Origin of the sequence: Micromonospora sp. NPDC049257, from assembly GCF_040678915.1 — a bacterium.
GTDB lineage: Bacteria > Actinomycetota > Actinomycetes > Mycobacteriales > Micromonosporaceae > Micromonospora > Micromonospora antibiotica.
Window position 1 is genome coordinate 308799 of record NZ_JBFAQU010000003.1, and the last position, 112904, is coordinate 421702.

A 112904-nucleotide genomic window follows, 5' to 3' on the forward strand; every position below is an offset into this window, starting at 1 on the left:
GACGACAGCGGCGGTGTGACCCCTGGTTCGGCAGCTGCCCTCCGTAGACGGACCACGGCGGCGTGAACCGCCGAGACGAGCACAGCTCGGCACCGCCCCCTGCCGGACATCCCCATCCGGACACGCCCCGACCGGGTCGGCGACGAGGGGGCGCGGACGAGGCTGCCAGCGCCCGGCAGGGGGCGGGCCCGGACGCTCCTCAGCGGGCCCTACTCAGGGGCCCGCAGGGCAGAGAGCCGCAGGGCAGAGAGGCCTGATGACCGGTCAGGTGGCCGGGGAATCGGCAGGCTGCCGGGCGGTCACCAGGTCGCCGAGCCGCGCCCGTCCGCCGTCGAACGCGGTCAGCACCCAGACCCCGTCCTCCAGCAGCGCCATCGAGTGCTCGACGTGCACCGCCATCGACCGGTCCCGGGTGACCACCGTCCACCCATCGGACAACTCGACGGTACGTGGGGAACCCATCGTGATCATCGGCTCGATCGCCAACGCCATGCCCGGCACCAGCCGGGGACCCTTGCCGGGGCGGCCGTGGTTGAGCACGTGCGGGTCCTGGTGCATCTCGGTGCCGATGCCGTGGCCGCCGTAGCCCTCGACGATGCCGTACCGGCCACCCCGACGGACCGCGGTCTCGACGGCGTGCGAGATGTCGGTGAGCCGGCCCCGGCCGTTCGCGGCACCCCGGGCGGCGGCGGCGATCCCGGCCCACATGGCGTCCTCAGCGACCGACGCCATCTTCAGCAGCGCCGGGTCGACCTCGCCCACCCCGACGGTGACCGCCGCGTCGCCGTGCCAGCCGTCCAGCACCGCGCCGCAGTCGATCGAGATCAGGTCGCCCTCCCGGAGCAACTGGTCCGCTGCCGGGATCGCGTGCACCACCTGCTCGTTGACCGACGAGCAGATCGAGGCGGGAAAGCCGTGGTAGCCCTTGAACGAGGGGACCGCGCCCGCCTCCCGGATGGTCGCCTCGGCGATCGCGTCGAGGTCGGCCGTACTGACCCCGGGGGCGACTGCCGCGCTCATCCGACGCAGGGCCTCGGCGACCACCAGGCCGGCGGCGCGCATCTTCTGAATCTGGTCAGGGGTCTTCAGCTGGATGTCCAGCTGGGCACGGCGCATGGAGCAGTCACCTTTCGTTGCCGATTACACAGCGCAACAGCGGGGTACGTGGCGTACCCCGCTGTTCGCACTCTATCCGCCGGGCTGCGGCGGGCGGTCAGCCGCCGTACGAGCGCAGCGCGTCGATGGCCCGGACGGTGACGTCCTCCACCGGGCCGGTCGCGTCGATCCCGACCAGCTTGTTCTGGGCGCCGTAGTAGTCGACCAGCGGCGCGGTCTTGTCGGCGTACTCCCGCAGGCGGGCCGCGATGGTCTCCGGCTTGTCGTCGTCGCGCTGGAACAGCTCGGCGCCGCACCGGTCGCAGATGCCGTCCTTGGTGGTGGCGTCGAACTCGACGTGCCAGATCTTGCCGCAACCCCGGCAGGTGCGCCGACCGGAGAGCCGCCGGATCACCTCGTCGTCGTCGACCACCAGCTCCAGCACCAGATCCAGGGCGGTGCCCAGGTCGGCGAGGAGCTTGTCCAGCGCGGCGGCCTGCGGCGTGGTGCGCGGGAAGCCGTCGAGCAGGAAACCCTCGGAGGCGTCCGGCTCGGCGAGCCGGTCCCGGACCATGTTGATGGTCACCTCGTCCGGAACCAGCTTGCCCGCGTCCATGTACCGCTTCGCCTCGACCCCCAGGGGCGTCCCCTGGGAGACGTTGGCCCGGAAGATGTCACCGGTGGAGATCTTCGGCACCGAGAGGTGTGCGGCGATGAACTCCGCCTGTGTGCCCTTGCCCGCGCCCGGCGGGCCAACCAGAACGAGTCGCATCTACCGCAGGAACCCTTCGTAGTTCCGCTGCATGAGTTGGCTCTCGATCTGCTTCACGGTCTCCAGACCGACGCCGACCATGATGAGCACAGCGGTGCCGCCGAACGGGAAGTTCTGGAACTGCTGGCTGTTCAGCCAGATGAAGAAGAAGTTCGGCAGGACCGCCACGATGCCCAGGTAGAGCGCGCCCGGCAGGGTGATCCGGCTGAGGATGAAGTCGAGGTAGTCGGCGGTCGGCTTGCCGGGGCGGATGCCCGGCACGAAGCCGCCGTACTTCTTCATGTTGTCCGCGACCTCGGTCGGGTTGAACGTGATCGAGACGTAGAAGTACGTGAAGAAGATGATCAGCAGGAAGTAGATCACGATGTGCAGCGGCGCGTCGGCCTGCACGATGTTGTTCTGGATCCAGGCCTGGGTCTTCCCCGGGTCGGTCTGGTCGAAGAACTGGAGCGCCAGCTGCGGCAGGTAGAGCAGCGACGAGGCGAAGATGACCGGGATGACACCGGCCTGGTTCACCTTGAGCGGGATGTAGGTGGAGGTGCCGCCGTACATCCGCCGGCCGATCATCCGCTTGGCGTACTGCACCGGGATGCGGCGCTGCGCCTGCTCGATGAAGCAGACCGCGGTGATGACCACCAGGACCAGGGCGAGCACCAGGGCGAACTTGCCCCAGCCCTCGTTGGTCTTGATCTTCCAGCCCTCGCTGGGGAGCCGGGCCGCGATCGAGGTGAAGATCAGGACGGACATGCCGTTGCCGACGCCCCGGTCGGTGATCAGCTCGCCGAGCCACATCACCATGCCGGTGCCGGCGGTCATCGTCATGACCAGGATGCTGAGGGTCAGCCAGTCCGGGATGCCGGTGCCCTCGGGCACGATCGGGAACTGGTCGCAGCGGTTCTGGAACAGCTGGCCGGAACGGGCCAGCGCCACGAACGCCGACGACTGGAGGATGCCCAGGCCGAGGGTCAGGTAGCGGGTGTACTGGGTGATCTTCGCCTGGCCGGCCTGGCCCTCCTTGCGGAGCTGCTCCAGCCGGGGGATGACCACTGTCAGCAGTTGCAGGATGATCGACGCGGTGATGTAGGGCATGATGCCCAGCGCGAAGACCGAGAGCTGCAACAGCGCGCCGCCGGAGAACAGGTCGAGCAGGTTGAGCACGCCCGTGTTCTGGCCCTGCAGACTGTCGAGACACTTCTGCACGTTGCCGTACGAGACGCCGGGGCTGGGCAGAGTGGCGCCGAGCCGGTAGACCGCGATGATGCCTACTGTGAACAGCAGCTTCTTGCGCAGGTCAGGCGTACGGAACGCACTGAGAAAGGCGGACAGCAACTTCTTCCTCCTGCGCGCGGGCCGCCCGGTGGTGGTCCCTGGCGGGTCGGGGTGGGTGCCGGGCGAGTGCCCGATATCCATGGCTGGGAAGGGACTCTAACAGCCCGATCCCGCTCCGGGCAGGTGTGCCCGGCTACATAAACCGAATCCGATGTTACCCGGCGCACAGGCTCCGGGGAGACCAGGGCGCCCGCCCAGTTACGGAGAACTGAGCGGGCGCCCTGGTTTGCCTGTCCTACAGCTCGGTGACCGAGCCGCCGGCGGCGGTGATCTTCTCCTTGGCCGACGCGCTGAACGCCTGCGCCGACACCTGGAGGGTCACCCCGCCGAGATCGCCGGTGCCGAGGATCTTGACCGGGTGGCCCTTGCGGACCGCGCCGGCCTCGACCAGCTCCAGCGGGCCGACCTGGCCGCCGTTGGGGAACAGTTCGGCGAGCCGGTCCAGGTTGACCACCTGGAAGACGACCTTGAACTTGTTCTTGAAGCCCTTCATCTTCGGCAGGCGCATGTGGATGGGCATCTGCCCACCCTCGAACGCCGCCGAGATGTTCTTACGGGCCTTGGAGCCCTTGGTGCCGCGACCGGCGGTCTTGCCCTTGGAGCCCTCACCGCGACCCACCCGGGTCTTCGCGGTCTTGGCGCCCGGGGCCGGACGCAGGTGGTGAACCTTGATCGTCATTACTCGACCTCCTCGACCTTCACGAGGTGGCTGACCGCGAAGATCATGCCCCGAATCTCGGGACGGTCCTCCTTGACCACCACGTCGTTGATCCGCTTCAGGCCGAGCGAACGCAGCGAGTGCCGCTGGTTCTGCTTACGCCCGATCGCGGACCGGAGCTGGGTGACCTTCAGGCGTGCCATCAGGACGCCACCCCCGCCCGCGACGCCAGCATGGCGGCCGGCGCGACGTCCTCGACCGGCAGGCCACGACGGGCCGCGACGGCCTCCGGGGACTCGAGCCCCTTCAGCGCCGCCACCGTGGCGTGCACGATGTTGATGGGGTTGGACGAGCCGAGGCTCTTGGAGAGCACGTCGTGGATGCCCGCGCACTCCAGCACGGCACGCACCGGGCCACCGGCGATGACTCCGGTACCGGCGGACGCCGGCTTGAGCAGCACGACGCCGGCCGCGGCCTCACCCTGGATCGGGTGCGGGATCGACTGACCGATCCGCGGCACCTTGAAGAAGTGCTTCTTGGCCTCCTCGACGCCCTTGGCGATCGCCGCGGGCACCTCCTTGGCCTTCCCGTAGCCCACGCCGACCGTGCCGTCGCCGTCGCCCACGATCACCAGGGCGGTGAAGCTGAAGCGACGACCACCCTTCACGACCTTGGCGACGCGGTTGATCGCGACGACCCGCTCGAGGTGCGGGGTCTTCTCGACGGGCGCGTTTCCGCGGCCGCCCTCACGGCGGTTGTCGCGGCGACCACCCTCGTTGCCACCGGACCCGCCGCCACGGCGCTGTTGACCTGGCATCAGCAGCCTTCCTTATCTCTCGTGACGGGGTTTCTAGAACTCGAGCCCGGCTTCGCGGGCGGCGTCGGCAAGCGCGGCGACCCGCCCCGCGTACCGGTTGCCACCGCGGTCGAAGACGACCTTGGACACACCGGCCGCCTTGGCCCGCTCGGCGAGCAGACCGCCGACCTTGCCGGCCAGGGCGCTCTTGTCGCCGTCCGTACCGCGCAGCGACGCGTCCAGGGTCGAGGCCGACGCCAGGGTGTGACCCTTGGTGTCGTCGACGATCTGGGCGACGATGTGCCGCAGGGAGCGGGTGACCACCAGGCGGGGACGCTCGGCGGTGCCGCTGACGTTCTTGCGGACCCGGAAGTGTCGACGCGCACGGCCGACGGCGCGCTTGGCGGCGACGCCGCGGCGGCGCTTGAGCAGCGTGGCGCTCACTTCTTACCTGCCTTTCCGGCCTTGCGGCGGATGACCTCGCCCTGGTACTTGACGCCCTTGCCCTTGTAGGGCTCCGGCGGGCGGATCTTCCGGATGTTGGCGGCGACCTCACCGACCTGCTGCTTGTCGATGCCGGCCACGTGGAACAGGGTCGGCCGCTCCACCGTGAAGGTGATGCCGTCCGGCGCGGGGACCAGCACCGGGTGCGAGAACCCGAGCGCGAACTCGAGGTCCTTGCCCTTGGCCGTGACCCGGTAACCGGTGCCGGCGATCTCCAGGCTCTTGCGGTAGCCCTCGGTCACGCCGACGATCATGTTGGCGACCAGGGTACGGCTCAGGCCGTGCAGTTCCTTGGCCTTGCGCTCGTCGTTCGGCCGGTTGACGTGCAACTGGCCGTCCTCGCCCCGCTCCGCCTTGATCGGCTCGGCGAGCGTGTGCGACAGCTCGCCCTTGGGGCCCTTGACCTTGACGGTCTGGCCCTCGATCGTGATGTCGACGCCGGAAGGCACCGGGATCGACTTACGTCCAATACGCGACATTTCTACCTGTCTCCCGTTACCAGACGAAGGCGAGGACTTCCCCGCCAACGCTCCGCTTGCGGGCCTGCCGGTCGGTGAGCAGCCCCTGGGACGTCGAAATGATCGCCACGCCCAGCCCGCCGAGCACCCGCGGGAGCCCGTCCGACTTGGCGTACACCCGGAGACCGGGCTTGGACACGCGCTTGATGCCGGCCAGGCTCCGCTCCCGGTTCTGGCCGTACTTCAGCTCGACGACCAGTCGCTTGCCGACGGCACCCTCTTCGGGCTCCTCGACCAACCAGGTGGCGATGTAACCCTCGGCCTTGAGGACCTCGGCGATGTTCGCCTTGATCTTCGAGTAGGGCATCGTCACCCGGTCGTGGTACGCCTGGTTGGCGTTACGCAGACGCGTGAGCATGTCTGCGATCGGGTCGGTCATCGTCATGAAATTCGTCAACCTTTCTCGCCGGGGTTCCCCGGGCACGGCCCGGGGCCTACGGCGAAGAGACAGTTCAGCTGACGCGCGAAGCGCGCCGGGCTATTACCAGGAAGCCTTGGACACGCCGGGCAGCTCACCGCGGTGGGCCATCTCCCGGATGCACACCCGGCAGAGACCGAACTTGCGGTAGACCGCCTTCGGACGCCCGCACCGCTGGCAGCGGGTGTACGCGCGAACCGAGAACTTCGGCTTCGCGGCGGCCTTGAGGATCAGCGCCTTCTTGGCCATCTCAGTTCTCCTTGAACGGGAAGCCCAGGAGCTTGAGCAGCGCCCGGCCCTCGTCGTCGGTCGTGGCGGTCGTGACCACCGTGATGTCCATGCCCCGCTGGCGATCGATCCGGTCCTGGTCGATCTCGTGGAACACCGACTGCTCGGTCAGGCCGAACGTGTAGTTGCCGTGCCCGTCCAGCTTGCGTCCGTCGAGGCCGCGGAAGTCACGGATACGCGGCAGCGCGATCGACAGCAGTCGGTCCAGGAACTCCCACATCCGGTCGCCGCGCAGGGTCACCTTCGCGCCGATCGGCATGCCCTCACGCAGCTTGAACTGCGCGATCGACTTGGTGGCCCGCCGCACCTGCGGCTTCTGGCCGGTGATCGTGGCCAGGTCGCGCACGGCGCCGTCGATCAGCTTGGCGTCGCGGGCGGCCTCGCCGACGCCCATGTTGACGACGATCTTGACCAACCGCGGCACCTGCATGGGGTTGCCGAAGTTGTGCTGCTCCTGCAGCTTGGCCACGATCTCGTTGCGGTACCGCTCCTTGAGGCGCGGCAGGGTCTTGGTTTCGGTAGCCGTGGTCATCACAGGTCCTTACCGGTGCTACGCGCGATGCGGACCTTCTGGCCGTTGTCGTCGAAGCGGTAACCGACCCGGGTCGGCTTCCCGTCGGAGTCCAGGACCTGCACGTTCGAGACGTGGATCGGGGCCTCCTGGGTGACGATGCCACCGGTCTTGGCGCCACGCTGGGTGGTGCTGATACGGGTGTGCTTCTTGACCCGGTTCACGCCTTCGACGAGGACCTTGTCCTGCCGTGGGTAGGCCGCGATGACCTTGCCCTTGGCACCCTTGTCCTTGCCGGCGATGACGATGACCGTGTCGCCCTTCTTGACCTTCACGGTCACAACACCTCCGGCGCGAGGGAAATGATCTTCATGAACCGCTTGTCCCGCAGCTCACGACCCACCGGGCCGAAGATACGGGTCCCGCGCGGGTCCCCGCCGTCCTTGATGATGACGGCGGCGTTCTCGTCGAAACGGATGTACGAGCCGTCCGGCCGCCGCTTCTCCTTGGCGGTGCGGACGACGACGGCCTTGACGACGTCGCCCTTCTTCACACCGGCACCCGGGATCGCGTCCTTGACGGTGGCCACGATGACGTCGCCGATGCTCGCGTAGCGCCGACCGGAGCCACCGAGAACCCGGATGCACAGGATCTCCCGGGCACCCGTGTTGTCGGCGACGCGCAGTCGCGACTCCTGCTGAATCACGTCTATCTCCTATGTCTGCCGGTTCTCCGGCCGCCCGTCGAGGGCGGCCGGAGCCTGGCGGAACCTGCGCCCGACCGAAACCGGCCGAGCTCGAGCCTTCGCTACTTGGCCTTCTCGAGGATCTCCACGATGCGCCAACGCTTGGTGGCGGACAGCGGCCGGGTCTCCATGATCAGGACCCGGTCGCCGATGCCGGCGGCGTTCGGCTCGTCGTGCACCTTCAGCTTGCGGGTACGACGCATGATCTTGCCGTACAACGCGTGCTTGACGCGGTCCTCGACCTCGACCACGACGGTCTTGTCCATCTTGTCGCTGACCACCAGGCCCTCACGAACCTTACGGCGGGCCCGTACGTCGGCGGTGGTGTTCTCGGTCTCGCTCATGATGCAGTCACCTCAGTCGGCGCGGCCGAGAGACCCAGCTCGCGCTCACGCATGATCGTGTAGATCCGGGCGATCTCCCGACGGATGACCTGCAACCGCCGGTTGTTGTCCAGCTGACCGGTGGCGGCCTGCACGCGGAGGTTGAACAGCTCCGCCTTGGCCTCGCGCAGCTTCGTGACCAGCTCCTCCTCGGAGAGCTCACGCAGCTCGGAAGGCTTGACGCCCGCTGCCATCAGGATTCACCCACTTCGCGCGTAACAATGCGGCACTTCATCGGGAGCTTGTGGATCGCGCGACGCATCGCCTCTCGCGCGATCTGCTCGTTGGGGAAGGACATCTCGAAGAGCACCCGCCCCGGCTTGACATTCGCGACCCACCACTCGGGCGAGCCCTTACCGGAACCCATCCGGGTCTCGGCCGGCTTCTTGGTGAGGGCCTGGTCCGGGAAGACCGTGATCCAGACCTTGCCACCACGCTTGATGTGCCGGGTCATGGCGATACGTGCCGACTCGATCTGCCGGTTCGTCACGTACGCCGGCTCGAGAGCCTGGATCCCGAACTCGCCGAACACCACCCGGTTACCGCCCTTGGACGCGCCGTGGCGGTCCGGGTGGTGCGGCTTGCGGAAGCCCTTCGGGGGCTTGCGCGGCATCAGCATCTGTCAGCCCTCCTGCTGCGTTTCTGCCGGCTGGGTGGCGGCCGCGGCGACAGCGGAACTGTCGACGGGCTCGCCACTCGGCGTCTCGGCCTGCTGCGCGATGGTGGTCGCGGCAGCCCGGCCGGCCTCGGTACCGCCGGCGGTCGTACCGGACGAACCCGACCGGCCACGACGCGGCCGCTCGGGCCGGTCGCCACGCTCACCACGACGCGGGCGGGACGGACCGGCCTCGGCCGGGGCCTCCCGGCCCGGGACGGCGTCGCCCTTGTAGATCCAGACCTTCACGCCGATCCGGCCGAAGGTGGTACGGGCCTCGAAGAAGCCGTACTCGATGTTGGCCCGCAGCGTGTGCAGCGGGACCCGACCCTCGCGGTAGAACTCCGTGCGGCTCATCTCGGCGCCACCGAGGCGGCCCGAGACCTGCACCCGGATGCCCTTGCAGACGGGGTTCTTCATCGCCGACTGCATCGACTTGCGCATGGCCCGACGGAAGCTGACCCGGCTGGAGAGCTGCTCGGCGACACCCTGGGCGACCAGCTGCGCGTCCGACTCGGGGTTCTTCACCTCGATGATGTTCAGCTGCACCTGCTTGCCGGTGAGCTTCTCCAGCTCGCCGCGGATCCGGTCGGCCTCCGCACCCTTACGGCCGATGACGATGCCCGGCCGGGCGGTGTGGATGTCGACCCGGACGCGGTCCCGGGTGCGCTCGATGTCGACCTTGGAGATGCCGGCGCGCTCGAGCCCCTTGGACATCATCCGGCGGATCTTGACGTCCTCGCCGATGTAGTCCTTGTAGAGCTTGTCCGCGAACCAGCGGGACTTCCAGTCGGTCGAGATGCCGAGCCGGAATCCAGTGGGGTGAACCTTCTGACCCATTACTCGGCACCCTCCGTCTTACTTTCGGTCGCCGCGGGCTCGGCCTGCTGCGCCGGTGCCGCCTTCTTCGCCGCGGACTTCTTCGGCGCGGCCGGCGCGACCGCCTCGACCGCCACGGTGATGTGGCAGGTGCGCTTGCGGATCCGGTACGCCCGGCCCTGCGCCCGCGGCCGGAACCGCTTCATCGTCGGGCCCTCGTCGACGAACGCCTCGCTGACGAGCAGCGCGTCGGGGTCCAGCCGCTCGTTGTTCTCCGCGTTGGCGATCGCGCTCGCGAGCACCTTGTACACCTGCTCACTCGCCGCCTGCGGCGCGAACTGCAGCACCGTGAGCGCCTCCTTCGCGGGCAGGCCGCGGACGAGGTTGACCACCCGGCGCGCCTTCATCGGCGAGATGCGCACGTGTCGCGCAACCGCCCGCGCGCCCGGAAGCACCGGAGCGTCGCCCTTTCCTGGCATCGCTGTAACCCCTTGTTCCTCTATCCGTATGCCCGCGGCGTCAGCGCCGGCGGCTCTTCCGGTCGTCCTTCTCGTGACCCTTGAACGTGCGGGTCAGCGCGAACTCGCCGAGCTTGTGCCCGACCATGGCCTCGGTCACGAACACCGGGACGTGCTTGCGTCCGTCGTGCACGGCGATCGTGTGCCCGAGCATCTCGGGGATGATCGTCGAGCGGCGCGACCAGGTCTTGATGACGTTCTTCGAGCCCTTGTCGTTCTGCGTCTCCACCTTCTTGAGCAGGTGGTCGTCGATGAACGGGCCCTTCTTCAGGCTGCGAGGCATGCTCTATCTCCCTCAGCCGCGCTTACGCGTGGCGTAGCGGCGGCGGACGATCAGCCGGTCGCTCGGCTGGCCCTTACGACGGGTGCGGCCCTCGGGCTTACCCTGCGGGTTCACCGGGTGACGACCACCGGAGGTCTTACCCTCACCACCACCGTGCGGGTGGTCGACCGGGTTCATCGCGACACCACGGACGGTCGGGCGCTTGCCCTTCCAGCGCATCCGGCCGGCCTTGCCCCAGTTGATGTTCGACTGGTCGGCGTTGCCGATCTCGCCGATGCTGGCGCGGCAGCGCACGTCGACCCGCCGGATTTCACCGGACGGCATCCGGAGGGTCGCGTAGACGCCCTCCCGGCCGAGCAGCTGGATGCCGACGCCGGCCGAACGGGCCAGCTTGGCGCCGCCGCCCGGACGCAGCTCCACGTTGTGGATGGTGGTACCCACCGGGATGTTGCGCAGCGGCAGGTTGTTGCCCGGCTTGATGTCGGCGCCCGGACCGGACTCGACCCGGTCGCCCTGCTTCATGTCCTTCGGCGCGAGGATGTAGCGCTTCTCGCCGTCGGCGTAGTGCAGCAGCGCGATGCGCGCGGTGCGGTTCGGGTCGTACTCGATGTGCGCGACCTTCGCCGGCACGCCGTCCTTGTCGACCCGCTTGAAGTCGATCAGGCGGTACTGCCGCTTGTGACCGCCGCCGTGGTGCCGGGTGGTGATCCGGCCGTGGGCGTTGCGGCCACCCTTCTTGGGCAGCGGAGCCAGCAGGGACTTCTCCGGCGTGGACCGGGTGATCTCGGCGAAGTCGGCGACGCTGGAGCCGCGTCGGCCCGGCGTCGTCGGCTTGTACTTACGGATAGCCATTGTCTACACCCCTCAGCTGACCGGGCCGCCGAAGGCCTCGATACGGTCACCGTCAGCCAGCTTCACGATCGCCCGCTTGGTCGCCTTGCGCTGACCGAAGCCGGTCTTGGTGCGCTTGCGCTTGCCCTGGCGGTTGAGCGTGTTGACCGTCAGGACGCGGACGTTGAAGATCTGCTGGATAGCGATCTTGATCTCGGTCTTGTTCGCGTCCGGGTGCACCAGGAAGGTGTACCAGTTCCGGTTCAGCTCGCTGTAGCTCTTCTCCGAGACGACCGGCGCGACGATGATGTCCCGCGGGTCGGCGATCGTGCTCACTTGCCACCCTCCTCGGTGGTCTCGGCGGCGGACTCGGCCGCAGGGCCGTCCTCCGCGGGCACGCCCAGGAACTCGTCCAGGGCGTCCTTGGTGAAGACCACGTCGTCGGCCACCAGCACGTCGTACGTGTTGAGCTGGCCGGACTCGATCAGGTGCACCCGCGGCTCGTTGCGCAGCGACACCCAGTTCAGCTCGTCGGTGCTGCTCAGCACGACCAGGACCCGACGGGCCTCGGTCAGCTTGGCCAGCGTCGCCAGGGCCGCCTTGGTCGACGGCTTCTCGCCCGAGACGAACGCCTCGACGACGTGCACCTGGCCGGCGCGGGCCCGGTCGGAGAGGGCGCCACGCAGGGCGGCGGCCTTCATCTTCTTCGGGGTCCGCTGGCTGTAGTCGCGCGGCGTCGGGCCGTGGACCACGCCACCGCCGGCGAACTGCGGCGCGCGGATCGAGCCCTGCCGGGCCCGACCGGTGCCCTTCTGCTTGTACGGCTTCTTGCCGCCACCGGCGACCTCGCCGCGGGTCTTGACCTTGTGGGTGCCCTGCCGGGCCGCCGCGAGCTGAGCCACCACGACCTGGTGCATCAGCGCGATGTTGGCCTGGACGTCGAAGATGTCGGCGGGCAGCTCGACGGAGCCGCTCGTGGCGCCTTCGGCGTTGCGGACGTCAACGGTGGTCACTTGGCCACACCGCCCTTCTTCACCTTCGTCTTGGCCGCGGTGCGGACCAGGACCAGCGCGCCCTTGGGGCCGGGGATGGCACCACGGACGAGCAGGAGGTTGTTCTCGGTGTCGACCGCCTGGACGGTCAGGTTCTGGACGGTGTAGCGCACGCCACCCATCCGGCCCGCCATCCGGGTGCCCTTGAAGACGCGACCCGGGGTCGCGCAGGCGCCGATGGAGCCCGGCGAGCGGTGCTTGCGCTCGACACCGTGGCTGGCGCGCAGGCCGTGGAAGCCGTGCCGCTTCATCGGGCCGGCGTAGCCCTTGCCCTTGGTCTTGCCGGTGACGTCGATGGTCACGCCGACCGGGAACTCCTCGACCGTGACCTCCTGGCCCAGCGAGTAGTCCGCGGCGTTCGAGGTGCGCAGCTCGACGATGTGCCGGCGCGGCGCCACGTCCGCCTTGGCGTAGTGCCCGGCGAGCGGCTTCTTGGCCTTACGCGGGTCGATCGTGCCGTAGGCGAGCTGGACCGCGGAGTAACCGTCCTTCTCGGCGCTACGCACCTGGCTGACGACGCACGGGCCGGCCTGAACCACGGTCACGGGCACAACCTTGTTGTTGTCCCAGACCTGGGTCATACCGAGCTTGGCGCCCAGGATCCCCTTGACTTGCCTGTCCATTTGTCCGGTCCCTACAGCTTGATCTCGATGTCGACGCCAGCCGGCAGGTCGAGGCGCATGAGCGAGTCGACCGTCTTCGGGGTCGGGTCGATGATGTCGATCAGCCGCTTGTGCGTACGCATCTCGAAGTGCTCGCGCGAGTCCTTGTACTTGTGCGGCGAGCGGATGACGCAGAAACGGTTGATCTCCGTGGGCAGCGGCACCGGGCCCGCGACCTGCGCCCCGGTGCGCGTCACCGTCTCGACGATCTTCCGCGCCGAGGAGTCGACGACCTCGTGGTCATAGGCCTTGAGCCGGATGCGGATCTTCTGTCCCGCCATGGTGGCTTCTGTTCCTTCTCTCGATGCCGCTGTGTTGCGGGTGCCTGTACCGGCTGGCACAGGACCGCTTCGCCGACCCCCGCGGTCGGGCGTGTCGCGCCCTCGGACCAGGCTCCGCCCCGGGTCTCCGGAGCAGCTATCTGGTCACCCGGTGGGTCTGGACGCCGATCGCATCACAGCGATCTGGACGCCGTGCGAGGGTGGTTGACCGCCAGGGGCGATCAACCACCCTACGCGCGATTGTCAGTGTCCCGGAGGTCCAACTTACGCCGGACACGGGCGACTAACCGTCGTTACGCAACCTGACCAGTATGCCGCACGACCGGCGGCAACGCTAATCGGGGTTACCTAGTTCACTTGATGATCTTGGTGACGCGACCCGCGCCGACCGTACGACCACCCTCGCGGATCGCGAACTTGAGGTTGTCCTCCATCGCGATGGGCTGGATGAGCTTCACGGCCATCGTGGTGTTGTCGCCCGGCATGACCATCTCGGTGCCCTCGGGGAGGGTGACGACACCGGTGACGTCCGTGGTCCGGAAGTAGAACTGCGGACGGTAGTTCTGGAAGAACGGGGTGTGCCGGCCGCCCTCCTCCTTGGAGAGGATGTAGACCGTCGCCTCGAACTCCGTGTGCGGGGTGCTGGTGCCCGGCTTGACGACCACCATGCCGCGCTCGACGTCCTCGCGCTTGATGCCACGCAGCAGCAGACCGACGTTCTCGCCCGCGCGGGCCTCGTCGAGCAGCTTGCGGAACATCTCGATGCCGGTGCAGACCGTCTTCTGCGACTTCTCGCGGATGCCGACGATCTCCACCTCCTCGTTCGGCTTGAGGATGCCGCGCTCGGCGCGACCGGTGACGACCGTGCCACGACCGGTGATCGTGAAGACGTCCTCGATCGGCATCAGGAACGGCTTCTCGGTCTCACGCTCGGGCTGCGGGATCGCGGTGTCGACCGCGTTCATCAGCTCCAGCAGGCGACCGGTCCACTCGGGGTCACCCTCGAGGGCCTTCAGCGCCGAGACCCGGACGACCGGCAGGTCGTCACCCGGGTACTCCTGCGCCGACAGCAGCTCGCGGACCTCGAGCTCGACGAGCTCCAGGAGCTCCTCGTCGTCGACCATGTCGCTCTTGTTGAGCGCCACGACGATGTACGGCACACCGACCTGACGGGCCAGCAGCACGTGCTCGCGGGTCTGCGGCATCGGGCCGTCGGTCGCCGCGACCACCAGGATCGCGCCGTCCATCTGCGCGGCACCGGTGATCATGTTCTTGATGTAGTCGGCGTGCCCGGGGCAGTCGACGTGCGCGTAGTGCCGCGCCTCGGTCTGGTACTCGACGTGTGCGATCGAGATCGTGATACCGCGGGCCTTCTCCTCCGGCGCCTTGTCGATCTCGTCGAACGGCGTGTACGGGTTGAGGTCCGGGTACTGGTCGTGCAGGACCTTGGTGATGGCCGCCGTCAGCGTCGTCTTACCGTGGTCGATGTGACCAATGGTGCCGATGTTGACGTGCGGCTTAGTCCGCTCGAACTTAGCCTTCGCCACTGGTGTCCTCCTGTGGACTTCTTGGTTCGCGCCCCGGCGCGCCGGACGGCGCTTAGGACTCTGTCGACAGCCTTTCCGGCCTGCGGCCGGAGAGCTTGGTGGGTTCTGCGGCGATGAAGCCTACAGGCCCGGATTCATCCAACCCGACCGAGGTGGTCGCGGACGGGATTCCCGCCCGCGACCTGCCCCGACTCACCGGATCAGCAGCGGATGAGCGTCACTCACCCGTCGCCTTGGCGATGATCTCCTTCGCCACGCTCTGCGGAACCTCGGCGTAGGAGTCGAACTGCATGCTGTAGCTAGCCCGGCCCTGGGTCTTCGACCGCAGGTCGCCGACGTAGCCGAACATCTCCGACAACGGCACCAGGGCCCTCACGATGCGGGCGCCACTGCGCTCCTCCATCGCCTGGATGATGCCGCGGCGGGAGTTGAGGTCGCCGATGACGTCACCCATGTTCTCCTCAGGAGTGGTGACCTCAACGGCCATCATCGGCTCGAGCAATGCCGGGTCGGCCTTGCGGGCCGCGTCCTTCATCACCATCGAGCCGGCGATCTTGAATGCCATTTCCGACGAGTCGACCTCGTGGTACTGGCCGTCCAGCAGGGTCAGCTTGACGCCGACCAGCGGGAAGCCCGCGAGGATGCCGTACTGCATGGCGTCCTGCGCACCGGCGTCGACCGACGGGATGAACTCCCGCGGGATACGACCACCGCTGACCGCGTTGGCGAACTCGTAGGTCGGCGACTCGTTGTCCAGCGGCAGCGGCTCGATGCTCACGATGACGCGGGCGTACTGGCCGGAGCCACCGGTCTGCTTCTTGTGCGTGTACTCGACCTTCTCCACCTTGCGGCGGATGGTCTCGCGGTAGGCCACCTGCGGCTTGCCGACGTTGGCCTCGACGTTGAACTCGCGACGCATCCGGTCGACCAGGATGTCCAGGTGCAGCTCGCCCATGCCGGAGATGACCGTCTGGCCGGTCTCCTCGTCGAGCCGGACCCGGAAGGTCGGGTCCTCCTCGGCCAGCCGCTGGATCGCGGTGCCGAGCTTCTCCTGGTCGGACTTGGTCTTCGGCTCGATCGCCACCGAGATGACCGGCTCCGGGAAGGTCATCGACTCCAGGATCACCGGGTTCGCCGGGTCGGAGAGCGTGTCGCCGGTGGTGGTCTGCTTGAGACCCTGCACCGCGATGATGTCGCCGGCCTGCGCCGACGGACGCTCTTCCCGCTTGTTGGCGTGCATCTGGTAGATCTTGCCGATCCGCTCCTTGCGGTCCTTGGTGGAGTTGACCACCTGGGAGCCGGACTCGAGCAGGCCGGAGTAGACCCGGACGTAGGTGAGCTTGCCGAGGTGCTTGTCCGTCTGGATCTTGAAGGCCAGACCGGAGAACGGCTCGTTCTTCGACGGCTTACGCACCATCGGGGTCTCGCCGTCGGTGGCCGTACCCTCGATCGCCGGGACGTCCAGCGGCGACGGCAGGAAGTCGACCACGGCGTCGAGCATGGGCTGCACGCCCTTGTTCTTGAACGCCGAGCCGCACAGCACCGGGTTGGCCTTGCTGGCGATGGTGGCCCGCCGGATGGCGGCCTTGATCTCCTCGACGGAGATCTCCTCGCCCTCCAGGTACTTCTCCATCACCGCGTCGTCGACGTCGGCCAGGGTCTCCATCAGCTTCTCGCGCCATTCGGCCGCGGAGTCGGCCAGGTCGGCCGGGATCTCCTCGATCGCGTAGTCCTCACCCTTCTGGGTCTCCCCGCGCCAGGTGAGGGCGCGCATGCCGATCAGGTCGACGACACCGATGTGGTCGCCCTCGAGCCCGATCGGGATCTGGAGCACCAGCGGGGTGGCGTTGAGCCGGTCGATCATCATCTGCACGCAGCGGAAGAAGTCCGCGCCCGTACGGTCGAGCTTGTTGACGAAGCACATCCGCGGGACGTGGTACTTGTCGGCCTGCCGCCAGACGTTCTCCGTCTGCGGCTCCACGCCGGCCACGCCGTCGTAGACCGCGACCGCACCATCCAGCACCCGCAGCGACCGCTCGACCTCGACCGTGAAGTCGACGTGACCAGGCGTGTCGATGATCTGGATCGTGTGGCCCTTCCACTCACACTTGGTGGCAGCGGAGGTGATCGTGATGCCACGCTCCTGCTCCTGCTCCATCCAGTCCATGACGGCAGCGCCCTCGTGGACCTCACCGATCTTGTAGGTGATACCGGTGTAGAACAGGATCCGCTCGGTGGTCGTGGTCTTACCGGCATCGATGTGCGCCATGATGCCGATGTTGCGTACGTTGGCGAGCGCGTCTGCGGCGGCCACTTCAATCCCTACTTATCGTCGTCTCGACTCGACCGATGGCGGTTCCGGCGCCGGTCCGGCGCCGGAACCAGGCTGTTACCAGCGGTAGTGCGCGAAGGCCTTGTTGGACTCCGCCATCTTGTGGGTGTCCTCGCGCCGCTTGACGGCGGCACCCAGACCGTTGCTCGCGTCCAGCAGCTCGTTCATCAGCCGCTCGATCATGGTCTTTTCGCGGCGGGCCTTGGAGTAGGTCACCAGCCAGCGCAGACCGAGGGTGGTCGCGCGGGCCGGGCGGACCTCGACCGGCACCTGGTAGGTGGCGCCACCGACCCGGCGGCTGCGCACCTCCAGGGTCGGCTTGACGTTGTCCATCGCCCGCTTGAGGGTGACGACCGGGTCGGTGCCGCTCTTCTCGCGGCAGCCCTCCAGGGCCGCGTACACGATGCGCTCGGCGAGCTGACGCTTACCGCGCATCAGGATCTTGTTGACCAGCTGGGTGACCAGAGGCGAGTTGTACACCGGGTCAGCGACCAGCGGCTTCCGCGGAGCGGGTCCCTTACGCGGCATGTCAGCTCTTCTCCTTCTTCGCGCCGTAACGGCTGCGCGCCTGCTTGCGGTTGCGGACACCCTGGGTGTCCAGCGAACCGCGGACGATCTTGTAACGCACGCCGGGGAGGTCCTTCACCCGGCCGCCGCGGACGAGCACGATCGAGTGCTCCTGCAGGTTGTGACCCACGCCCGGGATGTAGGCGGTCACCTCGATCTGGCTGCTGAGCTTGACACGAGCGACCTTGCGGAGCGCCGAGTTCGGCTTCTTGGGGGTGGTGGTGTACACGCGGGTGCACACACCGCGCCGCTGAGGGGATCCCTTCAGCGCCGGGGTCTTGGTCTTGGTCGTCTTGGCCTGGCGGCCCTTTCGGACCAGCTGCTGAATGGTGGGCACCGGGTTTCTCCGCTCCCTTCGGCCGCTCACGCGACCGCGCCGTCTGCTCGTTAGCCGACCTGATGGCCGACTCTCCTACATTCCGACCGGGACCACCTCACGGAAGTCCCGGCACCCGCGGTCGGGCGTGTCGCCCGATTCACGGTTCCAGCGCGGTCGCTCGCGCGCGCACCGGATTTCTGTCACCGGCGCGTGGTCGTCCGCACGCCGGGTCCTGGGCTGTGTCGTACGGCCGCGTGATCTCCGGACCGATCCGGATCCCGCGCACGCACGAGTTGCCCGGGCATGCCCGGGCGCAAGGGGAAAGAGTACCTACCACAGCCTCGCAGGTCAAAACGGGCTGGTCCGCCGGGTCTCAGATCCCCGTCGGCCACGCCGTACGCCCTGGCTGCTCGCCCGTGGCGGGCCCCTAGGACCTCCAGTGTACCGGCTGCCGCGTGCCGCAGCCCGTCACCCCCGGGCGACGGGGGTCACGCCAGCTGCACCAGCAACGCCAGCCCCAACCCCAGCAGGCTGAGCACCAGCCCCACCCCGCCACAACTGATCCCGGCCGTGGCCAGGCCCCGACCGGTGAACCGCACCGCCGGCGGTGGCGCGGCCCGACGGATCTGCCGACGGGCCAGCAACCCGGCGACGATCGCCGCCGCGCCGGCCAGCGCGCCCGGCACGGTGAACGCGCCGGCCGCCCAGGCCCCGCCGAGCTGCGCCCCCCCGACCCCGAAGCAGATCACCAGGAACGACACCAGGATCGACACCACCCCGGCGATCAGCGACCCCACCGCCGGGCCGGAGGTGACCGCCGGAACGTCGAGGTGGACCACCGCGAAGGGTGTGCCGGGGACCGGTTCGACCCGCTTCGGGGGGCGCGGGGCGTCCGGTGGCGGTGGGGGCAGCGGCCCGGGTCGGTGCCCCGAGGACGCCGGCCAGCCCGCCCCGGCCGGCTGTCCCGGGTACGACCCGGGCGACATCCCCGACGACCCCGCCCCGGGATACGACCCACCCGGCCCCGGGTAGGCGCCGCCCGGCGGTGGGTGGGACAGCGGGCCCCGCAGTGATCCGCCAACTGCCGGAAACGGCCCGGCGGCGGAGGGGGCTGGCTGGACCGGCGGTGGGGCGTACCCGATCGGAGCGGCCTCCGGCGGGATGCCGGTGCCGTGGACGGGCCCGGGGACCGACGGTGCCCCCCAGGGGCCGGCGGACCACGGATCGGGCCGGTCGGGTGCCCCGGAGTCGTTGCCGGGACCCGGGGAGCCGGCGGGCGGTCCGCCCGGGTCGCCTCCCGACGGCGGCGCCGGTTCCGTCACGGGGTCCTCCTGTCGCGATGTGGGGTCCACCGTCACGCGACGGACACCGGCCAGGCTACCGCCGCCGCGCACCGCGGGTGCCCCCTGCCGGATCATCACCCCGACGGGTCAGTCGACGTTCGGCGCGAAGTCCTGCCCGTAGGGGGACCCGGCCAGCCGGACCACGCCGATCACCACCAGTGTCACCACCGCGACCGCGACCAGCACCAGGCCCGCCCAGGCCAACCGCTCCCCCCGCCGCAGCCAGGCCGCGCCGGTGAGGAAACCACCCGAGGCGTACGCCTCCCGGCGGGCCTGCCGGGCCAACTGGAGGGCGATCGTGGCGGGCACCACCCCACCGACGAAGAGCCCGGTCAACGCCCCGATCAGCCCGAGCGCGAAGACGGCCCGCGCCTTCGTGGCGCGCACCGGGTCGGGGTCGAGTGGATGACGTGGCGGCTGGTGCGCCACCGGCACCTGCCCCGCAGCGGTCGTCATGCCCACCATCATGCCCGGCCGACGGCCGTACCGGGCACTCCCCCGGCGGGCCCGATGGCGGGTCCCGCCGGGCCCCGGAAACGACGAAGGCCCCCGGCGTGCTGCCGGGGGCCTTCGTCAGAGCTTGCTCAGCGGTACGACCCGAAGTCGAAGTCGTCCAGCGGAACTGCCTGGCCGCTGGCCGGCCCGAAGCCGTAGTCGGTCTCCGGGTAGCCGGTCATCGAGTAGACCTTGGCCTTCGCCTCCTCGGTCGGCTCGACCCGGACGTTGCGGTACTTGCTGATGCCGGTACCGGCCGGGATGAGCTTACCGATGATCACGTTCTCCTTGAGGCCGACCAGCGAGTCGCTGCGCGAGTTGATCGCCGCGTCGGTCAGCACCCGGGTGGTCTCCTGGAAGGAGGCCGCCGAGAGCCAGGAGTCGGTGGCCAGCGAGGCCTTGGTGATACCCATCAGCACCGGACGACCGGCGGCGGGCTCGCCACCCTCGCCGACGAGCCGGCGGTTCTCCGACTCGAACAGCGCCCGGTCGACCAGCACGCCCGGCAGGAACTCGGTCGAGCCGGAGTCGATGACCGTCACCCGCTTGAGCATCTGGCGGATGATGATCTCGATGTGCTTGTCGTGGATGAGCACACCCTGCGAGCGGTAGACCTCCTGGACCTCCTGGGTCAGGTGGACCTGGACCGCCCGCGGACCCATGATCCGCAGCAGCTCGTGCGGGTCGATGGTGCCCTCGGTGAGCTTCTCGCCGACCGCGACGTGGTCCCCGTCGTGGGTCCGCAGCCGGACCCGCTTGGAGATCTTGTCATAGACGATCTCCTCGCTGCCGTCGTCGGGCACCACGATGATCTTGCGGGACCGCTCGCCGTCCTCGATCCGGACCCGACCCGGGGTGTCGGCGATGGGCGCCTTGCCCTTCGGGATCCGGGCCTCGAAGATCTCCTGCACACGCGGCAGACCCTGGGTGATGTCCTCACCCGCGACGCCACCGGTGTGGAAGGTACGCATCGTCAGCTGGGTACCCGGCTCACCGATCGACTGGGCGGCGATGATGCCGACCGCCTCGCCGACGTCCACGGTCTTGCCGGTCGGCAGCGAGCGGCCGTAGCACGCACCGCAGACGCCCAGCTTCGACTCGCAGGTGAGCACGCTGCGCACCCGGACCGTCTCCACCCCGGCGGCGACGATCTTGTCGACCCCGATGGAGTTGATGTCCTGACCCCGGTGGGCCACCACGGTGCCGTCCGGCCCCTTGATGTCGTCGGCCAGGGTACGGGCGTGCACGCTGGTCTCGGCGTGCTCGTGCACGACCAGCCGGCCACCCTCCAGACGCTCGCCGATCTGCATCGGGATCGCCCGGTCGGTGCCGCAGTCCTCCTCGCGGATGATCACGTCCTGCGAGACGTCCACCAGACGACGGGTCAGGTAACCCGAGTCGGCGGTACGCAGCGCGGTGTCGGCCAGACCCTTACGGGCACCGTGGGTGGAGATGAAGTACTCCAGCACGGACAGACCCTCCCGGTAGCTGGCCTTGATCGGCCGCGGGATGATCTCGCCCTTCGGGTTGGCCACCAGACCACGGATCGCCGCGATCTGCCGGAGCTGGAGCAGGTTACCGCGGGCACCCGAGTTGATCATCTTCCACAGTGGGTTCTCCTGCGGCAGCGCGGTGTCCATCTCCTTGGCGACCTCGTTGGTCGCCTTGGTCCAGATCTCGATGAGTTCGCCGCGACGCTCCTCGGCGGTCATCAGACCACGCTGGTACTGCTTGTCGATCCGGTCGGCTTCCGCCTCGTACTTCGCCAGGATCTCCGCCTTGCGCGGCGGCGCGATGACGTCCTCCATGCCGATGGTGACGCCGGACCAGGTGGCCCAGTGGAAGCCGGCCTCCTTGAGCCCGTCCAGGGTGGCGGCCAGCGCCACCTTCGGGAAGCGCTCGGCGAGGTCGTTGACGATCGCGGAGAGCTGGCCCTTGCGGATCTCGTAGTTCACGAACCGGTAGCCCTGCGGCAGCGTCTCGTTGAACAGGACCCGCCCCAGCGTGGTCTCCACGGTCAGCGGCTGACCCTCGACCCAGCCCTCGGGGGCGACCCAGGGCTCGCCGCCGTTGCCGTTGTCGACACCGATCACGTCCCGCAACCGGATCTTGACCGGGGTCTGCAGGTGCAGCTCGCCCGCGTCGAAGGCCATCCGCGCCTCGGCGTCCGAGCTGAACGCCCGACCCTCACCGATGCCACCCGGGGTCAGGTGGGTGAGGTGGTAGAGACCGATGACCATGTCCTGGGTGGGCATGGTGACCGGCTTGCCGTCGGCCGGCTTGAGGATGTTGTTCGACGACAGCATCAGGATCCGCGCCTCGGCCTGGGCCTCGGCCGACAGCGGCACGTGCACCGCCATCTGGTCACCGTCGAAGTCGGCGTTGAACGCGGTGCAGACCAGCGGGTGGATCTGGATCGCCTTGCCCTCGACCAGCTGCGGCTCGAACGCCTGGATACCCAGGCGGTGCAGGGTCGGCGCGCGGTTGAGCAGCACCGGGTGCTCGCCGATGACCTCTTCCAGCACGTCCCACACGACCGGGCGCTGCCGCTCGACCATCCGCTTGGCGGACTTGATGTTCTGCGCGTGGTTGAGGTCGACCAGCCGCTTCATCACGAACGGCTTGAACAGCTCCAGCGCCATCTGCTTGGGCAGGCCGCACTGGTGCAGCTTCAGCTTGGGGCCGACCACGATGACCGAACGGCCGGAGTAGTCGACGCGCTTGCCGAGCAGGTTCTGCCGGAACCGGCCCTGCTTGCCCTTGAGCATGTCGGACAGCGACTTGAGCGGGCGGTTACCCGGACCGGTGACCGGCCGGCCCCGACGGCCGTTGTCGAACAGCGCGTCGACGGCCTCCTGGAGCATCCGCTTCTCGTTGTTGACGATGATCTCGGGGGCGCCGAGGTCGATCAGCCGCTTGAGCCGGTTGTTCCGGTTGATCACACGGCGGTACAGGTCGTTGAGGTCGGAGGTCGCGAAGCGGCCACCGTCGAGCTGCACCATCGGGCGCAGGTCCGGCGGGATGACCGGGACGCAGTCCAGCACCATGCCCAGCGGCGAGTTGCGGGTGTTCAGGAACGCCGCGACGACCTTCAGCCGCTTGAGCGCGCGGATCTTGCGCTGGCCCTTGCCGGAGCGGATGGTCTCGCGCAGGCTCTCGGCCTCGGCGTCGAGGTCCATGTTCTGGACCAGCGCCTTGATGGCCTCGGCACCCATGCCGCCGGTGAAGTACTCGCCGAACCGGTCACGCAGCTCGCGGTAGAGCAGCTCGTCGGTGACCAGCTGCTTCGAGTCGAGCTTGCGGAAGGTGTCGAGGACCTCGTCGAGGCGGTCGATCTCGCGCTGGGCCCGGTCGCGGATCTGGCGCATCTCGCGCTCTCCGCCCTCCTTGACCTTGCGCCGGACGTCCGCCTTGGCACCCTCGGCCTCCAGCTCGGCCAGGTCGGCCTCGAGCTTCGCGGCCCGCTTCTCGATCTCCGAGTCGCGGCTGTTCTCGGACTGCCGCTTCTCGGCGAGGATCTCGTTCTCGATCGTCGAGAGGTCACGGTGACGCGCCTCGGCGTCCACGCTCGTCACGACGTACGAGGCGAAGTAGATGATCTTTTCGAGGTCCTTGGGGGCGAGGTCCAGCAGGTAGCCCAGCCGGCTCGGGACGCCCTTGAAGTACCAGATGTGGGTCACCGGAGCGGCCAGCTCGATGTGCCCCATCCGCTCACGGCGGACCTTGGACCGGGTCACCTCGACGCCACAGCGCTCACAGATGATGCCCTTGAACCGGACCCGCTTGTACTTACCGCAGTAGCACTCCCAGTCCCGCTGAGGGCCGAAGATCTTCTCGCAGAAGAGCCCGTCCTTCTCCGGCTTGAGGGTGCGGTAGTTGATCGTCTCAGGCTTCTTGACCTCACCGTGCGACCACTGGCGGATGTCATCCGCGGTCGCGAGGCCGATACGCAGCTCGTCGAAGAAGTTGACGTCGAGCACTATGTCCCCTATGTCGTCGTCTGTACAGCTAGATCACGGGCGGGGGTGGGGGCCGGCCGACTCGCGTCGGACTCACGCCTGACCGCCCGAACGAATCGGCCGACCCCCACCGCCACCACCTACACCTCTTCGACCGAGCTCGGCTCGCGCCGGGACAGGTCGATGCCCAGCTCCTCCGCGGCCCGGAACACCTCGTCGTCGGTCTCGCGCATCTCCAGGGCCACCCCGTCGCTGCTGAGCACCTCGACGTTCAGGCACAGCGACTGGAGCTCCTTGAGCAACACCTTGAACGACTCCGGGATGCCCGGCTCGGGGATGTTCTCGCCCTTGACGATCGCCTCGTAGACCTTGACCCGGCCCAGGACGTCGTCGGACTTGATGGTCAGCAGTTCCTGCAGGGCGTAGGCGGCGCCGTACGCCTGCATGGCCCAGCACTCCATCTCACCGAAACGCTGGCCACCGAACTGCGCCTTACCACCCAGCGGCTGCTGCGTGATCATCGAGTACGGACCGGTCGAACGCGCGTGGATCTTGTCGTCGACCAGGTGGTTGAGCTTCAGGATGTAGATGTAACCGACCGCGATCGGGTCGGGCAGCGGCTCGCCGGAACGACCGTCGAACAGCTGCGCCTTGCCGGAGGAACCGATCAGCTGCTTGCCGTCCCGGTTGGGCAGGGTCGACGAGAGCAGACCGGAGATCTCCTCCTCGCGGGCACCGTCGAAGACCGGCGTGGCCACGTTGGTGTCCGGCTCGGACTCGTGCGCCTCGATCGACCGGAGCTGACGCTTCCAGTCGGTGTCGTCGCCGTCCACGCTCCAGCCCGTCTTGGCCACCCACCCGAGGTGGGTCTCCAGGACCTGGCCGATGTTCATCCGGGACGGCACACCCAGCGGGTTCAGCACGATGTCGACCGGGGTGCCGTCCTCCAGGAACGGCATGTCCTCGATCGGCAGGATCTTCGAGATGACACCCTTGTTGCCGTGCCGGCCGGCGAGCTTGTCGCCGTCCTGGATCTTGCGCTTCTGGGCGACGTACACCCGGACCAGCTCGTTGACGCCCGGCGGCAACTCGTCGCCGTCCTCGCGGGAGAAGGTCCGCACCCCGATGACCGTGCCGGTCTCGCCGTGCGGCACCTTCAGCGAGGTGTCCCGGACCTCACGCGCCTTCTCGCCGAAGATCGCGCGGAGCAGCCGCTCCTCCGGGGTCAACTCGGTCTCGCCCTTCGGCGTGACCTTGCCGACCAGGATGTCGCCGGGGACGACCTCCGCGCCGATCCGGATGATGCCGCGCTCGTCGAGGTCGGCGAGCATCTCCTCGCTGACGTTCGGGATGTCCCGGGTGATCTCCTCCGGGCCGAGCTTGGTGTCCCGGGCGTCGACCTCGTGCTCCTCGATGTGGATCGAGGTGAGCACGTCCTGCTGCACGAGGCGCTGCGACAGGATGATCGCGTCCTCGTAGTTGTGGCCCTCCCAGCACATGAACGCCACCAGCAGGTTGCGTCCGAGCGCCATCTCGCCCTCGTCGGTGCACGGACCGTCGGCGATGACCTGGCCGGCCTCGACGCGGTCGCCCTCGAAGACGACCGGCTTCTGGTTGACGCAGGAGCCGGCGTTGGAGCGGCGGAACTTGTGCAGCAGGTACGTCCGGCGGTGGCCGTCGTCCTGGTGGATGGTGATGTAGTCGGCGCAGAGATCCTCGATCATGCCACCGACCTCGGCCACCACCACGTCACCGGCGTCGACCGCGGCACGGTATTCCATGCCGGTGCCCACCAGCGGCGACTCCGCCTTGACCAGCGGCACCGCCTGACGCTGCATGTTGGCGCCCATCAGCGCGCGGTTGGCGTCGTCGTGCTCCAGGAACGGGATCATCGCGGTCGCGACCGAGGTCATCTGCCGCGGCGACACGTCCATGTAGTCGACGGCACCGGGGACCACGTCCTCGGTCTCGCCACCCTTACGGCGACACAGCACCCGGTCCTCGGCGAACGTGCCGTCCGCCTTGAGCGGCGCGTTGGCCTGCGCCTTGACGAACCGGTCCTCCTCGTCCGCGGTCAGGTAGTCGATCTGGTCGGTGACCCGACCCTCGACGACCTTCCGGTACGGCGTCTCGATGAAGCCGAACGGGTTGACCCGGGCAAAGGTGGACAGCGCGCCGATCAGGCCGATGTTCGGGCCTTCCGGCGTCTCGATCGGGCACATCCGGCCGTAGTGGGACGGGTGCACGTCACGGACCTCGAAGCCGGCCCGCTCCCGGGACAGACCACCCGGGCCGAGCGCGCTCAGCCGCCGCCGGTGGGTCAGGCCCGCCAGCGGGTTGGTCTGGTCCATGAACTGGGACAGCTGCGACGTACCGAAGAACTCCTTGATCGCCGCCACCACCGGGCGGATGTTGATCAGGGTCTGCGGCGTGATCGCCTCGACGTCCTGGGTGGTCATCCGCTCGCGGACGACCCGCTCCATCCGGGAGAGACCGACCCGGACCTGGTTCTGGATCAGCTCGCCCACGGTACGCAGGCGACGGTTGCCGAAGTGGTCGATGTCGTCGGCCTCGTAGCCGTCCTCACCGGCGTGCAGCCGGCAGAGGTACTCCACGGTGGCGACGACGTCGTCCTCGGTCAGCGTGCCCGTGGTGATCGGCACGCTGAGCTCGAGCTTCTTGTTGAACTTGTAGCGCCCGACCTTGGCGACGTCGTACCGCTTCGGGTTGAAGAAGAGGTTGTCGAGCAGGGTCTGGGCGTTCTCGCGGGTCGGCGGCTCGCCAGGGCGGAGCTTGCGGTAGATGTCGAGCAGGGCCTCGTCCTGGCCGGCGATGTGGTCCTTCTCGAGCGTGGTCATCATCAGCTCGGACCAGCCGAACTTCTCGCGGATCTGCTCGGCGGACCAACCGATGGCCTTGAGCAGGACCGTGACGGCCTGCCGGCGCTTACGGTCGATGCGGACGCCGACCGTGTCACGCTTGTCGATGTCGAACTCCAGCCAGGCACCCCGGCTGGGGATGACCTTGACGCTGGAGAGGTCGCGGTCGGAGGTCTTGTCCGGCTCCTTGGAGAAGTACACGCCCGGAGACCGGACGAGCTGGCTGACCACGACGCGCTCGGTGCCGTTGATGATGAAGGTGCCCTTGGGCGTCATCATCGGGAAGTCACCCATGAACACCGTCTGGCTCTTGATCTCGCCGGTGGTGTTGTTGGTGAACTCCGCCGTCACGAACAGCGGGGCGCAGTAGGTCAGGTCCTTCTCCTTGCACTCCTCGATCGAGGCCTTGACCTCGTCGAAGCGCGGTGCCGAGAAGGACAGCGACATGGTGCCGGAGAAGTCCTCAATGGGACTGATCTCGTCGAGGATTTCCGCGAGACCCGAGCGTGCGTGCGGGTCGTCCGCCGACCGGCCCTGCCAAGCCTCGTTGCCGACGAGCCAGTCGAAGGACTCGTTCTGGATGGCAAGGAGGTTGGGGACCTCGAGGTGTTCGGTGATCCTGCCGAAAGAAACTCGGCGGGGAGCGAAAGCGCTCGACGTACGACTGGTCTTCGCAGGGCGGGAAGCTGCCAAGATGCGTCCTTCCGAGGACCGGTGCTGCAGAACGGCTGGTACGCGTGCACTCCAATGACCCCACCAGAAATATCCGTAACCGGACATTTCCGAGCAGGGGTCAAGTCGGAAGGCAGCGCAAACTAGCAGTGTAGCCGAGAGGCTAACCGCTGTCCAGCCCATCCCGCAGGTCGTCGCGGAACGTGCCTCGGCACCCCGGAAAACCGGGGTCGCACCGGCCGCTCGGAACGCGAGTTCCTGTCGGGCCGCTCGGATGCAGCGGCTGCTGGTACTGCCGCAGCCAATACCCAAGAGGTGGCCGTCGCAAGCGCGGAAGGTCTTGCTGGTGTCAGCGTGCCTGGCAGGTCGGGGCCACGTCAAGAGCCTGCTTCCGGCTGCTCGGCGGGTTTCCCACGGACGGGCTACCCGCCAGAGTCCCCACCGCATCACGCACCGGGTGCGAACACCCTGCTCACGCCACTGATACCCGGAGTCACCAAGCATGACGGGCGGTGATCCGTTGTCGGATCACCGCCCGTTCAGTTTGCGGTGTGCCACGGCTCACGTGAGCCGGCCCCCGCCAAGGTCGACCCGAGGTCGACCTCAGGTCACTTGAGGGTGACCTTGGCGCCTTCGCCCTCGAGCTTGGCCTTGGCCTTCTCGGCGGTCTCCTTGTTGACCTTCTCCAGGATCGCCTTCGGGGCGGCCTCGACCGCGTCCTTGGCCTCCTTGAGGCCCAGGCCGGTCAGCTCACGCACGACCTTGATGACCTGGATCTTCTTGCCACCGTCGGCCTCGAGGACGACGTCGAACTCGTCCTTCTCCTCCTCGACCGGAGCGGCGGCGGCGCCACCGGCACCACCGGCAGCGGCAACCGCGACCGGGGCGGCGGCGGTGACCTCGAAGGTCTCCTCGAACTGCTTCACGAACTCAGAGAGCTCGATCAGCGTCATCTCCTTGAACGCGTCGAGCAGCTCGTCGGTGCTGAGCTTCGCCATGTCTGGCGTCCTTTCTCGCAATGAAAATTAAGAACGTGGTGCGCCGGGAGGGCCTCAGGCCGCCTCGGCGCCCTCCTGCTCGCGCTTCTTGTCCGCCAGGGCGGCCGCCGCACGGGCGGCCTTGGAGAGCGGTGCCTGGAACAGGGCTGCGGCCTTGCTCAGGTTGCCCTTCATCGCGCCGGCCAGCTTGGCCAGCAGCACCTCACGGGACTCCAGGTCGGCGAGCTTCGTGACCTCGGCCGCGGAAATGGCCTTGCCCTCGAAGACACCGCCCTTGATGACGAGCTTCGGGTTGGCCTTCGCGAAGTCGCGAAGACCCTTCGCCGCCTCGACGACGTCGCCCGAAACGAAAGTCAGCGCGGTAGGACCGGTGAACAGCTCGTCGAGGCCGGAGATGCCCGCCTCGGTCGCGGCACGCTTTGCCAGCGTGTTCTTCGCGACCGTGTAGGTGGTCTCCTTGCCGAGCGAGCGCCGCAGCTGGGTGAGCTGGGAAACCGTCAGACCACGGTACTCGGTGAGCACCGCAGCGCCCGAGGTACGGAAGCTCTCGGTCAGCTCAGCGACGGCCGTGGCCTTGTCGGCCCGGATCGGCTTGTCCGCCATGTCCCTCCTCTCTCGTTACTCGGAGCTGGTCGCCGTCGGGGAGCACAAGGCCCTGCGACGGCGCCGAAGGCGTCACGACAACGAAAAAGCCCCGGCGCAGGGCGCGCGGGGCGAGGACCGGAGCGATCACCATGGTCGGCAGACCACGGGGAGGAACCGTATTACGCTTACCGCCCTGCGCGGGTCGCCCGTCGTCGCGGAGCCTTCGACCGTGCCGGAGCACGGTGACCAGCGGTCTCTGGGTGGAACTACCGGCCCAGGTTACGCGACACGTCCACCCATCGCCAAATCGCCCCCACCCGCCCTCTCGCCCCACCCCCAGCCCCGGCTGGGTGCCGGCAGGTCGGGAGCAGTGCGGGGTCGAGCAACAACGGCCCGACCAGACCGAGCCGGATCAGGAGAAGGCCGCGCCGAGCCAACCACGTCAGGCCACGTCGAGCCGGATCAGGACAGGGCCGCGCCGACCCCAGCCACGTCAGGCCGCGTAGGCCGGGTGAAGCCATGACACGCCGGACCAGATCGGGCCCCACCCCGCACGTCAGGCCGCGTCGGACCAGGCGGAGCCATGACACGCCGGACCAGATCGGACCCCACCACGCCCCGCCACGGTGGGTGGGTGGTCGGCGGACGGTCAGGGGATCGCTGCCTCCAGGTCCGGGTCAGGGGCGGGTCCGCCGCCACCAGGCGTAGCCGGTCAACGCCACCCCGGCCCAGGCGAGCGCCCAGCCGGAGAGCAGCAGGGCGGTGCCGGCCGGCAGGGAGCCGGCGAGCGCCCGGGCAGTGGTCAGCACCGGCGGCACCAGCCAGGGCGCCACGGAGCCGCGCAGGCCCAGTGCCAGGGTGCCGACCGCACCCACCGCGAGCACCGCGACGCCGTAGCCGGCGGTGCGGGTCAGCGCCCGGCTCGCCAGCGCGCCCAGGGCCACCGCCGGCAGCAGGGCGAGCAGGTGGGCCCAGAGCCCGAGCGCCAGTGCCGCCACCACCGGCAGGTCACCCGGGCCCGGCGTGGTCACCCCGCCGACCAGCCACGGGAATCCCAACGCCACCAGCACCGTGCCCACCCCGGCGACCAGGGCCGCGAGCAGCCCGGCGATCCACTCGCGGGCCGGCCCCACCGACACCATGGCCAGCCGGCGCTGCACGTCCGGTTCGACGTCCAGCAGGATCTTGGCCTGCCAGGCCAACACCGGAAAGAGCACCACGGCGCTGACGCCGTACGCCTCCGCCGGCCGGGCCCGGCCGCCGCCGTACAGGATGCCGAGGGTGAGTAGGCCGGCCAGCACCGGTGCCAGCGCCCGCCCGGTACGCAGGAAGCCGGCCAGCCGCATCCGGACCAGCGCGCTCACCGGGCCACCTCCCCGGGCCGGCCACTGCGCGCCGGGTCGGCTGTCGACCCGGCGTCAGGAGGCGGGGCGCCCACCGACGGCTCCGCCGCCCCCGCAGGCCCACCGGTGGCCGGGGCCCCGGCCCGCCCCGGAGACGGGTCAGCCACCGACGAGGACGGGACGGGTGTGGGCGGCACGAGCACCGGCGTGGGCGGGGTGGCAGGTTCGCGTACCCGCAGGATGTGGTGGCCGTCGGCGCGCAACCGGGCGACGGTGCCGGCCACCCGCGCGGCCGGCACCGCGACCTCGACCACGGCGACGGCCGCATCGCCGCTGGCCGCCTCCTCGGTGACCAGTCCGTCGGCCACCGTCCAGTGCCGGGCGCCGGGGAGCCGGACCGTCTCGCCGCGGTGGTCACTGACCAGGACCGCTCCCCCGTCGGCCAGCACCTCGTCGATCAGCTCGGGGACCAGGCCCCGGGCGGCCGAGTCCAGCCCCTCCCAGGGCTCGTCGAGCACCAGCAGGCCCGGGGTGCGCAGCATCGCCTGAGCCAGGCCCACCTTCTGCGCGGTGCCCTTGGACAGGTCGGGCAGGCGGACCTCGCGGAACGGGGTCAGCCCCAACCGGTCGGTCCACCGGTCGACGGCCCGGTCGGTGTCGGCCCGGCCGAGGCCGGCGACCCGGCCCATGGCGGTCAGATAGCGGGTCACCGTGCAGGGCTGGTCGGCGGGGAACCGCTCGGGCACCCAGCCGACGTGCCGGGGCCGGTCGACCACCCGGCCCCGGGCCGGCCGCAGCACCCCCGCGCAGAGTTGCAGCAGGGTCGACTTGCCGGCCCCGTTGCGGCCGAGCACCACCGCCACCTCGCCCGGGTCGAGCCGGGCCGTGACGCCGCGCAGCACCCACGGGCCGCCCCGGCCGTATCGAAGCCGGACGTTCTCCAGTCGCATGGGAGGAGCCTGCCACAGTGCGACATGCGGAAGGGCCCCGCCACTGTCCGTGGCGGGGCCCTTCGCGGGAGAAGCCGGGCTCAGCCCTCGGCGCCGGTCTCCTGGAGGTTCTTCACCACGTTCGGGTCGACCGGGACACCCGGACCCATGGTGGTGGCCAGGGTGACCTTCTTGAGGTACTTGCCCTTGGCCGCGGACGGCTTGGCGCGCAGGACCTCGTCGAGCACCGCGGCGTAGTTGTCGATCAGCTGGGTCTCGGAGAACGAGGCCTTGCCGATGATCAGGTGGAGGTTGGAGTGCTTGTCCACCCGGAAGGTGATCTTGCCGCCCTTGATGTCCGAGACGGCCTTGGTGACGTCCATGGTCACCGTGCCGGTCTTCGGGTTCGGCATCAGGCCGCGCGGGCCCAGGATCCGCGCGATCCGGCCGATCTTGGCCATCTGGTCCGGAGTGGCGATCGCCGCGTCGAAGTCCAGCCAACCGCCCTGGATCCGGGCGACCAGCTCGTCCGTGCCCACCTCGTCGGCACCGGCGGCGACGGCCTCCTCGGCCTTCGCGCCGGCGGCGAAGACGATCACGCGGGCGGTCTTACCGGTGCCGTGCGGCAGGTTGACCACGCCGCGGACCATCTGGTCCGCCTTGCGGGGGTCGACGCCGAGGCGCATGGCGACCTCGACCGTGGCGTCGAACTTGGCGCTGGTGGTGTCCTTGGCGAGCTTGACCGCCTCGGCCGGGGTGTAGAGCTTCGACTTGTCGACCGCCTCGGCGGCCTTGCGGTACGTCTTGCTGCGCTGCATCTCGGGTTACTCCTGTGGTCTCTGGCGGGCCGCGGGTGACGCGCGCCCTCCCACGAACTGATCTTGGGGACCGACCGGGGTCAGTCGTTGACGACGATGCCCATCGACCGGGCGGTGCCGGCGATGATCTTCGCAGCCTGGTCGATGTCGTTGGCGTTGAGGTCGACCATCTTCTTCTCGGCGATCTCGCGCACCTGGGCCTGGCTCACCGAGCCGACCTTCTGGCTCTGCGGCACACCGGAACCCTTGTCGACGCCGGCGGCCTTGAGCAGCAGCCGGGCGGCGGGCGGGGTCTTCAGGACGAAGGTGAAGGACCGGTCCTCGTACACGCTGATCTCGGCGGGGACGATGTCGCCCCGCTGGGCCTCGGTCTGCGCGTTGTAGGACTTGCAGAACTCCATGATGTTCACGCCGTGCTGACCGAGCGCGGGGCCCACCGGCGGAGCCGGAGTCGCCTGGCCCGCCTTCAGCTGAAGCGTGAACGTCTTGACGAGCTTCTTCTTCGGAGGCATGTCACTTCCTGGGGCTTGGAACTGGGAAAGGTGCCGGCCACGGGCGCGCACGGTCAGCGCGGTACCACAGCGACGACGTTCAAGAGTAGCGCAGCGCCCGACAGCGCCCCGCGCCGAGGTCCGCGCCGGGGGTAACGACGTCGCCGGCGGCGGGCTGCTGCCCCACCGCCGGCGACGAACGTCGTCAGATCTTGGCGACCTGGTTGAAGTTCAGCTCGACCGGGGTCTCCCGGCCGAAGATCGACACCAGCACCTTGAGCTTCTGCTGGTCGGCGTTGATCTCGCTGATCGTCGCCGGCAGCGAGGCGAACGCCCCGTCGGTGACGGTGACCGAGTCGCCCACCTCGAAGTCGAGGACCCTGATCTCGGGCTTGGCCTTCTTCTGCTCGGTCTCCACCGCCGGAGCCAGCCACTTGAGCACCTCGTCGAGGCTCAACGGTGCCGGCCGGTCGGCCCGGTCGGTCGCCCCCACGAAGCCGGTGACCCCCGGCGTGTTGCGCACACACGAGTAGGACTCCGCGGTCAGCTCCATCCGGACCAGGATGTAACCGGGGAAGACCTTGGCCTGGATCTGGGAACGCTTGCCGTTCTTGACCTCGACCTCTTCCCGGGTCGGCACCTCGACCTGGTAGATGAACTCCTCCATGTCGAGGGAGGTGATCCGGGTCTCGAGGTTGGTCTTGACCTTGTTCTCGTAACCGGCGTACGAGTGCACCACGTACCAGTCGCCGGGCGCGTAGCGCAGCTTCTGGCGCAGCTCGGCGACCGGGTCGTAGTCCTCGTCCGGCTCGGGCTCCGTGGTCGGGAACTCCGGCTCGCTGGCGGCCTCGACCGACTCGTCACTCGCCGCCGTCGCGACCGTGGACTGGTCGTCCGTGGTCCCGGCGGTCTCGTCGTACTCAGGCACGCTTGCTCACTTCCGTCACTATCGGCTCAGTCGGCCGGTCAGCTGGGGCTGCCGAAGACCCACAGCACGCCCTTCGCGAAGGCGAAGTCGAGAAGGCCCACGATCGTCAGCATCACCGCGACGAAGGTGACCACCACAGCGGTGTAGGTCAGCAGTTCCTTGCGGGTCGGCCAGATGACCTTACGCAGCTCGGCGACGACCTCGCGGAAGAAACGCGCGATGCGGGCGAACGGCCCCACCCGGTCGGTCTCGGACCGGGTCTTCGGCTTGCTGTCGGCAGCACCCGCACGGGTCCGCGACCGGGTCGCGGTGCCGCCCCGGGATACCGGCTCGTCCGCGTCGGTGGCGTCGTCGTCGGGGGCGTCGTTGTCGGCGGTCACCTCGTCGACGACCTCGTCGCGCTCGTCGCGCAGACCGTCGTCGCCGGCGTCCTCGCCGCGCCGCTTGCTCTCGGCCACTTCGCCCTCCGTCGCGGGATGTCGGTTCGTACGCCGGGAGGCGTACGCGGCGCTGGTCACGCCGGCCGGACCAACCGTCCCGCGACGGGCCGCGGCCGGCGGACCGGACGAAGGGCCCCGGGTCGCCCCGGAACCACCCCGCCGATGCCACCACCACGGGCCGGACGCCGCCTTGCGGCGGCGCGACCCACGGGAACGGTCAGGCCTGAGGCGCAGGGGTGACAGGACTTGAACCTGCAGCCTGCGGTTTTGGAGACCGCTGCTCTGCCAATTGAGCTACACCCCTGTGCGGCAACGCTCTCCCCACCCGACCTGCACGGCCGGGCAGGGGTCACTTGCCCCACGGCGGACCAGTGTACGGGTAGCGCCCCGACTTTCCCAACCGGTCCCGCCCGGTACGTTTCGACAGGCCGTCAGCCGGTCGTCCGCACGACCGCCCGCGCCTGCGAAAGGATCTTCTCCTCACCGCACCGGGCGGTCACATCGAGCCTGGTCAGCCCGGCTTCGGTGACCTCCTTGACCACCGCGTCCACGGTGATCTCGGTGCCCTCGTCGTCGTCCGGGACGACCACCGGCCGGGTGAAGCGCACCCCGAACTCGACCACCGCGTCGGGTGCGCCGGCCCACTCGGTGACCGCCCGACCGACCAGCGCCATGGTGAACATGCCGTGGGCGATCACCCCGGGCAGACCCACCCTGGTGGCGGTCCGGTCGTTCCAGTGGATCGGGTTGAAGTCGCCCGAGGCGCCCGCGTAGCGGACCAGGTCCGCCCGGGTCACCCGGAACGTCCGGGTCGACAGTTCCACGTCAGGACTCCCCACGTACGACGAGCTTGGACCAGACGGCGACCACCGGCTCACCGGCCGAGGTGGTCACGTCGGTGCGGGTGGTCAGGAAGGCGTGCCCACCCCGGTTGCTGATCTCCTCGATGGTGTTCACGCAGACCAGCTCGTCCCCGGCCACCACCGGCCGGGTGTACGCGAAGCGCTGGTCGCCGTGGACCACCCGGCTGTAGTCGACCCCGAGCGCCGGATCGTCGACGATCTGCTGGCTGGCGGCCATGGTGATCAGGACCGGGAAGGTGGGCGGGGCGACCACGTCCGGGTGGCCGAGGGCACGGGCCGCCGCCGGGTCGTGGTGGGCCGGCTCGGTCGCTCCGATGGCGGTGGCGAACTCGCGGATCTTTTCTCGGCCCACCTGGTAGGGGGCGGTCGGCGGATACGTCCGGCCGACGAAGGACGGGTCCAGGGACATGCCGCCGAACCTACACGGGACGCACGAACGCCGACCCGTACGGGCAGGCGGCTGTGAAGGCCGCGCCATCCGTGCGGATCGGCGTCCGGGGTGATCGCTTGCGGACCGGGCCGGCCGGTGGCCGGCCGAGGGTCAGCGGGTCTCGCGGTGGGCGGTGTGCTTGCCGTCCCGGGGGCAGAACTTCTTCAGCTCGATGCGGTCCGGGTCGTTACGGCGGTTCTTACGCGTGATGTAGTTGCGCTCCTTGCACTCCACACACGCCAGAGTGATCTTCGGCCGGACATCGGTCGCCTTCGCCACGGCGGAGTGCCTTCCTCGCTACGGATATCAACTACAGCGCATCAGCCTACGCGGAAGATGCCTGGACATGCAAAGTGGGCGCCTATGGCGCCCGTCCCACTCACCACCGGGGATGAGCCCGGAGGACGAGAGTAGCGGTGGCCGGAATTGAACCGGCGACACAGCGATTATGAGCCGCTTGCTCTGCCATCTGAGCTACACCGCCGAGGCGGATCCCAAAGGACCCTCTGAGCCCCCTTACGGAATCGAACCGTAGACCTTCTCCTTACCATGGAGACGCTCTGCCGACTGAGCTAAGGGGGCCTACCCGATCACCCCGGAGGGCGTCGCGCAGGGGATACATTACACGGCACCGCGCCGGGGGTGAAATGGGATCCCCCGATACCGCGTCGGCACAGCTCAGGGCACTACGCGGAGCCTCGGCAGCTCATCCGCGCCGGTCGCCTCCTGGTCCGCCTGGGCACCGAACCAGGCCTCCAACCGCTCGTACGGCAGCGGCCGGCTGAACAGGAAGCCCTGCCCGATCTCGCAGCCGATGTCCTGGAGGAGTTCGAGGGTCAGCTCGCTCTCCACCCCCTCGGCCACCACGGACAGGCCGAACTGCTGGGACAGCGACACCACCGCGTTGACGATCGCCAGGTCCCCGGGGTCGGTCGCCATGCCCTGCACGAACGACTGGTCGACCTTCACCTCGTGCACCGGCAGCCGGCGCAGCTGGGCCAGCGACGAGTTGCCGGTGCCGAAGTCGTCGACCGCCAGCCGGACGCCGAGGTCCCGCAGCCGGCGCAGGGTGGGGATGGGCCGCTCGGTGCCGTCCAGCACCGCCGCCTCCGGGATCTCGACGGTCAGCAGCTGCGGCGGGACGCCGTACTCGGTCAGCAGCTCCCCCACCCGGTCCGGGAAGTGCCGGTCGGTCAGCGAACGGGCGGCGATGTTGACCGCCACCGCCAGCGGCTGCCCGGTGTGGCTCCAGTCCCGGCTGCGGCGCAGCCCCTCGCGCAGCACGAACTCGGTGAGCCGACCCAGCTGGCCGGTGTGCTCGGCCACCGCGACGAAGTCCTCCGGGGAGACCGTGCCGTGCGCCGGATGCTCCCAGCGGGCCAGGCACTCCACCCCGAGCAGGCGACGGTCCCGCAGGGTCACCTTCGGCTGGAAGTAGACCTCCAGCTCCCCCTCGTCGAGAGCGCGACGCAGGTCACCGGCGAGCCCGAGCCGGCGCAGCGACCGCGACTCCAGCGCCGGGTTGAACAGCTGCACGCTGCCCGGCACCGCCTTGGCCGCGGTGGCCGCCAGGTCGACCCGTTGCAGCAGCACGGCGGCGTCACTGCCGTGATCCGGATGCACGGTCACCCCGACGGCGGTGTCCACGTCGAGGGTGAGCGCGTCGAAGACCATCTCGTCGCGGATCTGCTCGCGGAGCTGGCCGGCCAGCTCCAGGGCCGCCTCGGCGTTCTCCAGCCGCAGCGTCACCAGGAACTCGTCGCCCCCGGCCCGACCCACCAGGGCCGACGACGGGGCGCAGGCGCGCAACCGCTCGGCCACCTCGACGAGGACCTTGTCCCCCGCCGCGTGCCCCAACGACTCGTTGACCTGCCGCAGCCCGTCCACGTCGAAGAGCAGCACGGCGACCACCTCGCCCGGCGCGCGGATCTTGACCGCCTCGGCCAGCGCGGCGGTGATCCGCCGCCGGTTGGGCAGGCCGGTCAGCGCGTCGTGGTAGGCGTCGTGCCGCAGCCGGTCGACCAGCCGGGAATTCTCCAGGGCGACGGCGGCGTGCGCGGCGACGGTCTCGAAGACGGGGATGTCGCTCGTGGTGAAGTGGCCGATGTCGCTGAGCCGGTTGGTCACCTCCAGGGTGCCGATCACCGCCTGGCCGGACCGCAACGGCACCACGATGGCGTCCTTGACCTGCTGGGCGCCCACCTCACGACGCAGCGCGGTGTCGTCGCCGAGCAGTCGGCCGATGGACAGCGTCTTGCCCAGCTCACGGGCCTGTTCCCGGAAGACCGTCGGGGTGGGTGCGACGTCGAGCAGGCCCGGGGTGTCGACCCGGGCGGTCAGCAGCACCTCGGGGTGCCGGCGCTGGGCGGGCAGCCAGAGGGTGGCGTACTCGGCCTGCATCAGGCCCCGTACCCGGTCCAGGAGGATGTCGGCGATCGCCCCCTCGGCGCTGTTGGTGAGCAACCGGGTCAGGTCGTACATGCCGGTGAGGGTGCGGTGCTGCCGGAAGAACTGCGAGTAGGAGCGGTAGACCTGGAACAACGCCGCGAACAACGCGGCCAGCAGCAGCGCCGACCACCAGGTGGTCTTCAACGCGATCAGGACGAGCAGGCCGACCGAGGCGTTGATGGAGGTGGTGAGGAAGACCGACGGCGCGGTACGCAGCGCCTCCCGGCCGGCCTGCCAGCCCTGGAGCAGTACGTGCACCCCGGCCACCGAGAGCAGACTGACCAGAGTGATGGTGTTGACCGCCAGGAACAGGCTGCCCCAGGTCCCCGGCCCGACCCCCTTGATCGGGGGCAGGGCCAGCAGGAGCAGCCCGGCCAGCGAGGTGGCCGCCGCCGCTTTCGCGACGTTGAACCACAGCTTGGCCGGAGCGAACCGGTGCGACGCGCTCCAGATCAGCACGGAGAGCGTGTAGATCAGCACCACCGTCAGCGGTGGCAGGAAGAAGAGCGCGACGACGAGGGGCACCTCGGTCAACGTCACCCCGACCGACTGCCGCCGGACGATCACGTTGAGAACCGGGATGCTGATCCCCGTCATCGCCACGAAGAGCACGAACGCCAAGCCCCACTCCCCGAACTCGGGAAGCAGGACACCGATCGCGGTGCTGAAGACGATGGCCAGCAAGGCCAAGGGGGCGGTGATGAACCAGGCGCGTTCGGTGGACTTACGCCGCTGATCTCGGCTGGCCATGCGCCACCCTCTCCCTGAGAGACGTCACCCCCAGTACACCGGGAGCGGGGACGACGCGGGGGCTTAGCGCGCGCCGCCCATCGTCCAGACGACGTCCGCCATTTGCGCGCTGCCGTCGATGGACTGAACGCCGGCTACGGCGAGTCCACCGAGGATGGTGGCGAGCACGAGGAGCGAGCCAAACAGCCGGCCCAGCCTTCGACCAGACATGATTGCTCCTGTCGAGAGAGTGTTCACGGGGGATGGTGGAGGTTCCACGATCGTGCCACACCTCGGGTACCCAGAAAAGCGGGGAGAGCGGCGCTGGTCCGAGCAGCGGAGAGGTTCCGCCGTTCGGACCACCGCCGTCACCTCCCCGTGCCAGATCAGCGGCACCAGGACGGGTAACAGCCTCCACGAATCGCCCAATGTCACTATCGACGCAAACCCGATCTTTAACGGCGCGGGGCCGCTGCCCGGGCGGCAGGGCGACCGTCGTATTCGAGGGTCGCGACGACTGCTCCCGGAACCGTCACATCGATCACCATAGCTCATTTCGTCAGGTACGGAAGCGGCCTGTCGGGAGTCGACGGACTCCGCACCAGATCAACGACAAAACGCGCTAACGGTGGCGAGCTGGCGCGAGCAGGCGAAACACCCGCCAGAGGCGGTCGGACCCCGTGATGTCGCACCCCGATGGTGTCGTGAATCCATGACATCGCAGACACCGGTGACGCCGGTGATCGAGGAACGGGCGGTCCAGCCCTACGTGGGGATCCGACGCACGGTGACGATGGGGACCATCGGCGATGCCGCGGATGCCCTGTCGGACCTGTTCGGCTGGCTGGCGGCGCAGGGGATCGCCCCGGCCGGCCCGGACTTCCTGCGCTACCACGTGATCGACATGGCGCGGGAGCTTGAGGTCGAGGCGGGGGTGCCGGTCCCGGCCGACGCGCAGATCACGGTCGAGACGCCCATGCGGACCGGCGTGCTGCCGGCCGGCCGCTACCTCACCACCACCCACGTCGGCGACCCCGACGAACTGGTCGCGGTGACCGGGGCGTTCCTGGAGTGGGCGGAGCGCAACGGGTTGCGCTGGGACGTCAGCGACACCGGGGCGGGCGAGCACTGGGGCTGCCGGCTGGAGATCTACCACCTCGGCCCGGACGACGACCCGGACCGGAGCACGTGGAAGACGCAGCTGGCCTTCCGACTGGCGGACTGACGAGGACAGGTGGACCATCCGTACGCCATCCGCACAGCACCACTGCTATCAGGCAATTTGCAGTATCTGCCGCTTTACTTGAATTTCGGGCCAGGGTTTTCAAGTACGGCGAGCTACTGCGAGAAGCGGATGGCTCGCCGGGTGGTTATCCCGGAGACAACGTCGGCGTGACGGCGGACCATGTGCCGGTGCAACCAGACGATGTGCTCACCCGCCTCCAGGAGGCCGCCGTCCTGTGGAGCGTCGGGTCGGGCACGCCGGCCGAGGTGGTCGAGGCGGCCTGCGACTGCCTGATAGCGGGGGTGGACAGCCCGACGCTTCGGATCCTTGCGGGCATTTCGGCCGATCCAGGCGGCGAGAGCGACGAACTACGTCGGTGGCTCGGGGATACGCTGGCGGAACTCTCGCTGACCTTCTTCCCGCAGGGCAGCCGGGCGGGTGAGGACGAAGCCGTCCGGATCATGGCCCGCCGGTTGCTCGACCGGACGATCACCGCCCGCGCCCTCACCTCCTGGGCGTACGGGTTCATCACCCGGGACGGGACTCCGCTGGCGGCCGGGCTCATCGACCTTGAGTACGCGTACGAGATCGTCGAGGCCGTCGTCCACGACGGGCAGCCGTACCCGGACGATGCGGCTGCCGGAGTCGATGCGGACGTGGTCGCCGAAGCGCGGCGGCTGATCGGCGGCACAGCGGAGAACGACTGAGCCACCGCCGTCAGCCGAGTTGCCGCCTCGACGTCCGTGGTGTTCCGGCCGCCAGGGACTCCGCCCGGCCGCGCTGCTCGCACCGCGACCAGGGGATACCTGGGATGGTTTGGGGGTATGTCGGGGGTTATGGTAGGTCAGAACGGTGCGATGGACGAGGAGCACGCGCGGCCGGCGGGAGTCGACGACGCGACGGTCGAGGCGTTGGGCAAGCTGAGTGAGGCGTTGGAGACGATCCACCGGGTGCGCGGGCACCTCTACTCCGCGCACCAGCTCGTCGGCGGCGCGGATCTCACCCTGGACCGGGTGGTGGAGTTGCTGCGCGGGGCCGGGCACGACGAGGTGGCCGACCGGGTCGAACACGAGCTGCTGGGGCGCAACCTACTGCCCGGCCGGTGGACGTTCCAGATCGTGGAGGAGTTCGACGACGGCTACTACGCCACGTTCCAGGAGATCGAACGGGACGCCCGGGAGAAGCTGGCCGGCGGTCGGCGGCACCTCTACGAGGCCGAGATGAAGCAGCGGCGGCGTACCCACGGCATGCCCGGCCACGAGGCCACGCCGGAGTCGGCGCGGCCCGACCGCGACGGCCGCTGACCGACCCGGTCGCGACGGGCTGCATAACGGAACCGACGGCGCCGGGCGGAGCGGGACGCACGATCGACTCAGGGGAGGCGACGTAGCGGTGTCCGGCCAGCCTGAATACCGCTACATCGGCCCCCGGGCGAGGCGGGTGAGGTCATCCCGGCCCACCGGCAAGGCGGGTGGGGTCACCACTGGCGGCGTACCGTCGCTTTGGGGCCGGTGACCAGGGTGGCGGGCGGGATGTCGTCGGCGACCACCGCGCCGGCCGCCACCACGGCGTCCCGGCCGATGCGGACGCCGGGGAGGATCGTCGCGCCGGCCCCGATCCAGACGTTCTCCGCCACGTCGATGGGCGCACCGGTCAGCCACTCCCGCCGCTGCACGGGGTCGACCGGGTGGCCGAGGGTGATGAAGGTGGCCTTCGGACCGACCATGACGCCCTCGCCGAGCCGAATGCCGGCGTAGTCGAGGAACGTGCAGTTCTGGTTGATGAACACCCGCTCCGCGATCTCCAGATTGAGGCCGTGATCGGTGTAGAACGGCGGATAGATGGTCACCCGCGCCGGCAGCGGCCGGCCGAGGAGCTGCGCCAACAACTCCGCCCGGCCGGCCTCGTCGGTGAAGGGCAGCACGTTCAGCCGGGAGGTCAACTCGGTGGCCCGCAACACCCTCGCGGCCATCGCCTGGAACTCGGGGCTGTGGATGCGCATGAAGCGCTCGTCGGACATCCCGCGATCCTCGCCGACGCCGCCGCCCCGGGGCGCTGCGGGCCACCGCCGTTCACCGCCGCTCCCCCGCCCGCCCCGGCGGGCCGACCGGTGCCCGCATCAGCCGCCGCGCCTGGGTCAACTCCTCGATGAGCCGGTCCACCTGCCCGCTCGACAGCAGCACCGCCCGGGTGCCGCCGTACCGGGTCGCGTCCAGCTTGATCGACGGTTCGCGCCTGATGAACCGGTCGACGAGCAGTTGCAGGCTCACCCAGCCGGTCCGCTCCCGCCCCACGGTGGCGAGGAACCCCCGGTGCATCGGGTCGTTCGGCCCGCACCCCCGGCACCACACCGGACAGACGACCGGCCGACCACCCTCACTCATCGCCGACCCCCGGACGGCCGTCACCCTGACCAGCGACCCGATCGGCCCCCGACGGGCCACCGTCGCCCCGGCCCGGATCGCCCCGGTCGGCGGCCTGGGTCAGCAGGTCGCGCAACTGGTCCGCCAGTTCGGCGGCCTGGGGCAGGGACAACTCGGCCCACGCGTTGCCGGCCCGGCAGGTCGCGTGCACCCCGACGAGCGGCGCACCCGGGACTTCCGCACTGATGAGGTACGTGACGACGAGGCCACTCGCCCGACTCTCACCGACCCGCAGCATCGGGCCACGATGCCGGCGGGCCATGTGCGGCATCACCGGCGGAACCAGGAAACCGCACCGCTCGGGGGTACACCACGGCGGGTGGGTGGTGGTCGGCTTACCGGTACGGGTCATCGCCACCACCGCCCACCGTTACCCCGACGTGCCTGGCCCACCGTCAGCAGCGGGGCACACCGCAGGGTGGGCAGTTCGCGGGTCACCCCGACCGACCACCATGGCGTGGCGAGCGGAGGTGCAGTGGACGGGCCCGGCGGGGCGTTGCGGCGGACAGGTCGTGACGGTGAACGCCTTCGAGACCGCCAGGACGAGAACCAATCGCATCGACGATGAGTGCCGGACATCACACCTCCACAGGTAACCGGGGCGAGGACCCCGGGTTGCTTGGCTGCCAGCGGCATGGCCTGGCCCTCCGAACGGCCTGAGTCCAAGACCGGCTCACGACAGGACCGACATTGGCGGCAACTGGCTTAAGCCAGCTTCGATGAAGGGTGGCAGGCTGTCAATAGCTGGCTTGAGCCAGTTGCGCTAGCCTGGATACCACCTTGAGGAGTGGTGATCCGATGAGTGACCAGCAGGAGCGGCAGCCTCCGAGCCGCCGCATCGCCGAGGAGCTACGGGCCGCGATCATGCGCGGTGACCTCGGCGACGGCGACCAACTACCTTCCGAACGCGATCTGGCCGCCAGATACGCCACGGCCCGCAACACCGCCCGAGAGGCGTTGGGCATCTTGCAGGCCGAGGGCCTTGCCCAGGCCCAACACGGCCGAGGCGTGTTCGTACGCCTGCGGCGTCCGCTGATGAGGATGGGTCGTGACCGGTACTCCCGCCGGGCGCGGAACGAGACGGGACTTTCGCCGTTCCGCATCGAGGTGGAGCGGCAGGGACGCATCCCGCACACGGAGTGCCGGTCGGTGACCACCGTCCAGCCGCCCGCCGAAGTCGCCCAACGGCTGGGGCTCGACACCGGCCAGGAGGTCATCCGGCGAGAGAACTGGTACTTCGCCGACGACGAGCCCATGCAGGTCGGAGTGACCTACATCCCGACCACGGTGGTCGAGGGATCACCACTGGCGAGTGAGAAAAAGCTCGGCCGAGGCAGCATCTACCAGCGGTTCGAGGATCTCGGTTACCCGATCGCGCGTATCCGCGAGGAGGTGAGTGCCCGCATGCCGACGCCCGAAGAGGTGAAGGGGCTCTCGATGCCGCCGGGCGTACCCGTGATCGAGTTGCTGCACACGAGTTTCGATGGTGATGGGCGAGCCTTCGAGGTGACCCGGTTCGTCATGCGCGCCGACGTGAACGGCCTGGACTACGACATGCCCGTTGAGGACTGACCACCGGCGGGTCACTCGGGCAGGTATCGCCCGGGTGGCCGGTCTCGCGCTGCTGTGGGGTTCCGGCTTTCTCTGGATCAAGCTCGCGTTGCGCGGCTTCAACCCGGTGCAGATCGTGTTCGCCCGGCTCCTGCTCGGCTTCCTGGTCCTGACCCCGATCGCGCTGTCCCGGGGACTCCGCTTTCCAAGGCACAAGCGACTCTGGGGTCACCTGTTCGTGGCCGCCATGGTCGCCAACGCCGTGCCGTACCTGTTGTTCAGCGTCGCGGAGGAGACGATCGGCTCCAACGTGGCGGGGGTGCTGAACGCGACCACGCCGCTGTGGACGCTGCTGCTGGCATTCCTCGTCGGCGTCGACCGGGCCGTCACCGTCAAGAAGGCCGCCGGCTTCGCCCTCGGGTTCCTCGGGGTCGTGGTCATCTTCTCGCCGTGGGAGTCCGCGAGCGAGATCGCCAGTTGGGGCGGCCTCGCCTGCCTCGCCGCAGCCGCCAGCTACGGGCTCGGCTACGTCTACATGGGCCGGTTCCTGACCGGGCGCGGAATACCGCCGCTCATGCTGTCGGCGGCTCAGCTCGGCGCGGCTGCCGTTCTGCTGGTCCCGGCGCTGCCGTTCGCCGGACTGGAGTCGCCGGTGTGGCGGCTCGACGCGGTGGCGAGCCTGCTCGTCCTCGGGGTGCTCGGCACCGGGGCCGCCTACGTCCTGAACTACCGCATCATCGACGACGAGGGGCCGACCGCCGCTTCGGTGGTCACCTACCTGCTGCCCGTCGTCGCGGTGCTTCTCGGTTGGGCCTTCCTCCGCGAAGCCGTCACGACCGCAATCGTGGCCGGCATCGCCCTGGTCCTCGCCGGAGTCACCCTGACCCGGAAACGTTCCACCGAAATCGGATAACCCACACTTCACATCGATCAGCAATCCTCGTACCCGGGTGAGTGGGATGGCTGGCCCATCCTGAGGGTCATTGAGTCGAAGCTGGCCACCGACGCTCGCCGCCGGATCGGATCATCGGCTCTGGACTGCGTGGAGGACGCTGATGCAGGTGGTCATGGCAACCAGCCCGGCCAAGCCCGACCAGCCCAACGAAGACTTCACCGGTGCCGTACCGAATGCCGTCGTCCTGCTCGATGGTGCCGGCGTGTCCGGCACCACATCGACCTGTCTCCACGGCGTCGCCTGGTATACCCGCCGGCTCGGCGGGGCGCTGCTCGGCCAACTGGCGGCCGACGACGGCCAGGACCTCACCGCCATCCTCGGTCAGGCGATCGCGCAGGTTGCCGACACGCACCGGGACACCTGCGACATCAGTGACCCGAGCAGCCCTTCCGCGACCGTCACCATCTTCCGGATCGACGACGACCGCGCTGACTACCTCGCGCTCGCAGACTCCGTGCTGGTCCTCGACCACGTCGGGGACGCCCCCGAAGTGATCACCGATGGCCGGGTCGATGCCGTCGGTAGCCGCTACCGTGCCGCGATGGACGCCGCCCCGAACGGAACCGTCGAACACGACCGGGCGCTCCGCGAGTACATCGAAGCCCTCCGCGCCCACCGCAACCAGCCCGGCGGCTTCTGGGTCGCTGCCGACGACCCGGGGGTGGCGGCGGAAGCGCTGACCGGGAGTCTGCCCGTCTCGGGAGTCAGGGGTGCTGTCTTACTCAGTGACGGGGCCAGCCGCATCGTGGACCACTTCGCCCTGGCAGATTGGCCGGCAGTTCTCGCGCTCATCGCTGTGGAAGGGCCAGCCGAGATCATCCGGCGGGTCCGGGCGGCGGAGGCCGGCGATCCGCACGGCAGACGGTGGCCGCGCGCCAAGGCGTCCGACGACGCCACGCTGGCCGCGTGCACCCGGTTTGCCGCCCGACAGGCACCCGCTGGATCGGGCCTCGCTCCCTGGCGAACATGATCGAAAAGCGACACGTGTATGACACGGTCGGCCCAGTCGACCGGTCGGAGGGGACGGATACGAGACTGAGGTGCTAGCCATCCACAATCCACCCACGCGCAGAACGTCCAGATCAGTAGTAGAGGAACCCGCGGATCACCCCGATGACCGCCAGCAGGATGACAACCCCCCATACAACGTTCCGTCCAGTCGAGCCGAAGATCAAATAGGCGATCTGCGCCAGCAAGAAGATCGAACTCAGCACCAAATCTACGAGCAGCAGCACGAGGGTGAGCGCCAAGCGCAGCAGGAACCAGACAAACCCCAGGCCGTACCACTTGTCGATTGTCGAGTCGTCGTATGCCCAGCGGGTGAGCACGAAGGGCTTGTAGAGGGAGGAGTCCCAGCCCTGGCTCCACTTCACGCCAACGCTGGACCAGTACGAGTCCCCACCTTCCTTCACTTTCGCTTGATCCACTCGCTTGAACTGGATCCTCTTGACAGCGCCACCGGTGACGTCGATCAAGACTTGGCCATCGTTGACCTGGATGGTGGTGGTTCCGTTCACGACCACGGTGAGCTGGTCGCGTCCGGTCTGAACCTTGAACACACTGTCGAACCCGGTGGCACCCTTCTTGCGGTCCCGAAGCAAGACGTAGATCGTGCTTCCGTCTCGAGGTGGGAGGGAGTACTCCGCTCCGATCGAGAACTCGCCGATCGGGGTGACGATGCTCGTCTCGCCCTCAACCGCAACGCCATCCGGACCGACTGTCAGGGCCACCGGCAGCAGCGCAGGCTTGTATTTGACCTTGCCCTTACCCTCCCCCTCCGGGTTGCAGCCCGCGAGTACCAGCGCTAGGAGCAGCGGGATAAGCGTCAACCACATGGCGCGGTCTCGATATCGCCGTACTGGTGCAAGGCTTCGGGTGCCCGCCGTTGCCACCTCCCGATCGCAGGCAGAATGCACCTTCACCGTGTACCGCCCGCCTGAGCTGAAACCCTCGACGCCGAGCAAGCTACACATGGTCGCCACATGATTACGAGTGTCCCCGCCTGGTCAAGCCGCTCCCGATCGACGGTCCACCGCCCCTCTCTATTTATCCCGACTCCCACCTCTGCCGGTTCGAACCGCCGGCACATATGCGAGCGCATCGCTGATCTTGCCATTCATGATGTCGTCTCCCCCGTCGATACAGTTGGCGTAGACCGGGAGCAGGACGGCGGCGCCGTGGCACAGGCTCCGGGCAGCCTCGCTCGGCAGGACGCCGGTGTTCGGCCAGAGCGAGGCCGCCACGTGACGTAGGTCGTGTGGCCGGCGAACGAGCGGCGAGGCGACCTGCGCTTCGGTCAGCGCCCTCTCCCTGGCGAGCTTCTACTACACGACTCGGACGGCAGCCCGGGGTTCTCGCTCCGCAGGTCGCCGAGTGGGCCAGGCACAGTGTGCACGTCCTGATGAAGGTCTACGCGAAGTGCATCGACGGTCAGCAGGAGGCCGCCAAGAGGCGGATCGAGAACGCGCTCAGGATCGAGGACCAGGAAGGATCTTGACCGAACTCTGCCGCGTATTTGCCGTGACGAGGGAGATCCAACGGCACTGAGTGAGACTCAGTGGGATCGACGAGAGAAGCCCCTCACCTGTGTTTCATCAGGTAAGGGGCTCCTCTGTGCACCTGGTGGCGGGTAGAGGATTCGAACCTCTGTAGCTTTCGCGACGGATTTACAGGGAACGCACGATCTTGGGAACCACACCCCCTCCGACCAGCTACTTTGCGTCGATCATGAGGACTCAACCCCCCGCGTTCCCGTGATGCTCCCGCAGCGGGAACGTCTCAGCTGAGCGCCTTGCCGATCCGGTCGTTAACCCCGTCCTCTCCCCCGTCGATGCAGTTGGCGTAGACCCGCAGCAGCACGGCGACGCTGTGGCCCAGCCGGCGAGCGACCTCGGTAGCCGGGACGCCAGCGTTCAGCCAGAGCGAGGCAGCCGCGTGGCGCAGGTCGTACGGGCGGCGTGCCAGAGGCGAAGCGGCCTGAGCGGGGGTTAGCGCCTTCTCCCGCGCGAGCTTCCACCACCGGTCATAGACGGACTCGGACAACGGCCCGCCGTGCAGACCTCGGAACAGCCGGCCGTCCGGGGCTGTGCCGTACTCGGTGATGTGTCGATGCAGGAGCGCGACGAGCGGCGGTGGGATCGGCACCGGACGGGTGTCGTTGCGTGCCCGATGCTTAAGGCCGCGCCGCTCGTGAGGCTGTCCATCGTCGGTCCACGCCTTGCCGGCCCTGGGAGCAGTACCGCTAAGGGTGATCCTGCCCCAGCCATACTCGATCTTCTCGTGCTGGCACGAGCCAGCCGGCAAGGCGGTCACGTCGACCAGGCCGTCACCGCAGATGACGCAACGGCCCGGCAGCTCACAATCAGAACGGCGCAGGTCGGCGGCTTCCGAAGGACGAGTACCCGCGTAGTAGAGGCAGCCAAAGAAGGCGGTCACCCGATCGGCCCGGCTGCCGAGCGCCGCCACCGCCGCGAAGAGCGCAACGACCTGAGCCGGGTTGGCGACCACCCGCCGATCGACGGCTGAGGCAACCTCAGGGGCAGTCCACTGAATACGATCGATCGGGTTCGCGTCCAGACGACCCAGCTCGACCGCGTACCCGATCGCGTTGTAGAGGATCGCCCGCTTACGGCGGACCGTGCTCGCAGCCGCAGGTTTACCGTCGAGTCTGAGGCACAACCCGTCGAGAACACGGCGCACCGTGGCCGGACTTTCCAACTCGGTGACGAGCAACGAGGAACGCTCGATCCAGGCCAGAGCGTCAGCGTGTGACGCGGGCACCTCTTCAGTCCAGTTCCGAGGAATCAAGGCGTAGCGGTATAGCGCCTCGCGGAGCACGGCCATGTCGGGACGGTTGCGCCGTTTCGACCCGACCAGGAGGAGCGTTACATCGGTGAGCGCTTCGACCGTCCCTCGACGTGACTTCGCGGCCAAGCGAGGCCATTTGCGGCCCATGTACTCACGGACGTGCACGTACCAGGTAACAGCGTTACGTGCCCGCACCTCAGCCAGCGGCCGACCAGTGTCGGTGTCGAACGGCTGGCCGTCATTAGCAGCCTTGACCAGCTCTGCGCGGAAGGAGCTAGCAAGCGCCTTCTTTTGAAACAGCTCCTCGAACGGTCGGGAAGCACCCTGCACCGTCCAACGAACCCGGTACCACACCTTTCCCCGGATCGTGCGCTTGCCAATGTCCCAGATCCGAACCTCGAAGCTCTTCACGCCGCTTCGCTTTCCAAGTCACTCAGCCAGGCTTCAAGCACCGAGCGACGTACCCGCAGCTCACCATTCGGCAGCTTGTAGACACGCGGAGCCCTGCCGGTCTGTCGCCACAGGTACCAGGTTGAACGCGGAATCCGCAGCTCCTTCAGCACCTCAGATACCGTCAGCAAACTGTTATCGACTCCCATCACCATCGTCCTTTCTGGTTTGCTGTCGGGCCGTGCGGATGCGGTCACCGATCGCGGAGGCGAGTTCGAGTTGCTCGGGGGTGTCGTAGCCGATGCCGAGGATCTGCCAGTCGTTGGCGACCAGGACGTGGGTGTCCTCGGGCAGGCCGGCGTCGGTGAGCGCCGTGCGGAGCTGGTGGGCCTGACGCTCCGCCCGCAGGTTCTTGAAGGTCGTCGAGTAGATGCGCGACTTGGTGAGGAAATGGCCCCGGAAGCCGAGCATGTGCGCCCAGTGGCGCAGCTTGAGTTCGGTGTACTGGTCGAGGCCGCCGAGGTCCCAGGCGGTTTGGATCATGGCCCGGTGGTGGTCGGACACCCGCAGCAGACCGATGTGCGCCTGTGAGCGAATGCGCCGGTCACCGGTTTCGGTGGCCCCGGTGCCCTTGGTGGCGTACTTGGCGATGTAGCCGGCGAGCCGGGTGTCGTTGACGACCTGGTCGCCATCGTCGCCGTCGTTGGTGACGTCGATGTCGGTGGCGGTGATGTCCTTGACGTCGACCTGCTTGCCCCACTGGAGGACCAGCGCGGTTCCGTCGGGTCGTACGGTGTCCAGCTCGACGGACGAAGCCGCGGTACGGACCGCGTCGGTCAACACGTCCGGGGTGAGCCAGGCCGGAGGCATCGAGTCCGGGCCGGAGGGTCCGTCGGCGCGGATGACGGCGTGGAAGTGGACCAGGCCGCGCCGCTGGTACTCGGCAACCTTCGCGTAGGAGATCCGCAGGTGCGCCCCGGACGCGCGGACGGTGAGGCCACCGGCGGCGGCGACGGCCCGGCGGAGGGCGATGGTGAACCGGTGCCAGAGTTGCCCGCTGTGTGCCTGCCACAGCACCGCCCCGATGTAGTCGTAGGTGCCCGGATCGAGCGGGCTACCCAGCAGCGGATGCCCTTCCGGGTGCCAGCGCCCGCAGGAGCAGGGCCGCTTGCCGGGCCGGTTGTGGACCGCGCCGAACGACGGAGCGGTGAGGGTCACGAACAGTCGGGTTGACCGGGCGACGGTGTCGGGGACGCCCTTGCCGCCGTTCATGCCCGCGTGGATGAGGTGCCAGGCGTCGGCGGCGTACCGGTCGGCGCAGGTCGGGCAGACCGCAGCGCGGCGGGTGCCGCAGGAGGCCCACACCCGGCCCTGCCGCGCGGCGATCAGGTCCCCGGTGCCGAGGTGGCGGACCTCCCACTTGCCGACGAGGCGGACGGGCTGGAGGCAACCACGAACCGACTCGACGCCGGCCCGCCATTCCTTGTACGCCGGCGACCGCATCCACCGGGTCAGGGCCGCCTCAGGGTCGTGCACCCGTTGAGGTGCACGGGGTGGTGATGGCATGAGGTTCCTTCGGAGGCAGGGCCCGCCGCGCTCCCCGGGATCGAGGAGCACGGCGGGCCAGGGTGAGTCAGAGAAGGTCGGCGGGGCTGGTGACCGTGATGGGGTTCAGGTCACGGACCCGGACGGCGGGTCGGATGTCCGGGGTCGGGGTGGTGTGGTCGTCCCGATGGGGGTCGAACATGGCCACTGCGGCCCGGGTGGTCTTGGCCCGGTACATGGCCGCGTCGGCGTCCGCGAGTGCGGCGGGTAGGTCATCGGCGGTCCGGGCGAGGCCGATGCTGGCGGTGACCGTGACCGTGATGCCGGTGGGCAGCGGGATCGGAGCCGCGATTGCTCGGGCGAGCCGGTCAGCGACGCCGGCCGGGTCGGGGCCGTCGATCAGGGCCGCGAACTCGTCTCCGCCGAGTCGGGCTGCCGTGGTGGTGATGGTGCGGAGCCGGCCGGCGACGGTGGTCAGCACCAGGTCTCCGGCGGCGTGGCCGTGGGTGTCGTTCACGGGCTTGAACCCGTCGAGGTCGATCACCGCCACGTGCGGCCGGGTGGGGGCGAGGCGTATCCACGCCTGGGTGAGCCCGGCCCGGTTCGCTAGACCGGACAGCGGGTCACGCAGCAGGGCTTGCCGGAGGGTGGTCAGCTCGGTGTGGAGGGCGGTCACGCGGACCACGGTTCGCCGGTAGCGCGTGAGGACCAGGACCAGGACGAGAGCGACGGCCAGGAGCAGACCGAGCGCGAGCGTAAGCGACGGGAGGTAGGACACGGCAGGTCTCCGATCAGGGGGCCGGTGGTCCTGCCGCGCCCGCAGAAAAGGAGCGCGGCAGGACCAGAGGGAACCGGTGGGAGAAGGTCAGTGCGTGTAGCCGTTGGCGGTGACCGGGGTGAGCCGGTCGACCACCCGGGCCGCGATCGGCAGCGGTAGACGGGTGACGCGCTGGACGTCGACGGCGGTTACCGGAGTGGGCGAGTCCGCGACGAGTTGCCGGATCTGCGCCTGCATTCCGGCCGGGATGCCCAGCCCCTCCAGCTCCACCACCGCAGCCGGAACCGGGGGCAGGGGCGGGGGCGGAGTCTCCGCCCGAGGGACCGGGGCCGGGGCCGGGGTGGGGGTGGTCTGCTGGGGCATGACCGGAACGGTCGGGACGTTGACCACCGCAGCCGGAGCCGACACGGTCGGTTCGGTCACCTTGGCGTCAGGCTTGGTCAGGACGATGGCCCGGCGTGCTTGGGTGCAGCGCGCCTGGACGATGGGCATGACTTCGGCGAGGAAGAACACCAGGACCGGCACCATGATGTGCGCGGCGAGCATCCCCGCGCTGATCGAGCCTTCACGCGGCCACAGCGCCGGTACGACGTTCATGACGAGGGTGGAGCCGAGGAGGAACCGTTTGAGCCAGTCGACGGCCCCGGAGTCGATGTCGATGCTCCGGGCGATCATCGCGGCTTCCCATCGCAGGATCGTGATGAGGATGCCGACCAGGCACGGTTCGACGCCCCAGCAGCCCCACCACACCGGGTCGGCCGGGGTGAGGTGACCGGCCAGGAAGTCCTGAACGCCGGTGGTGGTGAACACCGACCCGACCGCCAGGAACACCCACAGCGACCGGGTCACCGACACCCGTAGGCGTTCGATGTCGACGATGTCGAGCGCGGCGGCGTCCTGCTCCAGGTCGTGAAGCTGCCGCGCCACGTCCAGCCGGCGGGACAGCTTGCGGACCGGCCGAGGCGGTTTGGCGCCCTGCCGCGTGTCGCTCATCGCTGGCCCGTCGCGGCGAGTTCGGATACCGGCCAGCCGGCGACGCGGACGAGTTCGGCGATGTCGGAGTCGTCGCAGTACGCGGCCCGGACACGCACCGGGGTACGGGAACGCTGCTTGACGACGAACCCGATCCCGGCCGACTCCGGCACGTTCGGGATCTCATCGGCCAGAGCGCCCCGGCGGCGCATGTCCTCACCGAGAACCATGTCGACGTGCCCGGACGACGTGGTCCGCAGGCACACCCGCAGGGAGAACAGATCCCTTTGCGGGATGACGTCCTTGGTGGGTTCCTGGAGCGCGCCGATCACGGTGCCGCCCAGCGCGCGAGCCTGCGACAGGATCAGCGGCAGGACGGCCTGAGCGCCCTTGGTCAATGACCGGTCGCCGTACCCGGTCACCGCGCCCAACTCATCGAGGACCAGGACGTCCAGTGGGGTGTCCCGGGACATGGTGAAGGTCCGCCGGCCCTGCTCTGCCAAGGTGCGTTTACGTTCCTGCATCGTGGTCCAGAAGCCCTGGATGACCTCGACGATGTCGCCGTCGGTCTCGGCGTACCGGTACGACACCGGCTGGAGGGCGTTGAGTTCGGTGCCCTTGGGGTTGACCACGTGCAGGCGGACCAGGCCGTCACGGATCAGCGGCGCGCACGCCCGCAACGCCATCCACGTCACCGAGTTCTTCCCCGACCCGGAGGCCCCACCAACAAGCCAGTGCTGACCCAGCAGCGGCGCGACCCAATCGGTGCCGTGTTCGGTCTCACCGAGGTACACCCGGGACAGGTCCACCGCATCGGAGTCGCCCAGGAGGTCCGGCGGGATGATCGGTTGCGTGAACGGCTCCGACCGCTGCACGACCAACGCGATCACCTGGGGGCGCACCCGCTCGACGCCCACCCGCTCCGCCTGCAACGCGACCGCCAGAGCCTCAGCGGCTTCCTCCCACATTTTCGGCGTCTGCCCCAGCAACAGCCGCACGTAGACGGTTTCCGTGGACGGGGAGTGCGAGCGGATGCGGATGATCCGGGGCACGTTGATCACACCCGTCGTGCGGTGGACCGTGACCAGGTTGCACGCCTCCACCACCCGGCTCCACCACGGCCCGAGGTAGGCCCGCGACAGCCACCGCCGCCGCACCGCCCGCAACCGAGGTGCCGCCACCAGCTCCCAGGAGTCCGGGTGACCCCGGTACCAGCCCACCCCGGCAGCGACCGCACCGGCCATCACACCGCCCGTGGTCGCCGGCCCGAACTCCAGCATCCCCGCGCCCAGCACGGCCGGAGCCGCCACGAACCCCGGGTGCCTGGCAGCCCACCCCGCCACACGCCATTCCCAACCCCGAACGCGCTTACCCATCTCCCGCACCTACCTTCATCAAATCGGATGCAATTCCATTACTGATGTTCTGGGCATGGAAAAGGCCCGGATCGGATTACCAACCCGGGCCTTCTCCGTCGAACAACTGTCGGTCAGCGGACCGCTTCGAGCATCTTCTTCGCGAGCGTCGTCGCCCGTTTCGCCTTGTCGGTTTCCTCCAGCCACGGCGTGGCCTCTTCGAGGAGAATCAGCAGCACCGCCACCGATCGACGCAACTCGTCGTAGTGCTTCATGTAGCGGTACCGCTCCGGCATTCCCTTCATCGACCTGCGCAGCAGACGCATCGCCTGATCAACCCCGTCATAGGTGTCAGTGACCCGGTACGACATCAATTCACCTTCCACGGCTTAGCGATCAGATCCGCCTCATACGTCTTGACCCGCACGCTGAACGACCGCAGCGACTCCACCGCCTGACGGTGCGCCTCCTCCAGGTCCTCGATCCGGGCGGCGAACTGGTACAGCGTCCCCGGCGGCGGCTCACAGGACTTGATCAGGCTTTTCACGCCGTCGAGGAGCAACGCCAAGCCCTGCACGTTGCCGACCAGCGCCTCATACCGCCGCCGGCCGGTCATCGACTTCACCATCTCCGGCACCAAATCCACACCTGCTCCTTCCGGTCACGGAAGCCCACACGATCGGTGGACACCACCCACCCCCGGGAACCCGCACCCAGGAGGGATGGAAACCACCGACCAGGCGGTCACTCCCGGCCCGTCAGACGCCACACCCGCCGCCACCGACGCGTCTCACGACGAATCAGCCCGAAGTTCACCGAAATCGAAAGAATCAGCAACCCGATAAGCGTCAACTCGAAATCAGACATAGCAACCTCCCCTCAATTTGTCGAATAGTGATATCAACCTGTTTTAGGCAAGGTTCTATCCACTGTGTAATTCTCAATGAACATGCTGCCGAGGATGGACCGATCAACGGCCCATTGCCTCGACAAAGTGCCCCGACCCGACTCGAACGGGTCACCCACCAGACAGGGGCGGGGCGAACGATCAGAAACGCGCCCGACTCACCGCGCAGTCTTGAGGCCCTGCGCCTTCCACGTCAGACCCGACCGGCCGTCCCGCTCCCAGTGCGACACCGTCGGCCCGATCAGCTCCACCAACTCGCCCTCCTCCACCACGCCCGGTTCGGTCGAGAGGGTGACCTTCAGTTCCTCGCCCTTGCCCCGGTAGCCGTCCTCGGTCGCTACCGGCTTGGCGAACACCGCCACCGTGTAGAGCGGGTCGTTCGTGCCGTAAGCCGTGAGCACCTTCCCCTCCTGATCCGCCTTGATCGACGGCTCCTCCACCACCCGCAGCTTGTAGCCGGACAGGTTCACAGGAATGTTCCGCATCTGGGCTTCTCTCCTTCGGTCGACCCTCAGGTGGTCGGACGTCGTTGCCTTAGGTGGGTCCGAGTAGGGCGGACACAGCGGTCCCCAGCCTCGGAGGGGTCTGGAGTTGCCTCCGTAACCCCCCTTACGCCACAACCGTAAGTCGGGCTTCCGCCTTCGTCAAGGGGCCACTCTAGGTTTCCGTAACCCCCCTTACTAGACTGGCCTCACCACCCCGGAGGGAGAGTCTGTGGAAGAGCTACAGAGGGTCAGAGACACCCCGGACCCGCTGGATCGGGTTCGGCTGGCGACTGAGGCGATGGCCGACTATCAGGCTGCGATCGCCGAGTTCGGCAAGCTGCGCCGGGACGCCGTGGACTACCTACGCAGCCAAGGTATGACGTTGGCGGAGATTGCCGACAAAGCAGGCGTAAGTCGCGCACGGCTGTCACAGCTCAGCGCCGCGCCGAAGAGAGCCCCGGAGCGCATCCTGTTCTCGGAGGGGTCGACCGTGACGTTCGCAGTCGATACCAAGCAGGAGAGCGGGTCTGGGCGTCCGGTCGTGCACCAGGAGCACGCGGCTGCGATCGAGATCCTTAACCGCACCGTTCGCCGAACTGGCTTGGAACCCGTCGAGGTCGAGTACATCGTTCCTCCCGGCCTAATTGATCTCAACCGCGAGGGGTTGGTGGTGATCTGTGGTCCGCGACGGTCGCCACTAATCGCGCAGATGCTAGCGGCGGACGAGCGTTACGGGTTCGAGAAGGATGCCGATGGTTGGTATCTGCATGATAAGGCGACCGGGCGTCAGTACCGTTCCCCGGAGGATTCGGGCAAGCCCGGTGACTATGCCTATCTGGGTCGCCTACCGAGGCCGGACGGGCGGGGTTACTGGCTTTACATGGCTGGAATCCATGCGCCAGGCGGTCAGGGTGCGGCAATGTATCTCGAACAGGAGCTAAGCGACCTGTATCGGGACGTGAAGGCTACTCGTTGGTCATGTCTGGTCGAATGCGAGTGGGACCCCGAATCGCGCCAGATCCAGCGCGCGGAACTTCTGGCACCAATCCATCAGCCCGGGAGGAAGAGTGCACGTAAGCGTAGCCAGTGAATCCGGACGTCCCGATGGCAGGAACGAGGATTGGGCCGGAGCCACGACGAGCGTTGCCGTTGTCCTTGACGGACTGTCAGAGGCGTCCGAGACGGGCTGTGTCCATGGAACGCCCTGGTACGTGCACCAGCTTGGAAGCAAGCTGTTGTGGCTTGCGGGCAGCTCTGGTCGTGGCTTAGGGGAGGTGTTGGCAGAGTCCATCGACGCTGTAGCGGCCATGCATCGCGACTCCTGCGACCTCGCCCATCCGGGCTCCCCGTGCTCGACGGTAGCCATAGTGAGAAACGTCGGAGAATCGCTGGAGTATCTTGTTCTCTCGGACTCCGTCATAGCGCTTGATCGAACCAACGGTGAGCCGGTAGTGATACAGGACAAGTCGGTCAACGCCTACGCTTCAGATAGCGCACGGGCCGCCAGTTCCGGCAAAGACAAGAGTGACAAAAGCGCGCTCTTCACGCTGATTCGTGAACAGCAACAGGTGAGAAACCAGCCCGGCGGCTACTGGGTAGCGCAGGTCGACCCGTCGGCGGCCGATCATGCGATGTCCGGACTTGTAGAAGAGGTACGCGGCGCTGCCCTGCTGTCGGATGGTGCCGCTCTTCTGGTGACCGACTTCAAAGCGATGGATTGGCCCGCACTACTGGCCTTCTCCTACGAACAGGGCCCATCCGCCTTGATCGCGGCCACTCGGGAGTATGAGGACCGTGATCCGGATGGTTTGATCTGGCCAAGGTACAAGCATCGGGACGACGCCACGGCGGTGATCTGTCGGCTTTAGCGCGTGGTCCGGGCGTAGCGTGTTCAGACTTTCTTTACTTGGTCAAGGGCGGGCCTGCGGCCCGCCGCCGTGTCGCGCCGGGGCGCGCGTGCGGCCTGGCGGCCGGTCACGCCCCGGCGCACGGCGTAGCAAGAGGAGCGATCGACAGCCGCAGCCGGGCGGGCCGGACGCACGCGGGATGCCGGGGCACGCGCAGCGCCCGACGCCTGCCGGACAACCCCGTGTACCCCGGCGCTACGACGGGCCGCCGCCGGAGCTGGGCTCCGAGAATGCCGCGCGGGGGAGGACCGGCAAGCCCCAAGCATGGGGGCGGCGGTCACGGTGCCCCGGCTGGTGACCCCCCGTGCCAGCTCCTACCGCTGTCCAGGTCAGTTCAAAACCGGCACCTGGGAAGGGGGTGGGGGCCGCCGTGGGCGAGGTAGTCGACCAGGGGCCGGCTGCGTTGCTGGTCCGGGTCAGGTCAACGGCGCTGCTGTGGCGGTGTCCACCGGGTGTTCGGCCGTGACACGAAAGCCGAGCCCGACGTCAGGCGCCCATCAGAACGACGGACCCGCTTGAGGCCCGCCAGCCGTACGAAGATCTCCCGCTTGGTGACGGCCTGGCCCTGGCCGTCGAGCTGGTAGCCGGTCACCCACGCCCAGCCGTCATAGGTGGGCCGGGGGCAGACCGAGATCACCCGGAACACGAAGGCCGGTGTCCGCGCGAACTGCACCGACGCTTCCCGGCTGATCAGCAGTTCCTCACCCGGCGTCGGGGGCTGGAGACGGGGAAGGCCCCGTGCCTCAAGAGACATGATCTCCCCTTCCTGCGGTGGCCCTGCCCGACCGGTGTCGGAGGAGACCGGCCGGGCAGGGGTACCGCCGCACCGGGGCGGGTTCGGGTCCTCCACGACCAGCACAGCGGGATAGCCGCACCCTATCCCAACCGGTTTATGGTGGTCCATGGTCTACCAAGCCTGACCAGCGTCCTCCCTGCCCACCTACCGTCAAGACGTGATTGACCCCGAAGGGCCGGTGCCGCTGTATCAGCAGTTGGCGGCAATCCTGCGCGAGCGGATCGAGCGCGGCGACCTGGTGCCCAACCGGCCGATCCCGAGCGTTGCCCGGCTCCAACAGGAATACGGCCTGGCGCGCGGCACCATCCTGCACACGGTGCGCGTGCTGGTGGAGGAAGGCTTGATCTACGTGGTGCCCGGCAAAGGCGCGTTCGTCAAGGAGCGTTGAGCCGGTGCCCGCTCAGTAGCGATCAACGCGGACGTAGCCGCCGCACCACGGATAGACACCGGACCATGATCAGCGTTCCCGCCATGTTCCCGTGGAGGCTCGTAGACGGCTAGACCGCACTGGACTCGGCTAGATCAACGAGAACGGCCCTGTGGTCAGCGTTTCCGCTGTTCACAGGGCCGTTCGTGCACCTGGTGGCGGGTAGAGGATTCGAACCTCTGAAGCTTTCGCGACGGATTTACAGTCCGCTCCCATTGGCCGCTCGGGCAACCCGCCAGGGCACACCACCGCGTCGCAACGCGGCAGCGGAGCAAGGATAGCGGTCGCCCCCGGGGGGATGGCAACCGGGTACCGTCAGAGGGTCGTGGGGCTGGTCAGCACCGCGACGACCCTGACAGACCGCCGGACAAGCAGGAGCATCAGCATGGCAGCGAACCCGTCGTTCGACATCGTGAGCAAGGTCGACCGGCAGGAGGTCGACAACGCCCTCCGCCAGACGGAGAAGGAGCTTGCCCAGCGGTTCGACTTCCGTGGCACCGGCGCCGAGATCTCCTGGTCGGGAGAGGAGGCGATCAGCCTCCAGGCGGAGACCGAGGAGCGGGTCGCCGCCGCGCTCGACGTTTTCAAGGAGAAGCTGGTCAAGCGGAACATCTCGTTGAAGTCCCTGGACGCCGGTGACCCGCGTTCCTCGGGCAAGATTTTCAAGATCGACGCCAAGGTGATCCAGGGCATCGAGTCGGACAAGGCCAAGGCGATCAGCAAGAAGATCCGCGACGAGGGCCCGAAGGGCGTCCAGGCGCAGATCCAGGGCGACCAGCTCCGGGTGACCGGCAAGAAGAAGGACGACCTCCAGGCCGTCATCACGCTGCTCAAGGGCGAGGACTTCGGGGTGGCCCTCCAGTTCACCAACTACCGCTGACCCGCTAGCCGGGCTCCACCCGACCGGGCGGTCGTCCCCCACGGGGACGGCCGCCCGCCGCACAAACCCCGGAAGACGGCGGGGCCGCGTACACCCGAGGGGCGCGCGAGATGGTCAGACGGTGACGGGGTGTTCGGCGCGGACGGCGGCGGCCTCGGCGCGGGCGATCGGGCCGCCGGGCAGGGCCGCGACCCCGGCCCCGACGCCGACCGCCCCGGCGGCGAAGAGGAACGCCCAGGGCACCCCAGCGGCGTGGTCGACGATCAGGCCGGCCACCGCGCCGCCGGCCGCGCTCGCCGCCACCGACATGGTCACCACCCAGGTGTACGCCTCGTTGAGCATGCCCGTCGGGGTGATCCGCCCGACCAGGGTGTTCTCCAGGGTCAACGCGGGGGCGATGGTGGCCCCGCCGATCACCAGGGCGATGCCGAGGGATACCGGGCCGGGCATCACCGCGAAGATCGCCAGGGTGCCGGCCACCGCCGCGAGCAGCCAGGCGAACTGGCGGGTCATGTTGGCCGCCGGGCGGCGTACCCCGAACCAGAAACCGCCTGCGGCGCTGCCCACCCCCCAGACGGCGAGCAGCAGGCCGGCCAGGCTCTCCGGGTCGTCGGTGGGCTGGTTGCCGGCGAACGCCGGCACGATCACCCCGGCCGCGCCGAAGGCGATGCCGAGGCTCGCCACGCAGACCAGCAGCGCCGGGAATCCGCCCACCCGCAGCGGGCCGAGCCCCCGGGCGTGGTGCTCACGCGAGTGGGGCCGCCAGCCGCGCATCACCCGGCCCAGCGCCACCCCGGCGGTGCCGACCAGGGTCACCACGGCCGCGCCGAGCAGTGCGGCGGCGGCGTCGGCCAGCAGGACGAACCCGGCCACCAGCAGCGGACCGAGCACGAAGACGACCTCGAACAGCGACGTCTCGGCGGCCAGCGCGGTGTTGCGCAGCTGGTACCGGCCGCTCGCCGGGGCGGTCAGGTCGTTCCAGGCACCCCGGATGGCGGCGGTCAGCGGCGGGTAGGTGGCCCCGGCCAGACCGGCGGCCAGGTAGATCAGGCGCAGGTCGGCGTTGTCGGCGCGGCTCGCTCCGAGCAGCCCGAACAGGGCCAGCGGGTGGGCAACGGCGGTGACCAGCAGCACCGGGGTGGGGCCGACCCGGTCGGCGATCCGGCCGGCGACCGGGCTGAGTGCGGCACCGGACAGCGCGTAGATGCCGCCGGCCACGGCGGCGAGGGAGTACCGGCCGGTGACCTGCTCCACGACCAGCAGCAACGCCAGCGGCGTCATCCCGATGCCGAGGCGACCGACGACACCGAGGAGCAGCAGCAGCGGCGCCCCGGGAATCCGCCAGACGCCCAGGTACTGGCGCAGTGCGGCCACGGTGGCACCTCCCAGGAGACGATCAGGTAACGACTCAGAACCCTGTAGACCCTAACGCCGCAGGTCGCTCCGGGAATGGTCGATTCACTCACACCCCGGGCCGCTGACCCGGTGGCGGCGAGAGGGTAACTTGCTGATCGACCCAGATACATACACCGCTGAATCGCCCCCGACGCCGTAGGAGGTCCGATGGTCGGCACCACGATCGAGCACCGCCGGCCCGGCCCGGCGCCCCGCGACAGCCAGCGCCGATCCGGCCCGGCCGGCCGCGACGGCCAGCGCCACCAGCCGACCCGGGTGCTCCGGGAAAGCAGCCGTCACCGGCAGAACGGGGTCGAGGAAGCGAACCTGACGACCTGATGACCGACGCCGACGAGCGGCTCTCGCCGACACCCGGTTACCTGGCGCTGTTCCGCCACCCGGTGGCTTCCCGTCTGGTCACCGCCCGGGGCATCTCCGAGCTGGGCGACTTCGTGGGGCTGGCCGCGCTGCTGCTGCTCGCGTACGACCAGACGCAGTCGGTCCTCGGGCCCGCCGCCGTGTACGCCGCCCGAGCCCTGCCCGCCCTGCTGGTCGCCACGGTGTTCAGCGGCTGGCTGGACGTGCCGGCCCGCCGTACCCTGCTGGTCTGGCTCTCGCTGGCCGGCGCGGTGCTGATCGCGGTGCCGCTCGTGTCGCCCCGGCCGGTGCCGGCGATCATCGCGGCGGGTCTGCTCGGCGCGGTCCGGGCCGCCTACTCCAGCGTCAACGTGGCGGTCGCCGCCGAGTCGGTGGACGCCCCGCTGCGGCTGCCGCTGTTCGGCCTGTCCGCCTTCGCCAACCAGGTCGGCCAGGTGGTGGGGCTGCTGGCCGGGGCCAGCATCACCGTGGCCCTCGGCCCCCGGGTGGCGCTCCTGATCGACCTGGTCTCGTTCCTACTCGCGGCGGTGGTGCTGGCCGGGCTGCCGACCGGGCAGCAGCGGCGGCGCGGGCCACGCCCACCGGCCACCGCCGGCATCCGGACCATCGCCGGGCACCCGGTGCTGCGCGGCGTCGCCCTGCTCACCCTCGCCACGGTCGTCTCCGGCGCGCTGCCCGAGACCCTCACCCCGGACCTCGCCGACGGGGCCTGGCGGCCCGTGGTGCTGGCCTCGTCGGCGTTGGGCGGCGCGGTCTTCGTGCTGGTGCTGGGGCGGGGCACCTGGCTGGGCCGGCTGACCGGGCAGGTCACCGTGGCCGCCGCCCTGGCCGGGGCGCTGCTGCTGGCCGCCCTGCTGGTCGCCACGCACGCCCCGGTGTGGGCGCTGGCCTGCGCCAACGCGTTGATCGGCGCGGGTGGCGGTTGGCTGATCGGCGCGCAGGCCACCTTTGCCCGGCTGGCACCGGTGGAACGGATGGGGCAGGTGGAGGCGACCATCGTGGCCGCCAACATCGTCGTCGCCGGCTGCGGGATCTTCCTGCTCGGGTCGGCCGCCGCGTTGTTCGGGCCGGCCGTGGCGTACCTGCTGGCCGGGGTGCTGCTGCTGGTCGTGGTGCTGCTGACCCGCCCCGACCGGCTGCCGGCCGACGCCGGCCCGCAACCGACCGTTTCCCCGCACTGACGCCCTCCGGCGGCCCGGCTCCCGGCGGGAGGCAACGCGCCGGCCCGCTGACGGGACCACCGCGCCCGTGGTCCCGGCGGAGGTACCGCGCAGACGACCGCGCCCGCGTCCGGGACGTGGACGCGGGCGCGGGGTCGGTGCGGGTCAGCGCTGGAACTGCACGGGGCCGGAGTTGCGGGCCATCTGCTCCAGCCGGGCCACCCGCTCCTCCATCCGGGGGTGGGTGGAGAAGAGCGCGGCGATGCCGCCACCCCTCTTGAACGGGTTGTCGATCATCAGGTGGGCGGTGCTGGTGAGCTGCCCCTGGGCGGGCAGCGGCCGGGCCTGAGTCCCCAGGTGGATCTTGCGGAGGGCGCTGGCCAGGGCCAACGGGTCCCGGGTGAGCTGCGCACCCGACGCGTCCGCCTGGAACTCCCGGCTCCGGCTGATCGCCAACTGGATCACGGTGGCCGCGATCGGGCCGAGAATGATGGTGAGCAGCAGCACCGCCGGGTTCGGGCCGTCCTCGTCGTTGCTCCCACCCAGCGGGATGAAGAACGCCAGGTTCGCCAGCATGGTGATGATGCCGGCCAGCCCGGCCGCCACGCTGGAGATCAGGATGTCCCGGTTGTAGACGTGGGACAGCTCGTGGCCGATCACCCCGCGCAGCTCGCGGTAGTCGAGGACCTCGGTGATCCCGTGGGTGACGCAGACCGCCGCGTTGGCCGGGTTACGACCGGTCGCGAACGCGTTGGGCTGCGAGGTGGGGCTCACGTACAGCCGGGGCATCGGCTGCCCGGCCTCGGTGGCCAGCTCCCGGACCATCCGGTACAACTCGGGGAACTGGGCCTCGGTGACCGGTTGCGCCTTCATCGAGCGCAATGCCAGCTTGTCGGAGAAGAAGTAGGTCACGCCGTTCATCAGCAACGAGACGACGACGGCGACGACGAGGCCACCGCTCCCACCGAACCAGTAGCCGACCGCGAGGATCAGCGAGGTCAGCAGGCCCAGCAGCGCTGCGGTCTTCAGACGGTTGTGATGCACGATCGCTCCTTCGGTGCGCGGGTCGCGCGGGACCCGCTGACCGGTACAACGTCACCGGTACCCGTCAACCATCCAGCTCATGACTGGCAGTTGACTGACAGAGGCTGGGAACCCGCTGAACGGACCGGACACCGGGGACGACCCGGGACACCAGCTCAAGGGGTATCCCGAGGCGCCCGGGTCAGGAGCTTCGGCGGCTGCTCAGCGGGACGCGAGGTCCAGCACCCACTGCGGGGCGAAGCCGATCACCACGGCCAGCGCGGTCGCCCCGGTCAGCGCCACGGTGACCGGCCAGGCCACCCGACCGGACCCCACCCCGGGTGCGACGGCCGGCCCGGCGGGGGGCGTGACGGCCGATTCCCCGGAAGGCGTCAGGGCGGTCGACTCCCCGGGGTGCGTCGGGGCGGCCGGCAGTGGGGTCGGGTCGGCGTAGAGAGTCGCGGCGATCCGCAGGTAGTAGGCCAGGCCGATGACCGCGTTCAGCGCCACCACCAGGGCCAGCCAACCGGCCCCGCCGTCCAGCAACGCCCGGACCACGGTCACCTTGGCGAACAGCCCCGCCAGCCCGGGAGGCAGGCCGGCCAACCCGACCAGGGCCAGCGCAAAGGCCGCCCCCGCCCAGGGCCGCCGCCGGGCCACCCCACGCAGGTCCGCCAGCGTGCCGCCGTCCGCACCCGCTGGCCGCAACGCCACCAGCGCCGCGAACGCCGCCAGCTCCACCACCACGAAGAAGACCGCGTACGCCACCACGGCGGCGTACGCCCCGGCCCGGACGTCGTCGACCCGGCCGGCGGCCAGCGCCAACACCCCCAGCGGGGCCAGGATGTAACCGGCCTGGGCCACCGACGACCAGGCGAGCAGCCGGACGGCACGCCGCTGGCGCAGCGCCACCAGGTTGCCCACGGTCATGGTGAACACCGCCAGCAGGGCCAGCACCGGGCCGGTCACCTCGGCCGGCAGCGCCCGCTGCACCACCGCCAGCAGGGCCACCACCCCACCCAGCTTCGACGCGGTGGACAGGTAGGCGGCCACCGGCAGCGGCGCTCCGTCGTAGGTGGCCGGGGCCCAGGCGTGGAACGGCACCGCGGCGACCTTGAAGGCCAGCCCGAGCACCAGCAACGCCACCGCCGCCGGAATCAACGGCAGGTCGGGCGCGTCGGCCAGCAACCCGCCGAGCCGGCCCAGGTGCAGGCCGCCGGTCGCCGCATAGAGCAGGGCCGCGCCGAGCAGGGTGACCGTCGTGGCCACCACGCTCACCACGAAGAAGGTGACCGCCGCCTCCGCGCTGGCCAGGCTGCCCCGACGCAGGCCGACCAGCACGTACAACGGCAGGGTCAGGGTCTCCAGGGCGACGATCAGGGTGATCAGGTCACCGGCCGCGCCGAGCACCACGCCACCGGTCATCGAGCAGGCCAGCAGGAAGCAGTACTCCCCGACCGGCGTCGGGCCGCCGCGCAGCAGCGGCCCGGACAGCCCGAGCACCCCCAGGGTGAGCAGGGCGAACACCCCGGCGACCAGGGCCGCCCGGCCGTCGAACACCCACGAGCAGTCGGCACCCGCACAGAAGGTCCGCCGGGTGCCGGCCGCGCCCACCACCACCGCACCGACCCCGGTGGCGACGACGCCCGCGCAGGCCACGGCCACCGTCGCGCCGGCCCGGCCGACCAGCAGATCCGCCAGCAGCACGAGTACGGCGGTGCCGGCCGCCAGGTACGCCGGCAGCAACGCCACGTTGTCGACGCTCTGCACGAGACTCACCGGTGCTCACCTCCGTTCGCGACTGCGGGGCTCCGCTGCGCTGCACTCCTCGCGCTCACCGGAGCACCGCCACCAGGGCGTCCACCGGGCCGCTCGCATAGCCGAGCACCAGGGTGGGTGCCAGGCCGACGGCGAGGGCGAGCAGGACCAGCGGAACCCAGGCGGTCAGCTCCACCCCGGCCAGGGCGGGGGTGAACCGGCCCACCACCGGGCTCGGCCGACCGTGGGTGACCCGACGCAGCAACCGCAGGAAGTACGCGGCGGTGAGCGCCCCGCCGACCGCCGCCAGCACCGCCAGCGTGGTCCACAGCGGCCCGCCCCGCTCGACGGCCGCGACCACCGCGAACGCCTCACCCCAGAAACCCGCCAACCCGGGCAGGCCGAGCGAGGCGACCGCCGCGAAGCCGAGCAGACCGGCCAGCCGGGGTGCGGTCTCCCGCAGCCCGGACAACTCGGCGAGCGCCCCGGTGTGGGACCGGTCCTTGACCGCCCCGGCGAGGAAGAACAGCAGCCCGGTGATCACCCCGTGGGCCACGTTGCCGATCAGCGCCGCCTGGATGCCGGTGGCGGTCAGCGTCGCCACCCCCAGCAGCACGAACCCCATGTGCCCCACGCTGGAATAGGCGATCAGCCGCTTCAGGTCCTCCTGGGCCAGACAGACCAGGGAGCCGACGAGGATCGCCGCGACGGCCAACACCCCGAGGATCGGCGCGGCCCAGCGGGCACCCTCCGGGGCCACCCCGACGGCAACCCGGATCAGGCCGTACGTGCCCATCTTGAGCAGCACCCCGGCGAGGATGACGCTACCGACGGTGGGTGCCTGGGTGTGCGCGTCGGGCAGCCAGGAGTGCAGCGGCCAGAGTGGGGCCTTCACCGCGAACGCCAACCCGAGTAGGGCGAAAGCGGTCAACTGGGTGCCCCGGGACAGCCCCACCCCGCCGGTCAGCGCGACGATGTCGGCGGTCCCGGCGGCGGCCACCACGACGAACACGCCGACCAGCAGCAGCACCGAGCCGAAGAGCGTGTAGAGGGCGAACTTGCGGGCCGCCGCCCGGGCCGCGTCCCGTGCCGGCAGATCATCGCCGGTGCCGCCCCAGCCGGCGATGATCGCGTACATCGGCAGCAGGACGACCTCGAAGAAAACGAAGAACAGCACCAGGTCGAGGGCGAGGAAGGTGCCCAGGATGCCCACCTCGACCACCAGCAGCAACGCCACCAGCGCCCGGCCGCTCCCCCGACCCTCGGGCACCCGGCGCACGGTGTAGCCGCAGCAGAGCAGGGTGAGCAGGGCGGTGAGCACCACCAGCGGCCAGGAGATGCCGTCGACCCCGAGGTGGAAACGCAGGTCGAGACCGGGCACCCAGGGCAGGTCGACCTCGTGCCAGGGCTGCACGGCGGGGGCCGGGCCGTAGCCGAACCAGCCGTGGTCGCCGAGCACCAGCAGCACCGCCCCGACCAGGGCCAGGCCGGCGACCGCCGTACCCAGCAGCCGGGCCGCCCGCTCCCCAGGGAGCACGGCCACCAGCGCCGCCCCCACCGCCGGCAGCACCAGCAGCGCAACCAGCAACACCTGCCCCACGCTCACCGGATCGGCCCCTCGCTCGCGACTGCGGGGCTCCGCTGCGCTGCACTCCTCGCGCTCACCGGACCGACCTTTCGCTCGCGACTGCGGGGCTCCGCTGCGCTGCACTCCTCGCGCTCATGAGGAGACTCCGATCAGGGCGGCGGCCAGGCCGATCAGCAGGGCGCCGGCCAGTACCGCCGCCGTCGCGCGGGGCAGGGCCGCCCGGTGCAGCGCGGCCAGCCCGGCACCGAGCGCGGACGCGCCCCGGCCCACCCCCTCGACCAGGCCGTCCACCCCCACCTCGTCACCGGTACGCGTCACCCGGGCGAGCGTCGTCGTGGGGCGTACCACGAGGGTGTGTTGCAGGTCGTCGAGGCGGAAGGCGCGGGCGAACACCGGCCGCAGCGGACCCAGCGCGCGGGCCGGATCGGCGGCCGGGTCCCGCCGCCAGCCGGCCCAGGCCAGCCCCGCCCCGACCACCAGCAGCGCGAGTGGCAGCAGCACCGCCGGGGCGAGGTGGACCAGCTCCACGTCGGCGTCGGTGCCCCGCAACCGGTCGGTGAACGGCGGCCAGAACGCCGCCAGCCCGAGCAGCGCCGCCGGTACGGCCAGCAGCAGCACCGGCCAACGCATCAGCGCCGGCGGGTCGTGCGGGTGCAGCAGCGGTAGCCGGGCCTCGCCGAAGAAGGCGCGCAGCAGCAGCCGGGTGGCGTACGCGGCGGTGAGCAGCACCCCGAGCAGCCCGGCCAGCCAGACCAGCCAACCGACCCAGGCCGGGGCGGGACCGGTGCCGTCGAGCGCGGCGGCCTCGGCGGCGGCGAGGACGCCGTCCTTGCTCCAGAAACCGGACAGCGGTGGCACCCCGGCCAGCGCGCCGAGGCCGATCAAGGTGCACCAGAAGGTGACCGGCATGCTGCGCCGCAGCCCACCCATCCGGGACAGCAGGGTGGTGCCGACGGCGTGGATCACCGCACCGGCGGCGAGGAACAGCAGGGCCTTGAACGCGGCGTGGGTGAGCAGATGGAACAGCGCGGCGGCCGGGGCACCGACGGCGAGCGCGCCGGTCATGTAGCCGAGCTGGGAGACCGTCGACCAGGCGAGCACCCGTTTCAGGTCGTCCTGGGCGGTGGCGGCGAGCGCGCCGAGCAGCAGGGTGACCGAGGCCAGCACCCCGAGCACCGCCAACGTCACCGGGGCCCGGGTGAACAGCGGGTAGAGCCGGGTCACCGCGTACACCCCGGCGGCGACCATGGTCGCGGCGTGGATCAGCGCGGAGATCGGCGTCGGGCCGGCCATCGCGTCCGGCAGCCAGGTGTGCAGCGGGAACTGGGCGCTCTTGCCGGCCACCCCGGCGAGCAGCAGCAGGCAGGCGGCGGTCAACATGCCGGTGGAGTGGTCGTGGGCGAGCACGTCGGCGATCCGGAAACTGCCCGCCGAGACGCCGAGCAGGGCGATACCGAGCAGGAACCCGACGTCACCCACCCGGGTGACCAGGAACGCCTTCATCGCGGCGGCGGGCGCCTCGGGCAGCCGACGGTCGTGGGCGATCAGCAGATAGGAGCAGAGGCCCATCACCTCCCAGCCGACCAGCAGCAGGATCAGGTCCCCACTGACCACCACCAGCAGCATCGCGGCGGTGAACAGGCTGATCTGCGCCGCGTAGGGCGGATAGCGGTGGTCCACCTCGACGTCGTCGTGCGGGCCGCGCCGCAGGTAGGCCACCGAATAGACCTGCACCGCCAACGCCACCGCCGTCACCGCGACCGCGACCAGCGCGGCGACGCCGTCCAGCCGCACCCCGAGGGTGACCCGCAGCCCGCCGAGGTCGATCCAGCTGGTGCTGGTCTCCACCGGGTCGCCGACCCGCACCAGCAGCAGCACCGCGACCAGCAACGCACCGGCCGCACCGGCCACCCCGAGGCCGATCGCCGCCCGCCGGGCCGCGCTCTCCCCGGTGGTCGCCCTCTGCGGTGCCGGCGGCAGCAGCAACCCGAGCAACCCGGCAACCAGGGGTACGACCGGCAGCGCCGCCCCGAGCACCCCCGTCACCGCCCGGCCTCCGCCCGCGCGCCGGCCGACCCGGCCGCGACGTCGCTGGCCGACCCGGCCCGGTCGACAGCCGACCCGGCCCGGTCGACAGCCGGTTCGGTCAGCGGCACGTCGTCGACGGTGACGCTGGCCCGCAGCCGGTAGAGCTGAAGCACGATGGCCAGCCCGACGCCGATCTCGGCGGCGGCCAACACGATCACGAACAGCGCGAAGACCTGACCGGAGTGCGGCAGCACCGCCCGCACTGTGGTGTCGGCGGTGACCAGGATCAGGTTGACCGCGTTGAGCATCAACTCCACCGCCATCAGCACCAGCACCGCGTTGCGTCGCCGCAGCACGCCAAAGACGCCCAAGCCGAACAGCAGGGCGGCCGTGACGTACGGGATGACCGGCCTCACCGGGTGGCCTCAGCTCGCGACTGCGGGGCTCGCAAACCCGGCTCACTCCTCGCGCTCACCGGACCACCTCAGCTCGCGACGACGACGCGGCGGCGTCGGGGCGGCGGCCGATGTCCGGGCGGGACAGGATGACCGCGCCGACCAGGGCGGCCAGCAGCAGCACCGACAGCACCTCGAACGGCAGCACCCAGGAGCGGAACACCTGCTCGCCGATGCCCTCGGCGGTGCCCGCCGCCGGCAGCTCCACCGTCGACCAACGGAACGCGTCGACCAGCAGCGCCGTCAGGCCCAGCCCGGTGCCTGCCCCGATCAGCGCGGCCGGCCAGCCCGGCCGGTCCAGGTCGTCGGAGGCCCCGATCGGCGCCCGGGTCAACATCACCGCGAACAGCAGCAGCACCACGACTGCGCCCACGTAGATCAGCACCTGCACCCAGGCGACCAGTTCGGCGGTGAGCACCAGGTAGTCGCCGGCCAGCGCGCCCAGGCAGAGCACCAGATAGAGGCCGGCCCGGACCAGGTGCTTCGTGGCGACCACCAGCACACCCGACCCGACCGCCACCGCGCCGAGGGCGAGCAGCAGCACGTCCGCACCGGTCACCGGGGGGCACCTCCGTCGGCGGGGCCGGGCTCGGGGCGTACCACGGTGGGGCGGGCGGCGGAGCTGGTCGGGGCGGCGGCCTTGCGCGCGGCGGTGGTCTCCTCCTTGGCCGGCTCGCCGTGCGGGTCGTGCGCGGGCGGCGGCGGCACCGTGGCCATCCACTGGCCGAGGTGATCCTTGTCGTGCAGCAGATCCTTGATGTCGTACTCGGCGTACTCGAACTCCGGCGACCAGTAGAGGGCGTCGAACGGGCAGACCTCGATGCAGATGCCGCAGTACATGCAGAGTGAGAAGTCGATGTCGAACTTGTCGAGGACGTTGCGCTGGCGGGGGCGGGCCGCGCCGGCCACCGCCACCTCCTCCTTGTGCGAGTCGATGTAGATGCACCAGTCGGGGCACTCCCGGGCGCAGAGCATGCAGACCGTGCAGTTCTCGGTCAGCAACGCGATCACGCCCCGGGAGCGGGGCGGCAGCTCGGGGGCGACGTCCGGATACTGCTGGGTGGTCGACCGGCGGGTCATCGTCTTCAACGTGACCGCCAGCCCCTTCACCAGCCCCTCGCCGGGGACGCCGCCGCGCTCGCTCACGGCGTCGCCCCGCTGCGCTCACCGACACCGTGAGATGCCGCCGCACTGAGCCGGCTGGCTCGCCCGCTGCGATCACTCATGGGGTCATCCTGCCCTGTGGCCACGGCGCGCGCGACCACCACCCGGCGTTTGCCGGCGCTACCGTGACGGGCGGGGAGAACGACGCACCGGGAAGGACCGACCGATGACCGCCGCGTTGCAGAGCGACCATCCGCCGGAGGGCGGCTGGACGACCGACGATCTGGACGCACTGCCCGAGGACGGCCGCCGCCGCGAACTTCTCGATGGAGTGCTGATCGTGCCCCCTCCCCCACCCGCATCCACCAGACCATCGCCGGCCGCCTGATGGTCGCGCTCGAAGAGGAGTGTCCCGACGACTACGACGTGACCCAGGCCGTGGAGGTGCGGATCAACCGGACCCGCTCCTTCATCCCCGACGTGCTGGTGACCACGTCCACCGCCGCCGCCCGCGAGCCGTCCCGCTACGAGGCGCACGAGGTGGTGCTGGCCGTCGAGATCGTCTCCCCCAGCACCCGCTCCATCGACCGGGTGCTCAAGCCGACGCTCTACGCACAGGCCGGCATCCCGTTCTACTGGCGGATCGAGGTGGAGGACGACGGCCTGGTCGTGCACACCTACAAGATCGACGCGGTGAACGAGGTCTACCTGGAGACCGGGCGGTGGACGAAGTTCGTCGACACCGGTGAGCCGTTCCCGGTGAACCTGTCGGTCGACCGGATCACGCCCCGGCGTCGGTGAGCGGCGGCAGCATCTCCACACCCAACTGTTGCAACAGTTGGAACAGCTCGTTGACGCTCCACACGTCGACGATCCGCCCGGCGGCGTCGAACCGCAGGAACGTCGCCCCGGAATAGCTGACCACCTGCCCGGTCGGCGGCACCGGGCCGAACTGTCCCGCCTGGGTGCCGGCGGCCCGCCAGCGCAGCGCCACCCGGTCCCCGGCCGCCACCACGTCCACCAGTTTGTAGCGCAGGTCGGGGAAGGCGGCCCGGCGGTCCCGGTGCCAGGCCAGCACCGCCGCCGGGCCGGTGCCACCCAGCCCCGGGCACTCCTGCGCCACCAGCTCGTGCGCCGACTCCTCGTGGCCGGCGTTCCACACGTCGGCCACGAACCGTCGGGCCACCGCCGCAACGTCGATCATGCGGGCAGCCTAGGCGGACCGACCCGGACGCCGTTGTGCTGCCCCCGGGCGGAAGAACCGCCATGATGGGAGCCGAAGCGGACGAAGGGCGACACCATGGCGGAGAGCAACGGCACGACGGCGACCCAGAGCGGCGGCAAGTACGTCGAGCCAGGCGGCGAGTTCACCCGGGACCAGCGCTACATCGCCACCCGGATCACCGTCGACGGGCGGGACGGCTACCCGGTCGAGTCGGGACGCTACCGGCTGGTGGTCAGCCGGGCCTGCCCGTGGGCCAACCGCATGATCATCGTACGGCGGCTGCTCGGGCTGGAGGAGGCGCTGCCCATGGCGGTGGCCGGGCCCACCCACGACGCCCGGAGCTGGACGTTCGACCTGGACCCGGGCGGGCGGGACCCGGTGCTCGGCATCGAACGGCTCGCCGATGCGTTCTTCGCCCGGTACCCCGGGTACGACCGGGGGATCACCGTGCCGGCGATCGTCGACGTGCCGACCGGGCAGGTGGTCACCAACGACTACGCGCAGATGACCCTGGACCTGTCCACCGAGTGGACGGCACACCACCGCGAGAGTGCCCCGCAGCTCTACCCGGAGCACCTACGGGCCGAGATCGACGAGGTCAACAAGGTCGTCTTCGCCGACGTCAACAACGGGGTGTACCGGTGCGGCTTCGCCGGCTCGCAGGAGGCGTACGACAAGGCATACCGACGGTTGTTCGACCGGCTGGACTGGCTCAGCGACCGGCTCGCCGACCAGCGCTACCTGGTCGGGGACACCATCACCGAGGCCGACGTGCGGCTGTTCACCACGCTGGTCCGCTTCGACCCGGTCTATCACGGCCATTTCAAGTGCAACCGGCAGAAGCTCAGCGAGATGCCGGTGCTGTGGGCGTACGCCCGGGACCTGTTCACCACCCCCGGCTTCGGCGACACCATCGACTTCGACCACATCAAGCGGCACTACTACGAGGTGCACCGCGACATCAACCCGACCGGGGTGGTGCCGCTGGGCCCGGACCTGGTCAACTGGCTCAGCCCGCACGGGCGGGAGGCGCTCGGCGGCCGGCCGTTCGGCGACGGCACTCCCCCGCCGCCCCCGCTGCCGGCCGAGCAGGTGCCGCCGGAGCACACCCCGATCGGCTGAGCCGCCACCGACCACACGCGCCCCCGCCCGGCCTATGGGTGGGGGCGCGGGTTTATCCGACCACGATGGTCACGCGGTGCGCCCCGTACCCCTCCACCGCGCCATCCGCCCTGGTCACCAGGATGACGGGCTCACCTTCGTGGAGGGTGAGCCTGCGCCGCTCCTCGGGATCGGGCATCCGCGACTGAACCCGATCGCCTTTACTCAGGGTCACTTCGACGCGATCCTGCTCTCCCCGGACGAAGGTTCCGCGACTCTGTACGACCACGATCAGGCCCTCGCTTCGCAACTGCTGGAGCGCGCGGCGGACCGTGAGTCGGCTGAGCTGGAACTCCTGGGTGAGGCTCAGCTCGGTGGGGACTCGCTGACCAGGGGCGAGTTGGCCGGAACGAATGGCTTGTCGCAGCCGATCCGCCAGTTGTTTCCAGGTAGCGACATCCGGATTGAAGTCGCTCTCGCTGCTCACAGGCGCACGCTAGGTGACCTCATGCTGTCGCAGTGTTGTGTTTACGTCAATACAACACTTAGAGTGATCTGGTCATGCTGACCCTCCGCAAGGAGCACGACATGCCCAGGCACGTCACCTACCACGAGTACCTGGCCGCCGTCGCACTGACGCTGCGACGCAGGCACCGGCCCGCATGGTCCAGCGACCGGAAGCGGATCGTCTGCCGCTGCGGACGCGAACTGCCGTGCAGAATCCGACACCGGGTGCCGATCAACCGGGGGCACTGGCCGGGCGAGGGCCGATGACCACACACGGCCCAATGGCACACCCCCCGATCCGGTGACCTGCTCCATGTGAACCGGTCGGCCAGTGTCCAGTTCATCAACCCAATCGCGTTCCGAGTCATCCGCGTGCTCGACTGGCCCACCTACGACGGGTGGGTCTGACTGGAGGGCTACCAGCTCAACGCCAGAGGGGACGCCGTCACGCGCCGATCGATCTTCGTACAGCCAGCGGGACTGGTCATCGAAGCGCGAACCACCCCGAGGTCCACGGTCGGACAACCGAGGCGATCCGGCTCGAACACAAAAGCCCGGACAGACGTGGCGTAGACCAGCGCCTGGCACCGCCGCAAGGACTTCGACACCGACGGGAACGACGTTCGGTCCCGCCACTGAGAGCTGTCGCACATTCACCTTCGGTGCCCAAGAGTTAACACGGTGGTCAATATGACCTGTTCGACTATGGGACGTCCGTCGATGCGACTCCCGTCGGCGGGCCGCCTGTCCACTACGGACTCCCCTCTTGAGGAGGAACGAACCTTGCGCAAGCTGGGTAGCAGGACCGCACGTCTGGGCGTACTCGCCGGTGTTCTCGCCGGCGCGCTCGCCACCACCACCAACGCCGCCGTCGCGGCCCCGGCCACCCCCGGCCCGGGGCGGACCGCACCCGCGCCGCTGCTGGCCGGCAGCACGGAAGCCGCACCGGACCGGTACATCGTCGTCCTCTCCGACAAGCCGGTCAGCGGCGAGCGCACCGCCCGCCTCGCCCGCACCACCCAGTCGGCCGCCGTCGCCGAGCGGGCTGGCGGCACCGTGCTCAACCGCTACACCCAGGTCCTCGACGGGTACGCGGCCGTGCTGCCGCCGGCCGCCCTCGCCGCCGTCCGCAACGACCCGGCCGTGCAGTACGTCGAGCGGGACACCCGCATCCAGGGCGGGCTGACCAGCACCACCCCGGACCGGACCGGCCCGACGACGGCCCGGACCGGGCGGGCCCAGGCCGGCGGCGTGTCCGTCCAGGCGGTGCAGAGCAACCCGCCGTCGTGGGGGCTGGACCGCATCGACCAGCGCAACCTGCCGCTGAGCAACAGCTTCGGCTACACCTCGACCGGTTCCGGGGTGACCGCCTACATCGTCGACTCCGGCATCCGGGCCACCCACGTCGACTTCGGCACCCGGGCCGCCGGGGTCTACGACGCGGTCGGCGACGGCAACGGCACCAACGACTGCCACGGCCACGGCACGCACGTCGCCGGCACCATCGGCGGCACCACCTACGGGGTCGCCAAGTCGGTGACGCTACGCGCGGTCCGGGTGCTCCAGTGCGACAACTCCGGGTGGAGCACCGACCTGATCGAGGGCGTCGACTGGCTGGCCACCAACCACGCGGCCGTCTCGGTGGCGAACTTCAGCCTCCAGGGCTACGGCACGTCGGCGAACACCTCGATCGAGAACCTGATCGACCACGGTGTGTACCCGGTCTTCATCGCCAACAACTTCAACACCGACGCCTGCACCAACGGCCCCCGGTCCAGCCGGGGCATCACCGTCGCGGCGACCGACATCAGCGACAACCGGGCCTCGTTCTCCAGCTACGGGACCTGCGTCACCATCTTCGCCCCGGGGGTGGACATCACCTCCGCCGGCATCGCCTCGAACACCGCAGTGGCCAGCGGCTGGTCCGGCACCTCGATGGCGGCCCCGCACGTCACCGGTTGGCTGGCCCGCTACCGGCAGACCAACCCGTCGGCGACCCTCGCCACCGCCAAGAGCGCGCTGATCACCGCCGCCACCACCGGCAAGGTGGTCAACCCGGGGGTCGGCTCCCCGAACCGTCTGCTCTACGCCGCGCCGTGAGCGTGCCGGAGGGGCCCCGGGGAGTGTCCCGGGGCCCCTCCGGGCCGGCGCTCAGTTCAGCGTGAGGCGTACGGCGGTGGTGAGGACCAGCTGGGCCAGCGCCGCCGGCACCAGGACCAGCCAGCACAGCCGCTGGAGCTGGTCCTCCCGCAGCCGGGGGAACGACACCCGCAGCCAGATGATCACGAACGAGACGGCGAAGACCTTCAGCAGGGTCCACAGCCACCCGAGCTGGGCGTCGGCGAACGGGCCCTGCCAACCACCGAGGAACAGCACGGTGGTCAGCGCGGCGATCACCACGATCCCGACGTACTCGGCGAGCAGGAAGAACGCGAACCGCAGGCCGGTGTACTCGGTCATGTAGCCGAACACCAGCTCGGAGTCGGCAACCGGCATGTCGAACGGGGGCCGCCGGATCTCGGCCAGCCCGGCCACGAAGAACACGATCATCGCGGGGGCCTGCCAGAGCAGCCACCACGGCTGCCACGCCTCGACGATCCCGCCGAGACTCAGCGTCCCCGCCGCCATCGCCACCGAGGCGGCGGCCAGCACCAGCGGCAGCTCGTAGCCGAGCAGCTGGGCCGCCCCGCGCAGCCCGCCGAGCAGGCTGTACTTGTTGGCCGACGCCCACGCCGACATCAGCACCGCCACCACGCCGACCCCGACCACCGCCAGGACGAAGAACAGGCCGATGTCCAGCGGCTGCCCGACCAGGTCGTTCGGGCCGAGCGGGATCACCAGCAACACCAGCAGGTAGGGCACCAGGGCCACCACCGGCGCGAGCCGGAACACCGCCCGGTCCGCCTCGCGGGGGGTGATGTCCTCCTTCTGGACGAACTTGATCCCGTCGGCGACGAGCTGCGCCCACCCGTGGAAGCCACCGGCGTACATCGGACCGAGCCGGCCCTGCATGTGCGCCATCACCTTGTGCTCGGCCTGGCCGACGATCAGCGGCAGGGTGAGGAACGCGACCAGCACCCCGCCGATCCGGATCACCAGCTCCAACCAGGTCGGCATCAGTCCGTACCCTGCTCGTCGCCACCCTGGTCACCGCGCGCCGGGCCGTCGCCGGCCGGGCCGTCGGGGGCCAGGCGTCCGGTGGCCGGCGGGGCGTCGCCGGTCGCGCCGGAGGCGGGGGTACGCGGCGGACGGCCCCCCGCAGTGGGCCGGGCCGGACGGTCCCTGGGCGGGCGGGCCGGGGCGCCGCCGCGCGGCCCGTCGCCCACCGTCACCGGACCGGCCGGGGCGGGCACCACACCCCACTCCCCCGGGGCGGGCACCCCGGGTGGACGGACCGCCCGGCGACCGCCACCGGCCTCGGACTCACCCGGTTCCTTCGCACCCGGCCACGGTTTCGCCACCCGGGAGGCGAGCACGAACTCCTTACGCAGCGGATGCCCCTCGAACTCGGGAGGCAGCAGCAGCGGGGCCAGCCCCCGGTGGCCGGCGAAATCGACACCGAACATCTCGTGGGTCTCCCGCTCGTGCCAGGCCGCGCCCGGGAAGACGTCGACCACCGATCCCACCGTCGGCGTCTGCCGTGGCACCCGGGTCCGCAGCAGCACGCCGTGGCGGTGCCGGGTCGACCACAGGTGGGCCACGATGTCGAAGCCGCCGGCCAGCTCGTCCACGGCGGAGAGCCAGTCGAAGAAGTCGCAGGCCAGCTCGGCGTCGTCGCGGACCGCGCGGAGGGTGTCCGCCCAGGCCGCCGGGGGTACGTCGACGGTGGCCCGGGCGTGGGCCTGCCCGCCGGACACCGACGCGGTCGCCTCGACCGGCGTGAGCAGCGCGACCACCCGCCGACCGACCTCTTCCGGAGTCATGCGGTTGATCCTATGGCCGCCGCCCCGGCCCCGGGTCCGCCCGCCCGGTCGTACGCGCCCGGCGGACACCTGGATGAGGTGAACGGACAGCCTTCCGCCGTGTCGCGGAGCGACCCGGACGGTCCGTCCGGCGCTGTGCGAGCGGGCGTTCGGCGCTGTGCCGGGCAGGGGCGGGCGTCCGGCGCTGTGCCGGGCGGGGGCAGGCGTCCGGCGCTGTGCCGGGCGGGGCGGGGCGGGCGTCCGGGGCTGTGCCGGGCAGGGGCGGGGCGGGCATCTGGCGCTTTGCCGGGCGGGGCGGGACGGGGCGGGGAAAGATGGGGCCGTGCGCGCTGTGACGGTGACTCCCAAGGTCCGTGACTCGCTGCGGCTGGTACAGGACTGGCCGGAGCCGGCAGCCGAGGAGGGGGTCATCCTGGTCGAGGCGCTCGCCGTCGGCATCTGCGGCACCGACCAGGAGATCATCGCCGGGCACTACGGCGAGGCCCCACCCGGCCAACGGGAGCTGGTGCTCGGCCACGAGTCGCTCGGCCGGGTGTTGGAAGACCCGTCCGGCACCCTGCAACCCGGTGACCTCGTGGCCGGCATCGTCCGCCACCCCGATCCGGTGCCCTGCCCCAACTGCGCCGTCGACGAGTGGGACATGTGCCGCAACGGCCGGTACACCGAGCACGGGATCAAGGCGCTGCCCGGCTTCGCCCGGGACCGGTGGCGGGTGCAACCCAAGTTCGCCATCGGGCTGGACCCGGTCCTCGCTCCGGTGGGCATGCTGCTGGAACCGACCAGCGTGGTGGCGAAAGCGTGGGACCACATAGGGCGGATCGGCACCCGGGCCAGGTGGGAACCGCAGACCGCGCTGATCACCGGTGCCGGGCCGATCGGGCTGCTGGCGGCTCTGCTGGCCGTCCAGCGGGGGCTGTCGGTGCACGTGCTGGACCGCAGCACCACCGGCCCGAAACCGGACCTGGTCCGGGCGCTCGGAGCGACCTACCACACGGAGTCGGTGAACGAGTTGGACGTCGAGCCGGACGTGGTGGTCGAGTGCACCGGAGCTCCGACGGTGGTGCTGGACGCCATGTGCAAGGTCGGCCCCACCGGGATCGTCTGCCTCACCGGGGTGTCCAGCGGGGGCCGGACCATCGACTTCGACGCCGGGGCCCTCAACCGGGAGCTGGTGCTGGAGAACAACGTGGTGTTCGGCTCGGTCAACGCCAACCGGCGGCACTGGGAACTGGCCGCGCAGGCGCTCGCCCGGGCCGACCAGTCGTGGCTGAACTCGCTGATCACCCGCCGGGTGCCGGTGTCGGCGTACGCCCAGGCGTACGCCCACGCCGACGAGGACATCAAGGTGGTGCTGGAGTTCGACAGGTGAACCCCGACCGGCCGGCTCAGATGCCGGGCAGCCGGCCGTTGCGGAACAGGTCGACGAAGAGCTGGTGGTCGGTACGGGCCCGGACGCCGTACGCGTGGGAGAACTCGACCAGGTGCCCGACGAAGCCGTCGGTGTCGTCGCCGATCGCCGCGACGATCGCCTCCTCGGTGGAGTAGTCGACCAGGTCGTGGCTGGACTCGTCGTCGGCGACCGAGTGCATCCGGGCCACCGCCCGACCCAGGTCGGCGAGCACCCCGGCCAGTTCCTCGGGCTCGTTGACGTCCGACCAGTCCAGGTCGGCGGCGTAGGGGGAGACCTCGGCGACGAGCTGACCGGCCCCGTCCAGCTCGGTGAAGCCCAACCACGGGTCGGCGTGCGCCTGCAACGCCCGTTGCGACTCGGCCGTCCGGTGACCCTGGTGCCGGAAGTAGCCCCGGACCCGCTCGTCGTCGACGTACCGGGCCACCGCCGGCACCTGCGCCTGCTTCATGTAGATGACCACGTCGTTCTCCAGGGCCTCGGTGTGCCCCTCCAGCAGCAGGTTGTACGACGGCAGCCCGGCCGAGCCGATGCCCACGCCCTTGCGTAGCACCACGTCCTTGATCTGGGTGGCGACCGGACGCAGCCGGGCCGTCGCCTCGGGCAGCGTGGCGAGGTAGCCGGTGAACGCGGCGCACACCCGCTCCCGGGTCTCCCCGTCGATCTCGTAGACCCCGTCGCCGAGGGAGAACCGCCGCTCGTAGTTGTCGACGGTGGTCTGCGCGGCCAGCAGGTCGACCCGGGTGTTCAGGCGGGCCTCCTGGAGCACCCGGCGCAACACCCCGTCGGCGTTGTCCAGGGTGATCGACCCGATCGCGTCGTCCCCACCGGCGGCGATGGCCCGCAACTCGGTCAGGTACGACCGGGCGAACCCGGTGACCAGCTCACCGATCGCCTGGTCGGACAGGGCCTTGGCGTAGCCGAGCAACGCCACGCTGGCGGCGAGCCGCTTGAGGTCCCAGGAGAACGGCCCGACGTACGCCTCGTCGAAGTCGTTGACGTTGAACACCAGGTGCCCGGAACCGTTCATGTAGGTGCCGAAGTTCTCGGCGTGCAGGTCGCCGTGGATCCACACCCGGCTGGTCTCCTTGTCGAGGAACGCGTCGTCGGCGAAGTCCCCGCGCTGGTCGGCGTAGAACAGTGCGGCGCTGCCCCGGTAGAAGGCGAACGGTGACGCAGCCATCTTGCGGAACTTGCGGCGGAATGCCGCCGGATCGAGTGCCATCGACGCGCCGAACTCCTCGGTCAACACGTCGACGATGAAGGCGGACCGCCGGTCCCCAGAGTCGTTCATGCCCCGCACGCTAACCCCCACCCACCACCCCCTCACCCCCCTGCCCCACTCTCCCCCCACCCCGCTCTCCCCCCACCCCGCTCTCCCCCCGCCTCACCCTCGCCCCGGTGATCAAGAGGTTCGCGTCAATTCCGGCCGGGATGCTGACGCAAACCTCTTGATCACCGGAGAAAGCGGCGGCTGGGCGCGAGCCCGCACGCCCCAACGGGCAGGGATCCCGGAGAAAGTGACGGCTGGGGCGCGGCCCGTGCGTCCGGACGGGTACGGGTCGGTGATCAAGAGGTTCGCGTCAAGAATCCGGGTGGAGATGGCGTAAAGCTCTTGATCACCGGGGCGAGACGGAGGGAGCGCGAGGCGGAGGGGGCAGCGGGGGCGGGGGCAGCGGGGGGTCAGGGGGCTGAGGGGGTGGGGGGGTGGATCAGGGGGGCGGTCAGGGAGTCGGCTGGGCGTGGGGGGGTTCCGTCGGAGGGGGTGACGTCGGCCAGGGGGGCGAGGGGGTCGGTGCGGTCGACGCCGCCGATGCCGGACTGCTCGGCGGCGATCTTCTCCTGGAGGCGGAGGATGCCGTGCAGCAGCGCCTCGGGCCGGGGCGGGCAGCCGGGCACGTAGACGTCGACCGGGATGAGCTGGTCGACCCCCTTGGTCACCGAGTACGAGTCCCAGTACGGGCCGCCGCAGTTGGAGCAGGCGCCGAAGGAGATGACGTATTTCGGCTCGGGCATCTGGTCGTACAGCCGCTTGATCGCCGGGGCCATCTTGTCGGTGACCGTGCCGGAGACCACCATCAGGTCGGCCTGCCGGGGCCCGTGGGCGAACGGGATGACGCCGAGCCGGATGAAGTCGTGCCGGCCCATGCTGGTGGCGATGAACTCGATCGCGCAGCAGGCCAGGCCGAAGTTGAACACCCAGAGCGAGTAGCGGCGACCCCAGTTGAGGACGAACCGGATCGGCTCGCCGAGCACTGCCGGCAACTGCACGACCGCCTCCTCGTCCGGCCGGTCGACGACCGTTACGTCGCCGTGGCCGCTGCGCTGTCTCCCAACGGACAGTCAACCACAGCCGACGGACGCAACCCTGTGCGCAGGCAGCGGGCTCTTACCCGTGTGACGGCGGGCCGTGTCCCGGGGTGCGGGCCGTCGGGCGACCACGGGGAGGACGAGTGACGGTGACGAGAAGCGCGCGGGTCGGTGATCCACCACCGGACCCCCGGCCCGCAGCCCCGCAACTGAGCTTCGACGGGTTCTACCATGCCCATTTCCGTGGGCTGGTCGTCCAGCTCACCGCCTACACCGGCGACCTCGGCCAGGCGCAGGACCTGGTGCAGGAGGCGTTCTGTCGGGCGTACGCGCGGTGGGACCGGGTGTCCGGCTACGACGACCCGCTGGCGTGGGTCCGCAAGGTCGCCTGGAACCTGGGCCACCACCGGTGGCGGCGGCTGCGGACCGCCCAGGCGTGGTTGTCCCGGCAACGGGAGACCCACGTGGCCGGACCGACACCGGACCGGGTCGCGGTCGACGTCGCGTTGGCGCAGCTGCCACCGAAGCAGCGCCGGGCGGTCGTCCTGCACTATCTGGCTGACATGTCGGTGAGTGAGATCGCCGCCCAGGAGCGGGTCGCCGAGGGAACGGTCAAGTCCTGGCTGCACCGGGGCCGGGCCGCCCTGGCCACCCAACTGCGCGAGAGCACCGGGGAGGTGCGAGATGCCTGACCCGGAGATCCTCGATCCGAACGTGGAGTTCGCCCGCTACCGCCGTACCGTGCTGGCGGAGGTGGTGGTGCCCGGCCCGGCCGCGGTCCGGCGGACCGTGCGGTCGCGTCGCCGGCGCCGGTGGGCCGCGCTGGTCGCGGCGGTGCTGGCGTTGTTCACCGGACCGACCCTGGGGTACGTCGCACTGCACCGTCCGGAGCCCCGGCCCGGCCCGGTGCTGCCCGCACCCGAACCGACCGGTACGCCGACGCCGGGTGGACCGGTGACCCCGACCGGCAGCCCCACGCCGACCGGTGCGGCCCCGACGACGCCACCCGACGGCCGGATCGGCCGCAACGAACTGCTGGCCACCACGGTTACGCTGCCGGGGTGGCCGGCCGGGGCGCAGTGCCGCACCGAGGGCGTCCGGTTGACCGCGGACGGCCACGAGGGGCAGAACGCCCTACTCGCCGTGGACCACGGTGACGTCGATGCCGACGGGGCGCAGGAGACGGTGGCGTTGGTGCAGTGTGTCTTCGGCACCCACGGTTGGCAGCAGGTGGTGGCCTTCGACCGGGACGCCGCCGGCCGGATCGTCACCGTCGGGCGGGTGGTCGTCAGCGCCCGGGAGCGGCCCCAGTGGCTGATCGGGATGCAGGTGCGCGGTGACGGGGTGGTCCGGGTGCAGGTCGGGGACATCTACCCGGGTGGCGGTTGGGCCGGCGAGTGGTCGCAGCGGCAGTGGCGCGGTTACCGCTGGGACGGCGGGTCCTTCCGCCAGGTCTCCGGGCCGACCGGTTTCCCGCCCAACCCGCACGAGGTGAATCTCGTGGTCACCGCCACCGACCTGGTGCTCGGCGTCGCACCGGACGGCTCCCGGGCCGGATACACGACGGTGCGGGTCCGCAACACCGGCACCGGGCCGGCCCGGTCCGTGGCGCTCCGGTTCGACCTGCCGGTGGCGCTGCGCCCGGACGGCGACGGCTGGGCCGCCTGCCGGACCGCCCCGGCGACGACCGGCGGGCCGGTGCGCTGCGAGCTGGGCGCGCTGGCCCCGGGGGCCGAGTTCCGGCTGGTCCTGGGCCTACGGGTGGCGGCCGACGATCCGCTCGGCGCGGGCACGGCCGAGCTGACCGCGCAGGCGTTGGACGCCGAGAACCGGGTCGTCGCGGAGGTGGTCGAGTACGACAACGTCACCCCGCTGCCCTACCGGTGACCAGCCGGCCGGGCGCGGTCGTCGTGCCTGGCCGGGCCACCCCCGGGGCAGCCCACCCCGGGGCAGGGCCCCAAGCAGGCAGGGCCCGCGCATGGGCAGGGCCCGAAGTGGGCAGGGCCCGCGCATGGGCAGGGCCCGAAGTGGGCAGGGCCCGAAGTGGGCAGGGCCCGAAGTGGGCAGGGCCCGAAGTGGATCAGACGGGCTCGGGGCGTTCCGGGGGCTGCGGAGGCAGCCCCCGGACCGTCACCAGGTGGGGCGTTGCAGCAGGCCGACGAACTCCACCAGCAGGCATTCGCGCAACGCGGCGGGGGCGGCGTCGAGCAGGGTGTTCACCATCGCCATCCGGTCCGGCGGTCCGGCACCCAGCCCGAGGCCGGCGGCGAGCCCCCCGATCAGTTCCGGGGTGAGCGTCTGCGGGGTCAGCGATCCGGCCAGGGCGACCAGTTCGGCCGGCAGCTCGACCGGCCCGGCCTGGCGGGCGGCGGCCACCGCGGCGGCCAGGTCCGGGCCGAACTCGGCCACCCGGGGGGCCACCGAGGCGGTCACCGTGAGGTGCACGCTGGCGGGCAGGTCGGCGTACCGCAGCTGGGGTTGGGTGTGCCAGCCCCGGGCGGTCAGCTCGTCGACCAGGATGAACAGGTCGAGCGCCGGGTCGGTGCTGGTGAAGCAGACCACGGTGGACTCCGGTTCGGCCATCAGCCGCAACCCGTCGACCCCGCGTACGGCGGCGGCCAGGGTGTCGACCGCGTCCCGGGTGGTTGCGGCCAACCGCAGGTAGCCGTCGTCGCCGAGGTGCCGCAGGGTGGCGTACGCGGCGGCGATCGGGCCACCCGAGCGGGTGGAGGCGAGCACCGGGTTGACCATGGTGTAGCCGGGCCAGCCGGCGTACGCGAAGAACTGCGGGGAGCGCAGCGTCGCGTCCCGGTGCAGCAGCACCGACACCCCCTTCGGGGCGTACGCGTACTTGTGCAGGTCGACGGAGATCGAGGTGACCCCGTCGACGGTGAAGTCGAACGGTGGCACCGGCACGCCGAGGCGACGCAGGTAGGGCAGGGTCCAGCCGCCGAAGCAGGCGTCCACGTGGCAACGCACCCCGGCCGCCGCCGCCACCTGCGCGATCCCGGCCACCGGGTCGATCACCCCGTGCGCGTACGACGGGGCGGAGCAGGCCACCAGCACCGTCTCCGGGCGGATCGCGGTGGCCACGTCGGCGACCGACGGGCGCAGGGTGACCGGGTCGACGGGAACCGTGTCCAGGGTGACCCGGAGCAGGTGGGCGGCCTTGGCGAAGGCGGCGTGCCCGCTGGCCGGCACCACGATCCGGGGTGCGGTCAGCTCCGGGTGGGCGTCCCGGGCGGCCTTGACGGCCAGGATCAGCGACTCGGTCCCGCCGCTGGTGACGCTGCCGACCACGTCCGGCGCGGCGCTGCCCGGTCCGCCGCCGAGCAGCCCGCCGGCTGCCCCGACGAGCCAGTTCTCCATCGCCAGCAGGGACGGAAAGGCGGTCGGATCGAGCCCGTTGACGTGGGCGCTCTCCGCGTGGGCCGCCGCCCCCAACGCGTCGAGCCCGCCGACGCCCGGGTCGTACACGTAGGCGAACAACCGCCCCCCGTGCACCGGCCGATCCCCCGCCCTGAGCTGCCGAATCTCGTCCAGCACCCGCTCGGCAGGCACCCCGTTCTTGTCGATCATGGACTTGTGGTGGCCTTTCCGTAGGTTTTCGCGGCTTTCGCCCCCGCCACAACTCCATGATCGACGAGGTGGGTGGGGGCGGGAGGTGGGGGGAGGTGGTAGGGGTGGGGGCGGAGGAGGAGGGTGGCGGGGGCGATGAGGAGGGCCGGGACGAGGGTGAAGCCCAGGAGGACGCCCAAGCGGGCGGTGGGGGTCTGGGGGGCGGCGGTGCCGGTGGCTGAGGAGACGTAGCCGGAGAAGGCCAGGACCAGGCCGTAGAGGCCGGGGCCGAGGGCCAGACCGAAGGTCTCTCCAGCGGTCCACAGGCCGGTGAAGACGCCAGCCTGTCGGCGACCGGTGCGCGCGGTCGAGGCGGCCACACAGTCGGGCAGCAGCGCCAGCGCGAAGACCTGCTGCCCGGCGTACCCGACGCCGAGGAGCGCGACCACCGCGTAGACGGCGGCGGCGGGCAGCACCGGCGCGGCCACGAGCGTCGCCGCACCGGCGGCCAGCAGCAGCGAGGCGGCGACCAGCGCGGTCTTCTTGCCCAGGCGCGTGCCGAGCCGGGTCCACAGCGGCATCACCAGCAACGCCGGCCCGACGAAGCAGGCGAACAGCACGGTGGGCCCGGTGGTCGGGTCCCGCAGGATCTGGGCCGCGAAGTAGCTGACCCCGGCCAGGATGGTCGCCACCCCGGCGGACTGGATCACGAAGCAGAGCAGCAGCGCCCGGAACGGCCGGTCCGCGGCGACCACCGCGAGTTGGGCGCGAAGCGTCGGCTCGGTGGCGGTCACCGTGCCGGTCGCCGCCGACCGGGTGCCGAGGAACGCGCCGAGCGCGCCGAGCGCGATCAGCGCGGCGACGAACACCCCCATCCAGCGGTGCCCGGCCACCCCCTCGCCACCGGCGGTCACCACCATCGGGGCCACCGCCCCGGAGATCAGGATGGCCAGCGCCAGCACCGCGACCCGCCAGCCCATCAGCCGGGTACGCTCCGCCGCGTCGTCGGTCAGCTCGGCGGGCATCGCCACGTACGGAACCTGGAAGAAGGCGAACGCGGTGGCGGTGGCGAGGAACGCGACGGCCACGTACGCCCCGGCGGCCGGCCCGACGCCGAAGGGCGCGGCGAAGATGGCGGCGAAGAGCACCGCCAGGGCGATCCCGGCACCGAGCAGCCACGGCCGGCGTGGCCCCCACCGGGAGCGGGTCCGGTCGGAGATGCGCCCGGCGACCGGGTTGACCAGCACGTCCCATGCCTTGGGCAACAGCACCAGCAGGGCGGCCAGCCCGGCGGCCACCCCGAGCGTGTCGGTCAGGTAGGGCAGCAGCAGCAACCCGGGCACCGTGCCGAACGCCCCGGTGGCCAACGAACCGAGCGCGTAGCCGGCATGCACCCGACGCGGCAACCCGACCCCGTCGGCACCGGCCGACCGGGCCGACCCGCCGGCCGACTCGGACACCCCGGCAGCTGGCGCGGGCAGGCCGCCGGCCGACGCAGATACCCCGGCGGCCGACGCGGACACCCCGCTGGCCGACGCGGGCAGGCCGGCGGCCGACGCGGACACCCCGGGGACCGGCGCGGGCAGGCCGGCGGGTGGGGAGCCGGGCTCGGCCGGTGGCACGTCCATGCGGCCGAATGCTACTCACGTTACCGCCTGGTCACCGCCCCTCATCCGGCCACCATTTGGCGGCATCCAGATCCACCCCGGCACCCCGCAACGGGCAGCCCTCGGCGCGCAGCAGGGCCCGCGCCCGCACCTCGTGCCCGGGTGGCAGCCGACCCGCCGCGTTCACCACCCGGTGCCAGGGCACCCCGCCGCCGTGCCGGGCCATGATCGAGCCGACCAGCCGGGCCGAGGCCCGCCCGGACCGCTCGGCCAGCGCGTCGGCGATCGCCCCGTAGGACATCACCCGGCCCGGCGGTATCCGCTCGACCAGCGCGAGCACCGCCTCCACGTACTCCTCAGGCGTCACGACCGGCCAGGATATGGGAACGCGGCGGGGTCCGTCGGGACCGACCACGCAGAATGGGCGGGTGCGTGAAGCAGTCACCCAGGCCCGGCGGATCGTCGTCAAGATCGGTTCGTCCTCGCTGACCACCGCCACCGGCGGCCTGGACGAGACCCGGGTGGACACCCTGGTGGACGCCCTCGCCGCGCTCGCCGCCGCCGGCCGCGAGGTGGTGCTGGTCTCCTCCGGGGCGATCGCCGCCGGGCTCGCCCCGCTCGGGCTGCCCCGCCGCCCGCGTGACCTGGCCACCCAGCAGGCCGCCGCCAGCGTCGGCCAGGGCCTGCTGATCGGCCGGTACGCGGCCGGTTTCGCCAGGCACCGGCTCACCGTCGGGCAGGTCCTGCTCACCGTCGACGACGTGACCCGGCGGGCGCACTACCGCAACGCGTACCGGACCCTGCGCAAGCTGCTCGACCTGCGGGCGGTGCCGATCGTCAACGAGAACGACACGGTCGCCACCCAGGAGATCCGGTTCGGCGACAACGACCGGCTGGCCGCCCTGGTCGCCGCCCTGGTCGACGCCGACCTGCTGGTGCTGCTCTCCGACGTCGACGCGTTGTGGACCGGCGACCCGACCCGCCCCGGCAGCACCCGGATCACCGAGGTACGCGGCGAGGCCGACCTGGCCGGCGTCGACATCGGCGGGACCGGCCGGGCCGGGGTCGGCACCGGCGGCATGGTCACCAAGGTGGAAGCGGCCCGGATCGCCACCGGCTTCGGCATCCCGGTGGTGCTGACCGCCGCCCCGCTGGCCGGCGACGCGCTGGCCGGGCAACCGGTGGGCACGTTCTTCCACCCGGCCCGGCGACGCCCGGCGGCCCGGCTGTTCTGGCTGGCGCACGCCACCGCCCCCCGGGGGCGGCTGCACCTCGACCCGGGCGCGGTGCAGGCCGTGGTGGGCCGGCGCAAGTCGCTGCTGCCGGCCGGGATCACCGCCGTGGACGGCACCTTCACCGCAGGCGACCCGGTGGACCTGGTGGACGTCGACGGGGCGTCGGTGGCCCGGGGACTGGTCAACTACGACGCGGTGGAGCTGCCCGGCCTGCTCGGCCGGTCCACCGGGGAACTCGCTGCGGCGCTCGGCCCGGCGTACGAACGTGAGGTCGTCCACCGCGACGACCTGGTGCTGCTGTGACGTCAGGCGTCCCGCACGGGCGCCTCCGGAAGATCCGAAGGAGTACGCAATGAGCGTCGTCGAGCAGGCCCGGCGGGCCCGGGACGCGGCGGAGGCCCTCGCCGTGGCCACCCGTACGGTCAAGGATGGCGCGCTGCACGCGATGGCCGACGCGCTGGTGGCGCGTACGCCGGAGATCCTCACCGCGAACGCGGCGGACCTGGCGGCCGGGCGGGAGGCGGGGCTGAGCGCGGCCGTGCTGGACCGGCTCGCCCTCGACGCGGGTCGGGTGGCCGGCATCGCCGACGCGCTGCGCGAGATGGCCGCACTGCCCGACCCGGTGGGCGAGGTGGTCCGGGGTTCGACCCTGCCCAACGGGCTGGAGCTGCGGCAGGTGCGGGTGCCGTTCGGGGTGGTCGGCATCATCTACGAGGCCCGGCCGAACGTGACGGTGGACGCGGCCGGCATCTGCCTGAAGTCCGGCAACGCGGCGCTGCTGCGCGGGTCGTCCTCGGCCGCGCACTCCAACGCGGCGTTGGTGGCGGTGCTGCGTGACGCGGTCGCCGGGGCGGGGCTGCCGGCCGACGCGGTGCAGTTGCTCGACGCCGGCTCCCGGGAGTCGGTCAAGGAGCTGATGCGGGCCCGGGGCCTGGTCGACGTGCTGATCCCGCGCGGTGGCGCGTCGCTGATCCGCACCGTGGTCGAGGAGTCGACGGTGCCGGTGATCGAGACCGGGGTGGGTAACTGCCACGTCTACGTGGACGCCGCCGCCGACCAGGCCAAGGCGGTGGCGATCGCCCTGAACGCCAAGACCCAGCGGCTGAGCACCTGCAACACCGCCGAGTCGCTGCTGGTGCACGCCGACGTCGCCGACGCGTTCCTGCCGGTCGTGCTGGCCGCGTTCGCCGAGGCCGGGGTGACCGTGCACGGCTCCCCCGAGGTCGTCGCCCACTCCCCCGCCGTGGTGCCGGCCACCGACGAGGACTTCGCCACCGAATACCTCAGCGCGGACATCTCCGTCGCCGTGGTCGACTCGCTCGACGCGGCGGTCGCGCACATCCGCCGCTACGGCACCGGGCATACCGAGGCGATCGTCACCGACTCGCAGGCCGCCGCCCGGGAGTTCGTGGCCCGGGTCGACGCGGCGGCGGTGATGGTCAACGCCTCCACCCGGTTCACCGACGGCGGCGAGTTCGGCTTCGGTGCGGAGATCGGCATCTCCACCCAGAAGCTGCACGCCCGGGGGCCGATGGGGCTGCCCGAGCTGACCTCCACCAAGTACGTGGTGACCGGCGACGGTCACCTGCGCTGAGCGGACCGCCCCGGCCCGGCTACGCCCGGGGCGGTCGCCCGCAGCCGGGCGCTGCGGGCCCGGGGTCACCAGGTGCCGGGCTCGTCGTCGGTCGGCGGGACCACGCGGGCCCGGCGCACCACCGGTGAGCCCGGCGGGGCGACCGGTGAGCCCGGCGGCAGGACCGGCCCGATCGGCCGGCAGGCACGGATCGCGGTCAGCGTGGTGTGCACGTCGAACTGGTGGCCGTCGTCGCTGTCCCAGCCGCCGTCGCTGCGCTGGGTCTCGGCGAGCCGCCTGCGGGCCGACACCAGCACCCACTGCTCCTCGCCCACCTCCACCCGGCGCAGGGTGGCGGCCAGCGCGGCGGTGTCCGCCGGGGACAGCTGCGGCATCCGTTCGGCCAGCACCGCCTGGATCCGGGCCGACTCGTAGTAGAGCTGCTGGCGGTGCAGCACCGCCGCGCTCAGCCAGCCGGCGGCGAGGAAGGACGGCCAACTGCCGTCCGGGGCGAGCTGCCCGGCCAGGGCCTGCGCCGCCGCCTGCACCACCCCGGCGTACGCGCCGCCGACGCGGTTGTCCAGCGGGCCCGCGGCACGGGCGTCCCGACCGGCGACGCTGAGCCAGAACGCGGCGTTGGCCGAGAGGTAGAGCCGGGCCTCCGGGTCACCCGGGGTGGCCCACTCGGGGGCGCTACCGGCCAGCCGCGGGTCCTCGTCCCAGCCACCGTCGGGCAGTTGCCGGGCGGCCAGCCAGTCCAGGGCGTGCCGGGCGGCGGGCCGGCCGAGCGCGCCGAGATCGTCCAGTTCGGCCAGGCGGAAACAGGTGGCGTCGATGGACGGGACCTCACCGCCGAGCACCGCCGGCCAGCCGCCGTCCACGGTCTGCCCGACCTCGGCCGCGTCGAGCAGGTCGGGGGGCACGGGCGCACCGGTGCGCAGCCGGGACAGCCGGGCGCGGTCCACCGCGTCACCGTGCGCCACGACGAAACCTATCGCCGCATCCAAGTCCACCACGGCGCAGACGCTACCGGCGCGGACGCGATCCCGCCTCGGGGAATCGGTCGGGGCCGGGGGCGGTTCGTCGCCGCCCCCGGCCCCGGTCACCGGTCAGTACGCGGGCAGCGAGGGATCGATCTGCTTGATCCAGGAGAGCACCCCGCCCTGGACGTGCACCGCGTCGCGGAACCCGGCGGCCTTCAGCGCGGCGAGCGCCTCGGCCGAGCGGACCCCGGACTTGCAGTGCAGCACGACCTGCTTGTCCTGCGGGAGCTTCGCCAGCGCCTCACCGGAGATGATCTCGCCCTTGGGGATCAGGGTGGAGCCGGGAATCCGGACGATCTCGTACTCGGCGGGCTCCCGGACGTCGACCAGGAAGATGTCCTTGCCGGCGTCCTGCCACTCCTTGAGCTCGGTGGCGGTGATGGTCGAGTCGACGATCGCCTCCTGGGCCGCCTCGGAGACCGCGCCGCAGAAGTCCTCGTAGTCCTCCAGCAGGTCGGTGACCGTGGGGTTCTCGCCGCAGAGCACGCAGTTCGGGTCCTTGCGGATCTTGATCTTGCGGTATTCCATCTCCAGCGCGTCGTAGACCATCAGCCGGCCGACCAGCGGCTCGCCGATCCCGGCGAGCAGCTTGATCGCCTCGTTGACCTGGATCGAGCCGATCGACGCGCAGAGCACGCCGAGCACGCCACCCTCGGCGCAGGACGGCACCATGCCGGGCGGCGGGGGCTCCGGGTAGAGGCAGCGGTAGCAGGGGCCGTGCTCGGCCCAGAAGACCGACGCCTGACCGTCGAACCGGTAGATCGACCCCCAGACGTACGGCTTGCCGAGCAGCACCGCCGCGTCGTTGACCATGTAGCGGGTGGCGAAGTTGTCGGTGCCGTCGACGATCAGGTCGTACCGGGCGAAGATGTCCCGGACGTTCTCCCGGTCGAGGGCGGTGTTGTGGATCTCCACCTGGACCAGCGGGTTGATCTCGCGGATCGACGCGGCGGCGGACTCGGCCTTGGACCGGCCGATGTCGGAGACCCCGTGGATGATCTGGCGCTGGAGGTTGGACTCGTCGACGGTGTCGAAGTCGATGATGCCGAGCGTCCCGACCCCGGCGGCGGCCAGGTACATCAGGGCCGGCGAGCCGAGACCACCGGCACCCACACAGAGCACCCGGGCGTTCTTCAACCGCTTCTGCCCCTCGACCCCCACATCGGGGATGATCAGGTGACGGGAGTAACGACGGATCTCGTCAACGGTCAGCTCGGCGGCGGGTTCGACGAGCGGGGGCAACGACACGGTGGACTCCCCGGTGATCGGCTGATGGCGAACCGAGCCATTGTCGCTCGGCCGACCACCCCTCGGCCATGAGCAGTGACACCCCGTCCGACATACGGGAGGGGAATAACTCAGGCGCCGGGGATCAGCTCGCCCGAGTAGCGGGAGCCGTCGACGTACGGCCAGGCGTTGGCCACGCAGCCGTCCAGCCCGTACGTCTGCTGCTGCATCACCGGGGCCGGCTCGCCGACCCCGGGGCAGGCCTGGTGCTCCTCGCCGAGTTCGTGCCCCACCTCGTGGTTGACCACGTACGTCCGGTAGACCGACAGCGGCGCCCCGTAGTCCGGCACGGCGTCCATCCAGCGGGCCAGGTTGATGACCACCCGACCGGGCAGCCGGCAGGAGGTGTAGCCCTCGGTGTCCAGCCCACCTTCCGCGCAGATCCGCTCGGAGGTGGCCGGGGTGGCGAGATAGATGGTGAAGTCGGCGGCGGCCACCTCCGGCACCCGCTGGAACCGCAGTTCGCCGGAGCGGATCCAGCTGTTCGGGTCACCCAGGGTGGCGTCCACGGCGGCGGCGAACGCGTCCACGTCCTGACCGGTGCCCTGTTCCACCTCGATCCGGTAGCGGTGCAGCGGGCCGTCGGAGCCGTACACCTCGGAGCGGCCGTCTGCGGCGGTGAAGCGCCCGGGTCCGCTGCGCGGGTAGCCGGTGGGGGGTTGCCCGCCGTCGGGTCCACCGGTCGGTCGTCCACCGCCCGTCCCGTCGGCCAGCCGCCCGGCGACCGGCGCGGGGTCTCCCTGGGGGTCGTCCGGGTAGAGGCCGACGAACCCGCCCGCGCCGAGCAGGACCAGGCCGAGCAGCACGGCCCGGCGACGCCGACGCCGCAACCGACGACTGCGGTACGACCCTCTCCGCCCCTCCGTGGTGTGGCTCGGCCCGCCGTGGCTCGGCCCGCCGCGGCTCGGCTCGGTGCGCGGGTCGCGGTGGCGCTGGTCGGCGGGCTGCGACGCGGTGCGGTCGCATGGGCGTGGGTCGGGTGGGCCGGCGGCCGGCGGCTCCGGACGCCCGGCGGAGTCGGTCGGGGTGGTCACCCGTCCAGCATGGCAGACTAATCGGGCATATCAGCGTTATTGCCACTTCTTACGAGAGGATGTTTCACATCCACCGGAACGACCCGCCCCGGCGGGTTCAGCGCGCCGGGCCGGCGTACCGACGCCCACCCAGGTACGGCCACGGGTTCGCCGTGCACCCCCGCAGGAACAACGACTGCTGCTGCATCACCGGCGCCGGCCGGCCCACCCCCGGGCACCCCTCGTGGCGGTGCCCCAACTGGTGCCCCACCTCGTGGTTCACCACGTACGTCCGGTAGAGCGCCAACGGCACCCCGGCCCGGACGAAGTGCGGCACCGACGTCCGCCACCGGTCCAGGTTGACGATCACCTTCCCCGGCGCGCGGCACGACGTGAACGGCACCCCACCGACCCGGATGTCCACCCCACCGGCCCGGCACAACCGACCCGCCGTGTTCCGGGTCGCCAACTGGACCGTGAAGTCGTACGGCGCGTCCCCCGGCACCCGGCGCAGCCGCAACCGCCCGCCGTCCACCCAGCTACCCGGCCCGGCCAGCGCCGCCTGCACCTGGTCGGAGAAGTCCCGGACGTCCTCACCGGAGCCGACCTCCACGGCCACCCGGTACCGCCGCAGCACACCGGACCGGCCCAGCGTCGCCCCGGCCCGGTCGTCGTAGGCGAAGGTGCCCCGGCCCGTCGCCGGGACCGGCCCGGACAACGCCAACGGCGGCACGGCCGTGGTCGGGCCACCCACGCCGGCCTGCTCCGCCGACGGCACCGCGACCGGCGGCACCGGCCCGGCCGCACCCTGCGGACCCGCACCGTCGGCGGGCCCGGCCCGCCCGAAGTCGCCGGCCGACCCCACGGCGTCCGACGCGTTACCGGTCGCGGCCGACCCGCCGGGTGGCACCACCGGCCGGGCGACCAACCGACCGGTGCCCGACCCCGCACCCGTGGTCACCGCCAGCCCGCCGGAGACCACCACCAACAGCAGCACGGTCGCCGACAGCGCCGGACGCGACCGGCCGGTGAAGACGAACGGACGGCGCAGGACCGTCCCGGGGCGGCGGATGCCACGGGCCCATCGCAGGCCGTGGCGCAGGAGGGCAGTCATCCGGGTCAGGATGCCACCCCGGGCCGCCACGCCACGTCACCACCGAACTCCGGCGCGTCGCCCCCGCCGAACTCAAGCGCGGCACCCGCACCGGCCGACGGCACGTCCGCCCCACCGCCGGTCGTCGGCACCGCGTCCCCGGCAGACGTCGGGTCCGCACCGCCGGCCGGTGGCCTGCCGGGCCGGGCGGGCGGCGGGGCCCCCGCCGTCTCGGCGAGCAGGTGCAGCACGGCGCGGGCCACCGTACGCGGCACCTCCAACTGGGCCACGTGCCCGACGCCGGCCAGCATCATCAACCGGCTGTCCGGGATGATCCGGGCGGTCTGCGGGGCCACCCGGACGTCCACCAGCCGGTCCTTCATGCCCCCCACCACCAGGGTGGGCGCCTCGATCGCGGCGGCGATCCGCCACAGCGACCCCGGCCCCGGCAGGTACGACCGCAGGAAGCTGGCCACCAGCCCCCGGAACGTCCGGACGTACGCGGCGGCGTAGTGCGTCGCCTCGTAGCGGACCCGGATCTCCTCCAGCGCCTCCTGCCGGCGCTGGTCGCTGATCCGGCTCAGGTCGGCCACGCACGCCTCCATCGCCTGCCGGGCCATCACCTCCGGGGCGAGCTGGGCGAGCCGCCACGCAGCCAACCGCTCCCCCCGCGGGATGGCCAGCAGCGGCAGCATCCGCCCCTGCAACGAACGCCCGAAGTTCAGGAACGGTAGGGCCGGCGAGATCAGCGTCAGGGTCCGCACCAGGTCCGGCCGGCGACCGGCGACGTACACCGAGACCGCCCCGCCCAACGAGTTGCCGAACAGGTGCACCGGGCCCCGGCCGGAGTGCTCGATCCAGCGCACCACCCGGTCGGCGAACGCCGGGATGGTGTAGCGCAGCCCCGGCTCGCTGCGCCCGAAACCGGGCAGGTCGATCGCCTGCCCGTCGAGGCGGCCGGCGAGCAGGCCGGCGAGGTCCGTCCAGTTCTGCGACGAACCACCCAGCCCGTGCACGTACAGCGCCGGTTCCGCGTCCGGCCCGGTGGCCGGGGTGTCCCGGACGTAGGTGACCGTGCCGTCGAGGCGTACCGCCCGGCCGGGCCACGGTGGGGGCAGCCGGTGCGGGGGCAGGTGCTCCTCGGGCCAGAGGGCGGCGCGCTTCATACCGGCAGTGTTACCGCCCCGACCCCTCGCCGACAACGTGCCAGGTCAGGCGAGCAACGCTTCGAGGCGTCGGTTGACCGCCGCCAGGGTCGCCCGGACCACCGCCTGACGCGGATCACCGGCGACCAGCGCCGACCCCGCCAACTGCTCCACCCAGCCGTCGCAGACCAGCAGCACCACCACGGTCGCCACCTCGCAGTTGCCGAACGGCACCACGGCGGCGTGCTCGACGAAGCAACGTCCCCGCTCGGCGGTGCGCTCGGCGTGGCGCAGCAACTCGTCCACGGCCGCCGCGGCGGCCACCGCGCACAGCCGCAGCACGTACCCGTCCACGGCCGGCCCGGTGGCGTGACCGGCGGCCGGCTCACCAGCGGTGAGCAGGCGTACCTCGACGTTGGCGTCCAGGCCGAAGGTGCTCACCTGGACGTGGTCGATCACCACCCGGGGCCCCGGCACACCGCCGGTGTCCAGCGGTCGCGACGGCGCGGTCTCCGTCGTGGTCATCTGCCCACCGGAGTACGACGCGTTGAGCGTCGCCGGGCTGCCGGTCGGCACCAGCAGCGCCCCCGGGGGTGCCTCCTCCACACTGGCCCGACCCCGGTGGACGGGCTGCCGACGTCGCCGGGGCACCCCGGACGCGGTCGGCGACTCCTCGGCGGGGTGCTCCTCGCCGTCCCAGGCCGGACCGTCGGCGCGGGACACCCCGTCGGCACGGGCCGCGGCGGTCGACCGGGCCGTCGGCTCACCCGCCGGTCGGGCGGGGTCACCGACCGGGCGCTCCTCGACCGGGGACGACGCGACGACGGGCGGTGCCGCAGCGGATGGGGAGACCACCGGCGACGCGGCGGGTGGCTCGACGGCGCGGGCCCGGCCGGTCGGGGCACCGCCCCGGTTCGGATCCCGCCGGTCGGCCGGGCCGAACTCGTCACGGCCCCGGGCGTCACCCGGGCGCTCGCCGGCAGCCGGACGCGGCTCACCGGTACGCCGACGCAGCGGCGGCGGCACCGGGGCGCTGGGTTCACCGGACAGGTTCTGCGGCGCGGCGGCGAGGCCCATCCGTTCCTGGAGCAGGCGGGCCACCAGTCGGCTCACCTCCGCCGGGTCCGCCCCGTCGGACAGGTCGAGGCGCAGGCTGTGCGCCCCGGCGGGGGTACGACGCAGCGCCGCGTCCCGCACCCCGGCCACCTCCCGTACGGCGTCCAGGATCGCGTTGACGTCGAAGCCCTCGGGGCGTTCCCGCAGCGGGGCGGGCTCGTCGTCACGACGCAGGTGGGTGGCGATTCGGGCGAGCTCCGGGGTCTCTGCGGGGGGCTCCACGGCTGGCGGCTCCGGCACGACGGGCACGTCCGGTTCGGCGGGGACGCGCTGCGGCAGCACCGCCGTGCCCCGGTCCGGCTGCCGTTCGTCCACCACCGGCTCGGTGGCGGTCAGCGGGTCAGGGGCGGATCGGCGGGCCGCGTAGGGGGGAGCGCTCGTCGGGACGGGCGCGGGGGGAATCCGGTCCAGGCGGTGTGGCCCGCTCGTGGCGGGGGCACCGACGGCGGAGACGGGAGGCTCCGGCGGGTGGCCGGGAAGATCGGTGGGGGTGGCCGGCTCGGTCGGCACCGACCGGAGTCGGAACGGCTGGTCGGCGCGGCCGACGGGACGGGCGGCCGGCTCGTCGCGGGGGAGTCGGAACGGCTGGTCGGCCCGGACGGCGGGCGGCAGTCCGGTGCCCCGTTCCGGGCCGGAGGCGGCCACCGGCCCGACCGGTTCGGGCCCCGGCAGGGCCGGCACGGCGGGCGGCTCGGCCCGCGAGGCGGGCGACAGACCGGCCGGCTCGTCGCGGGGCAGGCCGGCGAACGTCTCGGGGGCCGCCGGGGGTGGGCCGGTGAACGTCTCGGGGGGTACGGGTGGCGCGTCGGCGGGCGGGCCCACCGCCCAGGGGCGTCGCTCGGCCGGTCGGTCCGGCGTGGGCGACCCCTCGATGGCGGACTCGCCGGCCGGCCGGCCGCGGTCGGGCCGCTCGACGGGCTCCGGCCAGTCCCGCCCGGACCGGTCGGTCCAGTCCCGGCCGGACCGGTCCTGCTCGGGGCGGTCGGTCCAGTCCCGCTTCACGGGGGCGGTCCAGTCCCGCTCGGAGCGCTCCGCTCGACCGCTGCGGTCCACCTGGTCCGGGAAGTCCCGCTCGGACCGGCCGGAGAAGCCGCCCTCGGGCCGGTCGGTGCGGGTCGGAAGGTCCCGCTCGGACCGGCCGGTACGCCCGGACCAGTCCCGCTCGGGCCGGTCGCGGTCGTGACCGGTGCGGTCGGACCAGTCGGGCTCGGGGTGGTCGGTGCCGGGGCGGCCCGGGGCGACCCGGTCGACGACCGGCGCGACGGGCGGCTGGTCCCGGCCGGGCCGGGCGACCACCGGCGGCGCGGGCTCCGGCAGCGCCGGTGGGGTGACCGGCTCGGAGCGGGTCAGCTCGTACGGGCGGGGCACCTCCGAGCGCACCGGCTCGTACGGCCGGGCGGGCTCGGCGCGCACCGGCTGGTAGGGGCGGGCGGGTTCGGCACGGACCGGCTCGTAGGGGCGGGCGGGCTCGGCCGACCACTCGGCCGTCCGTTCGGCGCGGGTCGGGCGGCCGGCGGGCGGCTCCTCGTCCCGTGACCAGGCGGGTGCCCAGCTGCCGCCCCAGCTGGGCCGGTTCCAGCTCGGGCCGGACCAGTCGGGCTCGTCCGGTCCGGGGGCGGGCCGACGCCCCGCAGCGGACTGCTCCCCGCTGTACTGCCCGGCACCACGCGGCTCGGTGCCGTACGGATCGGCACCACGCGGCTCGGTGCCGTACGGATCGGCACCGGGCTGCTCGGTGCCGGCGGTGGGCTCGGTGGGGGCGAACCGGCCGGCCCCGCGCGGGCCGCCCTCGGCGGGCAGCCGGTTGCTCCAGTCGCGGGGGGCGTCGGTCGGCAGCGGCCCGGCCTCGCCCCGCTCGGGGGCGTGGAAACCGGGGGGCACCTCGAACCCGGAGGCGGCGGTGCCGACCGGCGGGACCTGCACGGCCGGCGGGGCGGAGGTGGGCAGGCCACTGTCGGGCCAGTGGCCGCGCCGGGGCGCGGCGGGATCGTCCGAGGAGTGCCGGGCGGACTCGGGATCGTGCGGTGGCTCAGCCGGGGACGCCGGCCGCTGGGCCGGCACGACCAGTCGGTCACCGTCGGTGAATCCGGGGTCGTCGGCGGGGTGCCCCGGCCCGCCGGGCGGGGCGCTCACCGGGCGACGCAGCGGGGCCGGGAATTCCGGTGCCGAGTCGTGACCATTGCGGTGGGCCCGCCCGTTGCGGGGGACCTCGTCGCCGGCCGGGGGAACGGGGAACGGCGCAGGCAGGTCACCGTGCCGGGACGGCTGACCACCCCAGCCGGCGGTGGGATCGGTCCGGTTCCACGGTGAGGCCGACTCCCGGTAACCCGGGGCGTCGGTTCCGCCGGACCACCCGGTCGCAGGTGCCCACCCGTTGACGGAACGGGCCAGGTCGTCCTGCTGACCCGTACCGTCGTCATGCTCTCCCGGGGTGGCGGCACCGGGTTGCCCTGATTCACTCACCGCGCGCTCCTTGGTCGCCCCCGCTGAGGCTACCGTGTGGTGACAGTGGCGATAAGTTACAGCGGCGGGCCAATTCCGGGGCCGGGGTGAGTGCCCTGACCGGTACGGGGTAAAAGTGCCGGCTGGATGACGAAACTCGGAGGTTCCCATGACCGCTGTGGGGAACGGTGCGCAGACTACCGGCCGGCCCACCCGGCTGCCCCGCTCAGCACGCCGTAAGCAGCTACTCGCGGCGGCTCAGGAGGTGTTCGTAGCCCAGGGGTACCACGCCGCGGCGATGGACGACATCGCCGAGCGGGCCGGGGTTTCCAAGCCGGTGCTGTATCAGCACTTCCCCGGAAAGATGGATCTCTACCTGGCGCTGCTCGACACGCACTGTGACGCCATCGTCGCCAAGGTGCACGATGCGATGCGGGGCACCAACGACAACAAGGAGCGGGTCGGCGCGTCGGTGCGGGCCTACTTCGACTTCGTCGACCACGAGAGCGAGGCGTTCCGGCTCGTGTTCGAGTCGGACCTGCGCAACGATCCGGCGGTCCGGCAGCGGGTTGAGCGGGTGGAGCAGGGCTGCATCGCGGCGATCACCGACACCATCATCTCCGACACCGGGGTCAGCCGGTCGCACGCCGAACTGCTCGCCTCCGGCCTGGTCGGTGCGGCGGAGACGGCGGCCCAGTTCTGGCTGGCCGGTGGCCGGCAGGTGCCGAAGGCCGAGGCCGAGGCGCTGGTCGCGGCGTTGTCCTGGCGGGGCATCGCGAGCTTCCCGCTCCAGGGTGAGTCAGCCTGAACATCCCGCCCCGAGATCGGATAGCCTTCGGACCGGCGGCTATCTCGCCCACCTGAGGAGGCACAGTGGAGGTCAAGATCGGCGTGCAGTACGCGCCGCGCGAGCTGGTACTGGAGAGCGCGCAGTCGCCGGCCGAGATCGAGCAGATCGTGACCGACGCCTTCGCCAAGGTCGAGGGGACGCTGTCCCTGACCGACGAGAAGGGTCGACGGGTCATCGTGCCGGTCGGCAAGGTCGCCTACGTCGAGATCGCCGAGGCGTCTCCCCGTTCGGTCGGGTTCACCGTCCGCTGAACCGGTCCGGCCCCTGCGGCGGGTGATCCCGTCGCAGGCCGGGCCCGGTGGGCGGCGGGTCACCGACCGTGTCGAATCCGGTCGCCGCGCTGGCCCACCCCTGTGCCGTCGGCGTCACCGACGACATTAACGGTGACTCAGGTCACAATTCCCACCCCCGGCGAAAAGCCGTGGGTCCAGGTCAGGAGCGTGTGCCGACCTGCTCGGGTAGGATGAGGTAGTTGCCGTGGGCGCCGATCTGATCGAAGTCCTGCCCACGGCGCGCGTGCGGCCCGGTCCGGCGCGGCGATTCTCCGCCGCCGATCGCGTGGCCCGCGTCACACCGAACGCGCCCTGAGGACAAAACGGGGCGCACCACGAGAGGGCACCCCCAGATCCAGATGAGCGAACAGATTCTCGACCAACTGGAGGGCCAGGAACTGGTCCCCACCGCCCCGGTCCGCCCGGAGGCCCCCACGTTCGCCGCGCTCGGCGCGCGGCCCGAGACCGTCGAGGCCCTGGCCGCGGCGGGCATCACCCGCGCCTTCGCGATCCAGGAGTACGCCATCCCGATCGCGCTGCGCGGCACCGACATGATCGGCCAGGCCCCGACCGGCACCGGCAAGACCCTCGGCTTCGGCGTACCGCTGCTGGAGCGGGTCCTGGCGCCGGCCGAGGGCAGCGACGGCGTGCCCCAGGCGCTGGTCGTCGTACCCACCCGCGAGCTGGGCATCCAGGTCGCCAAGGACCTCGCCGCCGCCGGGCGGACCCGGGGCGTACGGGTGCTGCCGATCTACGGCGGCGTGGCCTACGAGCCGCAGATCGACGCGCTGCGCAAGGGCGTGGAGATCCTGGTCGGCACCCCCGGCCGGCTGATGGACCTGCAGAAGCAGAAGCACCTGCGGCTCGACCGGGTCCGCGCGCTCGTGCTCGACGAGGCCGACCGGATGCTCGACCTGGGCTTCCTCGACGATGTCGAGAAGATCCTGGCGATGCTGCCGGACGACCGGCAGACCATGCTCTTCTCGGCCACCATGCCGGACCCGATCGTCACCCTCTCCCGGCGGTTCCTGCGCCGGCCGGTGACGATCCACGCCGGGCACACCGCCGAGACCGGCCCGTCGCCGCAGACCCAGCAGCTGGCGTACCGCACCCACTCGATGAACAAGATCGAGATCGTGGCGCGGATCCTCCAGGCCGAGGGGCGCGGGCTCACCATGATCTTCACCCGCACCAAGCGGGCCGCCGACCGGGTCGCCGAGGATCTCGACTTCCGCGGCTTCGCGGTGGCCGCGGTGCACGGCGACCTGGGCCAGGGCGCGCGGGAACGGGCGCTGCGCGCGTTCCGGGCCGGCAAGATCGACACGCTGGTCGCCACCGACGTGGCCGCCCGGGGCATCGACGTCAGCGGCGTCACCCACGTCATCAACTACGACTGCCCCGAAGACCAGGACACTTACACCCACCGGATCGGTCGTACCGGTCGGGCCGGGGCGACCGGCGTCGCGGTCACCTTCGTCGACTGGGACGACATGCCCCGGTGGCGGATCATCGACAAGACGCTCGGCCTGGACATGCCGGAGCCGCCGGAGACCTACCACACCTCCCCGCATCTCTACACCGACCTGGACATCTCCGCCGAGATGACCGGCACCCTGCCGACCGCCGAGCGGACCCGGGCCGGGCTCTCCGCCGAGGTCGAGGAGGACCTCGGTGGCCGTTCCCGCCGGGGTGAGAGCGGCGGCGGCCGGGGCTCCCGACGCGGCGAGGGCCGAGGCCGCGGTGACAGCGGCGGTCGGGGCGCCACCGGCGGTCGCGGCGAGGGCCGACGGGGCCGCCCCGACACCGATGCGCCGGGCGCCACCGAGACGCCCGTGGAGTCCACCGACGAAGGCCCCCGTACCCCGCGCCACCGGCGTCGCCGCCGGGCCGGCGAGGTCGTCGTGGGCGAGCCGACCACCGTGACCGGTGGGGAGTCCACCGACACCCCGACGGGTACGGCGGGCGAGCCGGCCGCCGCAGCCTCCGAGCCGGCAGTCGCAGCCTCCGGGCCGGCCGGCGAGGGCGAGTCGACCCGGCCCCGTCGTCGGCGGCGTCGCCGTGGTGGCGGTTCCGGCACGGACACGCCGGCCGAGGCCACCGCCGACTGACTGGCACCACCGACATCCCCCGGCCCGTACGGACGGCCCGGGGGATGTCGCGTGTCCGCCCGGTCACCACGGCGGTTGGGGTCACCCCGCGTCCGCCCGCTCGCGGGACCGATCGGCCGGGAAGGATGATGGAGCGATGCCGGAACCCTTGGACGCCGCCCTCACCGAGGTCCGGGCGTTGCTGCTCGACCCCGCCCTGACCCGCGCCGTCGCCGCCGGTCGACGCCGTGGGCAGCGCCCCTCCCTGGTCCGGGCCGAACTACGCCCGGTGGCCCTCAAGACCGGCCCCCGGTTGCAGATCTCCACGTCCGACGGCGTCCGGCCGTACACCCGGAACGTGTCGCCGGGCGCGGAGGCCGACGCGGCGGTCGACGCGCTGCTCGCCGAGCCGTTCGGCAACTGGCACGTGGAGACCGCCGGGGCGACCCTCCAACTGCGGGTGACCAAGTCCGGCGAAGCCCAGGTGCACCGGGCCACCGCCGACCGACCGGTGGCCGGGCCGGAGGGCCACGACCGGGTGAAGGACTACCTGCTCGATCCGGGGGACCCGATCTTCGCGACGATCGGCGGCAACGCGGCCAAACGGCGCCAGGTCGACGCCTTCCTCCGCGCGCTGGCCGCCACCCTGCCCGACGATCTCACCGGCCGGCTGCGGGTGGTCGACCTGGGCTGCGGCAACGCCTACCTGACCTTCGCCGCCTACCGGTACCTCACCGGTCGCGGGCTGGACGTGGAACTGGTCGGGGTGGACGTCCGGGAAGATCAACGGCAGCGCAACAGCGAACTGGCCGCCCGCCTCGGTTGGGCCGACCGGGTCTCCTTCGTGGCCGGTACCATCGCCGACGCGGTGGTGGAACCCGCCCCCGACCTGGTGCTCGCGCTGCACGCCTGCGACACCGCCACCGACGAGGCGCTGGCCCGGGCGGTGCGCTGGGACGCCCGGTGGATCCTCGCCGCGCCGTGCTGCCACCACGACCTGGCGGCACAGCTGCGTTCCCGGCCGACGCCGGCCCCGTACGAGCTGCTGACCCGGCAGGGCATCCTGCGGGAACGCTTCGCCGACGTGCTCACCGACGCGCTACGCGCCGGGCTGCTGCGGGTGCACGGCTACCGGGCCGAGGTGGTCGAGTTCGTCGACTCCCGGCACACCCCCCGCAACCTGCTGATCCGCGCCCGCCGCACCGGGTCCGGCACCGACACCGGGCCGCAGCGGGCCGAGTATCAGCAGCTGGTCGACCAGTGGCAGGTCACCCCGCGCCTGTCGATCCTGTTGGACGACCGGCCCGCACCCGTCGGCGGGGCGTGACCAGGCTCAGCGACGTCGCCCGCCGGGCCGCTCCCCCGGCCCCCGGGCGAAGACCGTAGGGACCCGATCACGCTCCCCACGCTCGCCCTCGACGGACGTGGTGGGGAACGGCACCACCGTGCCGGCCGACTCGGCGTTGCCGGCGGCGGCGAAGGCGTTCCACGAGATGTCGACCAGGAGCCGCTTGAGTTCGGCGTGCCGGGCGGCGGCGCTGCGTTGCAGGGCCAGCCGCACGCCGAGCACCACCCCCACCAGCGTGGTGGTGACGGCACCGGCGGCGGCGAGGACGTGCGCCCCGGTCGCCCCGTCACCGGTCAACACCAGCACCAGCAGCCAGCTCCAGAAGCCCAGGGCGAACACCCCCGCCTTGGCGACGAAGAAGAGGCTGACCGCACCCGGGCGGTGCGGCACCGGACGGTCGGGCTCGGCCATGGCTGCTCCTCCTCGGCGTACGGGACGGGGCGGGGGCCCCACCGACCGTCCTGGGTTGGTGACAACTGCGGCAGTCCGCACCCGCCCGCCAGCTGCCCCGGGTGCGGCGACGCCGTCGGCGCGGAAGGGACGGACGGTCGGGCAATTGTCACGACGTCCCGCCGTACTACCCTCGAAGGGCGCACCGGACACCCGACTCCCACCGGAAGGGACGATCTCACCGGCATGGGTTCGACAGAGGTATCACCCCAGATGGCGTTCGCACGGTTCGTGCGACGGGCCATCGACGACGCCCGTGACGAGCGGGGTTGGACGGTGAGCGACCTCGCTGCCCACACCGGGGTCGGTCGATCCACCGTTTTCCGCTGGCTCGCCGGTGACTGGCAGGACTATCCCGAGCTGGCCAAGGTGCGCGGTTTCTGCGCCGCCCTCGACCTGCCGGTGGCGGCGGCCTTCCGGGCCCTCGGCCTGCCCGACGCGGGACCCGTCCCCCGCCGCCGCGCCGACGACGGCCCGGTGGAGGCGGACGTCCGGGTGATCCTCGACCGGCTGGCCGATCCGACGGTGCCCGCCGAGGAGAAGCACCACATCCGCGACCTGCTCCGCTACCTCGCCCGCCGCCCGATCCGCCGGGCCGGCTGACTCCTCCGGCTGCCCCTCGCCGGCTGAGGCCCTTCGGCTGGGACCCTTCATCGGGCCGGGCGGCCGCTCCGGCTGAGCCGGCCGAGCACGCGGCGACGGCAGCGCCTCGCCGAGTAACCACGCAGGGACGGCAGCGCCTCGCCGGCTGGCCAAGCAGGGACGGCAGCGCCTCGCCGGCTGACCAGGCAGGGACGGCAGCGCCTCGCCGGCTGACCAGGCAGGGACGGCAGCGCCTCGCCGGCTGACCAGGCAGGGACGGCAGCGCCTCGCCGGGCCGGGTGGAGGTTGCCGGGGGTCAGCGGACCGTGAGGGTGAACTCGGCGGTCCGCACCACGCCCGCCACCTGGAAGTCCAGGTACATCCGGTAACTGCCGGGGCCGGGCGCGGTCAGCCAGAACGTCACCGTGTCGGTGGCCGGCCCGGGTCCCGGGTGCACGTGCAGGTAGCCCAGGTCCCCTTCACGCAGGGCGACCAGGTGCCCGTACGCACCGAGGTAGCGCTCCAGGGTCGCCGGCTGTCCCGCCCCGTCCCGGACCCGGAACCGCAGCGGTACGGCGGCACCCACCTGCGCCGTGCCCTCGTAGTCGACGGTGAACCCGGCCACGGTCGCCCGGGTGGCCGGGGCCGGCAGCGGGCGGGGCGTGTAGTCCCCCGGAGCGACCAGGTCCACGCCCAGCGTGGCCGGGGTCTGCTGGCCGTCGTCGGCGAGCGCGGTGAAGTCCGTGTACGCCCGCCAGACGCCCGGCTCCGGCAGGGTCAGCGGGATCGACCAGGTGCCGTCGGCGGCCATCGTCGGGTGCAGGTGCTGGAAGCCGGTGAGGTCACGGCGGACCACGACCAGGTGCATCGGCTTGTCGTGCACGATCGCGAACCGGGTGACCGGCCGTCGCTGGGCGTCCCGGATCTGGAACCGCAGTTCGCCCGCCCGCCCGGCGACGAACTCCCCACCCGACGGGGTGAGCGTGTAGCCGCCGGAGGTGACCGACAGGCCGGTGGCCGCGTCGCCGCCCGACTGCCCGGCGGTGCCGTCGTGCTGGTGCGCCCCGGTGCCCGGAGCATGGGTGTGGTCACCGGCGGCGGTGGCGGCGGTCGCCGTCGTACGGTCGGTGGGCCGCCCGTTGGCCCGGCCGAGGCCGAAGCCGAGCAGGACGGCCAGCACCAGGCCACCCACCACCAGTGCCAACCGCAGGGTGGCCCGGTCCGGTCCGACCGCCGACTCCCCGCCCCCGGCCGGCGTCCCCCCGGCGGACAGCACCCATCCGCCGGGCTCCGCGTCGCCACGTCCCGGCCGGTCCCCCGGTTCCGCGTCGGGGGTACCCCGGTCCTGCCGGTCCACCGGCTGCGGGGTGCCCCGGTCAGTGGCCGGGCCGCCGCTACCTGCCGGGCCGGCGGGCCGGGTGACGGATCGCTGGTCGGCCATCCGCCCACCGTACCGTCGAGGCCCTCGGCACCGGGGCGACGGCCGGGCACCGTGGCGGCGGTCGCACTACGGCCGGCCGGGGAACCATCTCCGGTGGGCCCGCTGGTCGGCTGGGCCCGCTGGTCGGCGTGGCGACCCGAGCTGGCTCAGCCCGTTGTCGGCCGCCTGCCGAGGCCGCCCGCCACCGGCATCGGCCCGGCCGGATCAGCCGGCGACGGCGAGGGCCAGCGGGAGGACGTCGGGGGCACCGGCGCGGCGCAGCAGCCGGGCGGCCATCGTCATCGTCCAGCCGGAGTCGACCAGGTCGTCGACGAGCAGCACCGGGCCGTCCAGCCCGGCCAATGCGCCGGCCACCTCGTCGGTGACGGTGAAGGCGTCGTGCAGGGCGCGTACCCGCTGGGCGCTGTTGCCGCGCGGCCCGCCGGCCCCGGCCGGGCCGGTGGGGGTGACCAGGCCGAGCAGCGGCAGCCGGCCGACCGTGGCGATCCGCTCGGCGAGCGAGGCGACCAGGGTCGGGTGGCTGCGGGAGCCGACCGCGACCACGCCGGCCGGGCGGCGCGGCCACGGGTCGTCGCCGTGGGCCCACGCCTTCAGCACCTCCACCACGGCCGCCGCCACGTCGTCGGGGACCGGGCCGTCGGCCGTGTCCGGGCCGACCAGTGCGCGCAGCCGGCCACCCCAGCCCAGGTCGGACAGCCGCCCCACCGCCCGACCGGGCAACGCCTGCTCCGCCGGGGCAATCCGCCCCTTCAGTGGTACGCCGACCGCGTCGAGGCCGGTCGGCCAGAGCTTCTTGGGGGCGATCTGCACCCCGGGGCGGCCGAGGAAGGTCTGCGCGGCGGTCAACGCGGGACCGGACACGTCGGCGGTGAACAGCGGCGCGGCACAGCGGTCACACCGGCCGCAGTCGCCGGCACCGCTGTCGTCCAGGCAGTCCCGCAGGTATCGCATCCGGCAGCCGGGCGTGCTGGCGTACTCGCGCATGGCCTGCTGCTCGGCGGTGCGGGCCTCGGCGACGCGGCGCAACCGGGCCTCGTCATAGGTCCAGGGCTCGCCGGTGGCGAGCCAGCCACCACGGACCCGGCGGACCGCGCCGTCGACGTCGAGCACCTTGAGCATCAACTCCAGGCGGGTCCGGCGCAGGTCGACGATGGGTTCCAGGGCCTGGGTGGAGAGCGGCCGGTCGGTGTGCAGGGCGGCCAGCACGGTGCGCACCTGATCCTCGGGCGGGAAGGCGAGCGAGGCGAAGTAGCGCCAGATGGCGGCGTCCTCGACACCGGGCAGCAGCAGCACCTCGGCGTGTTCGACGGCGCGACCGGCGCGGCCGACCTGCTGGTAGTAGGCGATCGGCGAGGGCGGCGCACCGAGGTGCACCACGAAACCGAGATCGGGCTTGTCGAACCCCATCCCGAGCGCGCTGGTCGCCACCAGCGCCTTGATCTTGTTGTCGAGCAGGTCCTGTTCGGCGGCGCGACGGTCGGCGTCGTCGGCCTGACCGGTGTAGGAAGCCACCGACCAGCCGCGCCCGCGCAGGAACTCGGCGGTCTCGGTGGCCGCCGCGACGGTCAGCGTGTAGATGATCCCGGAGCCGGGCAGCGCGTCCAGGTGGTCGGCGAGCCAGGCCAGCCGGTGCGCCGGGCTGGGCAGGTCGAGCACGCCCAGCCGCAGCGACTCCCGGTCCAGGGTGCCCCGCAGCACCAGCACGTCGGCCCGCCGGCCACCGGCGTCGGCGGGCGACGCGGCAGGATCGGCGGGCGACGCGGCAGGATCGGCGGTCAGTGCACTCCCGTCGGCGCGAGGTGCGGCGGGCGACACGGCGCGGTCGGCGGAGAGTTCGGCGCGGGGGGCGTGGCGGTCGGCGGGGGGTGCGGTGGGTTCGGTGCCGAGTTGCTCGGCGACGTCCCGGGTCACCCGCTCGTTGGCGGTGGCGGTGGTGGCGAGCACCGGGGTCCGCTCGGGCAGGTTGCCCAGGAAGGTACGCAGCCGGCGGTAGTCGGGCCGGAAGTCGTGCCCCCAGTCGGAGACGCAGTGCGCCTCGTCGACCACCAGCAGACCGGTGGTGGCGGCCAGCCTCGGCAGGACGGTGTCCCGGAAGTCGGGGTTGTTGAGCCGCTCGGGGCTGATCAGCAGCACGTCGACCGCCCCGGCGTGGATCTCGGCGGTGATCTCGTCCCACTCGTCGAGGTTGGCCGAGTTGATGGTGCGGGCCCGGATGCCGGCGCGGGCCGCCGCCTCCACCTGGTTGCGCATCAGCGCCAGCAGCGGCGACACGATGACCGTCGGGCCGTGCTCGCCACGCTCACGCAGCAGTGCGGTGGCCACGAAGTAGACCGCCGACTTGCCCCACCCGGTGCGCTGCACGCAGAGCACCCGCCGCTGGTCCACCACCAGCGCCTCGATGGCCCGCCACTGGTCCTCACGCAGCCGGGCGTGCGCACCGGCCAGCCGGCGCAGCACCCCCTCGGCCCGCTCCCGCACCGCCACCCGATCCTGCTCTACCCGCTCCCGCACCTCCACCCGCCATTCCTACCACCCCGGCCGGACACCCCGACCTCCCATGCAGTTGATCAAGAGGTTTACGTCATGATCCGCCCTCCAGGTGACGCAAACTTCTTGATCACCGGGGCGACCGGGAGGGAGGGAGGGAGGGAGGGAGGGAGGGAGGGAGATCACCGGGGCTGCCGGGAGGGAGGGGCGGTGGTGGGGTGGGGGTGGGGGTGGGGGGTGCAGGCGTCGGGGTGGTCGGCGGGGCGGGTGCAGCGCTGGGCGGGTGCCAGCGGTCGGTCGCAGTAGACCCAGTGGCGTACGGACTGGGCGTCCTCGCGGGACAGGGTGGTGCCGCCCCGGTCGACGTCAGGCAGGAAGCCGAGTGCCCGGGTGATCGCCCGGGCGAGTCCCTGGGCGGAGACCAGGTCGTCGGCGGTCACGGGCAGGTGGACGACGAACCGTTCCCGGCTCACCGCCGCACGCCCGGCTGACCGACCGTGAAGCCTGTCCGGCTCACCGCCGCACGCCCGGCTGACCGACCGTGAAGCCTGTCCGGCTCACCGCCGTACGTGCGTGCTGCTCGGCGGCGAAGCCCGTCCGGGTCACCAGCGCACGTCCGAGGTGATGTGGGTTCGCCAGGAGCGCAACGCGCGCTTGATCCGTTGGTTCTCCTCCCTGGTCAGGGCCAGGTCACGCCGGGCTGCCGCCAGGTCGGCGGCCACCCGGTGCAGGAAGGCGTGCACCTCCACCGGGTCGAGACCTCGTTTGACCAGGCCGAACTGTCGTTCCTCGACCTGCCGGGCGGTCAGCGGCCGACACGCCTGCGAGCGGTACCAACCACCGTTCGGCGGGCGCTCCGACCAGCGTCGTCCCGCCCGGCGACGGTGCGGACGAGGTTCCGGGCGATGCCACAGGGGGAAGGTAAGGCCGTGCCACGGACGGTGGCCGGATCGACCGAGCCACGGGCGGCGGAGCAGGGACAGCAGGATGCGCATGGGTCACCTTCCGGGTCGCGTTCCATTCGGTGCAGTGGAAGGTGACCCGGTCCGCCGATAGGGGACGCGGACCGGGTCACCGGCCTCGGGACCGCAGCCCTGTTCGGCGGTACGGCCCCGGAGCCAACCCTTGGTGTCCGCCCCCGAGGTCTGCCGAACCAACCGGAACCGGACATCCACAAGATACCCAAAATGTTTGTGTAGGTCGACCCCCTGTGGCGGCGACACGACAACTTGTTGCAGTTACTGGTGCAGGCCCGGCATGATCAGAGACGCCGAACCAACCGGAGTCTCACCATGCCTACAGCCGAAGCCCCATACCGCCAGATCGCCAACGAACTCGCCGCGAAGATCAAGAGTGGCGAACTCAAACCTGGCGACAAACTGCCGTCCACCCGCGAGCTTGCCGAGGCATACCAGGTGCACATGAACACCGCCTCGCGTGCGCTCTCACTGCTGCACGACCGAGAGCTGATCACCGGTCAGCCCGGCCGGGGCACCTACGTCACCGAGCCTGCGACGCGCTGACCCGCCCCGCGGCAAACCCGCGCCCGGCCAACTGGCGTGCACGGCAAACCGACGTGCACGCATCGCCGGCCACCGGACCGGCGCACCCGCCAGCGTGGAGAACCGCTCCGCCGCCCTGTCGGTGGTCCTTGACCTGGGGGTCCACTCTGGGTGGCAGAGTCCTCACCCACTGGAGGCAGACATGCGCTGGCTCATCATCCTCATCGTCGTACTCGTGGCCCTCGCAGCCGTGGCATGGTGGCGTCGTGGCCGCCGGCCGGTGACCGACGGGGACCGGCAGGTACGGGACCTGGCGGCATCGGAGCAGGCCCGCCGCCGCCTGGACGACCACCGGAACCCGACGGACGGCAGCAACCTCCGCAGCACCGGGGGCGGAAGTCTCTGACCGGACTCCCGAGCCCGAGATCCTGGGTCACGCCACTCTCCTGAACCGATGGAGCGGTATCCGGCCGGCCTCCCCACCCGTGCCGTTGGATTGTGGAGAGTTGTTGCGGCCCAGGCGACAACAACTCTCCACAGTCGGAGCGCCCCGGCCGTCCGGTGTCCGCGCTACCCCGGTCGCGGCAGCGACTTCCCCAGCGTGCGTACGGCGGTCGATGACATCGCCGCCAGCTCGGGCTGGGCGGGCAGGAAGACCGTGGGGACGCCCAACGACTGGTTCATCGCGGCGAGCCGGCATTCGGTCTGGAGGTCGGTGGTGTTCCGCACGCCCCGGACGATCACTCCCGCCCCGTGGCGGAGGCAGTACTCGGCGGTCAACCCACGCCACGGGGCGACGGTGACGGAGGTCCATCCCATCGGCAGGCTCGCCCGGACAGCGGCGGCCCGCTGCTCTTCGTCGACGCCCGGCTGCTTGCTGCCGTTGACCGCGACGAGCACGACCACCTCGTCAAAAAGGGTGCGCGCCCGGCCCACCACGTCCAGATGCCCGGCGGTGAAGGGGTCGAAGCTGCCGGGGTAGACGGCACGCACGCGTACCCGACCGGGAGTTCCTGCCGGCGGTGGCCCGTCGATGCCCATGGCCCGACTGTAGGTTCCGGCCGTCACCACGTGCCAGCGAGACCAGGTGTACGCGGCCGGAGCGACTCCTGGCCGGTCCGGGATCGCGCCTGGGCGATTGATCCACTCCCGTGGGCCGAGGTAGCGGTGTCCCGGGCGACGGGACACCGCTACCTCGGCGACATTGAGTTGATCAAGCGCCCGACCGGACCCGACCGGACCCGACCGGGCGCGGGCGGGTCAGCGGGCGGGTCAGCGGGTGGACAGGCCGGCGCGGGCGGCGACGGCGGTGTCCGGCTGGTCGGCGAAGACGCCGTCCAGGCCGAGACCGAGGAAGAGTTCGTACTCGGCGGTGATGTCGCCCCGGGCGTTCGGGTCGGTGCCGATCCGGAAGTCGACCGGGAGGAACTGGTTCTCGGCGCGGAACGTCCAGGCATGCACCACCAGCTGGTGCCGGTGCGCGTCGCGGATCACCGTGGTCGGGGCGAGCAGCTTCCCGGTGGCGTCCCGGGGGACGATCAGGTTCTTGTTCAGGCCGACCCCGTCGGCGTACCGGGCGATCCCGCGCAGGCCGGCGGCGGTCGCCAGGTCCTGATAGGTGCGCGGGTCACCGGCGGCGGCGAGGTCGTACGGCTGGCCGGTGGCGTCGAGGAGCTGCACCAGCGGCACGTCGATCATCCGGTCGAGCTTGCGCAGGTTGCCCGTCTCGAAGGACTGGATGAAGACCGGGTCGTTGCGGTGGGTCAGCTTGTTGCGGCGCAGCACCGCGACCAGCGGCTCCTCCAGGGGCAGCCCGATCGAGGCGAAGTAGCTGGGGTGCTTGGTCTCCGGGTAGACGCCGATGGTGCGGCCCCGCGCCTTGGACTCGGCGCGGGCCAGGTCCAGCACCTCCTGGAAGGTGGGCACCTCGAACCGGCCGTCGAAGGCGGTGTTCGCCACCCGCACCTGGGGCAGCCGCTCCTTGGCCCGCAGCGTCTTCAGCTCGGCCAGGGTGAAGTCCTCGGTGAACCAGCCGGTGACCGGTACCCCGTCGATGGTCTTGGTGGCCTTGCGGCCAGCGAACTCGGGGCGGGCCGCCACGTCGGTCGTACCGGAGATCTCGTTCTCGTGCCGGGCGACCAACACCCGGTCCCGGGTGGAGACCAGGTCCGGCTCGATGTAGTCGGCGCCCATCCGGATCGCCAGCCGGTACGCCTCCAGGGTGTGCTCCGGGCGGTAGCCGCTGGCCCCCCGGTGGCCGATCACCAGGGGCCGGTGGGTGGCCCGGTCCGCACGGTCGGCGTCGTCCTCGCGGGCCGAGGCCGCGCCGGGCACGGCGACGGCCACGGCGAGCAGCGCGCCGGCCACACCGAGGGCGGAAAGGGTACGTCGCAACGCGGTCTCCTTCGTCGGGGGGCACCCCGGTCGAAGCCCGGGACGCCCCGGCAGGTGCCGATGGGGCGATGCCAGCAGACCGGGCGCGGCTGACCGCCAGTTGGTCGTCGACTGGCCGGCAGGTGAACCCTGCGGGGAGACGAGCGCGGAAGCCGGCACCGGCCCGGGATACGCGATTCACCGGCCCGGTCGCGCCGTAGTCGACAGGATTGTGTGGTGCGCCGGTTCCTTCGTCACCCCGTCCGGCTGGTGCCGTTCGGTTTCCTGGTGACGATCGCGATCGGCACCGGCCTGCTGATGCTGCCCTGGGCCACCAGCGAACACCGCTACACCCCGCTGGTGACCGCGCTGTTCACCGCCACCTCGGCGGTCTCGGTCACCGGCATGGCCGTCACCGACACCCCGAACTACTGGAACGGGTTCGGGCTGGTGATGATCACCGTGCTCACCCAGGTCGGCGGGCTGGGCATCCTCACCGGTGCGGCCCTGGTCAGCCTGGCGGTCACCCGGCAGCTCGGGCTGCGCAACCGGCTGCTGGTGCAGGCAGAGACGGCCGAGTACGGCTCCGCCGACCTGCGTCGCCTACTGATGCGCATCGCCGGCACGGTGCTCGGCTGCGAGCTGGTGATGACCGCGGTGGTGACCGCCCGGCTCCGGCTCGCCTACGACTACCCGCCGGGCCGGGCGCTGTGGTCGGGGACGTTCCACTCGGTCCAGGCGTTCAACAACGGCGGCTTCACCCTCTACACCGACGGGCTGGTCGGTTTCGCCCGTGATCCGTGGGTGGCGCTGCCGCTGGCGTTCGGTGCGATCGTCGGCGGGCTGGGCTTCCCCGCGCTGTTCGAGGCGTTCCGCCGACGCCGCCGGCCGGCCCGTTGGGCGGTGGCCACCAAGCTGACCATCTGGGGCAGTGTGGTGCTGGTGGCCGTGGGGTTCGTCGGGCTGCTCGCCGCCGAGTGGGACAACCCGTTCACCATCGGCACCTACGACACCCCGGGCAAGCTGCTCGCCACCTTCACCCAGGTCGCGCTCAGCCGTACCGGCGGATTCGACGTGATCGGCGTGGCCGCGTTGCGCGAGGAGAGTTACCCGCTGCTCGTCGCCCTGATGTTCATCGGCGGTGGCAGCGCCAGCACCGCCGGTGGGATCAAGGTCTCCACGTTCTTTCTGCTCGGCTTCGTCATCTGGGCGGAGTTGCGCGGCGAGCCGGACGTCACCGTGGGTCGCCGCCGGATCGCGGTGGCCAGCCAACGCCAGGCGCTGACGGTGGCGCTGCTCAGCGTCGCGCTGGTGACGGTCGGCACGCTCGGCCTGACCGTGCTCACCACCGACGTCCGGGCCAACGAGACGCTGTTCGAGGTGACCTCGGCGTTCAGCACCGCCGGCCTCACCGTCGGGCTCACCCAGCACCTGCCCGCGTCGGGGCAACTGGTGCTGACCGTGCTGATGTACATCGGGCGGATCGGCCCGCTCACCCTCGGCTCGGCGATTGCGTTGAACACCCGGCACCGGCTGTACCGCTACCCGAAGGAGCAACCCGTTGTCGGCTAGGGGTGAGGGCGACGGCGACATCGCCGTGATCGGGCTGGGCCGGTTCGGCTGCCACCTGGCCGGGGCGTTGACCCGGCTCGGCCACCAGGTGCTCGCCGTGGACCGCGACCCCGACCGGGTGCAACGCTGGTCGGCGTCGCTGGACCGGGTGGTGCAGGCCGACGCCACCGAGGAGCAGGCGCTGCGGCAGCTCGGCGTCGGCGAGTTCTCCCGGGTGGTGGTCGCCATCGGCGCCTCGGTGGAGGCCAGCGTGCTCACCGTGCTGGCGTTGACCGAGGTGGGCGTACCGCAGGTGTGGGCGCGGGCCACCTCCCGCAAGCACGCGAAGATCCTGGCTTCGGTCGGCGCCCACCACGTGGTCTTCCCCGAGGCGGAGACGGGGGAACGGGTGGCCCACCTGATCGTCAGCCGGATGCTCGACTTCATGGAGTTCGGCGACGACTTCGCCATCGCCAAGGTGCCGGTCCCCCCGCCGCTGGTCGGTCACCGGCTGCGGGACCTGGCGGTGCAGGAACGCTACGGGGTGATGGTGGTCGGCGCGAAACCGGCCGGGGAACGCTTCCGGTACGCCGACCCGGACACGGTGCTCGGGCCGGGCAGCATCCTCGTCGTGGAGGGCGGGATCGCCCAGGTGCAGCGGTTCGCGGCCCTACGCTGACCGCACCGTCCGCCCGCCGACCCGGCCGGCCGCAGCACCCGGCCGCCGCCGCAGAGCCGGCACCCCCGGTCAACGCCCCGGAGCCGGTGCCCGGCCTCAGCCCCGGTGTCCCTTGCCGGGACCGCCACCCGGGCCGCCGCCACCTGCGCCCTTGCCTCCCTTCCCCGTCAC

Annotated in this window: 118 protein-coding genes, 4 tRNA genes and 5 pseudogenes (1 of these 127 only partly in view); 31 read left to right on the forward strand and 96 right to left on the reverse strand. The window is 71.1% G+C overall.

What is annotated here, in order from left to right; all coding sequences use genetic code 11:
- Positions 1–264: 264 nt before the first annotated feature.
- The 48 genes from map to AB0K25_RS07835 all read right to left on the reverse strand — a co-directional run bounded on the left by map (position 265) and on the right by AB0K25_RS07835 (position 38464).
- Positions 265–1116: a type I methionyl aminopeptidase gene (map, locus tag AB0K25_RS07600; protein ID WP_357537865.1), complete on the reverse strand. Its 852-nt coding sequence runs from the start codon at positions 1114–1116 to the stop codon at positions 265–267.
- Between the two features lie 97 nt (positions 1117–1213).
- Entirely contained in the window at positions 1214–1867 is a 654-nt protein-coding gene (locus AB0K25_RS07605) for an adenylate kinase (protein WP_091241987.1), read from the reverse strand.
- Complete coding sequence (gene secY / locus AB0K25_RS07610) at positions 1868–3196, reverse strand: preprotein translocase subunit SecY (protein ID WP_208568320.1); 1329 nt, start codon at positions 3194–3196, stop codon at positions 1868–1870.
- 235 nt (positions 3197–3431) lie between these two features.
- A complete protein-coding gene (gene rplO, locus AB0K25_RS07615; protein ID WP_088646994.1) occupies positions 3432–3875 on the reverse strand; it encodes a 50S ribosomal protein L15 in 444 nt (147 codons plus the stop codon).
- The gene (rpmD, locus tag AB0K25_RS07620; protein ID WP_067301451.1) at positions 3875–4057 is read right to left on the reverse strand and encodes a 50S ribosomal protein L30; all 183 of its coding nucleotides are present in this window, start codon (positions 4055–4057) and stop codon (positions 3875–3877) included. The genes rplO and rpmD overlap by 1 nt, the downstream gene beginning before the upstream one ends.
- Positions 4057–4671, reverse strand: a complete 615-nt coding sequence (rpsE, locus tag AB0K25_RS07625; RefSeq protein WP_088646996.1) for a 30S ribosomal protein S5 — start codon at positions 4669–4671, stop codon at positions 4057–4059. The genes rpmD and rpsE overlap by 1 nt, the downstream gene beginning before the upstream one ends.
- 33 nt (positions 4672–4704) lie before the next feature.
- Positions 4705–5094: a 50S ribosomal protein L18 gene (gene rplR / locus AB0K25_RS07630; protein ID WP_208568202.1), complete on the reverse strand. Its 390-nt coding sequence runs from the start codon at positions 5092–5094 to the stop codon at positions 4705–4707.
- A complete protein-coding gene (gene rplF, locus AB0K25_RS07635) occupies positions 5091–5633 on the reverse strand; it encodes a 50S ribosomal protein L6 (protein ID WP_208568203.1) in 543 nt (180 codons plus the stop codon). Before rplF ends, rplR begins: the two co-directional genes overlap by 4 nt.
- Before the next feature lie 16 nt (positions 5634–5649).
- Positions 5650–6057 (reverse strand): 30S ribosomal protein S8, encoded by a 408-nt coding sequence (gene rpsH, locus AB0K25_RS07640; protein ID WP_067301438.1) that lies wholly within the window; start codon positions 6055–6057, stop codon positions 5650–5652.
- 96 nt (positions 6058–6153) lie between these two features.
- A complete protein-coding gene (locus tag AB0K25_RS07645) occupies positions 6154–6339 on the reverse strand; it encodes a type Z 30S ribosomal protein S14 (protein ID WP_007073023.1) in 186 nt (61 codons plus the stop codon).
- 1 nt (position 6340) lies between these two features.
- Entirely contained in the window at positions 6341–6910 is a 570-nt protein-coding gene (gene rplE, locus AB0K25_RS07650; protein WP_204957695.1) for a 50S ribosomal protein L5, read from the reverse strand.
- Positions 6910–7230: a 50S ribosomal protein L24 gene (gene rplX, locus AB0K25_RS07655; protein ID WP_208568204.1), complete on the reverse strand. Its 321-nt coding sequence runs from the start codon at positions 7228–7230 to the stop codon at positions 6910–6912. Before rplX ends, rplE begins: the two co-directional genes overlap by 1 nt.
- On the reverse strand, positions 7227–7595 hold the full coding sequence (gene rplN, locus AB0K25_RS07660) for a 50S ribosomal protein L14 (protein ID WP_007073026.1): 369 nt from the start codon (positions 7593–7595) through the stop codon (positions 7227–7229). Before rplN ends, rplX begins: the two co-directional genes overlap by 4 nt.
- 101 nt (positions 7596–7696) lie before the next feature.
- Positions 7697–7978: a 30S ribosomal protein S17 gene (gene rpsQ / locus AB0K25_RS07665; RefSeq protein WP_208568205.1), complete on the reverse strand. Its 282-nt coding sequence runs from the start codon at positions 7976–7978 to the stop codon at positions 7697–7699.
- Complete coding sequence (gene rpmC, locus AB0K25_RS07670) at positions 7975–8211, reverse strand: 50S ribosomal protein L29 (protein WP_013288628.1); 237 nt, start codon at positions 8209–8211, stop codon at positions 7975–7977. Before rpmC ends, rpsQ begins: the two co-directional genes overlap by 4 nt.
- On the reverse strand, positions 8211–8636 hold the full coding sequence (rplP, locus tag AB0K25_RS07675; protein ID WP_088647000.1) for a 50S ribosomal protein L16: 426 nt from the start codon (positions 8634–8636) through the stop codon (positions 8211–8213). The genes rpmC and rplP overlap by 1 nt, the downstream gene beginning before the upstream one ends.
- Positions 8637–8639: 3 nt before the next feature.
- Positions 8640–9512: a 30S ribosomal protein S3 gene (rpsC, locus tag AB0K25_RS07680; protein WP_088647001.1), complete on the reverse strand. Its 873-nt coding sequence runs from the start codon at positions 9510–9512 to the stop codon at positions 8640–8642.
- Positions 9512–9970, reverse strand: coding sequence for a 50S ribosomal protein L22 (rplV, locus tag AB0K25_RS07685; RefSeq protein WP_088647002.1), 459 nt, complete (start codon positions 9968–9970; stop codon positions 9512–9514). The genes rpsC and rplV overlap by 1 nt, the downstream gene beginning before the upstream one ends.
- 40 nt (positions 9971–10010) lie before the next feature.
- A complete protein-coding gene (gene rpsS, locus AB0K25_RS07690; protein WP_088647003.1) occupies positions 10011–10292 on the reverse strand; it encodes a 30S ribosomal protein S19 in 282 nt (93 codons plus the stop codon).
- 12 nt (positions 10293–10304) lie between these two features.
- On the reverse strand, positions 10305–11144 hold the full coding sequence (gene rplB, locus AB0K25_RS07695; protein WP_091242024.1) for a 50S ribosomal protein L2: 840 nt from the start codon (positions 11142–11144) through the stop codon (positions 10305–10307).
- A gap of 12 nt (positions 11145–11156) precedes the next feature.
- The gene (gene rplW / locus AB0K25_RS07700) at positions 11157–11459 is read right to left on the reverse strand and encodes a 50S ribosomal protein L23 (RefSeq protein ID WP_007465304.1); all 303 of its coding nucleotides are present in this window, start codon (positions 11457–11459) and stop codon (positions 11157–11159) included.
- Positions 11456–12136: a 50S ribosomal protein L4 gene (gene rplD, locus AB0K25_RS07705; protein WP_208568206.1), complete on the reverse strand. Its 681-nt coding sequence runs from the start codon at positions 12134–12136 to the stop codon at positions 11456–11458. The genes rplW and rplD overlap by 4 nt, the downstream gene beginning before the upstream one ends.
- The gene (gene rplC / locus AB0K25_RS07710; RefSeq protein WP_208568207.1) at positions 12133–12798 is read right to left on the reverse strand and encodes a 50S ribosomal protein L3; all 666 of its coding nucleotides are present in this window, start codon (positions 12796–12798) and stop codon (positions 12133–12135) included. The genes rplD and rplC overlap by 4 nt, the downstream gene beginning before the upstream one ends.
- Before the next feature lie 11 nt (positions 12799–12809).
- The gene (gene rpsJ, locus AB0K25_RS07715; protein ID WP_007073037.1) at positions 12810–13118 is read right to left on the reverse strand and encodes a 30S ribosomal protein S10; all 309 of its coding nucleotides are present in this window, start codon (positions 13116–13118) and stop codon (positions 12810–12812) included.
- 353 nt (positions 13119–13471) lie between these two features.
- Positions 13472–14665: an elongation factor Tu gene (gene tuf, locus AB0K25_RS07720; RefSeq protein ID WP_204924855.1), complete on the reverse strand. Its 1194-nt coding sequence runs from the start codon at positions 14663–14665 to the stop codon at positions 13472–13474.
- 217 nt (positions 14666–14882) lie between these two features.
- Positions 14883–16979 (reverse strand): elongation factor G, encoded by a 2097-nt coding sequence (fusA, locus tag AB0K25_RS07725; protein WP_208568208.1) that lies wholly within the window; start codon positions 16977–16979, stop codon positions 14883–14885.
- 75 nt (positions 16980–17054) lie between these two features.
- Positions 17055–17525 (reverse strand): 30S ribosomal protein S7, encoded by a 471-nt coding sequence (rpsG, locus tag AB0K25_RS07730; protein ID WP_091242043.1) that lies wholly within the window; start codon positions 17523–17525, stop codon positions 17055–17057.
- Between the two features lies 1 nt (position 17526).
- Positions 17527–17901, reverse strand: coding sequence for a 30S ribosomal protein S12 (rpsL, locus tag AB0K25_RS07735; RefSeq protein ID WP_007465318.1), 375 nt, complete (start codon positions 17899–17901; stop codon positions 17527–17529).
- A gap of 470 nt (positions 17902–18371) precedes the next feature.
- Positions 18372–18794 (reverse strand): hypothetical protein, encoded by a 423-nt coding sequence (locus AB0K25_RS07740; protein WP_208568321.1) that lies wholly within the window; start codon positions 18792–18794, stop codon positions 18372–18374.
- A 519-nt stretch (positions 18795–19313) separates the two neighbouring features.
- On the reverse strand, positions 19314–19682 hold the full coding sequence (locus AB0K25_RS07745) for a hypothetical protein (protein WP_208568209.1): 369 nt from the start codon (positions 19680–19682) through the stop codon (positions 19314–19316).
- 128 nt (positions 19683–19810) lie between these two features.
- Positions 19811–23701, reverse strand: coding sequence for a DNA-directed RNA polymerase subunit beta' (locus AB0K25_RS07750; RefSeq protein ID WP_208568210.1), 3891 nt, complete (start codon positions 23699–23701; stop codon positions 19811–19813).
- A 119-nt stretch (positions 23702–23820) separates the two neighbouring features.
- Complete coding sequence (locus AB0K25_RS07755) at positions 23821–27252, reverse strand: DNA-directed RNA polymerase subunit beta (RefSeq protein ID WP_208568211.1); 3432 nt, start codon at positions 27250–27252, stop codon at positions 23821–23823.
- Positions 27253–27839: 587 nt separating this feature from the next.
- A complete protein-coding gene (gene rplL / locus AB0K25_RS07760; protein ID WP_091276487.1) occupies positions 27840–28229 on the reverse strand; it encodes a 50S ribosomal protein L7/L12 in 390 nt (129 codons plus the stop codon).
- Between the two features lie 54 nt (positions 28230–28283).
- Entirely contained in the window at positions 28284–28832 is a 549-nt protein-coding gene (gene rplJ / locus AB0K25_RS07765) for a 50S ribosomal protein L10 (protein ID WP_088644793.1), read from the reverse strand.
- 659 nt (positions 28833–29491) lie between these two features.
- Positions 29492–30178 carry a hypothetical protein gene (locus tag AB0K25_RS07770; RefSeq protein WP_357537867.1) on the reverse strand — a complete coding sequence of 229 codons (687 nt, stop codon included), beginning with the start codon at positions 30176–30178 and terminating at the stop codon, positions 29492–29494.
- Entirely contained in the window at positions 30175–31107 is a 933-nt protein-coding gene (locus AB0K25_RS07775) for an ABC transporter ATP-binding protein (RefSeq protein ID WP_363819087.1), read from the reverse strand. The genes AB0K25_RS07770 and AB0K25_RS07775 overlap by 4 nt, the downstream gene beginning before the upstream one ends.
- A gap of 80 nt (positions 31108–31187) precedes the next feature.
- Positions 31188–31904 carry a 50S ribosomal protein L1 gene (rplA, locus tag AB0K25_RS07780; protein WP_208568214.1) on the reverse strand — a complete coding sequence of 239 codons (717 nt, stop codon included), beginning with the start codon at positions 31902–31904 and terminating at the stop codon, positions 31188–31190.
- An 80-nt stretch (positions 31905–31984) separates the two neighbouring features.
- Positions 31985–32416 (reverse strand): 50S ribosomal protein L11, encoded by a 432-nt coding sequence (gene rplK, locus AB0K25_RS07785; RefSeq protein WP_208568215.1) that lies wholly within the window; start codon positions 32414–32416, stop codon positions 31985–31987.
- A gap of 184 nt (positions 32417–32600) precedes the next feature.
- Entirely contained in the window at positions 32601–33323 is a 723-nt protein-coding gene (gene nusG / locus AB0K25_RS07790; RefSeq protein WP_219464749.1) for a transcription termination/antitermination protein NusG, read from the reverse strand.
- 38 nt (positions 33324–33361) lie between these two features.
- Entirely contained in the window at positions 33362–33781 is a 420-nt protein-coding gene (gene secE / locus AB0K25_RS07795) for a preprotein translocase subunit SecE (RefSeq protein WP_219464751.1), read from the reverse strand.
- A gap of 213 nt (positions 33782–33994) precedes the next feature.
- Positions 33995–34067: transfer RNA gene (locus AB0K25_RS07800), tRNA-Trp, on the reverse strand.
- Positions 34068–34194: 127 nt separating this feature from the next.
- On the reverse strand, positions 34195–34587 hold the full coding sequence (locus AB0K25_RS07805; protein ID WP_219464753.1) for a MaoC family dehydratase: 393 nt from the start codon (positions 34585–34587) through the stop codon (positions 34195–34197).
- Position 34588: 1 nt separating this feature from the next.
- Entirely contained in the window at positions 34589–35035 is a 447-nt protein-coding gene (locus AB0K25_RS07810; protein ID WP_219464755.1) for a MaoC family dehydratase N-terminal domain-containing protein, read from the reverse strand.
- A gap of 132 nt (positions 35036–35167) precedes the next feature.
- On the reverse strand, positions 35168–35335 hold the full coding sequence (gene rpmG / locus AB0K25_RS07815; RefSeq protein ID WP_091242082.1) for a 50S ribosomal protein L33: 168 nt from the start codon (positions 35333–35335) through the stop codon (positions 35168–35170).
- A gap of 132 nt (positions 35336–35467) precedes the next feature.
- Positions 35468–35540, reverse strand: a tRNA-Met gene (locus tag AB0K25_RS07820).
- Positions 35541–35565: 25 nt separating this feature from the next.
- Positions 35566–35638, reverse strand: a tRNA-Thr gene (locus tag AB0K25_RS07825).
- A 96-nt stretch (positions 35639–35734) separates the two neighbouring features.
- On the reverse strand, positions 35735–38254 hold the full coding sequence (locus AB0K25_RS07830; protein ID WP_219464757.1) for a bifunctional diguanylate cyclase/phosphodiesterase: 2520 nt from the start codon (positions 38252–38254) through the stop codon (positions 35735–35737).
- Positions 38255–38317: 63 nt separating this feature from the next.
- Positions 38318–38464: a hypothetical protein gene (locus tag AB0K25_RS07835; protein WP_169733070.1), complete on the reverse strand. Its 147-nt coding sequence runs from the start codon at positions 38462–38464 to the stop codon at positions 38318–38320.
- Between the two features lie 481 nt (positions 38465–38945).
- On the opposite strand from AB0K25_RS07835, the gene AB0K25_RS07840 reads away from it, so the two are divergent.
- From AB0K25_RS07840 to AB0K25_RS07850, 3 genes are all read left to right on the forward strand, one after another.
- A complete protein-coding gene (locus tag AB0K25_RS07840; protein WP_363819093.1) occupies positions 38946–39458 on the forward strand; it encodes a GyrI-like domain-containing protein in 513 nt (170 codons plus the stop codon).
- A 188-nt stretch (positions 39459–39646) separates the two neighbouring features.
- Positions 39647–40165: a hypothetical protein gene (locus AB0K25_RS07845; RefSeq protein ID WP_219464761.1), complete on the forward strand. Its 519-nt coding sequence runs from the start codon at positions 39647–39649 to the stop codon at positions 40163–40165.
- A gap of 150 nt (positions 40166–40315) precedes the next feature.
- Positions 40316–40762, forward strand: coding sequence for a hypothetical protein (locus AB0K25_RS07850; protein ID WP_219464763.1), 447 nt, complete (start codon positions 40316–40318; stop codon positions 40760–40762).
- Between the two features lie 173 nt (positions 40763–40935).
- Here AB0K25_RS07850 and AB0K25_RS07855 read toward each other — a convergent pair whose 3' ends face one another.
- Genes AB0K25_RS07855 through AB0K25_RS07865 form a run of 3 tightly spaced genes read right to left on the reverse strand, consistent with a single transcriptional unit; the run spans position 40936 to position 42233 of the window.
- On the reverse strand, positions 40936–41478 hold the full coding sequence (locus AB0K25_RS07855; RefSeq protein WP_255597745.1) for a DapH/DapD/GlmU-related protein: 543 nt from the start codon (positions 41476–41478) through the stop codon (positions 40936–40938).
- Between the two features lie 52 nt (positions 41479–41530).
- Complete coding sequence (locus tag AB0K25_RS07860) at positions 41531–41842, reverse strand: precorrin-4 C11-methyltransferase (RefSeq protein WP_363819096.1); 312 nt, start codon at positions 41840–41842, stop codon at positions 41531–41533.
- The gene (locus AB0K25_RS07865; protein WP_363819099.1) at positions 41835–42233 is read right to left on the reverse strand and encodes a hypothetical protein; all 399 of its coding nucleotides are present in this window, start codon (positions 42231–42233) and stop codon (positions 41835–41837) included. Before AB0K25_RS07865 ends, AB0K25_RS07860 begins: the two co-directional genes overlap by 8 nt.
- Before the next feature lie 446 nt (positions 42234–42679).
- On the opposite strand from AB0K25_RS07865, the gene AB0K25_RS07870 reads away from it, so the two are divergent.
- From AB0K25_RS07870 to AB0K25_RS07880, 3 genes are all read left to right on the forward strand, one after another.
- Positions 42680–43453, forward strand: a complete 774-nt coding sequence (locus AB0K25_RS07870) for a GntR family transcriptional regulator (protein WP_363819102.1) — start codon at positions 42680–42682, stop codon at positions 43451–43453.
- 34 nt (positions 43454–43487) lie between these two features.
- Positions 43488–44345, forward strand: a complete 858-nt coding sequence (locus AB0K25_RS07875; RefSeq protein WP_357537882.1) for a DMT family transporter — start codon at positions 43488–43490, stop codon at positions 44343–44345.
- Between the two features lie 142 nt (positions 44346–44487).
- Positions 44488–45357, forward strand: coding sequence for a hypothetical protein (locus AB0K25_RS07880; RefSeq protein WP_363819105.1), 870 nt, complete (start codon positions 44488–44490; stop codon positions 45355–45357).
- 112 nt (positions 45358–45469) lie between these two features.
- Here AB0K25_RS07880 and AB0K25_RS07885 read toward each other — a convergent pair whose 3' ends face one another.
- The 11 genes from AB0K25_RS07885 to AB0K25_RS07935 all read right to left on the reverse strand — a co-directional run bounded on the left by AB0K25_RS07885 (position 45470) and on the right by AB0K25_RS07935 (position 54626).
- The gene (locus AB0K25_RS07885) at positions 45470–46351 is read right to left on the reverse strand and encodes a hypothetical protein (protein ID WP_357537886.1); all 882 of its coding nucleotides are present in this window, start codon (positions 46349–46351) and stop codon (positions 45470–45472) included.
- Between the two features lie 814 nt (positions 46352–47165).
- Positions 47166–48605, reverse strand: a complete 1440-nt coding sequence (locus tag AB0K25_RS07890) for a tyrosine-type recombinase/integrase (protein WP_308290917.1) — start codon at positions 48603–48605, stop codon at positions 47166–47168.
- On the reverse strand, positions 48602–48799 hold the full coding sequence (locus tag AB0K25_RS07895; protein WP_208568231.1) for a helix-turn-helix domain-containing protein: 198 nt from the start codon (positions 48797–48799) through the stop codon (positions 48602–48604). The genes AB0K25_RS07890 and AB0K25_RS07895 overlap by 4 nt, the downstream gene beginning before the upstream one ends.
- Positions 48780–50087 (reverse strand): replication initiator, encoded by a 1308-nt coding sequence (locus AB0K25_RS07900; protein WP_363819228.1) that lies wholly within the window; start codon positions 50085–50087, stop codon positions 48780–48782. The genes AB0K25_RS07895 and AB0K25_RS07900 overlap by 20 nt, the downstream gene beginning before the upstream one ends.
- 130 nt (positions 50088–50217) lie before the next feature.
- Positions 50218–50907, reverse strand: a complete 690-nt coding sequence (locus AB0K25_RS07905) for a GGDEF domain-containing protein (protein WP_219464771.1) — start codon at positions 50905–50907, stop codon at positions 50218–50220.
- 87 nt (positions 50908–50994) lie between these two features.
- Positions 50995–51900: a hypothetical protein gene (locus tag AB0K25_RS07910; RefSeq protein WP_219464772.1), complete on the reverse strand. Its 906-nt coding sequence runs from the start codon at positions 51898–51900 to the stop codon at positions 50995–50997.
- The gene (locus AB0K25_RS07915; RefSeq protein WP_219470389.1) at positions 51897–52985 is read right to left on the reverse strand and encodes a cell division protein FtsK; all 1089 of its coding nucleotides are present in this window, start codon (positions 52983–52985) and stop codon (positions 51897–51899) included. The genes AB0K25_RS07910 and AB0K25_RS07915 overlap by 4 nt, the downstream gene beginning before the upstream one ends.
- Before the next feature lie 383 nt (positions 52986–53368).
- On the reverse strand, positions 53369–53605 hold the full coding sequence (locus AB0K25_RS07920; protein ID WP_219464773.1) for a hypothetical protein: 237 nt from the start codon (positions 53603–53605) through the stop codon (positions 53369–53371).
- Positions 53605–53880 carry a hypothetical protein gene (locus AB0K25_RS07925; RefSeq protein ID WP_219464774.1) on the reverse strand — a complete coding sequence of 92 codons (276 nt, stop codon included), beginning with the start codon at positions 53878–53880 and terminating at the stop codon, positions 53605–53607. The genes AB0K25_RS07920 and AB0K25_RS07925 overlap by 1 nt, the downstream gene beginning before the upstream one ends.
- 98 nt (positions 53881–53978) lie before the next feature.
- Positions 53979–54101: a hypothetical protein gene (locus AB0K25_RS07930; RefSeq protein ID WP_363819112.1), complete on the reverse strand. Its 123-nt coding sequence runs from the start codon at positions 54099–54101 to the stop codon at positions 53979–53981.
- Positions 54102–54299: 198 nt separating this feature from the next.
- Positions 54300–54626 (reverse strand): hypothetical protein, encoded by a 327-nt coding sequence (locus AB0K25_RS07935; protein WP_219464776.1) that lies wholly within the window; start codon positions 54624–54626, stop codon positions 54300–54302.
- Positions 54627–54855: 229 nt separating this feature from the next.
- On the opposite strand from AB0K25_RS07935, the gene AB0K25_RS07940 reads away from it, so the two are divergent.
- Together AB0K25_RS07940 and AB0K25_RS07945 are read left to right on the forward strand one after the other, a co-directional pair.
- Positions 54856–55716: a sigma-70 family RNA polymerase sigma factor gene (locus AB0K25_RS07940; protein ID WP_219464777.1), complete on the forward strand. Its 861-nt coding sequence runs from the start codon at positions 54856–54858 to the stop codon at positions 55714–55716.
- Between the two features lie 277 nt (positions 55717–55993).
- Positions 55994–56494: a hypothetical protein gene (locus AB0K25_RS07945; RefSeq protein ID WP_219464778.1), complete on the forward strand. Its 501-nt coding sequence runs from the start codon at positions 55994–55996 to the stop codon at positions 56492–56494.
- A gap of 520 nt (positions 56495–57014) precedes the next feature.
- Here AB0K25_RS07945 and AB0K25_RS07950 read toward each other — a convergent pair.
- Positions 57015–57287: pseudogene (locus AB0K25_RS07950) on the reverse strand (hypothetical protein); the annotation flags it as partial.
- Positions 57288–57486: 199 nt separating this feature from the next.
- On the opposite strand from AB0K25_RS07950, the gene AB0K25_RS07955 reads away from it, so the two are divergent.
- Complete coding sequence (locus AB0K25_RS07955; protein WP_219464780.1) at positions 57487–57717, forward strand: winged helix-turn-helix domain-containing protein; 231 nt, start codon at positions 57487–57489, stop codon at positions 57715–57717.
- A 192-nt stretch (positions 57718–57909) separates the two neighbouring features.
- Here the strand turns inward: AB0K25_RS07955 and AB0K25_RS07960 are convergent.
- A tRNA-Tyr gene (locus AB0K25_RS07960) sits at positions 57910–57993 on the reverse strand.
- Positions 57994–58141: 148 nt separating this feature from the next.
- Between AB0K25_RS07960 and AB0K25_RS07965 the strand changes: the two genes are divergently transcribed.
- Positions 58142–58636, forward strand: coding sequence for a YajQ family cyclic di-GMP-binding protein (locus AB0K25_RS07965; RefSeq protein WP_219464781.1), 495 nt, complete (start codon positions 58142–58144; stop codon positions 58634–58636).
- Between the two features lie 114 nt (positions 58637–58750).
- On the opposite strand, the gene AB0K25_RS07970 is transcribed toward AB0K25_RS07965, so the two are convergent.
- Complete coding sequence (locus tag AB0K25_RS07970) at positions 58751–60010, reverse strand: MFS transporter (protein WP_363819117.1); 1260 nt, start codon at positions 60008–60010, stop codon at positions 58751–58753.
- Between the two features lie 189 nt (positions 60011–60199).
- Between AB0K25_RS07970 and AB0K25_RS07975 the strand changes: the two genes are divergently transcribed.
- Both AB0K25_RS07975 and AB0K25_RS07980 read left to right on the forward strand, forming a co-directional pair.
- Entirely contained in the window at positions 60200–60370 is a 171-nt protein-coding gene (locus tag AB0K25_RS07975; RefSeq protein ID WP_219464783.1) for a hypothetical protein, read from the forward strand.
- Positions 60370–61590 carry an MFS transporter gene (locus AB0K25_RS07980; protein WP_219464786.1) on the forward strand — a complete coding sequence of 407 codons (1221 nt, stop codon included), beginning with the start codon at positions 60370–60372 and terminating at the stop codon, positions 61588–61590. Before AB0K25_RS07975 ends, AB0K25_RS07980 begins: the two co-directional genes overlap by 1 nt.
- Before the next feature lie 144 nt (positions 61591–61734).
- On the opposite strand, the gene htpX is transcribed toward AB0K25_RS07980, so the two are convergent.
- The 7 genes from htpX to AB0K25_RS08015 form a co-directional block, all read right to left on the reverse strand.
- Complete coding sequence (gene htpX / locus AB0K25_RS07985; RefSeq protein WP_363819120.1) at positions 61735–62613, reverse strand: zinc metalloprotease HtpX; 879 nt, start codon at positions 62611–62613, stop codon at positions 61735–61737.
- A 201-nt stretch (positions 62614–62814) separates the two neighbouring features.
- The gene (locus AB0K25_RS07990) at positions 62815–64371 is read right to left on the reverse strand and encodes an NADH-quinone oxidoreductase subunit N (protein ID WP_363819123.1); all 1557 of its coding nucleotides are present in this window, start codon (positions 64369–64371) and stop codon (positions 62815–62817) included.
- Between the two features lie 55 nt (positions 64372–64426).
- Complete coding sequence (locus AB0K25_RS07995; protein ID WP_363819126.1) at positions 64427–65956, reverse strand: NADH-quinone oxidoreductase subunit M; 1530 nt, start codon at positions 65954–65956, stop codon at positions 64427–64429.
- Positions 65957–66070: 114 nt separating this feature from the next.
- Positions 66071–67984 (reverse strand): NADH-quinone oxidoreductase subunit L, encoded by a 1914-nt coding sequence (locus AB0K25_RS08000; RefSeq protein WP_363819129.1) that lies wholly within the window; start codon positions 67982–67984, stop codon positions 66071–66073.
- Positions 67981–68382 (reverse strand): NADH-quinone oxidoreductase subunit NuoK, encoded by a 402-nt coding sequence (nuoK, locus tag AB0K25_RS08005; RefSeq protein ID WP_363819132.1) that lies wholly within the window; start codon positions 68380–68382, stop codon positions 67981–67983. The genes AB0K25_RS08000 and nuoK overlap by 4 nt, the downstream gene beginning before the upstream one ends.
- A gap of 55 nt (positions 68383–68437) precedes the next feature.
- The gene (locus tag AB0K25_RS08010) at positions 68438–68980 is read right to left on the reverse strand and encodes an NADH-quinone oxidoreductase subunit J (RefSeq protein ID WP_363819134.1); all 543 of its coding nucleotides are present in this window, start codon (positions 68978–68980) and stop codon (positions 68438–68440) included.
- A complete protein-coding gene (locus AB0K25_RS08015) occupies positions 68977–69567 on the reverse strand; it encodes an NADH-quinone oxidoreductase subunit I (protein WP_208568249.1) in 591 nt (196 codons plus the stop codon). The genes AB0K25_RS08010 and AB0K25_RS08015 overlap by 4 nt, the downstream gene beginning before the upstream one ends.
- A 184-nt stretch (positions 69568–69751) precedes the next feature.
- Between AB0K25_RS08015 and AB0K25_RS08020 the strand changes: the two genes are divergently transcribed.
- Together AB0K25_RS08020 and AB0K25_RS08025 are read left to right on the forward strand one after the other, a co-directional pair.
- On the forward strand, positions 69752–69913 hold the full coding sequence (locus tag AB0K25_RS08020; protein WP_363819137.1) for a hypothetical protein: 162 nt from the start codon (positions 69752–69754) through the stop codon (positions 69911–69913).
- Positions 69913–70326, forward strand: coding sequence for a Uma2 family endonuclease (locus AB0K25_RS08025; RefSeq protein ID WP_357537901.1), 414 nt, complete (start codon positions 69913–69915; stop codon positions 70324–70326). Before AB0K25_RS08020 ends, AB0K25_RS08025 begins: the two co-directional genes overlap by 1 nt.
- On the opposite strand, the gene AB0K25_RS08030 is transcribed toward AB0K25_RS08025, so the two are convergent.
- Entirely contained in the window at positions 70307–70729 is a 423-nt protein-coding gene (locus AB0K25_RS08030) for an ester cyclase (protein WP_357537903.1), read from the reverse strand. The two genes, AB0K25_RS08025 and AB0K25_RS08030, sit on opposite strands and share 20 nt — an antisense overlap.
- A 96-nt stretch (positions 70730–70825) precedes the next feature.
- Here AB0K25_RS08030 and AB0K25_RS08035 point away from each other — a divergent pair, with 96 nt between their 5' ends.
- Entirely contained in the window at positions 70826–71872 is a 1047-nt protein-coding gene (locus AB0K25_RS08035) for a glutathione S-transferase C-terminal domain-containing protein (protein ID WP_363819141.1), read from the forward strand.
- 52 nt (positions 71873–71924) lie between these two features.
- On the opposite strand, the gene AB0K25_RS08040 is transcribed toward AB0K25_RS08035, so the two are convergent.
- Positions 71925–72338: a GntR family transcriptional regulator gene (locus AB0K25_RS08040; RefSeq protein ID WP_357537907.1), complete on the reverse strand. Its 414-nt coding sequence runs from the start codon at positions 72336–72338 to the stop codon at positions 71925–71927.
- Positions 72339–72673: 335 nt separating this feature from the next.
- Here AB0K25_RS08040 and AB0K25_RS08045 point away from each other — a divergent pair.
- Positions 72674–72931 (forward strand): annotated as a pseudogene (locus AB0K25_RS08045) (hypothetical protein).
- A gap of 210 nt (positions 72932–73141) precedes the next feature.
- The gene (locus AB0K25_RS08050; protein WP_363819144.1) at positions 73142–74458 is read left to right on the forward strand and encodes a S8 family peptidase; all 1317 of its coding nucleotides are present in this window, start codon (positions 73142–73144) and stop codon (positions 74456–74458) included.
- A 51-nt stretch (positions 74459–74509) separates the two neighbouring features.
- On the opposite strand, the gene nuoH is transcribed toward AB0K25_RS08050, so the two are convergent.
- Positions 74510–75475 (reverse strand): NADH-quinone oxidoreductase subunit NuoH, encoded by a 966-nt coding sequence (gene nuoH / locus AB0K25_RS08055; RefSeq protein ID WP_363819147.1) that lies wholly within the window; start codon positions 75473–75475, stop codon positions 74510–74512.
- Entirely contained in the window at positions 75475–76281 is an 807-nt protein-coding gene (locus AB0K25_RS08060; protein WP_357537911.1) for an NADH-quinone oxidoreductase subunit C, read from the reverse strand. The genes nuoH and AB0K25_RS08060 overlap by 1 nt, the downstream gene beginning before the upstream one ends.
- A 322-nt stretch (positions 76282–76603) precedes the next feature.
- Between AB0K25_RS08060 and AB0K25_RS08065 the strand changes: the two genes are divergently transcribed.
- Positions 76604–77650 carry a glucose 1-dehydrogenase gene (locus AB0K25_RS08065; protein ID WP_208568256.1) on the forward strand — a complete coding sequence of 349 codons (1047 nt, stop codon included), beginning with the start codon at positions 76604–76606 and terminating at the stop codon, positions 77648–77650.
- Positions 77651–77666: 16 nt separating this feature from the next.
- On the opposite strand, the gene AB0K25_RS08070 is transcribed toward AB0K25_RS08065, so the two are convergent.
- Positions 77667–78983, reverse strand: a complete 1317-nt coding sequence (locus AB0K25_RS08070) for a DUF2252 domain-containing protein (protein WP_208568257.1) — start codon at positions 78981–78983, stop codon at positions 77667–77669.
- A 389-nt stretch (positions 78984–79372) separates the two neighbouring features.
- On the reverse strand, positions 79373–79960 hold the full coding sequence (locus AB0K25_RS08075; RefSeq protein ID WP_357537913.1) for an NADH-quinone oxidoreductase subunit B family protein: 588 nt from the start codon (positions 79958–79960) through the stop codon (positions 79373–79375).
- Between the two features lie 188 nt (positions 79961–80148).
- Here AB0K25_RS08075 and AB0K25_RS08080 point away from each other — a divergent pair, with 188 nt between their 5' ends.
- Positions 80149–80691 (forward strand): SigE family RNA polymerase sigma factor, encoded by a 543-nt coding sequence (locus tag AB0K25_RS08080; protein WP_357019574.1) that lies wholly within the window; start codon positions 80149–80151, stop codon positions 80689–80691.
- Positions 80684–81886, forward strand: a complete 1203-nt coding sequence (locus AB0K25_RS08085) for a hypothetical protein (RefSeq protein ID WP_357537915.1) — start codon at positions 80684–80686, stop codon at positions 81884–81886. Before AB0K25_RS08080 ends, AB0K25_RS08085 begins: the two co-directional genes overlap by 8 nt.
- A gap of 243 nt (positions 81887–82129) precedes the next feature.
- On the opposite strand, the gene AB0K25_RS08090 is transcribed toward AB0K25_RS08085, so the two are convergent.
- Genes AB0K25_RS08090 through AB0K25_RS08100 form a run of 3 tightly spaced genes read right to left on the reverse strand, consistent with a single transcriptional unit; the run spans position 82130 to position 85531 of the window.
- Complete coding sequence (locus tag AB0K25_RS08090) at positions 82130–83578, reverse strand: aminotransferase class V-fold PLP-dependent enzyme (protein ID WP_357537917.1); 1449 nt, start codon at positions 83576–83578, stop codon at positions 82130–82132.
- Complete coding sequence (locus tag AB0K25_RS08095; protein WP_357537919.1) at positions 83575–85185, reverse strand: MFS transporter; 1611 nt, start codon at positions 85183–85185, stop codon at positions 83575–83577. The genes AB0K25_RS08090 and AB0K25_RS08095 overlap by 4 nt, the downstream gene beginning before the upstream one ends.
- 31 nt (positions 85186–85216) lie before the next feature.
- Positions 85217–85531 (reverse strand): MGMT family protein, encoded by a 315-nt coding sequence (locus tag AB0K25_RS08100; protein ID WP_088644748.1) that lies wholly within the window; start codon positions 85529–85531, stop codon positions 85217–85219.
- A gap of 13 nt (positions 85532–85544) precedes the next feature.
- On the opposite strand from AB0K25_RS08100, the gene proB reads away from it, so the two are divergent.
- Together proB and AB0K25_RS08110 are read left to right on the forward strand one after the other, a co-directional pair.
- Entirely contained in the window at positions 85545–86702 is a 1158-nt protein-coding gene (proB, locus tag AB0K25_RS08105; protein ID WP_357537921.1) for a glutamate 5-kinase, read from the forward strand.
- 49 nt (positions 86703–86751) lie between these two features.
- Positions 86752–87993 (forward strand): glutamate-5-semialdehyde dehydrogenase, encoded by a 1242-nt coding sequence (locus AB0K25_RS08110; protein ID WP_219464803.1) that lies wholly within the window; start codon positions 86752–86754, stop codon positions 87991–87993.
- A gap of 65 nt (positions 87994–88058) precedes the next feature.
- On the opposite strand, the gene AB0K25_RS08115 is transcribed toward AB0K25_RS08110, so the two are convergent.
- The 6 genes and pseudogenes from AB0K25_RS08115 to AB0K25_RS08140 all read right to left on the reverse strand — a co-directional run bounded on the left by AB0K25_RS08115 (position 88059) and on the right by AB0K25_RS08140 (position 97132).
- Positions 88059–88988 (reverse strand): prenyltransferase/squalene oxidase repeat-containing protein, encoded by a 930-nt coding sequence (locus AB0K25_RS08115; RefSeq protein ID WP_219464805.1) that lies wholly within the window; start codon positions 88986–88988, stop codon positions 88059–88061.
- 93 nt (positions 88989–89081) lie between these two features.
- Positions 89082–90263: an adenylyltransferase/sulfurtransferase MoeZ gene (gene moeZ, locus AB0K25_RS08120; RefSeq protein ID WP_219464807.1), complete on the reverse strand. Its 1182-nt coding sequence runs from the start codon at positions 90261–90263 to the stop codon at positions 89082–89084.
- Positions 90264–90373: 110 nt separating this feature from the next.
- Complete coding sequence (locus AB0K25_RS08125) at positions 90374–91336, reverse strand: DUF3152 domain-containing protein (RefSeq protein WP_363819155.1); 963 nt, start codon at positions 91334–91336, stop codon at positions 90374–90376.
- Between the two features lie 97 nt (positions 91337–91433).
- Positions 91434–92429 carry a DUF3152 domain-containing protein gene (locus AB0K25_RS08130; RefSeq protein ID WP_219464809.1) on the reverse strand — a complete coding sequence of 332 codons (996 nt, stop codon included), beginning with the start codon at positions 92427–92429 and terminating at the stop codon, positions 91434–91436.
- 209 nt (positions 92430–92638) lie between these two features.
- Positions 92639–93574: pseudogene (locus tag AB0K25_RS08135) on the reverse strand (alpha/beta hydrolase); the annotation flags it as partial.
- Positions 93575–93619: 45 nt separating this feature from the next.
- Complete coding sequence (locus AB0K25_RS08140; RefSeq protein ID WP_363819158.1) at positions 93620–97132, reverse strand: hypothetical protein; 3513 nt, start codon at positions 97130–97132, stop codon at positions 93620–93622.
- Between the two features lie 148 nt (positions 97133–97280).
- Here AB0K25_RS08140 and AB0K25_RS08145 point away from each other — a divergent pair, with 148 nt between their 5' ends.
- The 4 genes from AB0K25_RS08145 (at position 97281) to AB0K25_RS08160 (ending at position 101647) form a co-directional block, all read left to right on the forward strand.
- Positions 97281–97919 (forward strand): TetR/AcrR family transcriptional regulator, encoded by a 639-nt coding sequence (locus AB0K25_RS08145; RefSeq protein WP_208568268.1) that lies wholly within the window; start codon positions 97281–97283, stop codon positions 97917–97919.
- Positions 97920–97984: 65 nt separating this feature from the next.
- The gene (locus tag AB0K25_RS08150; protein WP_091242202.1) at positions 97985–98212 is read left to right on the forward strand and encodes a DUF3107 domain-containing protein; all 228 of its coding nucleotides are present in this window, start codon (positions 97985–97987) and stop codon (positions 98210–98212) included.
- A gap of 380 nt (positions 98213–98592) precedes the next feature.
- On the forward strand, positions 98593–100341 hold the full coding sequence (locus tag AB0K25_RS08155) for a DEAD/DEAH box helicase (protein ID WP_219464811.1): 1749 nt from the start codon (positions 98593–98595) through the stop codon (positions 100339–100341).
- A 136-nt stretch (positions 100342–100477) separates the two neighbouring features.
- Positions 100478–101647, forward strand: coding sequence for an SAM-dependent methyltransferase (locus tag AB0K25_RS08160; RefSeq protein WP_363819162.1), 1170 nt, complete (start codon positions 100478–100480; stop codon positions 101645–101647).
- Positions 101648–101653: 6 nt separating this feature from the next.
- Here the strand turns inward: AB0K25_RS08160 and AB0K25_RS08165 are convergent, their stop codons facing one another.
- Entirely contained in the window at positions 101654–102079 is a 426-nt protein-coding gene (locus tag AB0K25_RS08165; protein WP_363819165.1) for a hypothetical protein, read from the reverse strand.
- Positions 102080–102304: 225 nt separating this feature from the next.
- Here AB0K25_RS08165 and AB0K25_RS08170 point away from each other — a divergent pair, with 225 nt between their 5' ends.
- Positions 102305–102721, forward strand: a complete 417-nt coding sequence (locus tag AB0K25_RS08170) for a helix-turn-helix transcriptional regulator (RefSeq protein ID WP_219464817.1) — start codon at positions 102305–102307, stop codon at positions 102719–102721.
- Between the two features lie 295 nt (positions 102722–103016).
- Here the strand turns inward: AB0K25_RS08170 and AB0K25_RS08175 are convergent, their stop codons facing one another.
- The 5 genes and pseudogenes from AB0K25_RS08175 to AB0K25_RS08195 all read right to left on the reverse strand — a co-directional run bounded on the left by AB0K25_RS08175 (position 103017) and on the right by AB0K25_RS08195 (position 107623).
- Complete coding sequence (locus AB0K25_RS08175) at positions 103017–104141, reverse strand: hypothetical protein (RefSeq protein ID WP_363819168.1); 1125 nt, start codon at positions 104139–104141, stop codon at positions 103017–103019.
- Between the two features lie 204 nt (positions 104142–104345).
- Positions 104346–105842, reverse strand: a pseudogene (locus tag AB0K25_RS08180) (helicase-related protein); the annotation flags it as partial.
- A 180-nt stretch (positions 105843–106022) separates the two neighbouring features.
- A pseudogene (locus AB0K25_RS08185) lies at positions 106023–106625 on the reverse strand (DEAD/DEAH box helicase); the annotation flags it as partial.
- A 185-nt stretch (positions 106626–106810) separates the two neighbouring features.
- Positions 106811–107101, reverse strand: a complete 291-nt coding sequence (locus AB0K25_RS08190; RefSeq protein WP_357538487.1) for a hypothetical protein — start codon at positions 107099–107101, stop codon at positions 106811–106813.
- Between the two features lie 129 nt (positions 107102–107230).
- A complete protein-coding gene (locus AB0K25_RS08195; protein WP_357538489.1) occupies positions 107231–107623 on the reverse strand; it encodes a DivIVA domain-containing protein in 393 nt (130 codons plus the stop codon).
- 297 nt (positions 107624–107920) lie between these two features.
- On the opposite strand from AB0K25_RS08195, the gene AB0K25_RS08200 reads away from it, so the two are divergent.
- Positions 107921–108151, forward strand: a complete 231-nt coding sequence (locus AB0K25_RS08200; RefSeq protein WP_219464820.1) for a winged helix-turn-helix domain-containing protein — start codon at positions 107921–107923, stop codon at positions 108149–108151.
- A gap of 181 nt (positions 108152–108332) precedes the next feature.
- Entirely contained in the window at positions 108333–108536 is a 204-nt protein-coding gene (locus AB0K25_RS08205; RefSeq protein WP_357538491.1) for a hypothetical protein, read from the forward strand.
- A 164-nt stretch (positions 108537–108700) separates the two neighbouring features.
- Here the strand turns inward: AB0K25_RS08205 and coaD are convergent, their stop codons facing one another.
- Together coaD and AB0K25_RS08215 are read right to left on the reverse strand one after the other, a co-directional pair.
- Positions 108701–109171 (reverse strand): pantetheine-phosphate adenylyltransferase, encoded by a 471-nt coding sequence (coaD, locus tag AB0K25_RS08210; RefSeq protein WP_219464824.1) that lies wholly within the window; start codon positions 109169–109171, stop codon positions 108701–108703.
- Between the two features lie 231 nt (positions 109172–109402).
- Positions 109403–110524, reverse strand: a complete 1122-nt coding sequence (locus AB0K25_RS08215; RefSeq protein ID WP_219464826.1) for a glycerophosphodiester phosphodiesterase — start codon at positions 110522–110524, stop codon at positions 109403–109405.
- Between the two features lie 216 nt (positions 110525–110740).
- On the opposite strand from AB0K25_RS08215, the gene AB0K25_RS08220 reads away from it, so the two are divergent.
- Both AB0K25_RS08220 and AB0K25_RS08225 read left to right on the forward strand, forming a co-directional pair.
- Positions 110741–112075 (forward strand): potassium transporter TrkG, encoded by a 1335-nt coding sequence (locus AB0K25_RS08220; protein WP_219464829.1) that lies wholly within the window; start codon positions 110741–110743, stop codon positions 112073–112075.
- The gene (locus tag AB0K25_RS08225) at positions 112065–112733 is read left to right on the forward strand and encodes a TrkA family potassium uptake protein (protein WP_244252651.1); all 669 of its coding nucleotides are present in this window, start codon (positions 112065–112067) and stop codon (positions 112731–112733) included. The genes AB0K25_RS08220 and AB0K25_RS08225 overlap by 11 nt, the downstream gene beginning before the upstream one ends.
- A 167-nt stretch (positions 112734–112900) precedes the next feature.
- On the opposite strand, the gene AB0K25_RS08230 is transcribed toward AB0K25_RS08225, so the two are convergent.
- Positions 112901–112904, reverse strand: partial view of a serine/threonine-protein kinase gene (locus tag AB0K25_RS08230; protein ID WP_363819175.1) — the 3' portion only. The gene runs 1631 nt beyond the window's last position; 4 of the gene's 1635 nt are visible here — the last part of the coding sequence; its start codon lies off the right edge, out of view; its stop codon occupies positions 112901–112903.

Coding starts and splice junctions, on each gene's coding strand:
- AB0K25_RS08160 (WP_363819162.1), top strand. CDS start 100,478: ATGCCGGAACCCTTGGACGCCGCCCTCACCGAGGTCCGGGCGTTGCTG.
- nuoH (WP_363819147.1), bottom strand. CDS start 75,475: ATGCCGACCTGGTTGGAGCTGGTGATCCGGATCGGCGGGGTGCTGGTC.
- rplC (WP_208568207.1), bottom strand. CDS start 12,798: ATGGACAGGCAAGTCAAGGGGATCCTGGGCGCCAAGCTCGGTATGACC.
- AB0K25_RS07865 (WP_363819099.1), bottom strand. CDS start 42,233: ATGACCCGTACCGGTAAGCCGACCACCACCCACCCGCCGTGGTGTACC.
- AB0K25_RS08090 (WP_357537917.1), bottom strand. CDS start 83,578: ATGATCGACAAGAACGGGGTGCCTGCCGAGCGGGTGCTGGACGAGATT.
- AB0K25_RS07900 (WP_363819228.1), bottom strand. CDS start 50,087: ATGCGGTCGCCGGCGTACAAGGAATGGCGGGCCGGCGTCGAGTCGGTT.
- AB0K25_RS07775 (WP_363819087.1), bottom strand. CDS start 31,107: ATGCGACTGGAGAACGTCCGGCTTCGATACGGCCGGGGCGGCCCGTGG.
- AB0K25_RS08110 (WP_219464803.1), top strand. CDS start 86,752: ATGAGCGTCGTCGAGCAGGCCCGGCGGGCCCGGGACGCGGCGGAGGCC.
- AB0K25_RS08205 (WP_357538491.1), top strand. CDS start 108,333: ATGCGCTGGCTCATCATCCTCATCGTCGTACTCGTGGCCCTCGCAGCC.
- AB0K25_RS07855 (WP_255597745.1), bottom strand. CDS start 41,478: ATGTCCGACGAGCGCTTCATGCGCATCCACAGCCCCGAGTTCCAGGCG.
- AB0K25_RS07920 (WP_219464773.1), bottom strand. CDS start 53,605: ATGTCGTACCGGGTCACTGACACCTATGACGGGGTTGATCAGGCGATG.
- rplK (WP_208568215.1), bottom strand. CDS start 32,416: ATGCCTCCGAAGAAGAAGCTCGTCAAGACGTTCACGCTTCAGCTGAAG.
- rplO (WP_088646994.1), bottom strand. CDS start 3,875: ATGACGATCAAGGTTCACCACCTGCGTCCGGCCCCGGGCGCCAAGACC.
- AB0K25_RS08020 (WP_363819137.1), top strand. CDS start 69,752: ATGACCGCCGCGTTGCAGAGCGACCATCCGCCGGAGGGCGGCTGGACG.
- AB0K25_RS07895 (WP_208568231.1), bottom strand. CDS start 48,799: ATGGTGATGGGAGTCGATAACAGTTTGCTGACGGTATCTGAGGTGCTG.
- rpsS (WP_088647003.1), bottom strand. CDS start 10,292: ATGCCTCGCAGCCTGAAGAAGGGCCCGTTCATCGACGACCACCTGCTC.
- AB0K25_RS08130 (WP_219464809.1), bottom strand. CDS start 92,429: ATGACTGCCCTCCTGCGCCACGGCCTGCGATGGGCCCGTGGCATCCGC.
- rplB (WP_091242024.1), bottom strand. CDS start 11,144: ATGGCTATCCGTAAGTACAAGCCGACGACGCCGGGCCGACGCGGCTCC.
- AB0K25_RS07870 (WP_363819102.1), top strand. CDS start 42,680: ATGAGTGACCAGCAGGAGCGGCAGCCTCCGAGCCGCCGCATCGCCGAG.
- AB0K25_RS07745 (WP_208568209.1), bottom strand. CDS start 19,682: ATGACGACCGCTGCGGGGCAGGTGCCGGTGGCGCACCAGCCGCCACGT.
- AB0K25_RS08195 (WP_357538489.1), bottom strand. CDS start 107,623: ATGCGCATCCTGCTGTCCCTGCTCCGCCGCCCGTGGCTCGGTCGATCC.
- rpsE (WP_088646996.1), bottom strand. CDS start 4,671: ATGCCAGGTCAACAGCGCCGTGGCGGCGGGTCCGGTGGCAACGAGGGT.
- AB0K25_RS07850 (WP_219464763.1), top strand. CDS start 40,316: ATGGACGAGGAGCACGCGCGGCCGGCGGGAGTCGACGACGCGACGGTC.
- AB0K25_RS08070 (WP_208568257.1), bottom strand. CDS start 78,983: ATGAACGACTCTGGGGACCGGCGGTCCGCCTTCATCGTCGACGTGTTG.
- map (WP_357537865.1), bottom strand. CDS start 1,116: ATGCGCCGTGCCCAGCTGGACATCCAGCTGAAGACCCCTGACCAGATT.
- rplE (WP_204957695.1), bottom strand. CDS start 6,910: ATGACCACGGCTACCGAAACCAAGACCCTGCCGCGCCTCAAGGAGCGG.
- rpsQ (WP_208568205.1), bottom strand. CDS start 7,978: ATGAGCGAGACCGAGAACACCACCGCCGACGTACGGGCCCGCCGTAAG.
- AB0K25_RS07910 (WP_219464772.1), bottom strand. CDS start 51,900: ATGAGCGACACGCGGCAGGGCGCCAAACCGCCTCGGCCGGTCCGCAAG.
- AB0K25_RS07975 (WP_219464783.1), top strand. CDS start 60,200: ATGGTCGGCACCACGATCGAGCACCGCCGGCCCGGCCCGGCGCCCCGC.
- AB0K25_RS08170 (WP_219464817.1), top strand. CDS start 102,305: ATGGGTTCGACAGAGGTATCACCCCAGATGGCGTTCGCACGGTTCGTG.
- rpmC (WP_013288628.1), bottom strand. CDS start 8,211: ATGGCAGCGGGCGTCAAGCCTTCCGAGCTGCGTGAGCTCTCCGAGGAG.
- AB0K25_RS07980 (WP_219464786.1), top strand. CDS start 60,370: ATGACCGACGCCGACGAGCGGCTCTCGCCGACACCCGGTTACCTGGCG.
- rpsJ (WP_007073037.1), bottom strand. CDS start 13,118: ATGGCGGGACAGAAGATCCGCATCCGGCTCAAGGCCTATGACCACGAG.
- AB0K25_RS07935 (WP_219464776.1), bottom strand. CDS start 54,626: ATGCGGAACATTCCTGTGAACCTGTCCGGCTACAAGCTGCGGGTGGTG.
- rplP (WP_088647000.1), bottom strand. CDS start 8,636: ATGCTGATGCCGCGCAAGCCCCCGAAGGGCTTCCGCAAGCCGCACCAC.
- AB0K25_RS07830 (WP_219464757.1), bottom strand. CDS start 38,254: ATGGCCAGCCGAGATCAGCGGCGTAAGTCCACCGAACGCGCCTGGTTC.
- AB0K25_RS08025 (WP_357537901.1), top strand. CDS start 69,913: ATGGTCGCGCTCGAAGAGGAGTGTCCCGACGACTACGACGTGACCCAG.
- AB0K25_RS07645 (WP_007073023.1), bottom strand. CDS start 6,339: ATGGCCAAGAAGGCGCTGATCCTCAAGGCCGCCGCGAAGCCGAAGTTC.
- rplV (WP_088647002.1), bottom strand. CDS start 9,970: ATGCCAGGAAAGGGCGACGCTCCGGTGCTTCCGGGCGCGCGGGCGGTT.
- AB0K25_RS08145 (WP_208568268.1), top strand. CDS start 97,281: ATGACCGCTGTGGGGAACGGTGCGCAGACTACCGGCCGGCCCACCCGG.
- rpmD (WP_067301451.1), bottom strand. CDS start 4,057: ATGGCACGCCTGAAGGTCACCCAGCTCCGGTCCGCGATCGGGCGTAAG.
- AB0K25_RS08060 (WP_357537911.1), bottom strand. CDS start 76,281: ATGACTCCGGAAGAGGTCGGTCGGCGGGTGGTCGCGCTGCTCACGCCG.
- AB0K25_RS07835 (WP_169733070.1), bottom strand. CDS start 38,464: ATGTCTGGTCGAAGGCTGGGCCGGCTGTTTGGCTCGCTCCTCGTGCTC.
- rplF (WP_208568203.1), bottom strand. CDS start 5,633: ATGTCGCGTATTGGACGTAAGTCGATCCCGGTGCCTTCCGGCGTCGAC.
- AB0K25_RS07860 (WP_363819096.1), bottom strand. CDS start 41,842: ATGAGTGAGGGTGGTCGGCCGGTCGTCTGTCCGGTGTGGTGCCGGGGG.
- rplA (WP_208568214.1), bottom strand. CDS start 31,904: ATGCAGCGCAGCAAGACGTACCGCAAGGCCGCCGAGGCGGTCGACAAG.
- rpsH (WP_067301438.1), bottom strand. CDS start 6,057: ATGACGATGACCGACCCGATCGCAGACATGCTCACGCGTCTGCGTAAC.
- AB0K25_RS08200 (WP_219464820.1), top strand. CDS start 107,921: ATGCCTACAGCCGAAGCCCCATACCGCCAGATCGCCAACGAACTCGCC.
- AB0K25_RS07965 (WP_219464781.1), top strand. CDS start 58,142: ATGGCAGCGAACCCGTCGTTCGACATCGTGAGCAAGGTCGACCGGCAG.
- AB0K25_RS07840 (WP_363819093.1), top strand. CDS start 38,946: ATGACATCGCAGACACCGGTGACGCCGGTGATCGAGGAACGGGCGGTC.
- rpsG (WP_091242043.1), bottom strand. CDS start 17,525: ATGCCGCGTAAGGGACCCGCTCCGCGGAAGCCGCTGGTCGCTGACCCG.
- coaD (WP_219464824.1), bottom strand. CDS start 109,171: ATGGGCATCGACGGGCCACCGCCGGCAGGAACTCCCGGTCGGGTACGC.
- AB0K25_RS08095 (WP_357537919.1), bottom strand. CDS start 85,185: ATGGACGTGCCACCGGCCGAGCCCGGCTCCCCACCCGCCGGCCTGCCC.
- AB0K25_RS08030 (WP_357537903.1), bottom strand. CDS start 70,729: ATGATCGACGTTGCGGCGGTGGCCCGACGGTTCGTGGCCGACGTGTGG.
- AB0K25_RS07930 (WP_363819112.1), bottom strand. CDS start 54,101: ATGTCTGATTTCGAGTTGACGCTTATCGGGTTGCTGATTCTTTCGATT.
- AB0K25_RS08035 (WP_363819141.1), top strand. CDS start 70,826: ATGGCGGAGAGCAACGGCACGACGGCGACCCAGAGCGGCGGCAAGTAC.
- rpsC (WP_088647001.1), bottom strand. CDS start 9,512: ATGGGTCAGAAGGTTCACCCCACTGGATTCCGGCTCGGCATCTCGACC.
- AB0K25_RS08155 (WP_219464811.1), top strand. CDS start 98,593: ATGAGCGAACAGATTCTCGACCAACTGGAGGGCCAGGAACTGGTCCCC.
- proB (WP_357537921.1), top strand. CDS start 85,545: ATGGGAACGCGGCGGGGTCCGTCGGGACCGACCACGCAGAATGGGCGG.
- rplL (WP_091276487.1), bottom strand. CDS start 28,229: ATGGCGAAGCTCAGCACCGACGAGCTGCTCGACGCGTTCAAGGAGATG.
- AB0K25_RS08165 (WP_363819165.1), bottom strand. CDS start 102,079: ATGGCCGAGCCCGACCGTCCGGTGCCGCACCGCCCGGGTGCGGTCAGC.
- AB0K25_RS07880 (WP_363819105.1), top strand. CDS start 44,488: ATGCAGGTGGTCATGGCAACCAGCCCGGCCAAGCCCGACCAGCCCAAC.
- AB0K25_RS07605 (WP_091241987.1), bottom strand. CDS start 1,867: ATGCGACTCGTTCTGGTTGGCCCGCCGGGCGCGGGCAAGGGCACACAG.
- rplJ (WP_088644793.1), bottom strand. CDS start 28,832: ATGGCGGACAAGCCGATCCGGGCCGACAAGGCCACGGCCGTCGCTGAG.
- AB0K25_RS08175 (WP_363819168.1), bottom strand. CDS start 104,141: ATGGCCGACCAGCGATCCGTCACCCGGCCCGCCGGCCCGGCAGGTAGC.
- AB0K25_RS08085 (WP_357537915.1), top strand. CDS start 80,684: ATGCCTGACCCGGAGATCCTCGATCCGAACGTGGAGTTCGCCCGCTAC.
- AB0K25_RS07810 (WP_219464755.1), bottom strand. CDS start 35,035: ATGTCCCTGGACCCGTCCTTCGTCGGCCGGACGTATCCGCCGACCGCC.